Origin of the sequence: Helicobacter sp., assembly GCF_022770205.1 — a bacterium.
GTDB lineage: Bacteria > Campylobacterota > Campylobacteria > Campylobacterales > Helicobacteraceae > Helicobacter_D.
In genome coordinates, this window is record NZ_JALEIK010000016.1 from 1 (window position 1) to 115343 (window position 115343).

At 36.8% G+C, this 115343-nt stretch carries 112 protein-coding genes and 1 pseudogene (1 of these 113 running past the window's edge); 58 read left to right on the forward strand and 55 right to left on the reverse strand.

The features are described 5' to 3' along the window. A partial coding sequence (locus tag MRZ19_RS02610) for an autotransporter domain-containing protein (RefSeq protein WP_291030038.1) occupies positions 1–3318 on the forward strand: 3318 nt, incomplete at its 5' end. Between the two features lie 336 nt (positions 3319–3654). Here the strand turns inward: MRZ19_RS02610 and uvrA are convergent. Then, on the reverse strand, positions 3655–6495 hold the full coding sequence (uvrA, locus tag MRZ19_RS02615) for an excinuclease ABC subunit UvrA (protein WP_291030040.1): 2841 nt from the start codon (positions 6493–6495) through the stop codon (positions 3655–3657). Positions 6496–6599: 104 nt separating this feature from the next. On the opposite strand from uvrA, the gene MRZ19_RS02620 reads away from it, so the two are divergent. After that, on the forward strand, positions 6600–7712 hold the full coding sequence (locus tag MRZ19_RS02620) for an alanine--glyoxylate aminotransferase family protein (RefSeq protein WP_291030042.1): 1113 nt from the start codon (positions 6600–6602) through the stop codon (positions 7710–7712). 5 nt (positions 7713–7717) lie between these two features. Continuing rightward, entirely contained in the window at positions 7718–8770 is a 1053-nt protein-coding gene (locus tag MRZ19_RS02625; RefSeq protein WP_291030044.1) for an NAD-dependent epimerase, read from the forward strand. A 121-nt stretch (positions 8771–8891) separates the two neighbouring features. Here MRZ19_RS02625 and MRZ19_RS02630 read toward each other — a convergent pair whose 3' ends face one another. Together MRZ19_RS02630 and MRZ19_RS02635 are read right to left on the reverse strand one after the other, a co-directional pair. Further along, complete coding sequence (locus MRZ19_RS02630) at positions 8892–9191, reverse strand: YciI family protein (protein ID WP_291030046.1); 300 nt, start codon at positions 9189–9191, stop codon at positions 8892–8894. Positions 9192–9211: 20 nt separating this feature from the next. Further along, entirely contained in the window at positions 9212–9592 is a 381-nt protein-coding gene (locus tag MRZ19_RS02635; RefSeq protein WP_291030048.1) for a histidine triad nucleotide-binding protein, read from the reverse strand. Between the two features lie 110 nt (positions 9593–9702). Between MRZ19_RS02635 and pheS the strand changes: the two genes are divergently transcribed. The 7 genes from pheS to serA all read left to right on the forward strand — a co-directional run bounded on the left by pheS (position 9703) and on the right by serA (position 19018). Further along, positions 9703–10698, forward strand: coding sequence for a phenylalanine--tRNA ligase subunit alpha (pheS, locus tag MRZ19_RS02640; protein ID WP_291030050.1), 996 nt, complete (start codon positions 9703–9705; stop codon positions 10696–10698). Then, complete coding sequence (gene pheT, locus MRZ19_RS02645; RefSeq protein WP_291030052.1) at positions 10695–13055, forward strand: phenylalanine--tRNA ligase subunit beta; 2361 nt, start codon at positions 10695–10697, stop codon at positions 13053–13055. Before pheS ends, pheT begins: the two co-directional genes overlap by 4 nt. Next, positions 13046–14350, forward strand: a complete 1305-nt coding sequence (gene aroA / locus MRZ19_RS02650) for a 3-phosphoshikimate 1-carboxyvinyltransferase (protein WP_291030054.1) — start codon at positions 13046–13048, stop codon at positions 14348–14350. Before pheT ends, aroA begins: the two co-directional genes overlap by 10 nt. Positions 14351–14352: 2 nt before the next feature. Next, positions 14353–15177, forward strand: a complete 825-nt coding sequence (locus MRZ19_RS02655) for a 4-hydroxy-3-methylbut-2-enyl diphosphate reductase (protein ID WP_291030056.1) — start codon at positions 14353–14355, stop codon at positions 15175–15177. Positions 15178–15240: 63 nt separating this feature from the next. After that, positions 15241–16923 carry a 30S ribosomal protein S1 gene (locus tag MRZ19_RS02660; RefSeq protein ID WP_291030058.1) on the forward strand — a complete coding sequence of 561 codons (1683 nt, stop codon included), beginning with the start codon at positions 15241–15243 and terminating at the stop codon, positions 16921–16923. A 16-nt stretch (positions 16924–16939) separates the two neighbouring features. After that, positions 16940–17419 carry a hypothetical protein gene (locus tag MRZ19_RS02665; protein ID WP_291030060.1) on the forward strand — a complete coding sequence of 160 codons (480 nt, stop codon included), beginning with the start codon at positions 16940–16942 and terminating at the stop codon, positions 17417–17419. A gap of 15 nt (positions 17420–17434) precedes the next feature. Continuing rightward, positions 17435–19018, forward strand: a complete 1584-nt coding sequence (gene serA / locus MRZ19_RS02670) for a phosphoglycerate dehydrogenase (RefSeq protein WP_291030062.1) — start codon at positions 17435–17437, stop codon at positions 19016–19018. Here the strand turns inward: serA and MRZ19_RS02675 are convergent. Both MRZ19_RS02675 and dnaJ read right to left on the reverse strand, forming a co-directional pair. Continuing rightward, the gene (locus MRZ19_RS02675) at positions 19013–19507 is read right to left on the reverse strand and encodes a methylated-DNA--[protein]-cysteine S-methyltransferase (protein ID WP_291030064.1); all 495 of its coding nucleotides are present in this window, start codon (positions 19505–19507) and stop codon (positions 19013–19015) included. The two genes, serA and MRZ19_RS02675, sit on opposite strands and share 6 nt — an antisense overlap. Next, a complete protein-coding gene (gene dnaJ, locus MRZ19_RS02680) occupies positions 19504–20616 on the reverse strand; it encodes a molecular chaperone DnaJ (RefSeq protein ID WP_291030066.1) in 1113 nt (370 codons plus the stop codon). Before dnaJ ends, MRZ19_RS02675 begins: the two co-directional genes overlap by 4 nt. Positions 20617–20775: 159 nt before the next feature. Between dnaJ and recR the strand changes: the two genes are divergently transcribed. After that, on the forward strand, positions 20776–21348 hold the full coding sequence (gene recR, locus MRZ19_RS02685) for a recombination mediator RecR (protein WP_291030068.1): 573 nt from the start codon (positions 20776–20778) through the stop codon (positions 21346–21348). A gap of 9 nt (positions 21349–21357) precedes the next feature. Beyond that, positions 21358–22584, forward strand: coding sequence for a potassium/proton antiporter (locus MRZ19_RS02690; RefSeq protein ID WP_291030070.1), 1227 nt, complete (start codon positions 21358–21360; stop codon positions 22582–22584). Here the strand turns inward: MRZ19_RS02690 and MRZ19_RS02695 are convergent. The 7 genes from MRZ19_RS02695 to flgH form a co-directional block, all read right to left on the reverse strand. Continuing rightward, the gene (locus tag MRZ19_RS02695) at positions 22581–23441 is read right to left on the reverse strand and encodes an RluA family pseudouridine synthase (RefSeq protein WP_291030071.1); all 861 of its coding nucleotides are present in this window, start codon (positions 23439–23441) and stop codon (positions 22581–22583) included. The genes MRZ19_RS02690 and MRZ19_RS02695 overlap by 4 nt on opposite strands. After that, positions 23438–24670: a lipid IV(A) 3-deoxy-D-manno-octulosonic acid transferase gene (gene waaA / locus MRZ19_RS02700; protein WP_291030073.1), complete on the reverse strand. Its 1233-nt coding sequence runs from the start codon at positions 24668–24670 to the stop codon at positions 23438–23440. The genes MRZ19_RS02695 and waaA overlap by 4 nt, the downstream gene beginning before the upstream one ends. A 10-nt stretch (positions 24671–24680) precedes the next feature. Then, positions 24681–25385, reverse strand: a complete 705-nt coding sequence (locus tag MRZ19_RS02705; RefSeq protein ID WP_291030075.1) for a zinc ribbon domain-containing protein — start codon at positions 25383–25385, stop codon at positions 24681–24683. A 27-nt stretch (positions 25386–25412) separates the two neighbouring features. Next, the gene (locus tag MRZ19_RS02710; protein ID WP_291030077.1) at positions 25413–26138 is read right to left on the reverse strand and encodes a Nif3-like dinuclear metal center hexameric protein; all 726 of its coding nucleotides are present in this window, start codon (positions 26136–26138) and stop codon (positions 25413–25415) included. Between the two features lie 3 nt (positions 26139–26141). Further along, complete coding sequence (gene glyQ, locus MRZ19_RS02715; protein ID WP_291030079.1) at positions 26142–27023, reverse strand: glycine--tRNA ligase subunit alpha; 882 nt, start codon at positions 27021–27023, stop codon at positions 26142–26144. A gap of 9 nt (positions 27024–27032) precedes the next feature. After that, positions 27033–28493 carry a threonine synthase gene (gene thrC, locus MRZ19_RS02720; RefSeq protein ID WP_291030081.1) on the reverse strand — a complete coding sequence of 487 codons (1461 nt, stop codon included), beginning with the start codon at positions 28491–28493 and terminating at the stop codon, positions 27033–27035. A gap of 67 nt (positions 28494–28560) precedes the next feature. Beyond that, complete coding sequence (gene flgH, locus MRZ19_RS02725) at positions 28561–29295, reverse strand: flagellar basal body L-ring protein FlgH (protein ID WP_291030083.1); 735 nt, start codon at positions 29293–29295, stop codon at positions 28561–28563. Between the two features lie 190 nt (positions 29296–29485). Here flgH and MRZ19_RS02730 point away from each other — a divergent pair, with 190 nt between their 5' ends. Beyond that, entirely contained in the window at positions 29486–30889 is a 1404-nt protein-coding gene (locus MRZ19_RS02730; protein ID WP_291030085.1) for a DUF2972 domain-containing protein, read from the forward strand. Here the strand turns inward: MRZ19_RS02730 and lnt are convergent. Both lnt and MRZ19_RS02740 read right to left on the reverse strand, forming a co-directional pair. Continuing rightward, positions 30876–32273 (reverse strand): apolipoprotein N-acyltransferase, encoded by a 1398-nt coding sequence (gene lnt, locus MRZ19_RS02735; RefSeq protein ID WP_291030087.1) that lies wholly within the window; start codon positions 32271–32273, stop codon positions 30876–30878. The genes MRZ19_RS02730 and lnt overlap by 14 nt on opposite strands. Further along, entirely contained in the window at positions 32270–32773 is a 504-nt protein-coding gene (locus MRZ19_RS02740) for a YajQ family cyclic di-GMP-binding protein (RefSeq protein WP_291030089.1), read from the reverse strand. Before MRZ19_RS02740 ends, lnt begins: the two co-directional genes overlap by 4 nt. A gap of 114 nt (positions 32774–32887) precedes the next feature. Here MRZ19_RS02740 and MRZ19_RS02745 point away from each other — a divergent pair, with 114 nt between their 5' ends. The 6 genes from MRZ19_RS02745 (at position 32888) to fbaA (ending at position 38711) form a co-directional block, all read left to right on the forward strand. Beyond that, entirely contained in the window at positions 32888–33439 is a 552-nt protein-coding gene (locus tag MRZ19_RS02745; RefSeq protein ID WP_291030091.1) for a CvpA family protein, read from the forward strand. Continuing rightward, a complete protein-coding gene (gene lysS / locus MRZ19_RS02750) occupies positions 33432–34934 on the forward strand; it encodes a lysine--tRNA ligase (RefSeq protein WP_291030093.1) in 1503 nt (500 codons plus the stop codon). The genes MRZ19_RS02745 and lysS overlap by 8 nt, the downstream gene beginning before the upstream one ends. After that, a complete protein-coding gene (locus MRZ19_RS02755; protein ID WP_291030095.1) occupies positions 34931–36181 on the forward strand; it encodes a serine hydroxymethyltransferase in 1251 nt (416 codons plus the stop codon). Before lysS ends, MRZ19_RS02755 begins: the two co-directional genes overlap by 4 nt. 12 nt (positions 36182–36193) lie before the next feature. Next, positions 36194–36739, forward strand: a complete 546-nt coding sequence (locus MRZ19_RS02760) for a DUF1882 domain-containing protein (RefSeq protein WP_291030097.1) — start codon at positions 36194–36196, stop codon at positions 36737–36739. Between the two features lie 10 nt (positions 36740–36749). Next, entirely contained in the window at positions 36750–37559 is an 810-nt protein-coding gene (locus MRZ19_RS02765) for an SPOR domain-containing protein (RefSeq protein ID WP_291030099.1), read from the forward strand. A gap of 87 nt (positions 37560–37646) precedes the next feature. Next, entirely contained in the window at positions 37647–38711 is a 1065-nt protein-coding gene (fbaA, locus tag MRZ19_RS02770; RefSeq protein ID WP_291030101.1) for a class II fructose-bisphosphate aldolase, read from the forward strand. A 52-nt stretch (positions 38712–38763) separates the two neighbouring features. Here fbaA and MRZ19_RS02775 read toward each other — a convergent pair whose 3' ends face one another. The 5 genes from MRZ19_RS02775 to zwf all read right to left on the reverse strand — a co-directional run bounded on the left by MRZ19_RS02775 (position 38764) and on the right by zwf (position 44831). Further along, complete coding sequence (locus MRZ19_RS02775; RefSeq protein ID WP_291030103.1) at positions 38764–39963, reverse strand: sugar MFS transporter; 1200 nt, start codon at positions 39961–39963, stop codon at positions 38764–38766. A gap of 10 nt (positions 39964–39973) precedes the next feature. Further along, positions 39974–41617, reverse strand: coding sequence for a glucose-6-phosphate isomerase (gene pgi, locus MRZ19_RS02780; RefSeq protein WP_291030105.1), 1644 nt, complete (start codon positions 41615–41617; stop codon positions 39974–39976). Next, positions 41617–42612: a glucokinase gene (locus tag MRZ19_RS02785; RefSeq protein WP_291030107.1), complete on the reverse strand. Its 996-nt coding sequence runs from the start codon at positions 42610–42612 to the stop codon at positions 41617–41619. Before MRZ19_RS02785 ends, pgi begins: the two co-directional genes overlap by 1 nt. After that, positions 42593–43270, reverse strand: coding sequence for a 6-phosphogluconolactonase (pgl, locus tag MRZ19_RS02790; RefSeq protein ID WP_291030109.1), 678 nt, complete (start codon positions 43268–43270; stop codon positions 42593–42595). The genes MRZ19_RS02785 and pgl overlap by 20 nt, the downstream gene beginning before the upstream one ends. Before the next feature lie 148 nt (positions 43271–43418). Beyond that, positions 43419–44831 (reverse strand): glucose-6-phosphate dehydrogenase, encoded by a 1413-nt coding sequence (gene zwf / locus MRZ19_RS02795; RefSeq protein WP_320606507.1) that lies wholly within the window; start codon positions 44829–44831, stop codon positions 43419–43421. 72 nt (positions 44832–44903) lie between these two features. On the opposite strand from zwf, the gene edd reads away from it, so the two are divergent. The 5 genes from edd (at position 44904) to MRZ19_RS02820 (ending at position 48927) form a co-directional block, all read left to right on the forward strand. Then, the gene (gene edd, locus MRZ19_RS02800) at positions 44904–46706 is read left to right on the forward strand and encodes a phosphogluconate dehydratase (protein WP_291030111.1); all 1803 of its coding nucleotides are present in this window, start codon (positions 44904–44906) and stop codon (positions 46704–46706) included. Positions 46707–46738: 32 nt separating this feature from the next. Further along, positions 46739–47362: a bifunctional 4-hydroxy-2-oxoglutarate aldolase/2-dehydro-3-deoxy-phosphogluconate aldolase gene (locus MRZ19_RS02805; protein WP_291030113.1), complete on the forward strand. Its 624-nt coding sequence runs from the start codon at positions 46739–46741 to the stop codon at positions 47360–47362. Positions 47363–47537: 175 nt separating this feature from the next. Then, positions 47538–47705: a hypothetical protein gene (locus tag MRZ19_RS02810; protein WP_291030115.1), complete on the forward strand. Its 168-nt coding sequence runs from the start codon at positions 47538–47540 to the stop codon at positions 47703–47705. 208 nt (positions 47706–47913) lie between these two features. After that, the gene (locus MRZ19_RS02815) at positions 47914–48633 is read left to right on the forward strand and encodes a radical SAM protein (RefSeq protein ID WP_291030117.1); all 720 of its coding nucleotides are present in this window, start codon (positions 47914–47916) and stop codon (positions 48631–48633) included. 15 nt (positions 48634–48648) lie between these two features. Beyond that, a complete protein-coding gene (locus MRZ19_RS02820) occupies positions 48649–48927 on the forward strand; it encodes an SPASM domain-containing protein (protein ID WP_291030256.1) in 279 nt (92 codons plus the stop codon). Positions 48928–48935: 8 nt separating this feature from the next. Here MRZ19_RS02820 and MRZ19_RS02825 read toward each other — a convergent pair whose 3' ends face one another. Together MRZ19_RS02825 and thiE are read right to left on the reverse strand one after the other, a co-directional pair. Then, a complete protein-coding gene (locus MRZ19_RS02825; protein WP_291030119.1) occupies positions 48936–50099 on the reverse strand; it encodes a replication-associated recombination protein A in 1164 nt (387 codons plus the stop codon). A 128-nt stretch (positions 50100–50227) separates the two neighbouring features. Next, positions 50228–50860 (reverse strand): thiamine phosphate synthase, encoded by a 633-nt coding sequence (thiE, locus tag MRZ19_RS02830; RefSeq protein WP_291030121.1) that lies wholly within the window; start codon positions 50858–50860, stop codon positions 50228–50230. A 64-nt stretch (positions 50861–50924) separates the two neighbouring features. On the opposite strand from thiE, the gene hypF reads away from it, so the two are divergent. After that, positions 50925–53285, forward strand: a complete 2361-nt coding sequence (gene hypF / locus MRZ19_RS02835) for a carbamoyltransferase HypF (RefSeq protein ID WP_291030123.1) — start codon at positions 50925–50927, stop codon at positions 53283–53285. Here hypF and MRZ19_RS02840 read toward each other — a convergent pair. The 7 genes and pseudogenes from MRZ19_RS02840 to MRZ19_RS02870 all read right to left on the reverse strand — a co-directional run bounded on the left by MRZ19_RS02840 (position 53251) and on the right by MRZ19_RS02870 (position 59381). Continuing rightward, positions 53251–53997, reverse strand: a pseudogene (locus MRZ19_RS02840) (SDR family NAD(P)-dependent oxidoreductase). The gene hypF and the pseudogene MRZ19_RS02840 overlap by 35 nt on opposite strands. 10 nt (positions 53998–54007) lie before the next feature. After that, positions 54008–55228, reverse strand: a complete 1221-nt coding sequence (locus MRZ19_RS02845; RefSeq protein ID WP_291030125.1) for a hypothetical protein — start codon at positions 55226–55228, stop codon at positions 54008–54010. A gap of 70 nt (positions 55229–55298) precedes the next feature. Next, a complete protein-coding gene (locus MRZ19_RS02850; RefSeq protein ID WP_291030127.1) occupies positions 55299–55667 on the reverse strand; it encodes a YkgJ family cysteine cluster protein in 369 nt (122 codons plus the stop codon). Next, on the reverse strand, positions 55661–56359 hold the full coding sequence (locus MRZ19_RS02855; RefSeq protein ID WP_291030129.1) for a methyltransferase: 699 nt from the start codon (positions 56357–56359) through the stop codon (positions 55661–55663). The genes MRZ19_RS02850 and MRZ19_RS02855 overlap by 7 nt, the downstream gene beginning before the upstream one ends. A gap of 7 nt (positions 56360–56366) precedes the next feature. After that, on the reverse strand, positions 56367–56870 hold the full coding sequence (locus MRZ19_RS02860) for a hypothetical protein (protein WP_291030131.1): 504 nt from the start codon (positions 56868–56870) through the stop codon (positions 56367–56369). Next, positions 56837–57397 carry a hypothetical protein gene (locus MRZ19_RS02865; RefSeq protein WP_291030133.1) on the reverse strand — a complete coding sequence of 187 codons (561 nt, stop codon included), beginning with the start codon at positions 57395–57397 and terminating at the stop codon, positions 56837–56839. The genes MRZ19_RS02860 and MRZ19_RS02865 overlap by 34 nt, the downstream gene beginning before the upstream one ends. 31 nt (positions 57398–57428) lie before the next feature. Continuing rightward, entirely contained in the window at positions 57429–59381 is a 1953-nt protein-coding gene (locus tag MRZ19_RS02870; protein WP_291030135.1) for a 6-hydroxymethylpterin diphosphokinase MptE-like protein, read from the reverse strand. Between the two features lie 127 nt (positions 59382–59508). Here MRZ19_RS02870 and MRZ19_RS02875 point away from each other — a divergent pair, with 127 nt between their 5' ends. Next, entirely contained in the window at positions 59509–60438 is a 930-nt protein-coding gene (locus MRZ19_RS02875) for a ribose-phosphate pyrophosphokinase (RefSeq protein ID WP_291030137.1), read from the forward strand. Further along, positions 60410–60994: a peptidylprolyl isomerase gene (locus MRZ19_RS02880; RefSeq protein ID WP_291030258.1), complete on the forward strand. Its 585-nt coding sequence runs from the start codon at positions 60410–60412 to the stop codon at positions 60992–60994. Before MRZ19_RS02875 ends, MRZ19_RS02880 begins: the two co-directional genes overlap by 29 nt. Here the strand turns inward: MRZ19_RS02880 and mog are convergent. From mog to MRZ19_RS02900, 4 genes are all read right to left on the reverse strand, one after another. Beyond that, positions 60991–61521, reverse strand: coding sequence for a molybdopterin adenylyltransferase (gene mog, locus MRZ19_RS02885; protein ID WP_291030139.1), 531 nt, complete (start codon positions 61519–61521; stop codon positions 60991–60993). The two genes, MRZ19_RS02880 and mog, sit on opposite strands and share 4 nt — an antisense overlap. 96 nt (positions 61522–61617) lie before the next feature. Then, on the reverse strand, positions 61618–62079 hold the full coding sequence (locus MRZ19_RS02890; RefSeq protein WP_291030141.1) for a molybdenum cofactor biosynthesis protein MoaE: 462 nt from the start codon (positions 62077–62079) through the stop codon (positions 61618–61620). Continuing rightward, entirely contained in the window at positions 62079–62300 is a 222-nt protein-coding gene (locus MRZ19_RS02895; protein ID WP_291030143.1) for a MoaD/ThiS family protein, read from the reverse strand. Before MRZ19_RS02895 ends, MRZ19_RS02890 begins: the two co-directional genes overlap by 1 nt. An 8-nt stretch (positions 62301–62308) precedes the next feature. After that, positions 62309–62674, reverse strand: coding sequence for a hypothetical protein (locus MRZ19_RS02900; RefSeq protein WP_291030145.1), 366 nt, complete (start codon positions 62672–62674; stop codon positions 62309–62311). 73 nt (positions 62675–62747) lie between these two features. Here MRZ19_RS02900 and MRZ19_RS02905 point away from each other — a divergent pair, with 73 nt between their 5' ends. From MRZ19_RS02905 to xseA, 7 genes are all read left to right on the forward strand, one after another. Further along, positions 62748–63119, forward strand: a complete 372-nt coding sequence (locus MRZ19_RS02905; protein WP_291030147.1) for a RidA family protein — start codon at positions 62748–62750, stop codon at positions 63117–63119. An 83-nt stretch (positions 63120–63202) separates the two neighbouring features. Further along, positions 63203–63514, forward strand: coding sequence for a 50S ribosomal protein L21 (gene rplU, locus MRZ19_RS02910; RefSeq protein WP_291030148.1), 312 nt, complete (start codon positions 63203–63205; stop codon positions 63512–63514). 23 nt (positions 63515–63537) lie between these two features. Beyond that, complete coding sequence (rpmA, locus tag MRZ19_RS02915; RefSeq protein WP_006802607.1) at positions 63538–63795, forward strand: 50S ribosomal protein L27; 258 nt, start codon at positions 63538–63540, stop codon at positions 63793–63795. Between the two features lie 62 nt (positions 63796–63857). Then, a complete protein-coding gene (obgE, locus tag MRZ19_RS02920) occupies positions 63858–64937 on the forward strand; it encodes a GTPase ObgE (protein ID WP_291030155.1) in 1080 nt (359 codons plus the stop codon). Between the two features lie 166 nt (positions 64938–65103). Beyond that, complete coding sequence (proB, locus tag MRZ19_RS02925) at positions 65104–65883, forward strand: glutamate 5-kinase (RefSeq protein ID WP_291030158.1); 780 nt, start codon at positions 65104–65106, stop codon at positions 65881–65883. A 49-nt stretch (positions 65884–65932) separates the two neighbouring features. Further along, complete coding sequence (locus MRZ19_RS02930) at positions 65933–66115, forward strand: hypothetical protein (protein WP_291030160.1); 183 nt, start codon at positions 65933–65935, stop codon at positions 66113–66115. Positions 66116–66220: 105 nt separating this feature from the next. Beyond that, complete coding sequence (gene xseA / locus MRZ19_RS02935) at positions 66221–67468, forward strand: exodeoxyribonuclease VII large subunit (RefSeq protein WP_320606501.1); 1248 nt, start codon at positions 66221–66223, stop codon at positions 67466–67468. Here the strand turns inward: xseA and MRZ19_RS02940 are convergent. Continuing rightward, the gene (locus MRZ19_RS02940; protein WP_291030262.1) at positions 67461–68234 is read right to left on the reverse strand and encodes an undecaprenyl-diphosphate phosphatase; all 774 of its coding nucleotides are present in this window, start codon (positions 68232–68234) and stop codon (positions 67461–67463) included. The two genes, xseA and MRZ19_RS02940, sit on opposite strands and share 8 nt — an antisense overlap. Before the next feature lie 105 nt (positions 68235–68339). Here MRZ19_RS02940 and rpmH point away from each other — a divergent pair, with 105 nt between their 5' ends. The 6 genes from rpmH to mnmE are packed head-to-tail and all read left to right on the forward strand — an operon-like array spanning position 68340 to position 72939. Continuing rightward, positions 68340–68474, forward strand: coding sequence for a 50S ribosomal protein L34 (gene rpmH / locus MRZ19_RS02945; protein ID WP_006801736.1), 135 nt, complete (start codon positions 68340–68342; stop codon positions 68472–68474). A gap of 22 nt (positions 68475–68496) precedes the next feature. Then, positions 68497–68841, forward strand: a complete 345-nt coding sequence (gene rnpA / locus MRZ19_RS02950; protein WP_291030264.1) for a ribonuclease P protein component — start codon at positions 68497–68499, stop codon at positions 68839–68841. Then, positions 68810–69193, forward strand: a complete 384-nt coding sequence (gene yidD, locus MRZ19_RS02955; RefSeq protein ID WP_291030164.1) for a membrane protein insertion efficiency factor YidD — start codon at positions 68810–68812, stop codon at positions 69191–69193. The genes rnpA and yidD overlap by 32 nt, the downstream gene beginning before the upstream one ends. Then, positions 69186–70814, forward strand: a complete 1629-nt coding sequence (gene yidC, locus MRZ19_RS02960; RefSeq protein WP_291030166.1) for a membrane protein insertase YidC — start codon at positions 69186–69188, stop codon at positions 70812–70814. Before yidD ends, yidC begins: the two co-directional genes overlap by 8 nt. After that, on the forward strand, positions 70795–71550 hold the full coding sequence (locus MRZ19_RS02965; protein ID WP_291030168.1) for a Jag N-terminal domain-containing protein: 756 nt from the start codon (positions 70795–70797) through the stop codon (positions 71548–71550). The genes yidC and MRZ19_RS02965 overlap by 20 nt, the downstream gene beginning before the upstream one ends. After that, on the forward strand, positions 71551–72939 hold the full coding sequence (mnmE, locus tag MRZ19_RS02970; RefSeq protein ID WP_291030171.1) for a tRNA uridine-5-carboxymethylaminomethyl(34) synthesis GTPase MnmE: 1389 nt from the start codon (positions 71551–71553) through the stop codon (positions 72937–72939). Positions 72940–72955: 16 nt separating this feature from the next. On the opposite strand, the gene MRZ19_RS02975 is transcribed toward mnmE, so the two are convergent. Beyond that, entirely contained in the window at positions 72956–73267 is a 312-nt protein-coding gene (locus MRZ19_RS02975) for an SMR family transporter (RefSeq protein WP_291030266.1), read from the reverse strand. 1 nt (position 73268) lies between these two features. Next, positions 73269–73628 (reverse strand): multidrug efflux SMR transporter, encoded by a 360-nt coding sequence (locus MRZ19_RS02980; protein WP_291030173.1) that lies wholly within the window; start codon positions 73626–73628, stop codon positions 73269–73271. Between the two features lie 111 nt (positions 73629–73739). Between MRZ19_RS02980 and aroB the strand changes: the two genes are divergently transcribed. From aroB to MRZ19_RS03005, 5 genes are read left to right on the forward strand one after another with little or no spacing between them, the layout of a single operon-like run. Continuing rightward, entirely contained in the window at positions 73740–74768 is a 1029-nt protein-coding gene (aroB, locus tag MRZ19_RS02985; RefSeq protein WP_291030174.1) for a 3-dehydroquinate synthase, read from the forward strand. Beyond that, entirely contained in the window at positions 74768–76453 is a 1686-nt protein-coding gene (locus MRZ19_RS02990; protein ID WP_291030268.1) for a mechanosensitive ion channel domain-containing protein, read from the forward strand. The genes aroB and MRZ19_RS02990 overlap by 1 nt, the downstream gene beginning before the upstream one ends. A gap of 26 nt (positions 76454–76479) precedes the next feature. Beyond that, positions 76480–77751 carry a tRNA (N(6)-L-threonylcarbamoyladenosine(37)-C(2))-methylthiotransferase MtaB gene (gene mtaB / locus MRZ19_RS02995; protein WP_291030177.1) on the forward strand — a complete coding sequence of 424 codons (1272 nt, stop codon included), beginning with the start codon at positions 76480–76482 and terminating at the stop codon, positions 77749–77751. After that, entirely contained in the window at positions 77738–79414 is a 1677-nt protein-coding gene (locus tag MRZ19_RS03000; RefSeq protein ID WP_291030179.1) for an ATP-dependent metallopeptidase FtsH/Yme1/Tma family protein, read from the forward strand. The genes mtaB and MRZ19_RS03000 overlap by 14 nt, the downstream gene beginning before the upstream one ends. Positions 79415–79424: 10 nt before the next feature. Next, entirely contained in the window at positions 79425–79775 is a 351-nt protein-coding gene (locus MRZ19_RS03005) for a hypothetical protein (RefSeq protein ID WP_291030181.1), read from the forward strand. On the opposite strand, the gene MRZ19_RS03010 is transcribed toward MRZ19_RS03005, so the two are convergent. Continuing rightward, positions 79772–80107 (reverse strand): DUF5666 domain-containing protein, encoded by a 336-nt coding sequence (locus MRZ19_RS03010; protein WP_291030183.1) that lies wholly within the window; start codon positions 80105–80107, stop codon positions 79772–79774. The genes MRZ19_RS03005 and MRZ19_RS03010 overlap by 4 nt on opposite strands. A gap of 121 nt (positions 80108–80228) precedes the next feature. Between MRZ19_RS03010 and MRZ19_RS03015 the strand changes: the two genes are divergently transcribed. Further along, positions 80229–81152: a tRNA-dihydrouridine synthase gene (locus tag MRZ19_RS03015; RefSeq protein ID WP_291030270.1), complete on the forward strand. Its 924-nt coding sequence runs from the start codon at positions 80229–80231 to the stop codon at positions 81150–81152. Here the strand turns inward: MRZ19_RS03015 and murJ are convergent. Continuing rightward, entirely contained in the window at positions 81149–82573 is a 1425-nt protein-coding gene (murJ, locus tag MRZ19_RS03020; RefSeq protein ID WP_291030185.1) for a murein biosynthesis integral membrane protein MurJ, read from the reverse strand. The genes MRZ19_RS03015 and murJ overlap by 4 nt on opposite strands. A 104-nt stretch (positions 82574–82677) precedes the next feature. Between murJ and MRZ19_RS03025 the strand changes: the two genes are divergently transcribed. Genes MRZ19_RS03025 through tilS form a run of 4 tightly spaced genes read left to right on the forward strand, consistent with a single transcriptional unit; the run spans position 82678 to position 87394 of the window. Further along, positions 82678–84465: a FapA family protein gene (locus tag MRZ19_RS03025; RefSeq protein WP_291030187.1), complete on the forward strand. Its 1788-nt coding sequence runs from the start codon at positions 82678–82680 to the stop codon at positions 84463–84465. Between the two features lie 6 nt (positions 84466–84471). Continuing rightward, positions 84472–85056: a Holliday junction branch migration protein RuvA gene (gene ruvA, locus MRZ19_RS03030; RefSeq protein WP_366936143.1), complete on the forward strand. Its 585-nt coding sequence runs from the start codon at positions 84472–84474 to the stop codon at positions 85054–85056. Between the two features lie 12 nt (positions 85057–85068). Further along, entirely contained in the window at positions 85069–86400 is a 1332-nt protein-coding gene (gene rimO, locus MRZ19_RS03035; protein ID WP_291030189.1) for a 30S ribosomal protein S12 methylthiotransferase RimO, read from the forward strand. Continuing rightward, positions 86393–87394 (forward strand): tRNA lysidine(34) synthetase TilS, encoded by a 1002-nt coding sequence (gene tilS / locus MRZ19_RS03040; protein ID WP_291030274.1) that lies wholly within the window; start codon positions 86393–86395, stop codon positions 87392–87394. The genes rimO and tilS overlap by 8 nt, the downstream gene beginning before the upstream one ends. Positions 87395–87418: 24 nt before the next feature. Here tilS and MRZ19_RS03045 read toward each other — a convergent pair whose 3' ends face one another. The 10 genes from MRZ19_RS03045 to pxpA all read right to left on the reverse strand — a co-directional run bounded on the left by MRZ19_RS03045 (position 87419) and on the right by pxpA (position 96639). After that, positions 87419–88189, reverse strand: coding sequence for a dipeptide/oligopeptide/nickel ABC transporter ATP-binding protein (locus tag MRZ19_RS03045; RefSeq protein ID WP_291030191.1), 771 nt, complete (start codon positions 88187–88189; stop codon positions 87419–87421). Next, positions 88173–88901: an ATP-binding cassette domain-containing protein gene (locus MRZ19_RS03050; RefSeq protein WP_291030193.1), complete on the reverse strand. Its 729-nt coding sequence runs from the start codon at positions 88899–88901 to the stop codon at positions 88173–88175. The genes MRZ19_RS03045 and MRZ19_RS03050 overlap by 17 nt, the downstream gene beginning before the upstream one ends. Further along, positions 88894–89703 (reverse strand): nickel ABC transporter permease subunit NikC, encoded by an 810-nt coding sequence (gene nikC / locus MRZ19_RS03055; RefSeq protein ID WP_291030195.1) that lies wholly within the window; start codon positions 89701–89703, stop codon positions 88894–88896. Before nikC ends, MRZ19_RS03050 begins: the two co-directional genes overlap by 8 nt. A gap of 9 nt (positions 89704–89712) precedes the next feature. Further along, on the reverse strand, positions 89713–90645 hold the full coding sequence (locus tag MRZ19_RS03060; RefSeq protein ID WP_291030197.1) for an ABC transporter permease subunit: 933 nt from the start codon (positions 90643–90645) through the stop codon (positions 89713–89715). After that, complete coding sequence (nikA, locus tag MRZ19_RS03065; RefSeq protein ID WP_291030199.1) at positions 90645–92141, reverse strand: nickel ABC transporter substrate-binding protein; 1497 nt, start codon at positions 92139–92141, stop codon at positions 90645–90647. The genes MRZ19_RS03060 and nikA overlap by 1 nt, the downstream gene beginning before the upstream one ends. Before the next feature lie 207 nt (positions 92142–92348). Beyond that, positions 92349–93335 (reverse strand): biotin-dependent carboxyltransferase family protein, encoded by a 987-nt coding sequence (locus MRZ19_RS03070; protein ID WP_291030201.1) that lies wholly within the window; start codon positions 93333–93335, stop codon positions 92349–92351. Further along, positions 93328–94224: a carboxyltransferase domain-containing protein gene (locus MRZ19_RS03075; protein ID WP_291030203.1), complete on the reverse strand. Its 897-nt coding sequence runs from the start codon at positions 94222–94224 to the stop codon at positions 93328–93330. The genes MRZ19_RS03070 and MRZ19_RS03075 overlap by 8 nt, the downstream gene beginning before the upstream one ends. Before the next feature lie 16 nt (positions 94225–94240). Continuing rightward, complete coding sequence (locus MRZ19_RS03080; protein WP_291030205.1) at positions 94241–95611, reverse strand: acetyl-CoA carboxylase biotin carboxylase subunit; 1371 nt, start codon at positions 95609–95611, stop codon at positions 94241–94243. Positions 95612–95621: 10 nt separating this feature from the next. Beyond that, positions 95622–95855, reverse strand: a complete 234-nt coding sequence (locus MRZ19_RS03085; RefSeq protein WP_291030207.1) for an acetyl-CoA carboxylase — start codon at positions 95853–95855, stop codon at positions 95622–95624. Positions 95856–95868: 13 nt separating this feature from the next. After that, positions 95869–96639, reverse strand: coding sequence for a 5-oxoprolinase subunit PxpA (pxpA, locus tag MRZ19_RS03090; protein WP_291030209.1), 771 nt, complete (start codon positions 96637–96639; stop codon positions 95869–95871). 453 nt (positions 96640–97092) lie between these two features. On the opposite strand from pxpA, the gene MRZ19_RS03095 reads away from it, so the two are divergent. The 4 genes from MRZ19_RS03095 to MRZ19_RS03110 are packed head-to-tail and all read left to right on the forward strand — an operon-like array spanning position 97093 to position 100293. Further along, a complete protein-coding gene (locus MRZ19_RS03095) occupies positions 97093–98058 on the forward strand; it encodes a tripartite tricarboxylate transporter substrate binding protein (RefSeq protein WP_291030211.1) in 966 nt (321 codons plus the stop codon). Between the two features lie 2 nt (positions 98059–98060). After that, positions 98061–98498, forward strand: coding sequence for a tripartite tricarboxylate transporter TctB family protein (locus MRZ19_RS03100; RefSeq protein ID WP_291030213.1), 438 nt, complete (start codon positions 98061–98063; stop codon positions 98496–98498). Positions 98499–98514: 16 nt separating this feature from the next. Next, on the forward strand, positions 98515–100014 hold the full coding sequence (locus MRZ19_RS03105; protein WP_291030215.1) for a tripartite tricarboxylate transporter permease: 1500 nt from the start codon (positions 98515–98517) through the stop codon (positions 100012–100014). Positions 100015–100056: 42 nt separating this feature from the next. Then, positions 100057–100293 carry a hypothetical protein gene (locus MRZ19_RS03110; protein ID WP_291030217.1) on the forward strand — a complete coding sequence of 79 codons (237 nt, stop codon included), beginning with the start codon at positions 100057–100059 and terminating at the stop codon, positions 100291–100293. 57 nt (positions 100294–100350) lie between these two features. Here the strand turns inward: MRZ19_RS03110 and MRZ19_RS03115 are convergent, their stop codons facing one another. From MRZ19_RS03115 to glyS, 8 genes are all read right to left on the reverse strand, one after another. Then, positions 100351–101409 (reverse strand): glycosyltransferase family 9 protein, encoded by a 1059-nt coding sequence (locus MRZ19_RS03115; protein ID WP_291030219.1) that lies wholly within the window; start codon positions 101407–101409, stop codon positions 100351–100353. Next, positions 101406–102161, reverse strand: coding sequence for a glycosyltransferase family 2 protein (locus MRZ19_RS03120; protein ID WP_291030221.1), 756 nt, complete (start codon positions 102159–102161; stop codon positions 101406–101408). Before MRZ19_RS03120 ends, MRZ19_RS03115 begins: the two co-directional genes overlap by 4 nt. 8 nt (positions 102162–102169) lie before the next feature. Then, a complete protein-coding gene (locus MRZ19_RS03125) occupies positions 102170–103084 on the reverse strand; it encodes a lipid A biosynthesis lauroyl acyltransferase (RefSeq protein ID WP_291030222.1) in 915 nt (304 codons plus the stop codon). Next, a complete protein-coding gene (gene waaC, locus MRZ19_RS03130) occupies positions 103084–104076 on the reverse strand; it encodes a lipopolysaccharide heptosyltransferase I (protein WP_291030224.1) in 993 nt (330 codons plus the stop codon). The genes MRZ19_RS03125 and waaC overlap by 1 nt, the downstream gene beginning before the upstream one ends. Next, complete coding sequence (locus MRZ19_RS03135) at positions 104061–105548, reverse strand: Ppx/GppA phosphatase family protein (protein WP_291030226.1); 1488 nt, start codon at positions 105546–105548, stop codon at positions 104061–104063. Before MRZ19_RS03135 ends, waaC begins: the two co-directional genes overlap by 16 nt. 14 nt (positions 105549–105562) lie before the next feature. After that, the gene (locus MRZ19_RS03140) at positions 105563–105814 is read right to left on the reverse strand and encodes a YfhL family 4Fe-4S dicluster ferredoxin (RefSeq protein ID WP_291030228.1); all 252 of its coding nucleotides are present in this window, start codon (positions 105812–105814) and stop codon (positions 105563–105565) included. 75 nt (positions 105815–105889) lie between these two features. Beyond that, positions 105890–106516, reverse strand: coding sequence for a hypothetical protein (locus MRZ19_RS03145; RefSeq protein WP_291030230.1), 627 nt, complete (start codon positions 106514–106516; stop codon positions 105890–105892). 8 nt (positions 106517–106524) lie between these two features. Continuing rightward, complete coding sequence (gene glyS, locus MRZ19_RS03150; protein WP_291030232.1) at positions 106525–108549, reverse strand: glycine--tRNA ligase subunit beta; 2025 nt, start codon at positions 108547–108549, stop codon at positions 106525–106527. Positions 108550–108670: 121 nt separating this feature from the next. On the opposite strand from glyS, the gene MRZ19_RS03155 reads away from it, so the two are divergent. From MRZ19_RS03155 to MRZ19_RS03170, 4 genes are all read left to right on the forward strand, one after another. Then, positions 108671–110002: an ATP-binding protein gene (locus MRZ19_RS03155; RefSeq protein ID WP_291030234.1), complete on the forward strand. Its 1332-nt coding sequence runs from the start codon at positions 108671–108673 to the stop codon at positions 110000–110002. 112 nt (positions 110003–110114) lie between these two features. After that, positions 110115–111239, forward strand: a complete 1125-nt coding sequence (locus tag MRZ19_RS03160; protein ID WP_291030236.1) for an efflux RND transporter periplasmic adaptor subunit — start codon at positions 110115–110117, stop codon at positions 111237–111239. 9 nt (positions 111240–111248) lie between these two features. Next, positions 111249–114377 carry an efflux RND transporter permease subunit gene (locus MRZ19_RS03165; RefSeq protein ID WP_291030238.1) on the forward strand — a complete coding sequence of 1043 codons (3129 nt, stop codon included), beginning with the start codon at positions 111249–111251 and terminating at the stop codon, positions 114375–114377. After that, positions 114367–115343, forward strand: partial view of an efflux transporter outer membrane subunit gene (locus MRZ19_RS03170; protein ID WP_291030240.1) — the 5' portion only. It continues 427 nt past the right edge of the window; only the first 977 of its 1404 coding nucleotides appear in the window; it begins with the start codon at positions 114367–114369; its stop codon lies beyond the right edge, outside the window. Before MRZ19_RS03165 ends, MRZ19_RS03170 begins: the two co-directional genes overlap by 11 nt.

Below are 115343 nucleotides of genomic sequence, written 5' to 3' on the forward strand. Positions count from 1 at the left end.
GGTGAAGAATCTACTCCTACTCTTACTACTTTCTTTGACAACCAAAAAGGAGGTTTAATCTCTGGCGGAACAATCACATTAAATAATTTAAATAAATTTACCAATGCAGGCACAATGCATAAAACCAATATCACATTAAATGAAAATCAAAGTGTGGAATCTTTCATTAACTCTGGAACATTCTCTGGTGCAACAATCGCAGCAAACGGTTTAAATGCAAAAATCAAAGATTTCACAAACTCTGGCTTAATCAATGCAGGAACCATTACAGATAGAATCACTACCTTTAAAAACTCTGGCACAATTAGTGGCTCTTCCATCTCTTTTAATGGCTCTACATTTAACAATGAAAAAACAGGTTTAATTGCTAGTGGAACACTCACAATAAGCAATGCTGATGTTACCAATGCAGGTGTGATTAAAGATACTAAATTCACAGGCACAAACATTAAAACTTTCACAAACGAAGGCACAATTCAAGCTCAACAAAATAATAATAATAAAGGAAGCTTGATTGTTACTGCGACAGATTTTACAAACAAAGGATTGATTGATATCCATAGCGGAGGAGGAGCTACTCTTTCAATCACAGCAGATACCTTCAAAAATGAAAATGGCACGATTAAAGTGACTAATAGCGATGACAAGGGATTAACAATCATTGCGAAAAAAGGATTTGACAACGTTGCTGGAATCATTGCAACAAGTGGAAATGGCTCTTCAATTGGCTCTATCACTCTACAAAACGCAGACGATCCAATAAAAGCGGATTTTACAGCTAGCAACTCTGGAACAATCCAAGTGAAGCAAATCCTAGTGAATAATACCATTGCATCTTTCACAAACTCTGGCTTAATCTCAGGTGGAGCAATTTCAGGTGGATCTCTTGGCGCAAATAATATGATAACTGCGGGCATTAAAACTTTCACAAATGAAGCAGATGGTGCAATCAAAAGCGTAACAATTGGCAAGGGTTTAACCATCTCTAGCTTTAGTAACGTAGGAAGCATTACAAGCTCTACACTCTCACTTGGCGACACTGCAAGGAATCCTTCTGCGACATTCTCAAACTCTGGCTTAATCAATAAAGGAACCATTGAAGTTAGTGGCGTGCTAACAACTTTTACAAACTCTGGAACAATCCGAGGCACTGAAATTAGTGGCGGAGGAAACATTCAAGAGTTAACAAACTCTGGCTCTATGGACTTTAAAGCAAGCAACATCCAAGTTGGAAAACTTAGCAACACTGCTGGTATCTTTACACTATCTGGCACTGGCACTTTAAATATCCAAGATGCTTTTGACAATGCAGAAGGTGCGCAACTAACAACTAATAGCGCTAATGGTGGTAAAGAAACCATTGATTTAGGTAATGCTCGATTAGCAAAAGCAGTTGTGTCTAAAACAACCTTTAACAACGAAGGAATTATTGCAGGCAATACTAAGCTTGAAATCACAACAAAGAATGGTTGGGCAAAAACCTTTACAAACTCTGGCTTGATTGAAAAAGTAACATTAACAAGTGGAAGCTCTACAAATGGTATTGTAACCTTCACAAACTCTGGAACAATTGATAATGCGACAATTACTACGAATTTTGTGAATTTCAATAACACAGAAAAAGGCTCCATTGAATTAGGTGAGAATTCAGTAATCAATCTTTTAGGTGCAGTGGATAAAACAGCAAGCTTTAACAATGCAGGAACAATTGCACTCAACGGATCTGCTATCAAAGTTTCTGAAGGCACAAAAGCAACCATTATCAACACAGGAACGATTGACTTAGGAATCAAGGCTGGCACTGGTGCGCATTTTGATGTAACAGATGCAAAAACACAAGATGCAATCGTGGTTAAAGAATGGCATTTGTCTAATCTTACAAGTGCAGATGTTTATAACAATAAATCAACTTCAGATGGCACGGATAAAATCATTGTCAAAGGATTTAATAATGGAGTAAATCAAAGTCTAAGATTTGAAAACGCTTCCATTGTGATTGATCCTACTAAGAATCCTAATATGGCAATAGGCGAAGCCTTTAGACTTGATCAAATCGTTGTTGATGAGAGTGGTGCTGCTGTGCAAGAGCTTAAAGGTGATGTTTATGATAAGGTTGCTGCTGCGCAAAAAGCAGGCACAACAGATCCAAGACTTGTAACCATTAATAGCGTAACTTCTACTGATCCTGTTTTTGTCGTTACTGGAGTGGATGCTTATAGCGGTAAGGAAAATAAAAAAGTAGGCGAGGAAGAAGGTGAAGGCAAAGTTGTTGCAGGAGATGGAATCATTGATAGCTTCCAAATCGGTGTGAATGCTGCTAATGGTGCTGGTGCGGTTGCAACACAAGGTGCAGTGAGCGCAAATATCACAAGAAGTGCATTTGTAGGTAGCGTTGTGGGCAATGCTGTGAATACTGCTTTAGCAACACTAGGCGGTGCTAGAGTGAGCTATAATGATGAGGATGTAGATTTTAGCAAGTTAGAAAAATATGCACAAGTTGGCTCTGATGTTACAGATAGAACTTACGCAAAAGATTCTACAATCTTTATAATGCCATATTACAGAAGCTCAAGCGTAGATTTACCAACAAATCAAAGCTTAGATGGCGACACTTATGGTTTAATCGGTGGAGTCCAAAAAGGTTTAGGCAATGCGGGCATTCTTGGCTTCTTCTTAGGCTATGAAAGGACAAGTGCTAGTGCTACAAATTTAGATCAAGACGATAACACATTCTTTGCTGGGGTGAACTACTACAAAACATTGGGTGGAACATCTACTTATGATTACTATGCAAAAGGAATGTTAAGATTCTCTAGCACATCAAGCGACATTACGCAAAAAATGATAAATGGCGACACAAAAAGAAGCCCGGACTCTACAAGCTATGGTGTAGAAGCAGGTGTTGGCGTGAATTTCTATCAAGATATCCACACTATCACTCCTGAAGTTGGCTTAAGCTTTGATAGAGTGAGCGTTGATGGTCTAAATAGCGCAGGCGTCCAATCTTTTGATAACGATATTAATCTCATTGTTGGTAAAGTAGGGCTAAATTGGTTAGCACAATTTACAGATACAGTTAGCACTAACTTTGGGGTAGGTATCAGATACAATTTCAAAGATTCCTTTGATGCAAGGGTAAAAATTAATGAAACAACATACAACACAAAAAGTGAGCTAGATAGTTTCTACTATTACTTAAATGCAGGTGTTAATTTCGCTCTTACACCAAATTGGGAATTATCATTCCTATACAATGGTGATTTCTCAAGCAACACAGCATCACATAGTGGATTTGTAAAATTAGGTTATTGGTGGTAAGAATCTTAGAGCTTAGGCTCTAGGATGCTTACTAAATGTATTGATTCATTATTTTCTCTATTATCTCCAATATCCCCAAGTTAGATTCTAACTTGGGGATTTTATTTTCTCCATTTTTCTTAATGCTAGACTAAAATTTGCTAAACACATTGTATCGCATTTGCTTGCTTTTGACTCCACTTAAGGCGGAGCGTTTTCTTTTAGATTCCATTTGTGAAAATTGATTCGTTTGCTTTTTATTTCACTTCACTTTCACTTATTGCTTAAAATTATTTGTAACACACGCCAAGTCTGTTGTGTTAAATTAGTAAAATGCGCTGGGGCTTCTCACTCCACTTAGTGTGATGGTGTTGTTTGGATTTTTAATTCTTTTGCTAGGAATTTTCCTGTGTGGCTACCTGTTTTTTTATGCCTTTTAGCAACTCTCTCTGGTGTGCCGCTATCTACCACTAAACCGCCTTTGCTCCCACCTTCTGGTCCAATATCTATGATAAAATCAGCATTTTTTATCATATCTAAATTGTGTTCAATCACAATCACGCTATTGCCTAAATCCGTCAAATGGTGCAACACACGCACAAGCCTATCCACATCGGCAAAATGTAAGCCTGTGGTTGGTTCATCTAAGATGTAAAGCGTTTTGCCTGTGTCTTTGCGACTAAGTTCTTTTGCAAGCTTAATTCTCTGGGCTTCTCCGCCACTTAGTGTAATGGCGTTTTGTCCTAGTGTGATATAACCTAAACCTACATCTTGAAGGGTTTTTAGTTTTTGGTAGATTTTTGGAATCTTAGCAAAAAACTCACAAGCTTCATCAACGCTTAAAGCAAGCACTTCAGCGATATTTTTGCCTTTATAAACAATTTCTAGGGTTTGTGCGTTATAGCGCGTGCCATTACACGCATCGCATTTGACTAAAATATCAGGCAGAAAGTGCATTTCTATCTTTATCTCCCCTTCACCCATACACTTTTCACAACGCCCACCCTTAACATTAAAGCTAAAGCGACTGATTCCATAATTTCTAATTTGCGCTTCCTTAGTTTGCGCAAAGATGTTTCTAATCTCATCCATTGCGCCTGTGTAAGTTGCTGGGTTTGAGCGCGGAGTGCGTCCTATTGGGCTTTGATCAAGGTAAATCACTTTATCTAGCTTTTCTAAGCCTAGAATTTCTACTCCATCTATTTTTTTAACCTTTTTGCTATGATTAAGTAGCTCTTGTGCGACTGGAAGTAGGGTTTGTAAAATTAAAGAGCTTTTGCCACTGCCACTTACACCTGTGATACAGACAAAATTTTTTAAAGGAATCTTCACACTTAGATTGTGGATATTGTTAATATTCACATTGCAAATTTCAATCCATTCTTCTTGCTTCCTTCGCACAAAATATTCAATCTTTTTTTCTCCATTTAAATATTGCGCGGTTTGTGTTTTACTCTTTAAAAGCTGTGTGAGATTCCCACTAAAAACAACTTCTCCGCCAAACTTTCCTGCTCCTGGTCCAATATCTACAATGAAATCGGCGTGTTCAATGGTTTCTTTATCGTGTTCTACAACGATGACGGAATTTCCTTTTTGTTGCAAGCTTCTTAGGGTTTTAATGAGCTTCAAGGTGTCTCTCTCGTGAAGTCCAATGCTAGGCTCATCTAACACATACATTACTCCTGTAAGTCCGCTACCAATTTGACTTGCGATTCTAATGCGCTGAGACTCCCCACCGCTAATGCTTCTTGCATCGCGCCCTAAGCTTAAATACCCTAAGCCCACATCATAAAGGAAGTATAAACGCTCGCAAATCTCTTTTAAAATCGGCTCTGCTATCATTTTTTCTTGTGTGTTTAAATGCGTGAAGTTTTTGGAGTTTGCAAAGAATCTATAGCATTCTTCAATGGGTAAATCTAGCAAATTTCCGATGTTTTTATTGCAGACTTTAACAGCTAGGCTTTGTGGAAGTAAGCGGTGTCCATTGCAGGATTCGCAAGTCTTCTCACTCATATAATCGCTTAAATCTTTATTATCCTTAAACATATCATAAGCAATGGCAATTACGCCTGCAAAAGGGCGTTTAAGCATTGTTCCCTTCCATTTAAATGCTAAGGCATCATTGCTGCCATAGAGAATAAGTTTTTTTGTGTGCTCTTCTAAGTCTTCAAATGTTGCTTTAGGGTTAATTGCATTTGCAAGGCAAAAGGAGCGGAATAGCTCGTTGTAGTAGCTTTTATTAAAGCCATAAAAGATTTTGATTCCACCTTCTGCTAAAGGAAGGTTTTTATCGAGCACTTTTTTTGTGTCAATGGTGTAGCGGATTCCTAAGCCATCGCATTTTGGGCAAGCACCTTTGGGGGAGTTAAACGAAAAGCTAAGGGGTTCTAGGGGAGTGAAAGAAACCTTGCAATCAAAGCAGGCTAAATGCTCGCTAAAATGGATAAGCTTAGACTTTTCTTCGCTTAGAATTTCAATTTCTACTTCTCCATAGGATTCCTTTAAGGCTTTTTCAATGGCTTCTGCGATTCTTTCTTTATTATCAGTTTTGACTACAATGCGATCAATCACAACTTTAATCGTGTGTTTTTTTGTTTTGGCAAGTTTGATTTCTTCGTCTAAGCGCACTAAAACACCATTGATTTGTGCCCGCACATAGCCTTTTTGACGCAAGGATTCTAATTTGTCTTGGAAACTTCCCTTTTTGTCGCGGATTATTGGAGATAGGATTAGAATTTTAGAATCCTCTTTGATTTTTAGCACTTCTGCAATAATATCGCTTGCGTGCATTTGGGAAATAGGCTTGCCACATAAATGGCAGTGTTGCACACCAATGCGTGCAAAGAGTAGGCGGAAGTAGTCATAAATCTCTGTGATTGTGCCAACGGTGGAGCGGGGATTTTTGCTTGTTGTTTTTTGATCAATAGCAATGGCAGGCGTTAAACCTTCAATTTTATCCACATCAGGTTTGCCAATCTTGTCTAAAAACTGCCTAGCATAGCTTGAAAGTGATTCTATGTAGCGGCGTTGCCCTTCTGCATAGAGTGTATCAAAGGCTAGCGTGCTTTTGCCGCTTCCACTAAGCCCCGTTAGCACAACAAGTTTATTTTTAGGAATGCTTAGGCTGATATTTTTAAGATTATTTTCTTTGGCATTTGTGATGATGATGTGGTTTAGCGGAGAGTCCGGAGAATTCAAAGTTAGCCTTTAAAGTAAAATAAACTGGCAATTATAACAAACTTAATAAGAAGTTAGTTAAACTTGCGATATAATTAGTAAAAATTTATTTTAAGGAAGTTTTTATGTTGCTTTTTACTCCGGGTCCAACACCTGTTCCAGAATTTGTCCGTGTAGCGATGAGTGAGCCTACCATTCACCACCGCACGCCTGAGTTTGAAGAGATTTTTGCTAAAACGCGTATATTATTAAAAGATGTGATTGGTTTGCCTGAAGTGCTAATGCTTGCAAGCTCTGGTAGTGGAGCAATGGAAGCTTGTGTAACTTCTTTGTGTGCAAAAAAACTCTTAAGCGTTAATAGCGGAAAGTTTGGGGAGAGATTTGGCAAGATTGCTAAGGCTTATGGGATTCCTAATGTTGAAATTAAGAATCCTTGGGATATTCCTGCAAGTTTAGAGCAAGTGATGGATGCGCTCAAAGCAAATCCGGATATTGATGCGTTTTGCATTCAAGTGTGTGAGAGTGCTGGGGGCTTAAGGCATTCTTATGAAGTGCTTGCAAGGGCGGTTAAAGAGCATAATCCTGAGATTATGGTCATCGTTGATGGGATTACTGCATTAGGGGTAGAAGAGCTAGATGTCAGTTGTGTAGATGCACTTATTGGTGGTTCGCAAAAGGCTTTTATGCTCCCTCCGGGACTTAGTCTTATTGGACTTAGTCAAAAAGCAGTGGAAAAAATCCAAGAGCGCGATGTGGGATTTTATTTTAATCTCAAAACAGAATTAAAAAATCAGGATAAAAACACAACAGCTTGGACTGCGCCAACAACTCTTATTATTGGGCTTTATGCGTTTTTAGAAAGAGCAAAAGAGATGGGCTATGCTACCATTTACCATCAAGTTAGGGCGCGCTCTATGGCGTGTGATGCTGCAATGGAGGGGATAGAGCTTAAGATTTATCCAACAATGCCAGCTTTAAGTATGACTTGTGTGCACCATACACAAAGCGATGCGCTTAGAAAAGTGCTAAAAGAGAATTATGGCGTTAATATTGCTGGTGGGCAGGATGATTTAAAGGGTAAGATTTTTAGGATTAATCATATGGGAATGATTCCTGTTAGTGAGATTTCGTGGGTTGTCAATGCGGTGGAATTAAGTCTGGATGTGCTTGGGATTCGTAAGTTTAATGGGCTTGCTAATCAAATTTTTGTAGAACAATATTTTAAAGTCTTAAAGTAATAGGAATGAAAATTTTAGTCACAGGAGTGGCGGGGTTTATTGGGGCGTTTCTTGCTAAGAAGTTGCTAGAGCGCGGAGATGAAGTTGTAGGGCTTGATTGCATTAATGCTTATTATGATGTTCGCCTTAAATATGGGCGTTTAGAAAATGCAGGGATTGCGCAAAATGCGATTGCCTATAATGCGTTGGCGCAGAGTGTAAAATATCCTAATTATCATTTTATTAAGTTAAACTTAGAAGATAAAGAGAATCTTTTTGAACTTTTTGAAAATGAGAAATTTGATAAAGTGTGTAATCTCGCTGCACAAGCGGGTGTGCGGTATTCTTTAGTGAATCCTTATGCGTATGTGGAAAGTAATATTGTGGGATTTGTGAATATCCTAGAAGCGTGCAGACACCATAATATCAAGCATTTAGCCTATGCGTCAAGCTCTTCTGTGTATGGATTAAATGAAAATATGCCCTTTAGTACAAGCGATAATGTGGATCATCCTATTAGTTTATATGCTGCTAGTAAAAAGAGTAATGAGTTGATGGCGCACACTTATTCTTATCTTTTTGGATTGCCCACAACAGGATTGCGCTTTTTTACGGCTTATGGTCCTTGGGGGCGTCCGGATATGGCGTTATTTTTATTCACAAAAGCGATTTTGGAAGGCAAGCCCATTGCTGTGTTTAATCACGGAGAAATGCTAAGGGATTTTACTTATATTGATGATATTATAGAAGGTGTTGTGCGTGTGATTGATAATCCTGCAGAGCCAAATGTGCATTGGAGCGGAAAGACTCCAACTCCCAATAGCTCTAAGGCTCCTTATAAAATCTATAACATTGGCAATAATAATCCCGTGCGACTAATGGATTTTATTGAAGCAATTGAAAAAGAGCTAGGCATAAAAGCGCGAAAAAATATGCTTCCACTTCAGCCTGGAGATGTGCTAGCAACTTATGCGGATGTTGATGATTTTGTGCATACACTAGGATATAAACCAAAGACTAGCATACAAGAAGGGATTAGAAATTTTGTGGCGTGGTATAGGGAGTTTTTTCAAGTTTAGGATTCCACTTCTAGGGTATTTTGCAAAGACTTCAGAATGAAGGCGAGTAACTAAAATTTCAAAAGGGGAAATGCAAGCATTTAAATTTTAAAAGCAATAAGGAGAGTTGGAATCTAAAATGCTAAATCTCTAAAAAGCTTTCTAAAAGTGTGTGGTGCAACACAGGTGTGAACTCTAAAATTTGGTAAGTTGCAGCATTGTTTTGTGCATAAGGGTCGTGCTTGAAGAATTCTTCTGCACATTCTTTAGAGTCAAATTTTCCAATGACGATTCCACCTGTTTTTGGGTTTTGTGGTCCGCTAGCTAGTAGATATCCGCTTTCATAGCCCTTGCTTAAAAATGCGCGATGCTGCGATAGGATTTCTTCAATAGCATTGAGCGGTTTTGTATAAGCGATTAAAATTACAAATAAATTTTTCATTCTCTGCCTTTGTTTAGGAATCACATTCCCTTTTTCGCTTCTTCTAGGCGTTCTTTTTCAGAAACATTTTGCGCTAAATTATCCCAGCGCAATTTTGCACCGCCTAGGATGTGGAAGTGTAAATAAGGAATCTCTTGTCCGCCGTCAATTCCTACATTGCTAACAATGCGATAACCACTTTTATCAAGCCCTAAGACTCTAGCAACTTCTTGGATAAAACTTGTTAATCCTGCCATTTCTTGTGGGTTTAGCTCTTGAAAATCTTTTGCAAATTTTTTGGGGATTGCTAAAACATGGATGGGAGCTTTTGGTGCAATGTCGTGGAATGCTAAAAAATCATCGTTTTCTAACACTTTATTGCAGGGGAGTTCGCCTTTAAGAATTTTCTCAAATACACTCATTGTTTTGCCTTTTTTATGGATTAGAATTTTCTGTAATTTTACCGAAATATTAAGCAAAGTAAAAATATTTTTTAATACAATCTCATTATTATTTTGTGAGCAGGAAAACAATGGAAGCTATATTTTCTAAGATTAATAATGCGCAAACCACAGCAGAGCTAGAAGAAATCCGCATTGCAGTAATGGGGAAGAAGGGTAGTTTAACGGCGAAATTTGCGGAGCTTAAAACTTGCGATGCAGAAACTAAAAAGGCACTTGCAAAAGAGTTAAATGCCTTAAAAATGCGTTTTGAAAAAGCTTTAGCAGAGAGAAAAGAAATCTTAAGCTTAAAAGAATTAGAAGCAAAATTAAGTGCTGAAAAAATAGATGTCTCACTTTTTAGCTCTAGCAGTTTAAAGGGCGCAAATCACCCTGTAATGCTGATGTTAGATAGAATCGTAGAATATTTTGTGGGAATGAATTTTGCTCTTGAAATGGGTCCTTTGGTAGAGGATGATTTTCATAATTTTGAAGCTTTAAATCTGCCAAAATACCATCCCGCAAGGGATATGCAAGATACCTTTTATTTGAAAGATGGGAAGCTTTTGCGCACTCACACTTCGCCTGTGCAGATTCGCACAATGGAATCCCAAATTCCACCTATCCGTATGATTTGCCCGGGGAATGTGTTTAGATGTGATTATGACTTAACGCATACGCCGATGTTTCATCAAGTAGAAGGGCTTGTGGTGGAGAAGGGTAAGGATTCTGTGAGTTTTGCGCATTTGAAATTTATTTTAGAGGACTTTTTGCAATATATGTTTGGTGCAGTTAAAGTGCGATTCCGCTCTAGCTTTTTTCCTTTTACAGAGCCTAGTGCAGAAGTGGATATGAGTTGTATTTTTTGCAAAGGGGAGGGTTGTCGTGTGTGCTCGCACACAGGGTGGCTAGAAGTGCTTGGATGTGGTGTTGTGGATGCGAATGTTTTTAAGGCGGTGGGTTATGAAGATGTTAGTGGCTATGCCTTTGGGCTAGGCGTGGAGCGTTTTGCGATGCTTGCGTATAATGTGCCGGATTTAAGGGCATTTTTTGAGAGTGATTTAAGAATTTTGGAGCAATTTAAATGATTTTTACGCGCAATAGTTTAAGCCAAATTTTGTCATTAGAGAATATCACTGATGCAATGCTATGTAGCACTTTAAACAAGATTGGATTAGAGGTGGAATCTTTTTGTGTGAGGGTTGCGCCAAAGCGAGTTGTTGTGGGGAAGATTTTGGAATGTCAAAAGCATCCGGATGCAACAAAGCTCAATGTTGCGCAAGTGGCAATTGGTGGCAAAGAGGGGGCGTATGCAATGCGTCAAATTGTGTGCGGTGCGCAAAATGCAAGAGAGGGTATTTATGTAGCAGTTGCGCTTGAAGGGGCAGAACTTCCTGATATTACTATTAAAAAGGCGATGCTTAGAGGGGTGGAGAGTTGTGGAATGCTCTGCTCCACAACAGAGCTTGGATTCCCAAAGGTAAATGATGGAATCGTAGAATTAGATTCTAGTATTGGAGAGTTGGTTATTGGTAAGGAACTTAGCGAATACCCTGTGTTTAATGATGCAGTCTATGAGATTTCCATTACGCCAAATCGTGGGGATTGTATGAGTTTAATGGGAGTTGCTAGGGATTTAAGTGTGGCATTTGAACTTGAGCTAAAACCGCTTAATCCGTCAAAGGTTTCTGAAAATGCTCCGGGGATTGGGCGTGTGTTACAAATTGTAGCAAATGATAAGCACGATGCGTCTTTACTCTTTCAAGCAATGGAGACTAAGCCTAGTGTGTTGCCTTTGTGTGTGAATTTGTTTTTAGCGTATAATGGAATCTTAGAAAATGCTTGGTTAAAAGATGCAATCAATTTTAGCACGCTTTTTAGCGGAGTCATTTTAAATGCTTATCCGCAGAGTTTTTGTCAGCTTGATGGACAAAAAGTTATTTTGACACTCAAAAAAGATGCGCAGGGGTTTGAGAGCATTTACCACGAAAATGAAAAGTTATCTACTATTGGTGTGGATCTTTGCACTTATGCAAGCAAAGAATCTTTTGTGAAGGAAAAAGAATTTATTGTGCTTGAGGCAAGTTATATTCCTCCGGAAATTATTGCGCAAAAAGCAATGGAGACAAAGGTAAAAGTGGATGTTAAGGTATTCCAGCGCACATCTAGGGGGAGCTCTCCGGATTTAGCAGCGGGGCTTTCTGTGCTATCAAGTTTGCTTTTAGGAGAAGAGGGAGTTTTATACACAGATGCACAAGAGCTTATTGAGGTGCAACCAAAAAATCCCATTACTATTGATTTGGAGTTAATGGCGCATATTATTGGTGTGCGTTTGGAAAAATTAAAAGTGGTAAATATTTTAAAGGGGCTTGGCTTTGGAGTGGAGATTTCAAGTGATGAAAATTTTATCATTGCAAAACCTCCCTTGTTTCGTCACGATATTGTGGGGCTACAAGATGTGGCTGAGGAGGTTATTCGTTTTTATGGAATTGATAATGTGCCTAGTGTGCCGCTTGTGTTTGCGCAAAATTTTCAAAGCAATACTGCTTCAAGGGAATATTATTTTAGGAGAAAAATCGCACAAAAAGCTATTGGTGCAGGATTTAATGAGGCGTTACATTTTGTGTTTGAGGATAGGGAGAAGCTTCAGGGTTATGGATTTGCAGTGTTAGATGATGCGCTAGATTTGCTAAATCCTATTACACAGGATTTAAACACTTTGCGTAGCACGCTTTTGCTTGGGCTTTTGAGGGCAGTTGAACGCAATTGTAAGAATGGTTTTAATGCAGTGAGTCTTTTTGAAATGGGTGCCGTGTATGATAAGAAGCGCAAAGAGGGGATGCGTTTAGCATTTGTCCAAAGTGGATTGCTTTGTGAGGAGCGTTTTCCTAATGCAAAGGGCGTGAAGGGAAGCTATTTTGGGTTTTGCGATAGAATTGCGTGCGTGATTGGAGGATTTAGTTTAGAGCCATTGGAATCCAAAATTAAGCTATTCCATAGTGGGCAATGTGCAAAGATGATCCAAAATGGCAAGGAAATAGGGCTAATTGCAACATTGCATCCGCAAGTTGCTAGTGAGTTTGGTTTAGAGGAAACTTATCTTTGTGAGTTAAATATGGAATCACTAAGGGAAGAGATTCCGCAAGTGCAGATGTATTCAAAGTTTCAAAAAACACAGAGAGATTTAAGTGTGGTTTTGGATAAAAGCATTCCTTATTATAAAGTTAGAAGTTGTATTGAAGGCTTAAAAGTGCCTAGTGTAGTGGGGTTTTATCCGTTAGATCTTTATCAAGATTCCACATTGCAGGATAGGATTAGCTTAACAATTCGCTTCACCTTGCAGTCTAGTGTTAAAACTTTAGAGGAAAAAGATATTAATGCGGCAATGGAAATTGTGCTAGAGGGGCTTAAAAAAGCTTTTGGGGCGGAATTACGATGCAGTTAGAAGTCAGCAAAACACAAGGATTTAAACTTGATACAGATAAAATCGCATCGGATAAATCCCTATCGCATCGTTGTGCGATGTTTGCATTTCTTAGTGATAAGCCTAGTTTTGTAAGAAATTATTTAGAGGGTGAGGATACGCTAGACACGCTAGAGATTGCTAAAAAATTAGGCTTAAAGGTTGAAAAACACGGTGGGGGATTGTTGCTAACACCGCCAAAACATATTCAAGAGCCTAATACGATTCTATATTGTGGTAATGCAGGGACAGCAATGCGTTTGTATCTTGGACTTTTAAGTGCGCAGAGTGGAATCTTTATTTTAAGTGGGGATGTGTATCTTAATAAACGCCCTATGAAGCGAGTTGTTGAACCTTTAAGAAGCATTGGCGCGGAGATATTAGGCAGGAGTGAAGGGGAGTTTGCGCCTTTGGTGATCAAGGGGAATCCTAAGTTGGAATCCTTTTTTTACACGAGTAAGATTCCAAGTGCACAAGTGAAGTCTGCAATGCTTTTGAGTGCGCTTTTTGCTAAGGGAGAGAGTGTTTATAGAGAGCCTGAGTTAAGCCGTGATCATAGTGAGAAAATGTTAAGGGGAATGGGGGCGGAGATAGAATCTAAAGTAGAAGCAAATGGTGCAGTGGAGATTAGAATACAGCCCTTAAGAAATAGATTAAATCCATTAAATTTAGAGATTCCAGCCGATCCTTCTAGCGCATTTTTCTTTGCAGTAGCAGTTGCAATTACACCAAATGCTAGTGGAATTTTGCGCAATGTGTTGTTAAATAAAACGCGCATTGAAGCCTTTAGGGTGCTTGAAAAAATGGGCGTTGGGATAGTTTATAAAGAGGTTTCAAAAACTTATGAAAGCATAGGAGAGATTATCATTAATGCACCAAAAACTCTGCAAGCTGTGGAATTAAACGAGAAGATTGCGTGGCTTATTGATGAGATTCCAGCACTTGCTATTGCAATGGCTTGTGCAAAGGGAGAGAGTGTGGTAAGAAATGCAAAAGAATTGCGTGTAAAAGAGACGGATAGAATTAAAGCTGTGGTAGAGAATCTTAGGCTTTGTGGAATTCAAGCGCAAGAATTGGATGATGGATTCTGTGTTGTAGGTGGGGAGCTTAAGAGGGCTTGTGTGGAGAGCTTTGGTGATCATAGGATTGCGATGAGTTTTGCAATTGCGGGATTAAGGAGTGGAATGGAGATTAAGAATGCGGAGTGCATTAATGTTTCTTTTCCAAATTTTTTAGAGATTTTAGATACAATGACAAGAATTTGTCAAAAAGGGTAAGCGTGGAAGTAAAATTAGCAAAAAATTATGGATTTTGTTTTGGCGTGAAGCGCGCTATTGAATTGGCGCAAAAAAAACCCAATGGCATAACTTTAGGACCTTTAATCCATAATGCAAAAGAGATTAATCGCTTAAAAGAGAAATTTAATGTTGTTGTCAATGAAAACATTCAAGCAATTCCACAAGATGCAGAAGTGATTATTCGCACACACGGAATCCCAAAGCAAGATTTACAAAAGCTTAAGGAAAAAACAAAAAATATCACGGATGCAACTTGTCCTTATGTTACAAAACCACAAAAAATTTGTGAGGATATGAGTGCTAAGGGCTATCAGATTGTGATTTTTGGGGATATGAAACATCCAGAGGTTAAAGGTGTGATGAGCTATTGTGCTGATGAACCATTGGTGGTAGAAGATTTAGAATCGCTAAAAAAGGCTAAATTGCGCGATAGAGTTGCCCTAGTTTCACAAACGACAAAAAATATCAATTTATTTTTAGAAATTGCCAATTATCTGATTAGCCATTGTTCAGAATGTAGAGTGTTTAATACGATTTGTAATGCGACATTTGATAATCAAGATTCTGCTAGAAATTTAGCAAAAGAAGTTGATGTGATGGTGATTGTTGGCGGTAAAAATTCATCAAACACGAAGCAGCTTTATAATATTTCTAAGGAATATTGTAGGGATTGTTATTTGATAGAGGATTTTTTAGAATTGGATTTTAAATGGTTTATTGGTAAGCAATTGTGTGGAGTTACTGCTGGTGCTTCCACTCCTAATTGGATTATTGATAAAGTTGTCAATACGATTAAAGCTCTCTAAATTTTATACTTTTAAAAGGGTAGATTGATTAGAATTTCAAAATTTATTTTTTAAAGGGCATAGATGGCTGTTGTAGGAATTAATACAGAAGAGTTAGAAAAGATTGTGATTGATGAGAATGAGGATTTCGCATCAATGTTTGAACAATTTGAGAAAAAAGAGAATGAGCGTATTTCTGAGGGAAATATTGTTGCCATTGAGAATAATCAAGTCATTATTGCTGTTCCGGGTGAAAAGAAAGAGGGGATTGTAGTGCTTGATGAAATTTTAGATGCGCAAGGGAATTTGCTGTTTAAAGTGGGCGATACTCTGCCAATTGTGATTACAGGCAGACGCAATGAGCAGCCCATTGTTTCTTATAAAAAAGCGATTCGCAGGGAGAAAATGCGCCAATACATTCAAAGTTTGAGTGGTGCATATAAAGATAAAATTGTAGAAGGCGTTGTTGTGAAACGCAATAAAGGTGGATATGTTGTTGATGGTGGTGGTATAGAATTTTTTATGCCAAAATTTGCTGCTGCGTTTAAAGAGGGCAGTAAGGTTGAGGGTAAGAAAATTAAAGCTTGTATTCTTAATGTTAAGCCTGAGGAGGATAGCATTGTGATTTCCCGTAAGCGTTTATTTGAGCTTGAAAATACGGCGAAAAAAGATACTTTGGATAATCTCTTAAAAGAAGAGGGTGTCCTAGAAGGTAAAGTGAAGAAAATCACAAGTTTTGGAATGTTTGTTGATGTTAATGGCGTGGAAGGTTTGGTGCATTATACGGAAATTAGCTATAAAGGACCTGTTAATCCTTCTAAACTCTACAAAGAAGAGGATATAGTGCCCATTAAGATTCTAAACTACGACAAAGAAAAGCGCCGTTTAGCTCTTTCTATTAAAGCAACAACAGAAGATCCCTGGAAGGAAGTTGAAAACGAGCTTGAGGTGGGCGATGCGATTAAAGTTATAGTTAGCAATATTGAACCTTATGGTGTGTTTGTGGATTTAGGAAATGATATTGAAGGGTTTTTGCATATTTCTGAAATTTCTTGGAATAAAAACATTCAAAACCCAGAGGAGTTTTTAAAAGTTGGGCAAGAAATTGATGTCGAAGTCATTGAGATTGATTCAAAAGAGCGTCGTTTAAGGGTGTCCTTAAAGAAGCTTTTGGATAAGCCATTTGAGCAATTTGTAAAAAAACATAAAGAGGGTGAAGTTTTAGAAGGTGTTGTTGCGACTTTAACAGATTTTGGCGCATTTGTGAAGCTTGATGGCATTGATGGTTTATTACACAATGAAGATGCGTATTGGAATAAAAACGAAAAATGCAAGGATTTAATGAAAATTGGCGAAAGTGTTGAGGTAAAAATTGCTAAAATTGATCGTCAAAAAGAGCGCATTTCTTTAACGCGCAAAGGATTAATTGCATCTCCTGTTGATGAGTTTGCAAAAAAATATTCATTGGATGACGCTGTAACTGGGATTGTTAGAGATGTGAAAGATTTTGGTGTATTTATTAAAATTGATAATGAAATGGATGCGTTAATCCGTAATGAAGATTTAATCCCCCTTAAAAAAGAAGAAATTAAAACTGGCGATAAAATTGATGGTGTGATTTCTTTAATTGATGCGCCAAATAATAGAATCCGTGTTTCTGTGCGTCGTTTAGAGAGACAAAAAGAAAAGACAAATCTTAAAAATTTCAACGATAATGCAAGCGATAAGATGACATTAGGGGATATTATTAAGGATCAAATTTCTTAGAGCTTAGGAGTTATTTGTGCAAGTAAGGTTGTTAATTGGCATTTTTTCAATCTTTACTTGTTTGTTATTGTTTGTTTTAATGCGTAACTATATTGGTGCGATAAATATCTATGAACTTCCAGAAATTAGTCCTTATGAGCTTGCAAAACCTAGTGATTTACAGCACGCCCATTCACCTGATTGGCTAGATCGTTTGTCTAGTCAGAGTGAGAGAGAGTTTATTTATCCTACTTCTGAATTACAAGTGAAGCTTTTGTATGCAAATAATGCAAAAAAGAGTATAAAAGAAGTCTTTAGGGTTTCAGTGGGCGTGATTAACGATTATCAGTTTTTTTGCATTAATCAGGTTTTTGGAGCACATAATATTGAATATTCTTATTATAAAATCGGTGAAAACATTTGGCTAGTTGTTGCTACGGAGGATGAAAATTATTTGCGCAGTGTTTTAGATAAACTTAAGCATTACGCAATTGATTATACTTTATCTAAAACCTAAGAAACGGAGGAGTTAATGTCAAAATATACAATTATCGTTTGTGATCCTATCCATCAGAGTGGCTTGGATTTATTAGCAAGAGATTCTGAAGTTACGCTGTTAAATTTAGCAGATTTGCCAAAAGATGCGCTTAAGAAGGAATTGCATAAGGCAGATGTTGCAATCACTAGAAGCTCTACTGATGTAGATGTTAGCTTTTTGGATTCCGCTTCTAAGTTGCGCGCTGTTGTGCGTGCTGGTGTTGGTGTGGATAATGTAGATATTGAAAACTCTAGCAAAAGAGGTGTTGTGGTGATGAATGTGCCAACAGCAAATACCATTGCCGCTGTGGAGCTAACTTGTGCGCATATTTTAAGTGCGATTCGCAATCTTCCTGATGCTAATGCGCAGTTAAAGGCAGAGCGCAAATGGAAGCGTGAGGACTGGTATGGCACAGAGCTTAAGGATAAAAAGCTAGGAATTATTGGTTTTGGGAATATTGGAAGCCGTGTTGGAAAGCGTATGAAGGCTTTTGAAATGGAAGTGATGGCTTATGATCCTTATATCAATCCTACAAAGGCAACAGATGTTGGGATTAAATACACAAGGAATTTTGATGACATTTTAAAATGCGATATTATCACAATCCACACGCCAAAAAATAAAGAAACCATCAATATCATTGACGCGCCACAGATTGCAAAAATGAAAGAGGGCGTGATTTTGATTAATTGTGCGCGTGGTGGATTGTATAATGAAGATGCACTCTATGCAGCATTGGAATCTGGAAAAGTGCGATGGGCTGGGATTGATGTTTTCACAAAAGAACCCGGCACGAGTAATAAACTTTTGGATTTAAAGAATATTTATGTTACACCACACATTGGAGCAAATACGCTAGAATCCCAAGAGAAAATCGCAATCCAAGCAGCTGAAGCAGCATTAGAAGCAGCGCGAGGTTCAAGTTTTCCTAATGCGCTAAATTTGCCCATTAAAGAAAATGAATTGCCAAGCTTTATGCATGCCTATTTAGAGCTTGTGCAAAAAATGGCATTTTTTGCAATTCAGGTAAATAAAGATGCAGTGCGCTCTATCACGCTAGAAGCAGAAGGTGAGATTAAAGAATATCTTGCATCGCTGTCAACCTTTGCGCTTGTTGGAATCTTAAATGCAACAGTTGGCGATAAAGTGAATTATGTCAATGCTCCCTATGTGGCACAAGAGAGAGGGATTGAAGTGGAGCTTGTAGGTAGGGAGTCTCAGGGTGTTTATAAGAATAGAATTAAACTCACTCTTCTTACACAGAAGGGAACATTTAGTGTAAGCGGAGCAGTGTTTAATGAGGATACACCAAAAATTGTGAATATTAATAACTTTGCTCTTGATATTGCGCCAAAAGGCAAAATGATTCTTTTTAGAAATGATGATACACCGGGTGTTATAGGCTTTGTTGGGACGACTTTAGCAAAGCATAACATTAACATTGCAGACTTCCGATTGGGGCGTTATGGTAGGGAGGCGTTAGCGTTAATCATTGTTGATGATGCAGTTTCTCAAAGTGTGCTTGATGAGCTTTCTAGTTTGGAGGCTTGTATTTCTATCAAATATGCTGTTTTATAGCTTCCATAAGCCCTTTTTGGGTTTGTATCCTTCTAATTTCAATAATTCTATCTTTTTTTGGATTCCGCTTGCATAGCCATTGATTGCACCATTTGCGCTAATGACTCTGTGGCAGGGGATGAGGATTGCGATGGGATTGTGGTGGTTTGCACTTCCAATGGCGCGTGCGGATTTTGGGTTACCTATGATGTCTGCGATTTTTCCATAACTCAAAGTCTCTCCATAAGGAATTGTGCATAAAATTTTCCAAACACTTTTTTGAAATGCTGTTCCTTTTGGGTTTAGTGGCAGTGTAAAAACTTGGCGTTTTTGAGTTAAATATTCTTTAAGTTGTGAAAAAGTAGCAAGCGTTAAAGGGCTTTGCTTATGTGATTGGAGATAAAGTTGTGAAATATTTTGTCTAAAGCGCACTTCTAAAATTTCCTCTCCGTTATCCATTACCAAAATTTCCCCTAAGGGAGAATTTTGGATTCCAACATATTGCGTCATTTAAACCAATTTTTAATCTTATCCATTAAGCCTTCGTGGCAGGCAATGGGCTTAGAGTCTTCATACCCAAAGGATTTGTGGAGTTCTGTAAGAAGTGTGCGTTGATTTTCCTCTAGTTTTTCTGGATAAACAATATTTACAACTGCGATGAAATTTCCTCTTTTATCCCTATTAACACTTTTAACTCCTTCTCCGTAAAACACAAATTGCTGCTTGTCTTTTACGCCAATTGGGATTTTTAGTTCTAATTCTTTTGTGAGTGCTGGAATTTTAATGTTTCCACCAAGCATTACAAGAGTAAAAAACACGGGCACCTCTAGGTAGATGTCATTGTGGTGGCGGATAAAATGTGCATCCTCTTTGGCAAAAATCTCCACATATAAATCCCCACGCGTGCCATCTGGCATTTTATTTCCACGCCCTTGCACACGCATTTGATTGTTGCTATCTATGCCTTCTGGAATATTGATTTCAAATCTTTCTTTTTCATTTTGATACCCCTTACTAGAGCATTTAGGGCATTTCTCCGCTGCCATTTCTCCGCTGCCATAGCATTTAGAACAAGTTTGTGCAAAGGTCATAAAACCTTGTGAAAATGTTTCTCTACCGCTTCCCTTACAAGTGCTACAAGTTGTGATTTTGCCATCTTTTGCGCCTGTGCCTTTGCATTCTTGACAAGCACTTTTATAAGGGATTTCAATTTCTTTTTTGCATCCAAAAACGGCTTCTTCAAAACTGATTTCAAGCTCTATTGCTAAATCGCGCGGATATTTTTCATTCCTTTTTTGCCTTGAAGTCCTACTAGATCTGCTAAAGCCACCAAAAACAGAGTTAAAAATATCAAAAATACTGCCTTCTATGTCACTAAATCCAAAACCACTAGATTCTAAGCCTTTTTTGCCATAAGCGTCGTAGATTTGGCGTTTTTCTTTATCGCTTAAGACTTGGTAGGCTTCATTGATTTTTTTGAACATCTCTTCGGCATTTTTATCCCCTGGGTTTCTATCAGGGTGGTATTTGAGTGCCATTTTGCGATAGGCTTTTTTGACTTCTTCGCCACTTGCTGTGCGTTGAACTTCTAAGACTTCATAATAATCAAATTCTTCCAAAACAACTCCTAAATATTGCAAAATAAAATAGGGCATATTGTAGCGCAATAAAGTTTTATAAGGAGTTAAATTCGCTTAAGTGCGTGCTGTAATTTATAGATTTTTAATCCTAATTTATTTATAATTATTGCTGATTATGATATTTTTGGTAGAAGTTGTATGAAGTCTTATCCTGAAAATTTTGCAAAACTTGTGGAATCCTTAGAGAAAATTCCAAGCATTGGGCGAAAGTCTGCAATGCGTTTAGCCTACTTTTTAGCATTTGAAGATAAGTTTAGTGCCTTGCAGGTTGCACACAATATAGAACGCTGCGTCCAAGAGTTGCGCACTTGTGAGGAGTGTGGAGGAATTACAAATCAGCTAGTTTGTGGGATTTGTTTAGATGCTACACGCAATAATGGTGAGCTTTGCATTGTGGCAAATCCTAGAGAAATATTTTTGTTAGAAGAAAGCGGAGAGTTTTTAGGAAAGTATTTTGTGCTTGATAGCCTTGAAAAGTTGGATTTAGAAAAATTAGAGAAGAGTATTGTGAAATTTAGAATCAAAGAGATTATTTTTGCTTTTAGTCCATCGCTTGGAAGTGATAGTGTGATGTTATATTTGGAGGATAAGCTAGAGCATTTTGGATTACATTTTACAAAAATTGCACAAGGGATTCCCACAGGAGTGAGTTTAGAAAATGTGGATCAACTCTCCATCATTCGTGCTTTGCAGGCACGCATTAAGATTTAAAGGGATAAGATGTTAGAAATTATTAATAACTTAAATGGGTACATCGTTGTTGTGGGTGTTATTTTATTTTTAAGTGTATATGCAAGCAAAATTTCTGAAAAAATTGGACTTCCCTTATTATTGATTTTCTTAATTTTAGGAATGCTTTTAGGAAGTGATGGGATTGCAGGAATTGACTTTGACAACACACTTTTAGCTCAAGCAGTAGGTTCAATTGCGCTGATTTTTATTTTATATAGCGGAGGATTAGACACACATTGGGAACAAATTAAACCTGTGATGGTGAGCGGAATTATGCTCGCAACACTTGGAGTTTTAGCAACTGCATTGGTGTTGGCAGGATTTTTTTATTTCATATGGAATGTAACATTATTAGAAGCATTATTGCTTGGCTCTATTGTGTCCTCAACAGATGCAGCGGCTGTTTTTATGATTTTACGCTCACAAAAAATAAGACTAAAGCATAATATCAAGCCACTTTTAGAATTGGAATCAGGGAGCAATGATCCTATGGCAATTTTCTTAACCATTACGGTGTTGCAACTTATTATTATGCAAGATAGCACATCGCCTTGGGAATGGGTTGTGCAATTTGTAGCGCAATTTGCCATTGGAGGCGCACTTGGACTTTTTTGTGGATATATGTTTCCAAAAATCTGCACAAAGGCAAACATTTCTCAACCCGGACTTTATCCATTAATCAGCATTGCATGGCTTTTTATGATATTTGGACTCTCTGCCTTGCTTGGAGGGAATGGATATTTAAGTGTGTATATTGCAGGGATTATGATAAATAAATTTGCATTTCCTTATAAGTCTCATATCATTGCATTCCACGATGCTATTGCGTGGATGATGCAAATTACAGTGTTTTTAGTGCTTGGATTGCTTGTGTTTCCCTCACAATTACCTGAAGTTGCCTTACAAGCCTTAGCACTTGTGTTTGTGCTAATGTTTATTGCGCGTCCATTGGGAGTTTTTACATCTTTAATAACAAGCCGATACAACAATAAAGAAAAACTCTTCATTTCTTGGGTAGGTTTGCGTGGAGCTGTGCCAATTATCTTAGCAACCTATCCTTTTGTGTATCGTTTAGAACAAGCACAATTCATCTTCAATGTGGTGTTTTTTATGGTGTTTATTTCTGTATTGGTGCAAGGAATGACTTTAGGCTTTGCAGCAAGGACTTTAGGTATTGTTGAAAATGAAAATATAGAATCCAAAGAAGATTCTTAAAGATTATCCTTAAAAATAAATGCACTAGGTTCCTCTGCTATGAAATCATAGCCTAGCAAGGCAATGCGGCGTGCGTGGAGTAAAATGCGATTTGCAGGCTTTGCTCCATAGAGAGTATCGCCAATGATTGGGTGCTTGATATGGGCTAGATGGGCACGGATTTGATGGGTTTTGCCTGTTTTTATCTCTATGTCTAGTTTTGTTTTCTTGCCAGAGATTTCAAGGGGAGTGATGTGTGTGATTGCCTTTTGTCCCGTGTTTGTCTTGCTAACACTTACCTTTGCAGAGTTGCCTTTTTTGATGATTAAGGGGGCTGTGATTTCGCATTCTTCCTCTAATATTCCTTCTACAATGGCTGTGTATTGCTTTAAGACTTGGAGTTGTTTGAATGCTTCTTTTGCGCGCAAATGAAAAGGGCTATTTTCTTTAACAAGCAATAAGATTCCGCTTGTTTCTTTATCTAGGCGGTGTAAAAGTGTCCATTGTGGATAGTTTTTAGCAACTTCTTCGCTTGTAAGAAAGGCGGGTTTTTCAAGGGCTAAAATGTTTGTGTCTTGAAAAATCTCTTGAATGTTTTGGATTTGTTGAATACTAAAGTGTGCGTTTGGGGAGAGTAGCCCTCTTGCAAGTAGAATCTTTTTGCCCTTGATACTCACTAATCCCCTATCAATTAGGGCTTTAGCTGCGTTGTTGGAGATGTTTTCTTGTAAGGCTAGAAGTTTATAGGCTTTTTGTGCGTTTTTAGGGAGTTTTAGGGGTGGTGTAAGGTTGTCTTTTTTTGTTTGTGATGGCTTTTTAAAAAAGCTGGAATCTTTTTTGTAGTTTTTTGTAGTTTTTGAGAATTTGTTGGGATTCATTTGGGTTCCTTTAAGGTTTGAATGATTTTTGTAAGATCTAGTTTTTGCGTGATATAAGAGTTTTCTAGCGGAGTTTGTAGAATTTCTGTGAGCGATTCTATCTTACAAATGACACAATTTTTGACACTTAAAAAGAGTGTTTGTTGATTAAAGATATAAGGACCGCTGATTAATTTTGTGTGAAAGTAGGCAGGTTCAATGGGATTGTGTCCGCCGATGTTTGGCAAAAAACTTCCACCTAGAATAACAGCATCTGCGATTGCATAGAGATTATTAAGCTCTCCTAAAGAATCTAATAAAATAAAGGGGGCATTGAGTGCGTTTTGTATGCCTTGTGCAGATGTTTTGACTAAAGGCGGGAGATGATTATCTTTTAAGATGGCATTGAGTGTTTGTTCCACTTCTAAAAAGCGCTCTGGGTGGCGTGGAGCAAAGAGAAAATGCGGTGTATTGTGCGTAAGATTTTGTGGAGTTGGAATCGTTTTTTTAAAAAAAGATTCCAAAATACTTTGTAAAATCAATGTTTCCTCGCTTTGGTTATTTTTGCTATGTGTGCTAGCGATAATCCATAAGGGAGCATTAGGGGGAGTGTAATGCGTGCTAACTTGTGGAATCTCAGCAAGTTTAAGATTGCCATAAACTTCTACATTTTGCGCCCCTAGGGATTCTAGGCGTTCTTTATCCCTTTGACTTTGGGAGAATATTTTGTGGAGATAGCTAAAAAGTTTTGCATAAAAAAAGCGGAATCGTAAATAGCGCGGATAGGAGCGTGTAGAGATTCTAGCATTGATTAAGAGTGTTTTGCCTCCTTTAGAGTGTGTGTAAAAGAGTGGCATTAGCCAAAGTTCTGCTTCTGTTAGGGTTAGGGAGATGATTGTCTTGTTTTTTAACCAAAAGGGAATGAAGCTTTCAAAGGGTAAATAAGCAATAGTGCAGTTTGGATAGAGTGTTTTAGCAAGCGTAAAGCCTGTTTGGGTGGTGGTGGTGAGTAAAATTTTTGTTGGATGTTTAAGGTTATTTTGTAATGTGTTAATGATGCTTTGAAGGGATTTTACTTCACCAAAGGAGCAGGCGTGCAACCAATAATATTGACCTTTTGGTAATGGGGTGGGAATAAAAAAACGCTTTTTTAAGGAAACTTTGTATTTTGGTTTAAAGCTTAGAAAAAATAAAAAGGGCAGGGCGCAAAGATGCACCATACACATTAAGAGATAATAGCCATAAACCATACATCAAGGATTAATTTTCGTTATAAAGGATTCTGCCGCAATGTGGGCAAGTGGTGATGTCATCAGAGCGGATAACATCGGAGTAGATTTTATCGTTTAAGCGGATAAAACAGCCTCCACAAGCTTGGCGTGTTACAGGCACAACGCTTGTATTTTTTGCCCATTTGCGGATTTTTTCATAAAAAGAGATGATTTTTTGGTCCATTTTGCTAATTAATGCTTCTTTTTGGGTAAAGATTTTTTTTTGTTCGTTTTTGACTTTTTGCACTTCTCCTTCTACTTTTTGTGCAATCTCTTTTTTATCTTCCTTTAATGCTTTAATGCTATGCTCTAGTTCTTTTAAAGCCTCTTTTTTGTTGTTTAAGATTCCATTTAAGCGTGCAATTTCTTCGTTAGCAAAGGTGATTTGTTCTTTTGCTAATTCTTCTTCTAGGCTTAGGGCTTTGCTTTCTTTTTCTGTTTTGATGAGTTTTGTTTTGTTAGCAATTTCTTCAAGTTTTAATGACAAATCTTCTAAATGGTTTTCATTTTTTTGAATGGACAGCGCAATGTCGTTAGAAGTTGTGTTTAACTCTTCTTCTTGGTGGTTTAATTTTGCTTCTTCTTCCTCTATTGCACTTAATTCTTTTTTTGCTTCTTTAATGCGTGGTTCAAAAGAATCAATTTCTTTATCAAGATTTGCAATCTCTATTAATTGGCTTAAATGCTTATTCATTAAACAGCTCCAAAGGTTAAATTATTTTTAGATAAAACTAAAGGGATTTTGTGAAGGCAAAATTATAGCTTTATAGCCATAATTTGTCAAAATTGGGGATAGAATTTCCCCAAAATAGCACTCTAATTCATAATGTCCGCAATCAATGATGTTAATCCCTAATGCCTGTGCTTCCATCGCTTCGTGGTATTTTACATCTCCTGTAATAAGACAATCCATTGCCTTAAGTTCTCTTACAAAACTCCCACCACTTCCTGTAACTAAGGCAACTCTTTGTGGGGTTTTAAAATTGCCCTGCGTGAATTTAAGGGTTGGAATTGCTAGTTTTTCTTTTACACATTGTGCCAGCGATTCTATGGAATCTTCCCATAAAAAGCGCACAGCAAAGTCTTCTTGTGCGTAAGTTTTAATGCCTAGTTTTTGCACAACAGAATTTCCAAAATGCGTTTTGTCAAAATTTGTGTGCATTGCGATGAGTTGGATATTCTTTTTGGTTGCAAGCTCTAAGAGTTTAGCAGGATAAGCGGTAAAGTCTAGCTGTTTAAGTGGAGAAAAAATTAAGGGGTGATGCGTGATAAGCATAGAGTTGGAATCCATTTTTTCAAGGTTTTCTAAAGTGGCTTCAAGGCTAAGGTAAATCTGAGAAAACTCCCTATTGAACGCACCTAGAATTAGTCCAGAATTATCCCATTTTTCTTGGAGCGCAAAAGGGCTAATGGAATCTAAAGTTTCTAAAAGTTTTAATGTTTGCATCAGTTATTTTCTTTGCGCTTTTTCTAGGCGTTCTTGGCGTAAAGGTTCTTGCTCTTTGTAAAGCATTGCGCAAGCCTTTGAGAGTTCGCGGATTTTTAAAATGTAGTTTTGGCGTTCAGTTGCAGAAATTGCCTTTCTTGCATCAAGCACATTAAATAAATGGCTTGCAAGCATCGCACAATCATAAGCAGGCAATGGCAATCCTGCTTCAAGTGAGCGGTTGCCTTCTTGTTGCATTTTTGCAAAAAAATCAAAAAGCATTGCGGTGTCTGCTACTTCAAAATTATATTTTGAAAACTCAAACTCACCTTCTAAATGCACATCTGCATAAGTGTAATTTGGATTCCATTTAATATCAAATATATTTTCTACACCTTGGAGATACATTGCAAGGCGTTCTGTGCCATAAGTGATTTCCACTGCCACAGGTTCGCAAGGGATTCCACCAACTTGCTGAAAATAGGTAAATTGCGTAACTTCCATTCCATCAAGCCACACTTCCCAGCCTAGCCCCCAAGCACCAAGTGTTGGAGATTCCCAATTGTCTTCAATGAAACGCACATCGTGGTCTTTTAGATTAAGCCCTAAATATTCTAAACTCTTTAAATAAAGCTCTTGAATGTTATTTGGGCTAGGTTTGATTAAAACTTGGAATTGATAATAACTTCCTAAGCGGTTTGGATTCTCTCCATAGCGTCCATCTGTTGGACGGCGTGAAGGCGCAACATAAGCCACACTCCAAGGTTTAGAATCTAAACTTCTAAGCAATGTTGCGGGGTGGAATGTGCCAGCCCCTGCGGGAATATCATAAGGCTGTATAATAAGGCAGTTTTGTTGATGCCAAAATTCTTGTAATTTTAAGAGTAAGTCAGAAAAGTAAAGCATTATAAATCCTTATAACCATTGTAAAATATTATCCATTAATTCTTCTTTATTTATCACTTTATTGTGGATTTCTTTTTGATTAAATAAAGCATTAATTTGTTTAGGGATTTGAATTTTATAATTTTGTGCAAGGGTTTGTAGAGCTTCTTTGTCGCTTAAATCACCTAAATCAAGGGCTTTTGCAAGCGTTGGGGCAAACTTCGTCCATTCCGCTGTGGAGCAAAGCACGCATTTTGCGTTGGGGTGTTTGGTTTGGATGGTTGCATAAGCCTTGATTCCACAAGCTGTGTGTGGGTCTATAATAAAGCCTTGTTTAGCGTATTTTTTGATGGTTTCTAAGCAAAAGTTATCATCACAATTTGTCGCACCAAAATAGCTCTGCACCCACATTAGCTCTTCTTTATTTAAAGCGTATCTACCGCTTTGCTCTAAGGATTCCATTAATTCCCGTGTGCGATGGGAGTTAAAAAGCGCAAAGAGCATCCGTTCAATATTAGAGCTTTTTAAAATATCCATTGCAGGAGAGTAAGTTTTCTTTAGAGATTTATTAGAAATATCATACACGCCGGTGTTGATAAACTCTGTTAAAATATTGTTTGCATTAGAGGCAATCCAAATGCGTTCAATGGGAAAGCCCATAAGTTTTGCATAAAATGCACCAAGTGCATTACCAAAATTTCCGCTAGGCACGATGGTATGGACTTTTTCGCTTTTATACACTTGCAAGCTTGCATAAATGTGGTAGATGATTTGAAAAGCGATTCTGCCAAAATTTACGCTATTTGCAGCACTTAGTGCAATATTTTTTGATTTTAGAGTTGCATTAAAATGTGAATCTTTTAATAGATTTTTTAGCAAAGTTTGTGCGTCATCAAAATCCCCATTGATTCCAAAAACCGCGATATTATTTGCATTGATGGTTGTCATTTGCAAGCGTTGCACATCGCTTGTTCCACCTTTTGGATAGATGCATACCACCTTAATATTTGGCTGATTTGCAAAGCTTTGCAAAGTTGCTGGACCTGTATCACCACTAGTTGCTACTAAAACTAAATAATTTTGCGCATTCTTATTATTTTGTAGAAATGCACTAAAGAGCAAACCAAAGGGTTGCAATGCCATATCTTTAAAAGCGCGCGTTGGACCACAATAGAGTTTTTGAACACTTAAATAAGGTGTCATAGGATACATTGGTGCGGGAGTGGATTTGTCATCAAAATTTTGATAGAGGCTTAATGCTTTACATAAAAGCTCTTTTGGGATATTTAAGCCTAATGCATCAAAAATAGTGTGTGTGAGTTCTTCATAGTTCAGTTTAGCAAATGCTTTTATTTCCTCATTACTAAATTTTGGGAGTTTTTCTAATGTATATAATCCACCATAAGAAGCACTTGGGTTAAGGATGGCGTCTTTAAAGGTAATGCTTAAATTTTCTCCGCCACGAGTGCTTGTAAAATATTGAGTTTGCACGCAAGTCCTTTATCTTAAGAAGTTGAAAGAAACTTGCGTATTGTATCTTAATAGTCTAAATAAGCCTTTAAAAAGGCCAGATGGATTCAACAAGTTTTGTCCCCCAGCCTTTTTCTGTGTTGCGCTTTAGTTCCCCTTGTGTGTCATACATAATCTTTGCATCAGCAATAAAGCGCGATTCAATGGTGTTATCGCGGGCAATATCATTAGGGCGCACAACACCGCTTAAATGGATGATTTGTTTCTCTCCGTTAATGAGCACTTCGCGGCTTCCTTCAATGAAATAGTTTCCGTTTTGGAGCACTTTAATAATGCGTGCTGCAATGGTTGTGGAGAATGTTTCTTGGCGGTTTTGTGAGCCTGAGCCTTGGAATGTGGAAGTATTTTGTCCTGTGGTAATTCCAAAGCCAGTGAGATTGTTTAGCTTATTAGCAAGGTTGCTAATGCTTTGACTTGGTCCGCCAAATGTAATTCCTGGTCCTGTGAGTGTTGCGCTTGAAGTTTCATTGAGATTTTTATTTGCACTTGAAGTTGCTTGCGCGGTTTGGTTAATGATTACGGTGACTAAATCGTTTAATTGCATAGCGCGACGGTCTGAAAAGAGCAAGTTATCGCCCTGCCCAAAGATACTTCCGGGGTTTCCAAAGTTGTCTTCTTCTTCCCTAGGGGGCAGCTCTTCAACATAGGCTGGTGGTTTAAAAGAGATTTGTGGATCTGTGGTGGCGCAGGCGGTAAAGAAGGTTACCATTGCTAGAGTAGAAAACACGATAAACAGAGTATTTTGGGGTTTTAGATTTTCCATTATGATTCCTTTAGCACATCCTTGTGCAAATTTTATAGAGGCTTTAAGCAAAGAGTATTCCAAAATGAAAAATTTAAAAAAGTTGGAATCTAAATTCCTAGAAATGATTGAAAAAACTTTCTGTAAAAGAGATATAAATTAAAATAAGGTAAAATTGTAGAGTTTTTGCGTGTTTTTAAGGAAATAACAAATGGAAAATCGTTTTGAACTTCTTTATAAAAAATTAAAAGATATTGTTGATGTTGGGCGTTTTAGCCCTGCAATGATTAAAGTGATGCTTGATAATTTAGAGTTTATGTCTGCTTGGTTGGAATCTAAAACATTTAAAAAGCGTTATGCAAAGCTTCCTTATCCACCGCTTATTAATCCTAAAGATTTAGATTATACGCAACTCCATCCTTCGTGTGCTTGGGATTTAAATTTACCACTTCCTTATGTGGATATTGTGTTTTTAAGAAGTCACGCAAGCGGAGCAACAGGAATGAATGTGTTTTTACAAAAATGCGGTGGGATACAGATTTATTGTGAGAATTTCTATGGTTTAGATGCGCGTGGAGTTTATATGGATGTGTATTTAAAAATCCTAGAAGCTAGGAAAAAGATGCAAGCAAGTAGTCGGGGGGGGGGGGATAAATTTATCTTTTTAGTCGTCTCTGATTATGCATTTGAAGGGGATTATAAAAAATATTTTGCATTAATGCCAAATGTGCCAGCGATGAATTTAGTAAGAGATCCCATTTTGATTCTTACAAGCCTTTTAAACTATAAAAGACAGAGAGATTTTAGGGAAATTTTCACGCTAGCGTGCAATCCTTTTGCGATTTTAGAAAATCGTGTGGGATATGGCTTTTATACGGATATTAAGCCTATGCCTAGCTTGGAATCCCTGCCGTTTTGGTGCTTTGATAAAATGATGTGTTTTCACGATGCTTTAATGCTTAAAGATTGCGTGCAGTTGCGTGATGTGTATTATTTGGATATGCAAGAGATTATTGGAAAAAATGCGCATAAGGCTTTTATAAAACTTGCGCGGTATTTTGGATTAGAGATTCCACAAGATTGTGATGAGAGGTTTTTTGAGCGGAGGATTGCGGATTTTGAGTTTTTATTACCCCTTCATATTTATGCGCATTCAAGCGATATAGAGAAATTGCGCTATGGATTTAGCAATGATTTAGACGCTTTGCAATTAGAGGGTGGAGTTACGGTAAGTATTAGAACTTGCTATGCTTTAGAGAACGATGAAGAGAATGTGGATATTACGCATTTGTTTTTTGAAGAAGCCATAGAGCCTATTATCATTACGATTCCTTTAAAAGATTATGAACGCTTTTTAAAAGAGGCGCAATTAAGGCAGGTTGTTGGTGAGTATATGCAAATCTTTGTGAAAGAAGTTTTTGCAAAAAGAGATAGAGAAATTGCAAAAAGGATTGCTCCAAAAACCTTGCTAGAGTATTTTCAAACAAATGCGTTTATGCATCAAGCCTTTAAGGAAGCAACAGAGAGATATTTAGAAGTGTTGCGCGTAAAAAGTCCTAAAATTATAGAATCCTGGGTGTATTATAAGGAGTTTTTAGCACTTAAGGCAGTGTGAAGTCTTTTGAAGCGTTGCTAGAGTGGTAGATTGTGGTGTTGTGGTTTTTGGAAAAATAGAGCATTAGAAGTTTTTGTAAGGTGGGTTCAATGCTTGGCGCAAACCACGCATTGTTACTAATGGCAATAAGGTTGCTAGGGGAGTTTGTGTAAAATTCATCTCTTGTTGCTTCATAGCAAATAGCAATTTGGAAGCGTTGGTTTTTAATCCACGCAAAATTTGGCGTTTTAAAATCCTGCGTAATAAAGTCTTCTGCGCCATCAAAAAACATTTTGTTTATCCGCTTTGCTAGAAAATCTGGCAAAGGAATTTTCTCGCCAAAAGGCACTAAAATTTGCTTGTGAAAGACTTGCATTTCTCCATTTTCAAACAAATACGCGCTGTTAAAAAAGCGTGGTTTTTCTTGTGTGGAATCTTGAAAAATTGCTCCGGTTAAAATTGCGATTCCTTTGCTATATTCTTTTAATTTTTCTATTAGTGTTGGTTCTAAGTTTAAGCTAAGGGGAAAGGCGGTTTCTGGCAAAACAACAAGATCATAGCCTGCGTTTTTAGCGTCTAAAATTGCGTCAAAATTTTGTGTAAGAATGCTTGGCATTTGACTTATTTGCCAGCGTTCATCTTGAGGGATTTCAAAGCGTGTGGTTTTGATTTTTAGTGATATTATGTTAGAATCTTTTTTGATTTCTGCATTGTGTGGGAGTAAAAGAGTAAAAGCACAAAGCCAAATTAAGCTTGTTTTGTAGAGTTTTTTAGCCAAAAGTGCGCTTAAAATAATTATCGCACAAAGAAGCAAAAAAAGCGTGAATTTAGAAGGGAAAAAGTAGCTTTTAGTTAAAACAGATTCCATAATTAACCAATTGAAGCCAAAGGGGTGGATAAAGCTTGATAAAGTCAGTAAAATCAGGCGATAAAAGGGATTTGAAAAAAAGCAAAAGAGATAAAAAAGCGCGCCATACACTGCAAAAAACACAATCCAAACAAGTGGAATGAAATACGACAAATCATAAAATCTAAAGCTAAAGCCCACCCAATAAAACCATAAAATTCCTAGCATTCCTCCACAGATAAACGCTCCTAAGCGCGAAAGTTTAAGATATAAAAAGAATCCAAAAATCGCAAAAAGTGTGGAGTAAAGCGGGAGGTTTTTATTGCCTAAGAAATGCTCTAAATAAATAAACGCACTTAAACAAACTGCGCATAAAATGCCTGCTAGGATTCCATAGAGCCTATTTGTTAGCACTTCTTGGCTTAAAATTGCTCTAAAAAAATCCTTTTTCATTTTTAAGCTTGCTTGTATTTTGGATTCCAACTTTTGATTTATGGAATCTTTTTTGCGCTTGGATTGCGTAATTTTAAGGTTTATGGAGATGCGTTTTGCACTCACGCAAAGTTTCCAAAACTTAATGCAACTTCTAATTCCATTTTGCGCAAATGCGCAATAACTTTTTGTAGCTCATCAATATCCTTTGCTTTAACGCGGATTTCATTGCCTTGGATTTGTGTGCTGACTTTAAATTTTTCATTTTTGATTGCCGTATTGATTGCCTTTGCGTTTTTGTCATCTAGGGTGTCGTTGAGTTTATAGGTGATTTTGGTGTTGCCACCACTTGCGGATTCTTCTTTTAGCTCTTTTAGGACTTTTAAGGAGAGATTGCGTTTAATAAGTTTGGAATCCAAAATGTCTTTGATTGCCTTTGCCTTGTTAGTGCTTGTGGCTAAAATGCTTAGAATTTTGTCTTTTTCATTGAAGTTTAGCTCTTTTGCTTTGTCGTCTTTAAAGTCAAAGCGGTTGTCAATCTCTTTTTTTGCTTGTTCTAGTGCGTTTTTAAACTTTTGAAGATCTACTTTTGCCGAAATGTCAAAACTATGCTCTTTTGCTGCCATTTTTATCCTTTTTCTAAAAAATCTAAAACTATGCGTAAAACATTGTAGCATAAATTTTTATTTTATTTTGGTTTGTGTAAAATAAGCTTTCATTTATTTTTTATAAGGTGCGTGATGGATTTTAGTTGGTTTGATGGTATTGTTGGAATCTTAATTTTACTGCTTGCGATACGCGGTGTGATGAATGGGTTTATTCGGGAGTTTTTCGGACTAGCTGGAATTGTTGGTGGTGTGTATGTGGCTTCTGTGTATAGCGGAAGTGTTGGGGTTTGGATTAGCGCAAATGTGTATGCGTTTAAGAATCCTTCTGCAATGACATTAATTGGGTTTTTGGTGCTGCTTGTTGTGATTTGGGTGAGTGCGCTGCTGATTGCTGAAGTGCTACAAAAATTGGTGCGCTTAAGCGCATTAAGTGCTGTTGATCGTTTATTTGGCTTTGTTTTTGGAGCTTTGAAAGTTTTTGTGATTTTTTCTATCATTATTGCAGCACTTACAAATGTCCAATTTGTTAGAAGTTTTATTGAAAGCAAAACGCAAAATAGCTATTTGTATCCGATGTTAAAAAGCACGGGGGAGGCGATTATTAAGCTTGATTTTGTGCAAGATGCAAAGCCTGTGTTAGAAAATTTAGATAAAGTGGAGATTTTAGGAAGTGGCAATGTTTGAAAATGATATGTATGTGGCAGGACGGATTGCAAAGGCTGATGCACTGCGTGAAATAGGAATTAATCCTTATGGTAATGGAATCATAAAAGAGAGTAGCACACAAGAGTTTTTGCAAGCTTTTAAGGGTGTGCAAGATCTGCAAGAGAGAAAAGACACTACTAAAAGCGCGCAAGTTGCGGGGAGAATTAAGTTTATTCGTTTAATGGGCAAGGCTGCGTTTATTAAGATTGAGGATTATAGCGGTGTGTTGCAAGTGTATCTTTCTAAAAATGAGTTAGATGAAAATTTTGAAGTGTTTAAAAAATACATTGAAGTGGGCGATATTGTGGTAGCAAGGGGCTTTCCTTTTGTTACTAAAACAGGAGAGTTAAGCCTGCACGCTTTGGAATTTAAGATTCTAACTAAAGCCATTTCACCCTTGCCTGAGAAGTTTCACGGATTAGTGGATATTGAGTTGCGCTATCGCCAAAGGTATTTGGATTTAATTATGAATAGCAAGGTGCGTGATAGCTTTATTTTGCGCTCGCGCATTGTGTCTTGTGTGCGTAAATTCTTTGAATCTAAGGAATTTTTAGAAGTAGAAACGCCGATGATGCACCCCATTCCCGGTGGTGCTAATGCCAAGCCCTTTGTAACCTATCACAATGCCTTAAATGTAGAACGCTATCTTAGAATTGCTCCAGAGCTTTATTTAAAAAGACTGATTGTTGGGGGCTTTGAAGCGGTTTTTGAAATTAATCGCAATTTTAGAAATGAAGGAATGGATCACTCGCATAATCCGGAATTTACGATGATTGAATTTTACTGGGCGTATAAGGACTATAAGGATTTAATTGCGCTAACTAAAGAGTTGTTTTATTATTTGTTAGAAATGCTAGATTTACCCAAGCAATTAGAATTTAATGGTAAAAGCATTGATTTTGGCGCATTTAGGGAGATTAGCTATGAAGATGCGCTTGTAGAGATTGGCGGAATCCCTAGAGATGTGGCGATAGATGAGAATGCGCTGTATGAATATTTGCTAAAAAACAATGTAAAGTTGGAATCCAAAATGGAGCTAGGCAGACTACAAAGTGAAGCATTTGACGCATTTGTAGAAGAAAAGTTAATTAATCCTACATTCATTACAGATTTCCCTATTGCCATTAGTCCGCTTGCAAGGCGCAATGATACAAATCCTTGCATTGCAGATAGGTTTGAGTTATTTATTGGCGGAAGTGAGATTGCAAATGGTTTTAGTGAGTTAAATGATCCCCTAGATCAACTAGAGCGTTTCAAGGCGCAAGTTGCAGCAAAGGAGGCAGGAGATGAAGAAGCACAATATATGGACGAGGATTATATCACCGCTCTTTCTTATGGTATGCCGCCAACTGCTGGGGAAGGAATAGGGATTGATAGGCTTGTAATGCTTTTAACTGGCAGCACAAGCATTAAAGATGTGATTTTATTCCCCGCTTTAAAGCCACAGAAAAAAGAAATAAAGGACGAAAAATGAGCTATGTTTTACAACAGACGGATTCTAAGATTTTAGAGTTGATTAACCAAGAATTAGAGCGTCAAAATACGCATTTAGAGATGATTGCAAGTGAGAATTTTACCTTTCCTAGCGTGATGGAGGCAATGGGAAGTGTTTTAACAAACAAATACGCTGAAGGTTATCCCTATAAGCGTTATTATGGGGGTTGTGAGTTTGTAGATAAGATTGAAGAAATTGCAATTGAGAGAGCAAAAGAGCTTTTTGGTTGTGCCTTTGCAAATGTTCAGCCACACTCAGGCAGTCAAGCAAATGCAGCGGTGTATTCCGCACTTTTAAAGCCTTATGATAAGATTTTAGGAATGGATTTAAGCCACGGCGGGCATTTGACACACGGCGCGAAGGTTAGCATTACAGGGCAAATGTATCAAAGCTTTTTTTATGGTGTGGAGCTTGATGGATTCATTAATTATGATAAAGTTGCTGAAATTGCAAAAGTGGTGAAGCCAAATTTAATCGTGTGTGGGTTTAGCGCGTATTCAAGAGTGCTAGATTTTGCTAGGTTTAGGGAGATTGCTAATAGTGTGGGGGCAATTTTAATGGCAGATGTAGCACACATTGCAGGGCTTGTGGTAGCAGGAGAGTATGCAAATCCTTTCCCCTATGCAGATGTGGTTACAACAACAACGCATAAAACACTAAGGGGTCCTAGGGGTGGACTTGTTTTAACAAACAATGAAGACTATGCTAAGAAAATTGATAAAGCGGTGTTTCCGGGTATGCAAGGCGGACCACTAATGCATATTATTGCTGGCAAGGCGGTAGGCTTTGGAGAGAATCTTAAGCCTTCTTGGAAGGAATACGCAAAGCAAGTTAAGACAAATGCGAAGGTTTTAGCAAGTGTTTTAATGCAAAGGGGATATAAAATTGTAAGTGATGGCACAGATAATCATTTAGTGCTATTGTCTTTGCTAGATAAAGAATTTAGCGGAAAAGACGCAGATTTAGCACTTGGGAATGCAGGCATCACTATCAATAAGAACACAGTTCCCGGAGAAACAAGGAGTCCTTTTGTTACAAGCGGTGTTAGAATTGGTTCTCCCGCACTAACGGCTAGGGGCTTTAAGGAGAAGGAATTTGACATTGTGGCAAATAAAATTGCTGATGTTTTAGATGATATTCAAAACACGCAAAAACAAGAGAAAATAAAAATGGAATTAAAGGAACTTGCGCTACAATTCCCAGTTTATAACAAAGCAATTTTCTAAAGGAGTGATGCGGTGGTAACTGATATGGATTTGAAATTAATCAAAATGATTACTTCGCATTATTGGATTAAAGAGTCTGGATTAGGAACAAAGATTCAACATAATGGGAGAATCTTTTATGATAAATTCAAAAGAGTAGATGAGTCTATTAGTAGAAATCTGTTGCAAAGCCACTTTAAAAAAGAAATTACCATTGCTCACTCGCTAATTAACGCACAAGATAAGGTGGAAAATATTGTATTTGATTACAATGGATTTAACGCAGAGCGCTTTTGGCATAGGGCGCAGTTATTATTGCGTGAAGAAGGGTTTATTAATTTCACAGCCTATGCAACAAAAACACCCGGGCATTTACATTTGTATGTGCATAAGGGACACACGACTTTTCAAGAGGCTTGCCAATTAGCAAAAATGCTTGGTGCGAAGCTTGCGCAAAAAATGCCAACAGAATGGAAAATGTTTCCTTCTTTGGATATTCCGCGTAGTTTTAACATTTTAGCGATTCCGTATGAAGTGTATCAAAAGGAACGCGGTGCATCTTGGTCAAGACATATGTAAAGGAGAGAAAATGACAGAATTAGAGCCAAAAAAAGAGCAAAGAGAATTAGAATTAGATGATTTATTGATTAGCAGTGCTGATGATACTGATGAAGCGAAGAGTGGTGGCGGTAAGAAAATTGTATTGTTAAGTGCTATTGGTGTGCTGTTATTTGCTGTTGTGATTTTGGTGGTGTATATGCTTCAAAATGATTCCAAGAAAGAAGAGGTGCAAATGGAGGTGCAAAAGCCATTAGAGCGTGTTGAGCAGCAAATTCCAAATACACAGATGTCAAATGCACAAACTAATGATTTTGGTCAAGAGCCAATTCAAGGAGGTGGAAATGCTGATGATCAATTCCAAAGAATTATTGAACAAATTAAAGCAGAACAAGCAAAACAAAATGCCCAAAACCTTCCAAGTGTGCCAGAGTCAAATACGGAATCCAAAATGGAATCTAAACAAGATCCAAAGCCCACAGAGCCGCTAAAACCTGTAACTCCGCCACAAATAACAAAACCGCAAACACCAAAGGTAGAATCCCCTAAGCAAAATCCAGCTGATTCTTTTAAAGATGTGAAGGTAAGTGATCCGGCGTTACAGGGAAGTGAAGCAACAAAAGGTTTTTATGTGCAGGTGGGTTCTTTTAATAAGTTTTCACCAAATAAGGAATTATTGAGCTTGATTGAATCAAGTAAATTAAGTTATCGTATGCAAAAATCTGGAGACAATAATCGTCTATTAATCGGACCTTTTGCAACAAGACAGGAAGCGCAGAGTAGATTAAGCGAAATCCGTGAAAAAATCAATAAAGATTCCTTTATTAAAGAAGTTAAATAGTTTATATCTTTTTGACTTCTTTTGGTTTAGAATTGTAAAAGTTTTAATGATAGGTTTATATTAATTTGTATTTAAAGGAGTTATTTAATGGGTGTTTTAAATTTAGTTCAACCTGGAGTTGTTAGTGGCGATAAACTCAATCTTATCTATGAATATGCTAAAAATGAGGGTTTTGCTATCCCTGCGGTTAATGTTGTTAATACAAGCTCCATCAATGCAGTTTTAGAAAGTGCGAAGAGGGTGAATTCTCCTGTTATCCTTCAATTTTCTAATGGGGGAGCTAAATTTTATGCGGGTAAGACTTGTCCTAATGGAGAGGTTTTAGGTGCCATTAGTGGTGCGCAACATACGCATCTATTGGCTAAATCTTATGGTGTGCCTGTGATTTTACATACAGATCATGCTGCTAGAAAGCTTTTACCTTGGATTGATGCCTTAATTTTAGCCAATGCTGAATTTAAGCAAAAAAATGGGCAGGCTTTATTTAGTTCTCATATGTTGGATTTGAGTGAAGAGGATTTAGAAGGTAATCTAAGCACTTGTGAGGAATATCTTAAGAAGTTGGATGCCTTAAACATTTGCCTTGAATTAGAGTTGGGTTGCACGGGAGGAGAGGAAGATGGTGTGGATAATACAAATATTGACAATGCCAGACTTTATACTCAACCTGAAGATGTTGCCCTTGCTTATGAGAGATTAACTAAGATTAGTGATAAATTTTCCATAGCAGCAAGCTTTGGTAATGTTCATGGGGTTTATAAGCTCGGAAATGTGAGTCTTCAACCTGAGATTCTTAAAAATTCTCAATGTTTTGTTAAGGAAAAATTTAGACTTTCTAAAGACAAGCCCATTAATTTTGTTTTTCACGGTGGCAGTGGCAGTGAGTTAGCTGATATTAGGGAGGCAGTGAGTTATGGAGTTATCAAAATGAATATTGACACCGATACGCAGTGGGCATTTTGGGATGGAGTGCGTAGATATGAGGTAGAAAATAGCGCTTATTTGCAAGGGCAAATTGGTAATCCTGAAGGCGAAGATAAGCCAAATAAAAAATATTATGATCCAAGAGTGTGGTTAAGAGCAGGTGAGGAAAATATGATAAAAAGATTAGAGCTTGCATTCGAACATTTAAATTGTGTGAATAGAAACTAGATTAAGAAGATGCCAAAAATGAAAAATCATTTTTGGCATATTATCCCAAAAGTTATCTTGGTTGATAGCCTTTGAGTGCGAAAAATAAGATATAGAAATAGCATAGCAAAGGTATAACATAAGATAATAATAAAGTGGAATAATCAGCTACTAATCCTTGTATCGGAGGAATGATTGCTCCACCTACGATTGCCATACAAATAAGACCAGAGGCTTGACTGGTGAATTTACCAAGATTTTTAGTTGCCAAAGAAAAGATAGTTGGGAACATAATTGAGTTAAAAAATCCCACAGCAATTAATGCAACCATCGCCACCTTGCCACCAACTAAAACAGCTAAAATAATGAGTAGAGAGCTTATAATCGCATTAAAGGCTAAACATTTATTGGGTGCAATTTTAGTCATTAAGGCACTACCAATGAAGCGTCCAACCATAGCTCCTCCCCAATAAAATGCTATGTATTTAGCACCAGAAACATGGTCAATTTGTGCCACTTGTTCCATCGTTAAAATCAAAAACGAACCTATGGATACTTCTGCGCCCACATAAAAGAAAATTCCAGCAGCACCTAAAACTAAATGTGGATATTGGAACATACTCACTCTACCATCTTGATTTTCATTACTGATTCGTTCAGCTTTTTCGCGCACATCAGGCAATTTTAAGAGATATACTACCACAGCTAAAATGATTAAGACTCCAGCTATTCCAAGATAGGGCAGTTGCACTGATTCTGCTTCTTGCGCCTTGCTAACATAAGACGCTGTGTCTGAGAGTATAAACATAGCTCCAAAAAGTGGACCTAGTGTTGTCCCTAAAGAGTTAAAAGCTTGCACTAAGGTTAAAGCAGATGCTTCTTTGCCGGGTGCTAATAGGGTTACAAAAGGATTTCCAGCTGTTTGGAGTAAAACAACACCACTAGCTAGAACAAATAGTGCTCCAAGAAAAATAGGATATGAAGCTGTGGAGGCTGCAGGATAAAATAAAATACATCCTAAAGCTGTTAAAATAAAGCCACCTATAACCCCCAAAGGATAACCAATTTTTTCCAAGAGTTTTCCAAAAAAGCCACCAGTAATAAAATATGCCCCAAAAAAGCAAAATTGTATCAACGCCGCCTCAAAATAATTTAAGTCAAAGATGATCTTTAAATGTGGTATCAAGATATCATTTAATACCGTAATAAACCCCATTGCAAAAAACAAAGCCGTTAGGGTTACCAATGCGAAATTGCTGGATTTTGTTTGCATTTTTCTTCCTTTAAATTGAATTAAATCGTTTATAGATTTGGATTAAATTTGTTGTAGAGCTGTCGTGTTCTTGTCTTTCTCCTCCTTTCAATTCTGTTAAAATTGTGCCTGCTAATTCTTTTCCTAGCTCCACTCCCCACTGATCAAAGCTATTAACATCCCATAGCACACCTTGCACAAAGATTTTATGCTCATAAAGTGCTACTAGTGAGCCTATGCTTTTTGGGTTAATTGTGTCTAGCAAAAGAATATTGCTAGGTCTATTGCCTGAAAAGACTCTATGCACAGCTAGCTTGTCAATTTCTTCTTCTGTGAAGCCTTGTTTTCGCATTTGCTCCTTTACTTCTTCAAGACTTCTGCCCTGCATAAAGGCTTCAGCTTGCGCAAACACATTGCTTAGTAAAATATCGTGGTGCTCGGCAAAATGTCCTTTTCTACTTAAAGAAGCTATCAAATCAATAGGGCTTAGATGCGTCCCTTGATGGAGAAGCTGAAAAAAGGCGTGTTGAGCGTTAATGCCAGTATCTCCCCAAATGATAGGACCTGTATCGTAATCCACTCCAATGCCACTTTTAGTGATTTGTTTTCCATTGCTTTCCATATCAAGTTGCTGTATAAACTTTGGAAAATAACGCAACAAAGAATCATAAGGAGCTATGATATGTGAGCCAGCATCAAAAAAATTGATATACCAAATTCCAATAAGAGCCATTAAAATGGGTATATTGCTTTCAAAAGGTTGGGTGCGAAAGTGTGTATCCATTACAAAAGCACCTTCAAGTAAAGTGGTAAAATTTTCCTTGCCAAGATAAATGATGATTGCTAAACCTATTGCAGACCATAAGCTATAACGACCTCCAACCCAGTTCCAAAATTCAAACATATTATCCACATCAATACCAAATTCCCTTACTGCTTCTTTGTTTGTAGAAACAGCCACAAAGTGTTTAGCAATATGCGCTTCATCAAGGGCGTGGCGCAAAAACCATTTTCTAGCACTAAGAGCATTTGTGAGTGTTTCTTGTGTAGAAAAAGTTTTTGAGGCTACAATAAAAAGTGTACTTTCTGGATGTACTTTTGAGAGCACACTTTCTAATTGGATTCCATCTACATTGGAAACAAAATGCATATTTAAGCGAGGATGTCCAAAGTTTTTCAACGCTTTGCATACCATTAAAGCACCCAAATCAGATCCCCCTATGCCGATATTAACCACATCTGTAATGACTTGATGGGTGTAGCCAAGCCAAGAACCAACTCTTAGGGCATCGGAAAAATTTTCCATTTTTGTTAGCACTTCTCTAATGCTAGGCATAATATCAACGTCATCAATTTTAACAGGGGAATTTCTCTCTCTATTCCTTAGTGCTGTGTGTAAGACGGCTCTATTTTCTGTGGTGTTAATCTTATTGCCTTCAAACATAGCATCAATTTTTTCTTTTAGTTTGCATTCATTAGCTAATGCAAAAAGCAATCTTAAAGTCTCATCATCTAAACGATTTTTAGAATAATCCAGTTTCAAGTCCCCATTTTGCAGAAAATACCGCTGTCCTCTATTTTTATCCTCTCTAAACCAAGCACGCATATGCTTATTTTTAACTAATTCAAAATGTTGCTTTAGGGCTTTGTAGGAATTTAATTGTGTTAAGCCCATTATCTAACTCCTAGTTCTATGAGGTGATTTTCTAAAGCCACTCCTACCCCATAAATACCGGAATATTTAGCTAAAACCACATAAACAGGAATAGCGGCTAAATAGGCATCAAACCTGCCCTTGTCTTCAAAGCGGGTTCTAAAGGGTGAAGTTTTAAAATAATTAATAAAGCGAGGAATAATTCCTCCGCATAAATATACCCCACCTCTAGCCCCTAAGGTTAAAGCTAAATCTGATGAAACTGTGCCAAGCATAGCGCAGAATATATCAAGGGTAAGCCTACAAAGTGGAGATTTGCCACTTAAGGCATGTTCGCTGATGAGTTCTGGGCTTAACTTTTGGTTATTAATGCCTTCCCTGTGTGCTAGAGCTTCGTAGATTAAAACTAATCCAGATCCACTTAAAAAACGCTCGGCTGATACATGTCCATATTTTTTCTTTGCATATTGCCAAATCACTACTTCAGTATCATCAAAAGGTGCAAAACTCACATGTCCGCCTTCGCCAGCTAAGGCGACATGGCTATTCTCATTGTAAGGGATGAGTCCGCTTACTCCAAGTCCCGTTCCTGGACCCAAAACTGCTTTTGGAGCATCTAAATCACAAGAGTGTCCTCCAACTTGCATTAATTCTTTGGGGGACATTTTTGATACAGCATAGGCTTGTGCGGTAAAGTCATTGATGAGAAGAAGAACATCTAAATTGAGGGCTTGTCTTGTGGTTTCTATAGAAAAAGCCCAATGATGATTTGTCATTTGTACCCAATCTCCAACCACAGGATTAGCAATAGCAAAAGCACCAAATTTAATGGACGGATTATTGACTTTATTGAGATAACTCTTAACAGCATCAACAACGGTGTTGTAGTCATTGCAAGATAACACCTCTATGTGTTCAACTTTGTTGGCTTCTGTTTGAAGAGCAAAGCGTGCATTAGTGCCACCAATATCAGCTAAAATGCGTGGGTAGGAATTTTTATTTTGAGAAATAGACATCGCAATTTACCTCTTTAGAATGGAGTATATAAGAAATAGGAAGATTAATATTGATATTTTTTGCTGCTTCATTAAAAATTTGCTTTTTTTCATCACCGATGATAAGCAAAAAAAGTTTATCGCATTTTTGTAAAGCAGAGAGAGACATAGATAGCCTTTTGTGTGGGGCATTTTGTGGCTCAATAAAAACTATATTTTGTTCTGTGGTTAAGGATTCTTTAAAATCTAAAGCATTGGGAAACAAGGAGGCTGTATGTCCATCGTTTCCCATACCAAGAATAGCTAAATTAGGTTGTTTATAAGTGTGATTGGCTTCCTTGAGTATAACATCAATAGGGGAAAGTGAGTTAAAAAAAGGAGTGAAATTAGCAACTTTTGCTGAGTTTTGTAAAAAATAATTTTTAATAACACCAGCATTACTATCGGGATGGTGTGATTCAACCAATCTTTCATCTACTAAAGAGATGTTACATTTTTGCCATTCACATTCAAAAGTGCTGAGAATTTTTAAAAAATCTAAAGGGGATTTTCCTCCAGAAAACGCAATGTTAATAGAATCTTTTTGCTTAAGTTCTTTTTGAATGGAGTTAATTACAGCTTGAGCTAGAGCTGTGCTAACCTGCGTTGTATTTTTAAATTCGTAAAGTTGAAACGCCATATTACTATTGAACCCTACCTTACTTTTATGTGTTGTGTCTATCTAAGAATTATATCTGTAAATTCTTAAGACAAGGAGTAACGATAGGTAAAATTTTAGAAATTTAAGACATAAGTGTTTTAGTATTGCTCATTTAGGCTGATCAAAGTTAAGGATTGTGCCATTCATAACCGGATTGTTGAATTAATTTATCAGCTTCTTTTGGACCAAAACTTCCCGCAGGATAGTTATACAAAGGGGTTTTGTCTGTATTCCAATTTTGTAAGATGGGTTCTACCCAAGCCCAAGCCGCTTCAAGCTCTTCTTTATGGTTAAAAGAAGCTTGATTTCCTTCAATCACATCTAAAATCAGTTTCTCATAGGGTTGCATACTTTCTTCATTGAGCTTTAAGTGGAGAGTTTTTTCTTCGCTTTGGGTCGTGTTTCCGCTTTTTTTGATATTTAAACTTAAGTTTAATTTATGTTCAGGTTGTAGGTGTATGATTAGTCTATTGGCATAATTGTCTTTCTTGTTTTTAAAGTGAAATACGAGTTGGACGAAAGAGTGCGCCATTCTTTTGCCTGTTCTAAGGTAAAAGGGTACTCCAAGCCAATTTTTATCTAAAAGCTCTGCCCTTAGAGCTACAAAGCTCTCTGTTGTGCTATTTTTTCTTACCTTTTCTTCTTCTAAATAGCCTTTAAGTCCAGCATTTGCGCTGTATTGTGCTCTTACTACTTGTGTGGCTATGTCTTCATCGTTTAGCGGTTTAAGCTTTTTAAAAAGTTCTAGCTTTGCTTTTCTTAGTTGTTCAGCGTTTAAGATTGGAGGTAATTGCATTGTGATAAGTGAGAAAATTTGTAACATATGATTTTGTAGCATATCGCGTAAAGCTCCGGCATTATCATAAAATTCACCTCTGCCTTCAACTCCTAGAGTTTCAAAAACGCTAAGTTCAACACAGGCGATATGCTCTTTGCTCCAAAGCCCAGCTAAAAGAGGATTTGAAGTTCTTAGTGTGAGTAAATTTTGCACACTTTCTTTGCCTAGATAATGATCTATTCTATAAATTTGATTTTCATTATAAAAGTCCATTAAGGATGTATTAATGTCTTTACAAGATTGCAAATCAACGCCCAAAGGCTTTTCTAAAATGATTTTTACAGCTTCTTTATTAAGCCCTACAAGAGCTAAATTTTTACAAGCTGTGATAAAAAATTCAGGCGAAATGGAGAAATAAATCACTATGTTTTGTGCGTTTAAAGCTATGTTTTGGCGGAGCATAGAAAAGTCGTCAGCCTTATTTAAATTAATACTTAAATAGCTAATGTGTTGCACAAAGCTTTGCCATTTTTCTTCATCTAAATGCTTAATGTGAAATTTAGAATTGGCATTAAGTTTTTCTAGGAATTCCTGTGTGCTAAGAGCTGTTCTGCTTGTTGCTATGATTCCTTTAAGCGCATTAAAATAACCATCCACATAGGCTTGATAGAGTGCGGGGAAAATCTTCCGCATTGCTAAGTCTCCTGTGGCACCAAATAGAATAAAAGTGAAACCTTGTATGATATTTCCTTTAGAAGTGATTTTATGTCTTAGTTTGAAATTTTAGGGGAAATTATAGCATAATTCTAAACTCTTGCGAATTAAAGGATAAAAATGGTTACAAAAAAATTAAAACAAATTACAGATACAATAATAGAGCGCAGCAAAGATACTCGCCAAGCCTACCTTGAACGCTTGACTCATTATAAAAAAAAGATAAAGCGACAAGATTTAGGTTGTGCGAATTTGGCGCACGCTTATGCAAGCATTCCAAAGCATATCAAGGAGAGTTTAAGCGCAAATGAGGTTTTGAATTTTGCTATCCTTTCTTCTTATAATGATATGCTCTCAGCCCACCAACCTTTTAAGCATTATCCCGATCTCATCAAACAAGAGTTATTTAAGCATCAAGCCTTAGCGCAGTTTGCGGGTGGGACGCCTGCTATGTGTGATGGTATCACTCAAGGGTATGAAGGTATGGAGCTAAGTTTGTTTTCTAGGGATGTGATTGCTATGAGTGTTGCAATAGCATTGTCGCATAATGTTTTTGATGGGGCGTTTTATCTTGGGGTTTGTGATAAAATCGTGCCCGGACTTTTGATAGGGGCTTTGAGTTTTGGATATTTGCCAAGTATTTTTGTGCCTTCAGGTCCTATGACTAGCGGGCTTTCCAATGATGAAAAATCAAAAACGCGCCAACTCTTTGCAGAGGGTAAAATTTCACGCGACAAGTTGCTTGAAAGTGAGATGCGCTCTTACCACGATGTAGGCACTTGCACCTTCTATGGTACGGCAAATTCTAATCAAATGATGATGGAATTTATGGGCTTGCATCTTCCAAATTCTGCTTTTATCAATCCTAACACACCTTTAAGAGAGGCTTTAGTTAAAGAAGCTGCTAGGCATATGGTAAGTCAAAAAGTGAAGCCCTTAGGTGAGTTGCTTAGTGAGAAAAATATTATTAATGCTATGGTTGGGCTTATGGCAACGGGGGGTTCTACCAATCACACCATCCATTTAATCGCCATCGCTAGGGCTGCTGGAATCCTTATTAATTGGGATGATTTTGATGCGATTTCTAGTGTGATTCCGCTTTTAGCTAGGGTTTATCCTAATGGCAAGGCGGATGTGAATCAGTTTGAGGCAGCAGGTGGTTTAGCCTTTGTGATAAGTGAGCTTTTAAAAGAAGGCTTGCTACATAATGATGTGGATACGATTATGGGGGAGGGGATGGACTTTTATACACGGAATCCTTTTTTGCTTGATGGCAAAATTGTGTATCAAAAAGGCGTGGAGCAAAGCAAGGAAGAGAGCATATTGCGCGGCGTGAAGCAGCCTTTTTCTTGTGATGGGGGGCTTAAAATTTTGCGTGGAAATATGGGTAGGGCGGTGATTAAAATTTCTGCTGTCAAAGAGGAGCATAGAGTGATTAAAGCTCCTGCTATGGTTTTTCACTCCCAGCAAGAGCTTTTGGAGCGTTTTGAAAATAAGCAGTTACAAAAAGATTTTGTTGCAATTTTGCCTTATCAAGGAGCTAGAGCTAATGGTATGCCAGAACTCCATAAGCTTACCCCCGTACTTGGTAGCTTACAAGATCAAGGTTTTAAGGTAGCTTTGGTAACAGATGGTAGAATGTCAGGAGCATCAGGAAAAATTCCAGCAGCCATTCATACTAGCCCAGAAGCTTTGCTAGGTGGCAATATTGCTAAGGTTAGAGATGGGGATATGATAATTTTAGATGCTCAAAATGGTATTTTGCAAGCTTTAGTGGAGGAAAAGGAGTGGGAGAATAGAGAGAGTGTGTATGCTGTTGATGCAGAGATTTTTGGCTGTGGCAGGGAGCTTTTTGCAGCTTTAAGAGCGCAAAGCTCAAGTGCTGAAACAGGAGCAATGAGCTTTGGAGGATATTTTAAATAAAGCTTAAGAAAATTTAAATATTAAGGATAAGAATGCAAGCGATAGATATTTTACAGATTAATAAAATCATACCTGTGATTACGATTTATGATTTAAAAACAAGTGTGGATTTAGCTAGGGCTCTGGTAGCTGGTGGTATAGAAATTTTAGAAATTACTCTAAGAACCAAAGATGCACTTGAAGCGATACGCCTTATAGCAAATGAAGTGCCAAATGTCGTTGTGGGGGCTGGCACGGTGCTAAATGCTAAAATGCTTGAAGAAGCCAAGAAGGCAGGAGCTAAGTTTGCTATTAGCCCCGGGCTAAATGCTATCTTTGCAAAAGAGGCTAAGGAGGTGGATTTACCACTAATTCCCGGCGTGGCGACGGCTAGTGAGTTAATGCTAGCATTAGAATTTGACTTTAGGGCTTTAAAGTTTTTTCCTGCGCAAAGTGCTGGGGGCGTCGATTTGCTAAAGTCCCTTGCCGCGCCATTTCCTAGCGTTAAATTTTGTCCAACGGGGGGAATAAACTTAGAGAATATGCAGACATATTTGGGGCTTGAAAATGTGCTGTGTGTAGGTGGTTCTTGGCTTAGTCCTAAGGATTTAGTGCTAGCAAAACAATGGGATAGCATTAGTCAGTTAGCTAGAGAGAGTCTTGTCAAAGCACTTTAATTATTGGAAGTGCGGTTAGGTAGTTAGAATGTTATTGGCGATGGAATCCATTGTTTGACTGCATAAGAAATTTGCTTATGGAGAGTAGAATATGTTACAATCTATGGACGCAACCATCCTAAAGCCTCAGCGGTGGATGCGTGAAATTATGTTAAATCATTTTAAAAGGAAGGTAATGCAGCAGTTAAGTTTTATTAAGTTTAAAACCTCTATTAAAGCAGAGGATTATCTCATATTAAGGGAGATTTTACAAGAAGATGTAGAGATTGCATTTGTTAGTGATTTTTATAGTGTAGATTTTTTTAATTACTTATACAGGTGCGGGGGGGGGGGATTATTGTAGCTTTTAACATAGATTTAGCTGATTTAGAGATTGAGTCTATAAAAAAGTCATTTTAGCACAAGAAAATAGTTATTTTGCCTTCCGTAATCCTTATGAAAAAATTAAGGATTCCATCTTTTTTAAGCTTGTAAGCTTAGATAATTTCTCGCGTTATGCCACAGAATATGCTTATAAAAATCAAATTTTAGAAAAACATTTGCGCAACGCAATGCACTCTAGGTGGGATAGTGTTTATAAAACGCAATTTTTTGAGGATAGGAGATTGTATAATCTTTCAATGCAGTGGAATGTGGTGAAAGACTCTTATTTTAAATATCCGCGTGAAATTTGGATTGCATTATTAAATACTTGTAATACAAATTGTTTGTTTTGTCCTTGGTTTGGCTTTAGTCTAAGCAAAACGCTGCGCAATGATTACTTTAAAACAGATAAAAAAATTGCGACTGCACAAGTTGAAAACATCTTGCAATATGCAGGTAAGGCTAGGGCTAAATGCATTTTTTCAGGTCCGGGAGATCCGCTTTTAGATGAACGCTTAGGAAACTTTGTAAAGCACGCAAAAGAATATGGGGTTTCATCTGTGGAGATTGCCACAAATGGAGTTTTATTAACGCCAAAGAAATTTTTAGAGTTAGTTATATCTGGGGTGGATTCTTGGGTGATTAGTGTGTTGTTTACAAAAGAAACTTATGAGAGATGTGAAGAGGGATTTTTTGAAGTTTTTAAACAAAATTTAATAGAAATTGCTAAACTGATTGAAAGCTTAAAACCATCGCTATCAATACATTTTGCTATTATGTATGAAGAGCATAGGATGGTAGAAATGCTTGTGTTTTGGAATCGTATTGTAAGTTTATCTCATCGTATCAAAGTAACTTCTAGTTGTTGTACAGGCTGTGCAGGAGCAAATGGAGAATATGTTGATTAGACGAATACTGCTGCGATTAGAGCGGCACAGCAAAGGCATTCTTGTAGCGCACCTTTTGGAAGCCTTTATGTTTTTCCAAGTGGAGATGTTGCGCATTGTGAGCACCAAAGGGGCTATTTGGGCAGAGAAGATGTTGAGAAATTTTGTTTAGGGAATGTGTATGAACAGGATTTAGAAGAAATATGGAATGGAATAGCGCACAAGCGTTTTTGTCAAGCGCATCAAAATATGGATTTTATGCAGCAAGAAACTGCTCTTTGTCATTCTTGTATTGCGTGGTGGAATGAAGTTTGAAGGGGAAATTAGTGTATCCCTTTAATTTTATCCAACCATTCCTTAAGGGTTTTTTCAAAGCCCTTTGGAAGCCATTTGACAAATTTTAAATCCCTATTTAAATAGCCTTGCTCTACATAGCCGCCAAAGTCGTGTGGGTAGAGATAACCTTTGTGAAAGTGCTTAATGTGGGGTGGAATCTCTTCATTGGGGTGCTTTTCTACATAATCTAGGGCTGTGTTGATGGCTAGATACGCACAATTTGACTTAGGGCTAGCACAAAGGTAAATCACGCATTGGCTAAGGATGATCCTAGCTTCTGGATAGCCGATTTTTGCAACGCTTTGCATTGTGGAGTTTGCTAAGTTTAGGGCGTTTGGGTTTGCATTGCCAATGTCTTCGCTTGCTAAAATCACAAGTCTTCTTGCAATGAATTCTGGATTCTCTCCCCCTTGAATGAGTCTTGCAAGGTAATAAATTGCTGCATTTTCATCACTCCCGCGGATGCTTTTAAGCATTGCTGAGATTAAATCATAATGCGCATCTAGCTCGCTAGTGCCGCTTGGTGCAGTTTTGCGCAAAGATTTTAACAGCTCCACATTTAGCGGTAATTGCGTGCTTTGTGCGCAATCTAGTAAGTTTAGCATTGCTCTTGCATCGCCACCACTAGTTTGGATAAGAAAATTTTGCACTTCTTCATTGAGTGCAAATGGCTTTAAAATCTGCTCTAGCTCCTTTGTGTTTAAGGGCTTAAATGCAAACACCATAGAGCGCGAACGGATTGCTTGTGTGAGTGCAAAATAGGGATTTTCCGTAGAAGCTCCTAGGATTAAAGCGGTGTGATTTTCCATAATAGGAAGTAACATTTCTTGCTGGGTTTTACTAAGCCTATGCACTTCATCAATGAAAATTAAGGGTTTTTGTAAAGTGTTATGGTGTGCTGTTAAAATCTTACGCAAATCTTCGGATTTAAAATTTGTCGCATTGAGTGCATAAAAAGGGGAATCCATAGTCTTAGCAATGAGCATTGCTGCGCTTGTTTTGCCACTTCCTGGTGGTCCAAAGAAAAAGGAATGCGGAATCTTTTTTGTCAAAATTAATCGCATAAAGGGTGCATTTTCTCCAAAAAGATGTGTTTGTCCGATGAATTGCTGAAAGTTTTTAGGTCTTTTGTTGTATGCTAAATCTTGCATTTTCATTCTTTTAAGGATAGGTATGACAAAGTTTGTTCCTTTATTGCTTGGGATTTTCGCTGCATTTATGGTGCTTTTTATGATGTATGGTGTGGGAAATCCGATTTTTTAAAATGATTTTAGAGTGTCTAAGTGCATTTTTCTCTTCTCCAAGCCTGCATTAAATTTTTAACATTTTGCGTGATGTCTCCTTGCCAAATGCTACGAATGCACGCTACCATTTGCGCATCTTTAATGCGTGCAATATTATCTTTTTGGATTCCGCCTATGGCACATATTGGGAGTCCTAGACTTTGGGCTTGCGTGAAAATATCTAGGGAAATTGTTTTAGCATTGGGTTTTGTGTGTGAGGGGAAGCAAGCTCCAAAAGCAATGTAATCTGCTCCAGCAAGGGCAGCATTTTTTGCTAGGTTTAAATCTCCGTAGCAAGAAACGCCTAGGATTCCATTAAATTTAGAGCGAATTTTTTTGAGCTCATCTTTGCTATAAGGTGTATTGTCTTCCTTTTTGCCAATGTGCAATCCTTGCGCTTGTAGAGAGATGGCAAGATCTATGCGATCGTTTAAGAGGAAGGAGATATTGTGTTTTTGACAAAGCTGCATTAAAGGCGTGCATAAGGAAGCTAAGGCGGAATCTTGCGTGTTTTTATCGCGCAGTTGAAAAAGTGTGATTCCGCCTTTTATGGCTTGTATGAGTGCATTTTCTAGGGTTGGGTAGGGGGTTAGTGTTGTATCGCTGATAGCATAGATTCCGCATAGCATTTTGCTAAATCCTAATCAAAAATATTTTAAAATTCTATACTTTAATTGATAAAGAGAGTTTGAAATGTCAAAGATTCCGCATATAACTTATGAGTTTGAGTTGCAAGGTGTGGTGCAGGGCGTTGGATTTCGTCCTTTTGTGTATAGAATTGCTAAGGAATGCGGAGTCTTTGGAAATGTGCGCAATACGACTGCTGGTGTAACAATTCTAGCGCAAGGCACTAAGAAGGCTTTGGAGTGTTTTGAAAAGGCTTTGCAGACTCCCCCTAAGGTTGCAAAAGTGACTAAAATTTTTAAACAAGAAATTAAAAATGCGGAATCCTTTTTTGACTTTAGCATCATGCAAAGCACACAGGGGAATGGATTAGGTGCAACAATCCCAGCAGATATTGCGCTTTGTGAAGAATGCTTAAGAGAAATGCAGAATCCAAAAAATCGTCGCTTTGGCTATGCGTTTATAAGTTGCACAAATTGTGGCGGGAGATATAGTTTAATAAAAACACTTCCTTATGATAGGCAAAGCACAGCAATGGCAGATTTTGTGATGTGTAAAGCGTGTCAAGATGAGTATAATGATCCTAATTCTAGGAGATTCCATTCAGAAATTAATTGTTGCTATGATTGTGGTCCAAGATTGTTTTTTACTGAGAATTTAGAGGCATATAAGGAATGCACAGAGGATTTTGTTTTATGCAAGAGGCTTGGAGAAGATTGTATGCAAAACCCTTTAGAGAGAGCGGTAGAATACCTAAAAGCAGGAAAGATTTTAGCAATCAAGGGGATTGGGGGGTATGCGCTTGTGTGTAATGGGCTAGATTCTCAGGCGATTTTAGCATTAAGGAAGCGTAAGAATCGCCCTAGAAAGCCTTTTGCTTTGATGTGTAAAAATACGGAAATGGCGGAATCTTATGTGCATTTAAGCGCATTGCAAAAAGAGATTTTAAATTCTAGTGCTGCACCAATTTTGCTTTGTGATTTTAAAGATAACATCTCTTTGCCGCTTTCTATCATTGCTCCTAAACTTGCTACTTTGGGTATTATTTTGCCCTATGCGCCTTTGCATTATTTATTGTTTGAAAAGCTTAATTTTCCATTAATTTTTACAAGTGCTAATGTAAGTGGAGAGCCAATTATTAAGGATTTTTCTCAAATTGTTGAAGCTTTTGAGGGAGTGTGTGAGGGAGTGCTATTTTATAATCGTAATATTTTAAATCCCATTGATGATAGTTTAGTGCGTGTTATTACGCATAAGGGTAAAGAGCAAATGCAGGTTTTGCGCCGTGCGCGCGGATTTTTATCGGAGATTACCCTGCCATTTAAAAGTGCGCAGGATTTTATTGCGCTTGGGGCGCAACAAAAGGCAACTTTTTGTTTAAAAATACAAAACAAGGTTTTGCTTAGTCCGCATTTGGGAGATTTAGAGAATATTGAGAGTGTGGAGAATTTTTTAAAGACACAAAAATTATTTTTAACACAATATAAAATTGCTCCTAAAAATTTTGTGCTAGATTTGCATCCAAATTATGCTCAAAGGGGGTTTATTAGCGATGCAAAAAGGATAGAATGCGTGCAACATCATTTTGCACACTTGCTCTCTAATGTGGTAGAGAATAGGATTGATAAGAAGGTTTTGGGTGTCATTTTTGATGGAACAGGATATGGCGATAGTAGCAAGGATAGGCAGGGGATGATATGGGGAGGTGAGTTTTTAGAGTGGAATCCTAAAAAGCCTTTGGAATATCAGCGTGTTGCGTATTTTGATGCTTTGATGCTTTTAGGAGGAGAGAGGGCGATTGAGGATATTAGAAGGCTTGGATTATCTTTGATTTTTGAGAGTTTTAAGGGAGAGTATAAAACGCTTGATTTATCCTTGTTTAAGGAGTTTTCACAAGAGGAATTAGAGATTTTTTATGCCTTAAATGCAAAACAATCAAGGGTAAGAGTGCCTTGTAATAGTGTAGGGAGGCTTTTTGATGGAGTTAGTGCGCTTTGTGGTGTTTGTGTGCAAAGTAGTTATGAGGGAGAGGGGGGGATGGTGTTAGAATCCTTTGCTTTAAACGCTTTGAAAAAGTTGGAATCTAAAAAATTAAGAGCGTATTCTTATACAATCCAAGAAGGTGTGGTAAATTATCAGTCTATGGTTAGGGAGATTTGCAAAGAGCTAGAGTCGGGTGTGGAAGTGTGCGAGATTGCATTAAGATTCCATATTACGCTTGCTAGTGTGATTGCAGAAATTGCTAAGGATTACACGCATATTGCATTAAGTGGGGGATGTTTTCAAAATGCTCTTTTAACGCAACTTGTTTTAGAAAAGCTTGTGGGCAAAGAGGTGTATCTTAATGGAGAGATTCCGTGTAATGATGGCGGCATTAGTGTAGGGCAAGCGTATTTTATGGAGTTGTTTTATGCACAGCTAACGCGCTAAAACTTTGGCTTGTTGGCATCATTTCTAAGGTGTTGATGTTGATGTGTTTTGGTGGAGTTGCAACCCAATACACTGCTTCTGCAATGTCTTGTGGTTGAAGTGCCTGACTATTTTGATAGAGTGCATCAGCACGCGCTTTATCTCTTTTAAAACGCACGAGTGAAAACTCACTCTCTGCAAGCCCGGGCTGTATATCGCTTACTCTTACATTTGTGCCTGCCAAATCTGCACGCAATCCTAGTGCAAACTGTCTAACAAAAGCTTTTGTTGCCCCATAGACATTGCCACCGGGATAAGGGTATTTCCCAGCAATAGAACCTAAAGTGATGATGTGTCCGTTTTTGCGCTCCACCATTTGTGGCAATAGGAGATGCGTAAGGTAGCTAAGGGCTGTAATATTAACGCTAATCATTTGCTCTCAGTCGTTAAAATCACACTTTTGCGCAGGTTCAATACCTAGCGCAAGCCCTGCATTATTAACCAAAACATCAATTTCTTGAAAATCTTTTGGCAGGGAAGAGAGTGCATTTTTTAAGGCATCTTTATTGCAAATATCGCAGGGTAAGATGACGCATTGTGGAATCTCTTTTGCTAACAATTCTAAGCGTTCTTTACGCCTTGCAAGTGCGATGACTTGATGCCCGTTTGCGCCAAATTTTCTAGCAATTTCTCTACCAAAGCCGCTAGATGCTCCTGTTACTAAAATAACCATTGTCTTTTCCTTATGGGTTGCAATTTAGAATTTTTTTGTAATGTGTTTTTAACTCTTCTTCTTTTTGTATTTCCGAATTTGGAATCTTTTCTATTATTGTTTTAGCATTTTGGCAATCTTTGAGTTTAAAATATCCCCAAGCAAGAGAATCTAAATAATAGGCGTTGCTAGGGTCTTCTTCTAGGGCTTTTTGCACATATTTTATGCCTTTTTGAATGCGCATAGAGTCGTTAAAATCGTGGTCAATCATTAAGTAGCCTAGATAATTCCAATAGAGTGCTTCATTGGTTTTTAATGCAGCTTCCTTTAAATCGTTTTCTATGGCTTGGAGATAAGTTTTTGTGCGTGTTTTTGAATTTTCATAAGAAAGCATTGCTTTGTAGGCTAAGAAATTGGAATCTTGCGTGTTTTGATAGATGATTTCTGCTTGCTTGATGGTTTTTTGTGTGTCTTTTTGTAAGCGGTAGATTTCAAAGAGTAAGGCATTGCGCATAGCAATATTAGAGTGCTTTAGCAAAAAAGATTCCGCTAAATCTAAATGTTTAGTTTTTGTATAAATTTCTAATACAAGGCGCGCATAATCTTGCGCATTGGTTTCTTCAAAAAGCAATGCGTAAATGCGTGCAGCATCTAAATAGAGTTTAGATTCCAGATAAATTGCAGCGAGTTTATCCCCGATAGATTTTGTGATTTCTTGTGTTTTGATATGGGTTTCATAGAGAGATATGGCAGTTTTAGAATCTTTTAAGAATAAAAGATGTGTGGTGGCAAGTTTGTCTAGCAAAATTGGATTGGGATTGAGATGATAAGCAAGTTGTAAGTATTTACTAGCATTTTTGTAGTCTTGGCGTAGAAAATATACAGAGGAGATTAGTTCATAGCTCTCAGCATTTTTGTGGTATTGTAAAAGTAATTTAGCTTCTTTTAAGGCTAAGTCAAATTGCTTGGTGTTTGTTAAGATTCCAATAAGCACGCTACGCACCATTTCATCTTTTGGGTATTTTTCTAAAAATGCATAGGCTTCTTTTTGTGCTTCTTGGAGTTTGTTTTGTGCGACTAAAATCCCTAAAATTTCTTTGAGATAGTTTGGGTTTGGGTTAATTATATAAGCATTGGCAAAGGCTGTTTGTGCGCTATCATAATCGTTTGTATCTAATGCTGCATAAGCCTGTATGATGAAAATATCTTCAAGATTCTCTACTTCTTTAAAATTAGGATTTTTTAAAGTCATTAAATCTTGCTTGAAGCAACCTGAAAATCCAATCAATAGTGCAATAGTGTTTATAAAGAGAATAAGATGTTTATTTTTTAACCACACCGATACATTCCTTTTCTAGTTCGTCAAAATGTTCTTTGTAGTAGTCCCAAAAAGGGAAGGCTACGCATTGTTTTGGGCGTTTAGGATAGATTTGACAGATTCCATCTTTAAAGAACACACAAGAGTAAGTTTTATTATCTTGTGTGATGTCCAATAAAGAATAGCGATAGCCCACTTTCTTGACATAATTTTGGCAAAATGTGTCAAAATCTAGCCCGAGAAACTCAGCAATTTCTTCAATTTCTTTGGGTGTAACAAAGACATATCCGCTCTCACCCGTGCAACATTTTCCGCCACATTCCTTACATTTGCTAGGGTCAAAGTGGTATTGAAAATCAGAATGCTCTAACATTTAATGCTCCAAGTGTTTGCGTGGTGATAGATTGCCTGCACTTCTTGTGTGAAATGCTGCCCTTTTTTCTCGCTTAAATGCGTGAAAAGGGGAGGTTGAATTTCACATTGGCTTTTAGAATTTTTTCTAGCACGGCATAATACCAAAGTCGCGCTTTTTTCTGCCTTTGGATGCACAAAACGCACAGAAATTGGCGGAATCTTAAAGTGTTGCAATGTGCTAAAAAGGCTAAAAATCGCCTTTGCATCGTAGCAAAAAATAAACTCTCCTTTAGGCTTTAAAAGTGTATTGACTTTTTTTGCTAGATCAAAAAAGGGAAGATTTTCTGCATAACGCGCACTAAAAATATCAGAATTTTTGGATTTCATCACACCATCGTGATAGAAAGGGGGGTTGCTTAAGATTGCATCAAAGGTTTGCATTTTGGATTCCAAAAAATCCGCGCAGATTAAATTTGCTTGGATTTTATTAATGCGTAAATTTTGCGCACAAAGTTCTACCATTTTAGGGTTTTTCTCAACCATTGTAAGTTGTAGTGGCAAATCCCTAGCACAAAGCATTCCTAGGATTCCACAACCTGCACCAATGTCTAAAAGCGTGGAATGTTTTTTTAAAAAAGGCATTGCAAAATGGTGCAAAAACAAAGTGTCGCTGTTGTAGCAATAGCCATCTTTTGGTTGGTAAATTTGCATAGGATTCCTAATGGATTTGCAGAGAAAAAATTGTTTTTTTCTCTAAATTTTTAACTTCTAAGGTTATAGAATCTTGTGTGGTGCTGTAATTTAGCTCTAACCCTTCACGCATAATTATTTGCAAAAAGCCATTTTGGATTCTAACTTTATTTTCTCCGCTAAAAATTTCTTGCCCTTTTAAAACCACCTGAAAGTCTAGTTCTCTAAAAGTATCGCTTCCAAAAAATTTGCGCACAATGGAATCTTTTGCATAGCATTCCCCATTTAGACAAATTTTATCTTTGTAACAATCCATTTTAAGGAGGGCTGTCCCCGCATTAAAAATCTCTAAGCTTGTGTAATTAGGATAAGACTTAACAAAGCCTAAATCATAGAATCTAAAATCTTTAGTAGAGAAAAAAATCGTTTTGGTTGTAGAGTTTTGTAGGATGGGCGTTTTAGCGCATCCAAATGCAAAAAGCACCACAAAAGTAGTGCTTAAAATTGCTCGCCAGTTAATACGCGATACCATCGTTTTCCATCAAGTTTAAGTTCCATACTGACTTGGCAGAGACCATCTTTATACACGGTTTCTACAATTTCAGCATTACGAATCACTGCTAACACTTTTGTTTTAACCGTGGAGTTCTTTAGCATCATATCACGCACTGTATCTTGTGCATTAACGCGGATTCCATACATTTTTTCACCAATTTGGCGGTAAGCATCCACGATTGCTGCACGCTTTGCAAGTGCTAGAGCTTGCGCAGGAGATGCTGTAGATTCTGGCGCTACACCCATTCCTACTGCACTAATTTCAATAATGCTAGAAGGTGTGATAATAGGGGCATTTGGGATTACAATATCATCTCCACCAACTTCTACTCCTTGAAGATTAGAAGGGGTGTTTGAATTCCTTCCATAAGATGCGCTTTGGAATCCTGCATTTCCTATTGGACTTACAGATGCACTACTTGTTGTTGAATTTACTTGAGCAGCAAGCAAATTACTTCCTAAAAGCATTCCTGCTAAGACTAATGAAATTGATGTTTTTGTCATTTTGATCCTTTTTGGTATTAAGATACTTGCATTAAGCAATTGGCGTTCCATATTTTTCAAAAAGTGTTTCGCGCAGAGATTTTATCATTTTATCCATCGCTATAAGATAAAGTTCGCCACTTTTTTCCCAAAGATGTTGCATATTATTATAAGGAAGATGTAAGGAGCAAAATGCGATTGTATAGAGAAAATGGCTTAGAGTGCCACCAAAAAGAATGCTAATAAAAGGATTGCTTAAGGATTCTTTGGCAATCACTCCATAGGCTTTGTCTAGGGCGACAAATAAATCTTGTTTTGACAAAACTTGTATTTTAAAAATATCGTGCATTTTGTTTTTAAAAGCTAGAATTTCAAAAGCATATTTTTCCGTTTCTTTTGTGTAGAATCCTGTTTTTTGTGGATTTTTAAAAAGGGATTTGATTTGCTTTAGTGCTGTTTTTTTATTGATTGTTTTAAGTTCAAATTCTTCGTGATGTGTGGGTTGTGCACCATTGATTCTAGCACCATCGTTTAAATTTAAAATGTGAAAAGGTTTGAGTGCATTAAAGGTTTCTTCTAAGGCAGCTTTTGAGAGAGAAAACAGAGCGTCTGAATAAATATCATCGCTAAAATTTCCAGTTACAGGATAGGCGTATTCTGGAATCTTTTTTTCTTCTTCTCCGTAATAAGAGTTTTTAGCGTGCTTGCTAAAGCCTTTTTTGTAGCCACAATCTAGCCCGCATAAAATCACATCACTGCCTAGATAACTCGCTAATGCTGCTCCGGCATTGCCTACAAGAGGCGCAGTGAATTGCACTCTAAAGCTAGGAGCATTTAAGTTAGCAGCACTGCTTCCATCGCGTTCAAAGAGATAGAGCTCTTTTGCAAGCTCTTTTGCTGTTTTGTCTAGCACGCTTGCAGCGATTAAAGGAATATCATCTAGTGGGGCAGATTTTAAGACTTCACCTAAATAATTGTGGCGTTCAATTTCTATTTGAAAATCTGGTTTGATTCCATTATTTAGTAAAGGTTTTAATGCAGTGCCACAGCTAAAAATAATCATTTTATTTTGATTTTTTTTAATGAAAGGAAGTAGAAAGTCAAGGCTTGGTCCGTTTGCTACCACACAAATGGGTGCATTGACGCGTTTTGGTTGGATGAGCATTTTATGAATGGGAAAGGAGAGTTTATTTTTAATGCCTAGCATTTCATCTTCAAAGGTTCCCCAACCGCGCAGAGTTTGAGAATGCACTTCAAAAACAATATCACGCGCATTTTGTGTTGTTGGGGTTTGGTAAAGCATTAATTCAAAGCGGATAAGAGAAGTGCTAATTTTGCGCGTTAAAAAAAAGTTTTGGATGTATTCTTTTTTCATAATGCTTTCTAAAAAGATGTAGCCCGCTTTATTTTGCACTTTGCTAAAAAGCAAAGGAAAATCTACAAAAAAGCAAGCAATTCTAAATAAATCTAGGGATTCTTCAAAAATAAAAAAATTATGGATTGTTGCATAATTTTCAATCAAAATTTGCAAAAAGATTCCACCTCCAAGTCCAAATAAATTTAAACTTGGTAAAAAATCACTGGGTAGATGATAATCAGCAATGCCATTATTTTGGAATGCATAATTTAAGATTCCATTGACTAGTATTTGACTATATGGAAACTCTTCTCCTATAAGGGAAGGTTTTTCTCCAACAATGCGATTCCATTTTTCATTAATTGGGGGATTATAAGCACAATTTTTATGCACATCTAGCATTGTAGATTTTCCCTCTATAACTGCATACATTAAAACATTTTGTTTGAAATTTAAAATATTGACACCTTCTTTTCCGATATAGAGTTGATATTCTTTAGCGGGAGCTTGTAAAGCTTGGAAGAGATTAGGATAATTTGCAAAAAAAGCTAAATTGTTTTGGAAGCGTGCATTGCAGAAAGATTCTATTGCTTTTGGAGAGTGGTTTTCTAGCATCTCTATAATGGTTTGTTTTGGGTTTGCGTGCATTATTATCCTTAGAAATTAGAGATGGCAAATTTTAGCAGAAATTTTTAAAACCTTTTACAAAAGACAAAACATTTAAGTTTTTAAAGTTTATAATTTAGGCTTTGATTTTATAGAAGTGAGGCTGTTTATGCAAAATTACAAGATTTTTACTGGGAGTGCGCATATAGAGTTCTCCAAATATGTTGCTAGGGTTTTGGATATTGAATTATCTGATGCAGAAGTTACACGCTTTAGTGATGGAGAGATTAGTGTTCGCTTATGTGAGAGTGTGCGCGGTAAAGATGTTTTTGTAATTCAACCAACCTGTGCGCCAACAAATGATAATTTAATGGAGCTATTAGTGATGATAGATGCGTTAAAAAGGAGCTCTGCAAAAAGCATTAATATCATTATGCCTTATTTTGGTTATGCTAGACAAGATAGAAAGGCAGCCCCACGCGTGCCAATTACAGCAAAGCTTGTGGCAGATTTATTGCAATGTGCGGGAATTTCACGCTTAATCACTATGGATTTGCACGCGGGGCAAATTCAAGGCTTTTTTGATGTTCCTGTGGATAATTTGTATGGTTCTATTGTGTTTAAAGAACACATAATGGAGAAAAATCTTAAAAATCCTATTGTTGCAAGTCCAGATATTGGTGGAGTGGCACGCGCTAGATATTTTGCAAAACTTTTGGGGCTTGATATTGTGATTATTGATAAAAGGCGTGAAAAGGCAAATGAGAGTGAAGTGATGAATGTGATTGGAAGCGTGGAAGGTAAAGATGTGATTTTAATTGATGATATGATTGATACTGCTGGAACAATGGTGAAAGCTGCAAGTGCTTTTAAGCAAAAGGGGGCTACAAGTGTGATTGCGCTTGGCACACACGCTGTTTTTAGTGGTCCAGCTTATGAAAGAATTGCAAGTAGCGAGATTGATGAGGTGATTGTTACAGATACGATTCCCTTGCAACAAAGCTGTGAAAAGATTAAAATCTTAAGTGTCGCGCCTTTGTTTGCTGAAGTGATTAGAAGGATAAATAATGATGAGAGCGTTAATTCTCTTTTTGCTTAATGTTTTTGGTGCGTTGTTTTTAAATGCGCAACAAATTCAAAACGCAGAAAAAATTAAAGAAGCTAAGGTGCTTCAAGCCGTGTTAGAAACAACTTCAGGTAAAATCACTCTAGATTTATTCCCACAAGTTGCGCCAAAAGCGGTGGAAAACTTTGTAACACATATTAACAATGGATATTACAATGGAATCCTTTTTCATCGCGTGATTCGTAAATTTATGATTCAAGGCGGAGATCCAACAGGAACAGGGCGTGGCGGTGAGTCTATTTGGGGAGAGGATTTTGAAGATGAAATTGTCAAAGGATATGCCTTTGATAGAGCAGGCATTTTAGCAATGGCAAATGCAGGGGCTAACACAAATGGGAGTCAATTTTTCATCACAACAACACGCACTCCGCATTTAAATGGGAAGCACACAATTTTTGGCGAAATTAGTAAAGAGCATCAAGAAGAGAGCTTTAAGACATTGCGTAAAATAGAATACACACCAACAGATTATGCGGATAAACCACTAAAAGAGCAAAAAATCTTAAAAGCCTATATCATCGCTCCTTAAGACTTTGGGCGAAAGGCTTTGATAACCTTAGGGTTTGTTTCTAAATACGCCGCGCCGATTAAATCAAGGCAATAAGGCACAGCGGGAAAAACAGCGTCTAAGCATTCTCTAATGGATTTTGGTTTGCCCGGGAGATTAATAATTAGGCTTTTGTGATAAATCCCCGCACTTTGGCGCGATAAAATCGCCGTTGGGATATATTGTAAGCTAGTTTGGCGCATAAGCTCACCAAAGCCCGGGAGCATTTTCTCACACACAGCTTCTGTGGCTTCTGGTGTAACATCGCGTGGAGCAGGACCTGTGCCACCTGTGGTTATGATTAAATCGCATTGCTCTTTATCTGCAAGTGTGATGAGTTGCTCTTTAATGGATTCTAAATTATCAGCAATCACGCAATAGTTATAAGTAAATGGCGTAATAAGGTATTCTTGTAGGGTTTCTAAAATTGTTTTGCCTGAAATGTCTTCATAAATCCCTGCACTTGCGCGATCTGATAGAGTTAGGATTCCAATTTTTGCTTGTTCCATTCTATGTCCTTAATGTAGGTGTTAATCTACCCTTTTAATGCTAAAATCTGTTGCGACTGCTTGAATAAAGGGTAAAAAGAGAGTGTCAAAAAATCTCTAGTCACTTAAAAGTCCGCTATGTGGGAGATGATGACTGCGTTCTTTGGCGTAAATGCGCTGTCCGTCTTTTAAATTATATTTCCAAATGGGTGCATTGTGCTTAAAGTCTTCAATAAAATCTTCAAAAATCTCTAAGCTTGCACGCCTTTGAGAGCTAAAAACTCCTGCCATATAGGGGCTTTGATGGTTTAGCACATTGCCTTTTGAGTGTGCCATTTTAAGATAAGCATTGCATTTTTGCGCCTTTTTACACCATCTATTAAGCCATTGCTCTAAAAGCGGTGTGTAAATGTCAAAACTAAGCCCTTCACAACCATTTTCAGCACGCACGATTCCGGTAAATATAAGATTTGCGCCAAAGTTATGCTCCGCCCCAAAGGCACACCATTTTGCATAAATCTCTGTGGTGTTTAATGCGCCTTCAAAGAGCAATAAGGAATCTTGTAATAAATCTTGCATTAACCGCCACATACAGGAGGAAGTAGGGCGATTTTATCGCCGTCTTTAATGGGGGTATCTAAAGAGGAGATGATTGTATGATTAAGAGCAATAGCGCAATCTTTTAACCAAGCGTTAATCTCAGGGATTGCTTGGAGTTCTTCTTTTAATGCATATAGTGTTGTGGCATTACTTTTGTGGGTTTTGTTTCCAAGCGGACCTAAAAATTCAACTTCTACCATAATGTGTCTTATTGGAGTAATTCAATGCGTTCTTCTTGCATTTCATAAGGGATTTTTGGGTTTGGTTTTGTGGTAGGATTCATTGCTTTTGTTTTAACTTTTTGTGTTTGTTTTGGTGCTAATTTTGAAGGTGTTTTAGGTAGGCGATTAACAGAGATAATTTTTCCAGTTCTGCCATCAACGAAAAATGCAGAATCCTTAGGGTATTTTTGCATTTCGCGCTTTAATGCTTCATCAAAAGGAGTCAAGAGGGAAACCAATTTGTTTTTTGAGGCTTTTGGGAGCGTTTGCACAAAATTGTCCGCATAAAGAATAGTGCTTGCAAGAGAGGCGATTAAGCAAGCTATTAGGCTTTTTTTAAGTTGAATTTGCATTAAGGAATCCTTAAAAATGAATTTAGCTATAATTTTATAACAAATCACATAAAAAAGCAAAAAGGAATGTTTAATGGAGATTATTGCAACACAAAATGCACCACAGGCGATTGGTCCTTACTCTCAGGCAGTTAGGGCAAATGGAATGCTCTATACTTCAGGGCAAATTGGACTCACTCCGCAAGGAGAGCTACTAGGCGATATTAGCGTGCAAACAAGACAGGTTTTAAATAATCTTAAAGAAGTCTTAAGGGCAGGCAATAGTAGTATGGATAGGGTTATTAAAACAACGATTTTTTTAAGCGATATGGAAGATTTTGGAATCGTAAATACAATTTATGCGGAATTTTTTGGGGAGCATAAGCCTGCTAGAAGCACAGTTGCAGTCAAAACATTGCCCAAAAATGCGCTCATAGAGATTGAATGTATTGCACTTACAAATTAAAGTTTTATTAATAAAAATTAAGGTAGAATCCAACCTTTTATTGTTTAAAATAAAAAATAACTTCAAATTTTAAGGAATTGTATATGTATGCAATCATTGCGAATGGAGGCAAACAATACAAGGTGAGTGAGGGCGATATTATTTTGCTAGATTGCTTAAACCTTGAGCCAAAGTCAAAAGTTGAAGTAGCTGAAGTTTTAGCCATCTGTAAAGATGATGATATTAAGCTTGGTACACCTTATGTAAGCGGTGCAAAAGTTGAGCTTGAAGTCATCAATGAAGGCAGAGGCAGAAAAGTCATTACTTTTAAGAAACGCCGTAGAAAAGATAGTAAAACTAAGCGCGGTTTTAGAAGAGATTTTACGCGTGTGCGTGTGGTAAAAATCTTAGGCTAGATTGCAACATTTAAGGAGTTAGAATGGCACATAAGAAAGGTCAGGGTAGCACTCAGAATAACCGCGATTCTGCGGGACGCCGTTTAGGTGTTAAGAAATTTGGTGGGCAGTTTGTGCGTGCGGGAAATATTATTATCCGTCAAAGAGGGACAAAAGTGCATCCCGGAAATAATGTAGGAATGGGTAAGGATCACACAATTTTTGCATTAATTGATGGGATTGTTTCTTTTGAGAGAAAAGATAGGAATCGCAAAAAAGTTTCTATTCTTCCAGCTTCTTAAGCTTTCTGTATTTTTAAGATTCCAACTTTGGAATCTTAAATTTTTCATTTTTAAGGTTTTTAATGTTTGTTGATTGTGTTGAAATCTTTGTGTCTTCAGGCAAAGGTGGAGAAGGCGCAGTTTCCTTTCGCCGTGAGAAATTTGTCCTTAATGGTGGTCCTGATGGGGGCGATGGTGGCAAGGGTGGAAATGTGTATTTTCAAGTGGATAGAAACACAGATACGCTCTCACATTTTAGAGGACACAAACATTTTAAGGCGCAAAATGGGCGTCCGGGTGAAGGGCGCAATAAATATGGAAAAAAGGGCGAAGATTTAATTATTATCGTGCCTCCAGGCACTCAAGTTTTTGATAATGAGAATGGTGAGTTGCTTTTAGACTTGCTTGAGAGTTCGCAAAAAGTGCTGTTTTTAGAAGGGGGCAAGGGGGGGTTAGGCAATGCGCATTTTAAAAGTGCTACAAACCAACGCCCCACTTATGCACAAAAAGGCTTGCCCGGAGTTGAAAAAACTCTCCGCTTAGAGTTAAAACTTATCGCTGATGTTGGGCTTGTAGGGTTTCCAAATGTTGGGAAATCCACACTTGTATCAGTGTTGTCTAATGCAAAGCCAGAGGTTGCAAATTATGAATTTACGACTTTAATTCCTAGTCTTGGAATTGTCAATGTGGGGGATTATCAATCTTTTGTGATGGCAGATATTCCCGGAATTATCGGCGGTGCAAGTGAAGGAAAGGGATTGGGGATTGAGTTTTTGCGCCATATTGAACGCACGCAATTTTTGCTTTTTGTGTTAGATTTAGCAAATTATAGAGAGATACAAGAGCAATTTAGTGTGTTGCGACAGGAAGTGAGTCAATTTAGCAAGACGCTTGAGAATCGCCCCTTTGGTATTATGTTTTCAAAAAGTGATGCAATAGAAAATGCTGGCAAAAGTGTGGAATCTTTTGTAAAAGATTTGGATTGTGGTTTAAAAAAACACGCGCAAATTCTAAATTGTTTTATCCAAGAAGTGGATGATTTTAGCGTAAAACTTGATGTTACAAAGCCGCTTTTTGTGCTAGGTGTTTCAAGTGTGAGTGGTGAGAATGTGGAATCCTTAAAACATTTGTTGTATGCAAGTTTAAAAGAGTTTAGGGGTTAGCAGTTTCCAAATGAAGATGTTTACATTGAATCCAGTTTGCCAATGGTTCTTTCTATGCAACACCCTATCCTTTTATGGGGTGATTTAAGCAAAATTGCATTGTGCTGTCTTTTGTAATGGTTTGGTTGTGCCTATTTACAGCCATATTACTTTAAGGTTTTTAGATATGAAAAGAATAGTTATTAAGGTTGGAAGTGCGATTTTAGTAGAAAATCAAAGCATTAATTTAGTGCGCATTGAAGCCTTAGCGCAGTTAATTGCAAAGCTTAGAAGTGTGTATGAAGTGATTTTAGTTAGCTCTGGTGCTGTGGCGGCGGGATACACAGAGATTAAACTTGATAAAGCGAATCTTAGTAACAAGCAAGCTTTGGCGGCTATTGGACAGCCTTTGTTGATGCAGATTTATGCAAATGTCTTCAAAAAATATCAAATCACCACTGCGCAAATGCTACTGACTGCTTATGATTTTGATTCTAGGAAGCACACACAAAATGCGCGCAATGCAATGGAAGTTTTGCTTGGAAATAAGGTGTTGCCTATTATTAATGAAAATGATGTGATTGCAACAGGGGAGTTAAAGTATCTAGGTTTTGGGGATAATGATCAGCTCTCAGCGCACGCAACACATTTTTTTGGGGCGCGATTATTGGCGATTTTAAGTGATATTGATGCGTATTTTGAAGCAAATCCAAAAAACTACCCTAATGCTAAAATGAGAAAAATTGTAACAGAAATTTCTGATGATGAACTCTGTGCAGAAGCCACACCAAATAATGCGTTTGCCACAGGAGGAATCGTAACTAAACTTAAAGCGGCAAAATTTTTGTTAGACAATCAAAAAGAAATGTTTTTATCTAGCGGTAAAGATTTATCGGTTTTGTATGGCTTTTTAATGCATAATATCCACGAAAAGGGGACATTATTTACAGCAAATCTTCAAAAATAGGAACATAAATTGCTTGTATCTTATCATAAGATTATGATAAGGAGATGTAATGGAATTCTTAAGGGATGATGGATTGGTTTTCTGTAATTTTTTTGACATTAGCGAGATTCCCTCACAAGAAGGCAATCCTGAAGAAAGCAATAAACACAATGTGTATTTAGATGATACTAAAGAAAATGAAAGGGTAATGATTCTATATGTTACGGATAAAATGCAAAAAACATCTGTGTGATATCACAAATAATATTGTTATGCGTGCATCTATGGGTTAAATTTTAGGCGGTAGAATGGAAGAAATCTGTGCTAAAGTGAGCAGTAAATTTAGTTAGTGTTTAAAATGATGCAAACTCTTAGTGTTAGTGAGCTAAATGCGCAAATTAAAAGCCTTCTTGAAACGACTTTTGTGCAAGTTAGTGTGATTGGAGAAGTGAGTAATTTTACGCACCATTCAAGCGGGCATTTGTATTTCACGCTAAAGGATAAGAATTCTTCTTTAAAATGTGTGATGTTCCGTGGAAATGCTAGTAAGCTTAAATTTAGGATTGAAGAGGGTATGGAGCTAACCCTAGAAGGCGTTATTAATGTGTATATTCCGCGCGGAGAATACCAATTAAATTGTCTTAATGCTTATCCAAATGGGCTAGGATCTTTGTTTTTAGCCTATGAGCAACTTAAAGAAGAGTATAAAACAAAGGGTTATTTTGCCAATAAAAAACCTTTGCCAAAATTCCCTAAAAAAGTCGCACTGCTTACTTCAAGCACGGGGGCTGTGTTGCAGGATATGTTAAGCATAGCAAAGAAGCGATGGAATCTTATAGAGTTTGTGTTGTTAAATACGCTTGTGCAAGGTGATGGCGCAAAAGAGAATATTGCGGAGAATATTAAAATTGCAGATACTTTAGGGCTAGATTGTATCATTATTGCTCGTGGTGGAGGAAGTTTTGAGGATTTATGGGCATTTAATGAGCCCCTTGTGATTGAGGCAATTTATCAAACTAAGACTCCCATTATCTCAGCAATTGGTCACGAGCCAGATGTTGTGCTTAGCGATTTTGTAGCGGATTTGCGCGCACCTACACCTTCTGCGGCAATGGAATTGTTATTGCCAGATCAAAACGAATGGTTAATGCGTTTAGACGCATTGCAAGCAGATTTGGATAAATTTTTAGTGCGCACTTTGCAAGTCAAGATGCTAGAGCTTCAAAGATTAAGGGAGAAACTCAACCAAAATCCCTTTTTTGATAAGATTATACAATTGCAGATACAATGCAAACAGCAAGGAATATTTTTAACGCAAATTATAGAGCATAGGCTTTCTCTTTGTGTCTTAAAACTGCAAACCCCAAGTGTGCAAATGCACTTAAGCATTCAGCAAAAATTAGTACAATTCCAAACACAATTAAAAGTTTTAAAAGCGCAAATGGAATCTAAAAATCCAGAAAATTATCAACAAGAAGGTTATGTTTGCGCATTGAGTCAAGGTAAAAAGATAAAAAAACTTGCGGATTTAAATTTGGATTCCATTATAGAATTACAAGATAAAAGTGCAATAATCAAAGCAAAAGTAAAAGAAATATTTAAATAACTTCTAAATAATATAAAAATACAATTCCTAGAATAATGCGATAAATTCCAAAAGGGATAAAATTAAAACGGGAAATAAAATTTAAAAACAATTTAATAGCAAGCAATGCGCTAAAAAAGGCAATGATAAATCCAGTGCCTAAAATCAATGCGTTATCTACATTTAAAACTTCGTGATTTTTATAAAGGCTATATGCGCTTGCTAAAATCATTGTAGGAAGTGCTAGTAGAAAGGAAAATTCTGTGGCGACTTTGCGATTGCAGCCTAGAAGCAATCCTCCAATGATTGTAGCTCCACTGCGTGAAGTCCCAGGAATCATCGCTAGAGCTTGAAAAAGTCCAATTAATAGAGCTTGTTTGTAAGAAATCGCATTGACATCAGATGTAGTGTGTTCCTTTTCTTTATAATAGAATTCTAAAGCAATCAAAACAACTCCTCCTAAAATCAGCATAATAGATACTGTAATGGGGGCAAAAAGTGCTTTAATATGGGAATAAAATAGGAATCCTAAAATCCCAGCAGGCAAGAAACCAATGCCAAGCTTTATCCATAGATATAAACTCTTATTGAAGAGTCTTTCAAAAAAGATGAAAATGACTGCTAAAATAGAACCAAGTTGTATCACAACTTCAAAGGTTTTGTGGAAGTTATCTTGTGGAATCCCTAGTAATTCTGAAGTTAAAATTAAATGCCCTGTTGAAGAGATTGGCAAAAATTCTGTTAAGCCTTCTACGATTCCTAAAATGATTGCATAAATAAAACCCATCATACCGCCTTTGTAAAGTTATAAATTGTAGCACACTTGCGCACTTTTTATCAAGTAAATTTAGTTTTAAGTAAAACCAAGTTACAATAAAAGCTTATTTTTAAGATGAAAAGAACATATCAACCACATAATACACCACGCAAGCGCACACACGGATTTAGAGTAAGAATGCAGACTAAAAATGGTCGTAAAATTATCAATGCTAGACGCGCAAAGGGTAGAAAAAGACTAGCAATCTAACTCCCTTTAGGATTGCGTTTTGGTGACATTGCACACAAGACAAGATTTTGATCGTGTTTATAAGAGTCAAAAGCGATGGCATAGCTCTCATTTCGTTTTATTTTTTAGGGAAAATGCACAGCACAAAAGGGTTGGGTTTTCTGTCTCAAAAAAGGTGGGTAATGCAGTGTGTCGTAACCGCATTAAGCGTAGATTGCGCGCTGTTTATCGGGAGTCTATGCTAGATTTGGTAAGCGGGGATATGATTTTGTTAGCAAAAAGTGGATTAGATAAGGTTGCATATAAAACCTTGCAAAACAACTATGAATATGCGCTGGCACGGCTTGGTTTGAGAGATGGTAAGAGTAGCTTGTCTTTTTGTGATTAAGAGTTATCAGCGTTATATTTCTCCCTTACTTGGGGCAAATTGCCGTTATTATCCAAGTTGTTCAGAATACGCTAAGCAGTTGTATTTATTTCAAAATCCTTTGGTTGCGACTTTTAAAACATTGAATAGAATTTTATCTTGTAATCAGTTTTTTCAAGGGGGTATTGTCTATCCTAGCGTTTATCTATCTTTGCGGGTTAGTGTTTTTAAGCCTTGTTTAGTAAAATATTGGCTAGTTCCTGATGGTATGCCAAATTGTGTTTTTTCCAATATCCCAAATGGTGCTTTTTTAAAGATTAAATCCCAAACATTTCAAATTATTAAAAACTCTCCAAAGGTTTCTCGTGTTTAATAAAATTAATGAATTAAGCTCTCAAACTAGAATTATCATTGCGGTTGTTTTAGCACTTGCATTTTTTGTGCCTTATAGTTATTTTTATCAACCTCAGACACAAGAGAGTGCAGTTGTATCTAATGCTAAAGTTGCTCCTGATGCGCCAAGCATTCAAGATTCCGTTGCTACGGCTAATGTAACAGCACCTGTAAATGTCCCTATGGAAGCAAAAGATTCCACAATCATTGCAACGATTGAAGCAGAAGGCTTTAGTTATCAAATTGATAGGTTAGGTAGAATTGCAAGAGTGGAGCTAAAAGAAGACAAGTATCAAAAGGATTCTGCCCCGCTTTCTTTATTTCAAGAGGATGTAGTTAACCAAAGCAATCCAAAGATTTTAGAGATTCGTTTCTCTGATGCTATTTTAAATAATCAAGCATTAAATTCTCCCTATACTACAAGTGTGAGTCATTTAAAACTTAACGATGCGCCACAGAGCTTAACGCTTACCCAAGAGTTAAATGGCGTTATAGTCCAAAAGATTCTAACTTTCTATCCCAATGGTTATTATAAGGCAGCCATTCAGATTCCCCAAGATCACATTTATTTTGTATCGCCCGGAATGCGTCCGAGTGTGGAAAATGATGCCTTTGTCTTTAAGGGCGTGATTGTTAAAGAAGCAGATGACACCATTACAACAATAGAAGATGGTGATGCTAAAGGGCAGGTGAATTTTGCTAATGCAAAGATTTTAGCAGCAGTAGATCGTTATTATACGACGCTTTTGTTTAACCAAGCAGGATTAAGCGCAACGGTATTAGGGAATGCCAATGAAGATCCAATGCCTTTTATTATCGGAAATGGTGAGTTGGTGCTAGAAGGTTATATTGGACCAAAGAATAATCGTTTATTGGAATCTATTAACCCGCTTTTAACTGATGTTGTGGAATATGGTGTGATTACATTTTTTGCAAAGCCTTTATTTTTGCTTTTAGAGAAGCTTTATGATTTTTGTGGGAATTGGGGTTGGGCGATTATTTTATTGACTTTAATTGTTAGAATCGTGCTTTATCCTTTGACTTATAAGGGAATGGTGTCTATGCAAAAATTAAAAGAGATTGCACCAAAGATGAAAGAATTGCAGCAAAAATACAAAGGTGATCCACAAAAACTTCAAATGCATATGATGGAGCTTTATAAAAAACACGGCGCAAATCCTATGGGTGGATGTTTGCCGCTGCTTTTGCAAATCCCAGTATTTTTTGCAATTTATCGTGTGTTGTTTAATGCTATTGAGCTTAAAGGGGCGGATTGGTTACTTTGGATTACGGATTTATCGGTGATGGATCCTTATTTTGTGTTGCCAATTTTAATGGGTGCAACAATGTATTTGCAGCAGCATTTAACGCCAACAGCATTTAACGATCCTATACAAGAAAAAATCTTTAAATTTTTACCATTGATTTTTACAATTTTCTTTGTAACTTTTCCATCAGGGCTTGTATTGTATTGGTTTGTTAATAATGTTTTTTCAATCTTACAACAACTCTTAATCAACAAGTCTTTAGAGCGCAAAAAAGTAAGAGAAATCGCCGAGCATAAACATAAAAAGCGTGATGATGAAAAAGATAGAAGCTAAAACTCTAGAGGATGCGCTAATAATTGCTGCAAATACATTTAATTGCTCTGTGGTGGATTTGGAATATGAGATTATTCAAAACGCATCTAAGGGGTTTTTAGGTTTTGGCAAAAAGCAGGCTGTGATTTGCGCACAGCTTAAAACTATGGAATCTAAAAAGATTAAAAGCATTGCAAAAGATTCTATTAGGGATGATTTTTTAGAATCTAAAAAGGAAGCACAAAAAGAACAGCAAGAGAAAAAGAATAAAAAGTCTGCCTTTACGCAAGAGGATTTGCAAGCAATTGCAAAGGTTGTGCAAAAAGAACTTGATGCGCTTTTGGCGATGTTGCCTTATGAGCTTGATGGTGTATTCGTGGAGCCTTATGATGAAAATACGCTGTATGTGAAAATTGATGGTGAAGATTCCGCTCTGTTAATTGGCAAAGAAGGCTATCGCTATAAGGCAATTTCGTATTTGATTTTTAATTGGATAAATCATACTTATGGCTTAATGCTTCGCCTTGAAATTGCCGAGTTTTTACGCAATCAAGAAGAAATGATTGCAAATTATCTTTTGCCAACTATTGAGAGCGTAAAATTAACCGGTAAGGCGCAAACAAAGCCTTTAGATGGTGTGCTAGCGCATATTGCTCTAAAGCAGTTGCGTGAGCAGTTTCCGGATAAATATGTTACCTTTCGTTTAAATGGTGAAGGGGAGCGTTACATTATTATTAATACTTTTTATCATTCTTAAATGTTAAATAACGACACAATTGTAGCTCCAGCAACAACTTATGGACATTCCTCTTTAAATGTTTTACGCTTAAGCGGCAATAATGCTCTTTTTATCGCTGCAAAGCTTGCTAGGCTTGATTTTAATAGCATTGAAAATTTTATTAAACCGCGCATTGCAAGGCTAACTAAAATCTATTTTGAGAAGGGTTTGCTTTTAGATGAATGTATTCTTTTGTATTTTAAAGCTCCAAATAGCTATACAACAGAAGATGTGGTAGAGTTTCAATGTCACGGCGGAAGTTTTATAGCGCAAAATATTTTACAAGAGTGTCTAAAACTTGGTGCAAGGCTTGCAAATCCTGGGGAATTTACAAAGCGCGCATTTTTAGGGGGGCGTATTGATTTATCGCAAGCCCAAGCAATAGCAAAACTCATAGAATCCCAAAATGCAAATGCACACCAAATGCTAATGCGCCATTTAAAAGGTGAGATGCAGGATTTTTGTGAGGATTTGCGCACAACTTTAATTAGTTTTCTAGCACATAGTGAGGTTTTTATTGATTATGCTGATGAAGAGTTGCCGCAAGATTTGTTAGGAAATTTAGAGAAAGAATTACAAGCAGTGTTAAAAAACCTCAATGCACTTTTAGAGCAGTCTAAAAATAAAAGAATGCTTTTTGATGGTTATAAGCTTTGTATTATAGGCAAGCCAAATGTGGGGAAAAGCTCTTTGCTTAATGCGCTTTTGCGTAGGAATCGTGCCATTGTCAGTGATGTTGCAGGAACAACGCGTGATAGCATTGAGGAAAATTTTATGTTAGGCGGGCATTTATTGCGTTTAATTGACACTGCTGGGATTAGAGAAAGTGCTGATGTGGTGGAGAGTGAAGGGATTAAAAGAAGTTTAGAGAAGGCAAAAGAGAGTGATTTATTGCTTGTTTTATTTGATGGCTCGCTTCCTTTAAGTGCGGAAGATTTTCAAATTATTGAACTTTTAAAAGCCTATAAAGAGCAAAAAAAGATTCTAGTTTTAATCAATAAAACAGATTTAAAAATGCAATTAGATTCCAAAGTTTTAGATGCGTTTAATCCCTTGTTATTAAGTTTAAAAGGGGATTTGCTAAGTGAAGATTCCTTGCTTGAGCGATTTAAACTTAGATTAGAAGAGCTTTTGGATACAAATCAAAAGTTGGAATCGCTTTTGTTGGTTTCTGAATATCAATTCCAAGCGGTGCAAAATTGCATTAGCGCATTAAAAAGCTCTCTTAATCCGCTTGAAAATGGAGAACTAGAGCTTTTTAGCTTCCACATTAATGAAGCATTGCGCGCAATTTCTTCTATCACTAAGCCTTATGAATATTCTGAAATGCTAGATGCAATGTTTAGTGATTTTTGTCTAGGGAAATGATAGGGTATTGCTAGGATTATGCTGTTTTTAGCGTAATGACTGCGATGATGATGATAAGGATTCCAACCCATCCAATAGGCTTTAATTTTTGTTTGAAAAAATACCAACCACCCAAAGTCGTGCCTAAGATTCCAATGCTTCCCCAAAGTGTGTAAGCTACTGCTAGTTTCATACTTTCTAGGCTTAAAGCAAGGAGATAAAAGGCAAGCCACACTAATAAAACTGATATTGCCCCCCATTTAAAATTTTTAAATCCATCAGATTTGTTAAGTGCTAGATTTGCAACAATGTCTAAGAGTGCCGCTAAAACAACATAGAGTAAGTAGATGTTAAACATTTTTGTTTCCGTTATTGCTGTGCGTATCACCTAAATTGACAAGAAAAATTCCAAGAATTGCAAGAGCTAAACCAATATACTCTTGTGTTTTTAGTGAAGTTCCAAAGACGAAAATGGCAATGATTGTAATAAGACTAAGTCCTACAATCTCCCAAATTGCATAAGCAATGCCCACACTAATTTTGCGGATAGAAAGCGACATAAAATAATAGGCAATTCCTATCATAATAAACATAAATGCATAGACAAAAAGTGGATTGTTTTGGCTATCCCCTTGTGTGGAGTTCATAACAGAAACTCCAAGCACTTCACAGATGATTGCTACAATCAAAAACATCCAAGCCTTTAGCATTGTTTCTCCAAAAATAGTAAGGATTGCAAAAGGCAAAAATTATAGCACAAAAGGATAGATAAAACAAAAAATAGCTACAATTGGAATCAAAATCTTGTTGAAAGGTTTAGCGTGGAATCAAAGATTCATTTGCCGCATTACACAATCTCTTTTGGAAAGTTACCAAAACTCGCATTTGATACAAAAGTTTTGATTGTTACAAATCCAAAAATTGCAGGTTTGCATTTGCCAACACTTTTGGCAAAATTGCAAGCAAAGGAAGTGTATTGCCACACAATCGCTGATGGTGAGATTTATAAGGATTTTAAAAGTGTGGAATCTATTTTAGAAGCTGCATTTAACCATCGCTTAGACAGAAAATCTTTAATGATTGCCTTAGGGGGAGGTGTGATTGGAGATGTGGTAGGATTTGCTGCGGGGATTTTTATGCGTGGGATTGACTTTATTCAGATTCCAACAACGCTTTTAGCGCAAGTGGATTCTAGTGTTGGTGGAAAAACCGGAATCAATAATGCTTTTGGAAAGAATCTTATTGGGCTTTTTCATCAGCCAAAAGCGGTGTTTATTGATGCGCAATTTTTGCACACACTGCCACAAAGAGAATTGAGTGCAGGGCTTGCAGAAGTAGTAAAAAAGGCGGTGTGTTTTGATAAAAATTTTTTTAAAGTTTTAGAAGAGTTGGATTGCAAGGATGAAAGCGCATTATTAGCAGTGATTCAAAAAGCTGTTGGCATTAAAGCCCAAGTTGTTAGGGAGGATGAAAAAGAGCAAGGAATTCGTGCTGCACTCAATTATGGACACACTTTTGGGCATAGCATTGAGCTAGAAAGTGGGTATGGAAAGTTTTTGCACGGAGAGGCAGTTGGAATTGGAATGGTGATGGCAAACACACTTGCGCTTGCACTAAATCTCATCACACAAAAAGAGTTTGATGCAATAAAAGCCCTTTTGGAAAAATTTAGGATTCCAACAGATTATGCTATTAAAAATGTGGAATCCTTTTATGGAAATTTCTTTTTGGATAAAAAAAGTCTTAATTCTCGCATTAAATTTATCTTACCAAAGAGCATTGGGGGAGTTTGTTTTAAAAATGATATTCCAAAAGCATTAGTGCTTGATGTTTTAAGAGAATTTGCTTGATGCGTTTTATAATTTTTGCTTTTATTTTTGCGTGTGGTTTTGCCTTTGGTGTAGGCACAATTGCTGATGATATTAAAGCCATAAAGTCCCTAGAATTAGAGATTACAAATGCAAACCATTTTTTAGAGGATGCTAATAATTTGTGGATGAAGCGATATTCAAATTATCAATCCTACCAACAAGTTTTAGCAAATCTTACCCACACGCAAGAAGCAATTGCTAAGTTAGAGAGTAAGCCAAAAACTCTTGCAATGCGCGATGAGTTAAGTGTTTTAAAGCGCAATCTAACAGCATTTGAACAGCAAAAAAAGGCTTTAGATATTTATAAGGATTTGCCCTTTAGGGAATTAACAGAAGCAAAAGAGCTTGAAGAGATGCCAAGCGTTACAAATCCGTTATTAATTGTGCGTGCGTATTCTTATATTAAAAAGGCTGATGAGGAATTAAAGATTTTAAATGCAAATTACAAAAGCTTAAAGAAGAATCTTGAGTGGTTAAATCAAAAGGATTCCGCACTTAAGGGCTTATTAGAAATTTACCAAACTGCATCTAATAAAGATGGGTTAAGCAATCTGTGCCATTCAAATAATTGTCTTTTTGCGACTAAAGAAGAGGTAATAAAGGCTTATGAGGAGAATCTAAATGCACTCACTGTGCTGGAAACTACAAAAGAGGTTTTTAACACAACTTTAGAGATTTTTAACAAGGAAACACAAGAGAATAAAGTGCGTTTATTAGAACAGGTAAAGGTGCAGTTTTTCAAAGGGATTTACATAGGAATTACAATTTTAATTCTTATTGGAATCGCATTCTCACTTAAGCTTGGTGTGCGTAAATACATTCACGATCACGAACGCATTTACACAACAAATAAAATCATTAATTTTTTAAATATCACATTGATTGTGATTATTTTGCTTTTTTCTTATCTTGATAATGTGGGCTATCTTGTTACGGTGCTAGGATTTGCATCTGCTGGTTTAGCTATTGCGATGAAAGATTTATTTATGTCTGTGCTTGGTTGGATTGTGATTGTTGTAGGTGGTGCTGTGCACGCAGGAGATAGAATTAAGGTGATAAAAGATGGGGCGGTGTATGTAGGGGATGTGTTAGACATTTCTGTGCTTAGAATTACGCTTTATGAAGACATTACGCTAACAACTTATACAGAAAATCGCCGTGCAGGAAGGATTATTTTTGTGCCTAATAATTTTGTCTTTACCACAATGTTTTCAAACTACACGCACGGGGGAATGAAAACGGTGTGGGATGGGATTGATTTTACTATTACCTTTGATTCTGACCACGCAAGGGCTTGCCACATTGCAAGAGAATGTGCGAAAAAATATGCCAAAGGCTATACAGACTCCACTCGTAAGCAATTTGCAAAATTACGCGATAGATTCACTTTGCGCAATACAAATGTAGAACCACGTGTGTTTAGTTTGCTAGAACAAAATGGAATTAAAATTTCTGTGTGGTATCTTACTAATGCTTATGCGACTTTAGCATTGCGTAGTAGTATTAGCGCAGAGATTATCAATGTAATTTTAGCAGAACCAAACATCCAAATTGCCTATCCTAGCACAACGATATATGAAGGAAGGCGAAAGATTCCACAAGAAGAAACCTTTAAGGGCGTGCGTGTGGGAGATGGTGGGATTCCACCTGTAAATTTTAGTTAAAAAGAATTTGATTGTAAAGAGAATTAATGATAAAACAAAAAGTATATTTTAAAACCTTTGGCTGTCGGACAAATTTGTTTGATACGCAAGTGATGATTAATGCGTTAAAAGACTTTACGCAAACGCCTTATGAAGAAGAGAGTGATATTGTGGTGGTGAATTCTTGCACGGTTACAAATGGTGCTGATAGTGGTGTTAGGAATTATATTAACCGCTTGCAAAATGAAGGCAAAAGGATTTATTTTACAGGCTGTGGCGTGCAAACACAGGGGCGGACACTTTTGGATAAAGGGCTTGTTAGTGGAGTGTTTGGACACTCACATAAAGAAAAAATCAACACGCTTTTAAAAAAGGATTCCAACTTTTTTTTAAGTGATGATTTAGAATCTTTAGAGAATGAAATTTTAAGTGATTTTATAGGTAAAAGTCGTGCATTTATCAAAATACAAGAGGGTTGTGATTTTGCGTGTTCGTATTGCATTATTCCTAGTGTGCGTGGTAGGGCTAGAAGTTTTCCGCAAGAGAAGGTTTTAAAACAAGTGGAGCATTTAGCGCAAAAGGGTTTTAGTGAGTTTATTATCACAGGCACTAATATGGGAAGTTGGGGGAAGGATTTTGGTTTAAAGATTGCCACGCTTGTGGAGTCTTTATGTGCAATCTCAACCTTAAAGCGTCTAAGAATTGGAAGTTTAGAGCCATCACAAATTGACGCACATTTTTTAAATGCATTAGAAAATCATAAGATTGAACGCCATTTGCATATCGCTTTGCAACACACTTCTCCTAAAATGCTAAAGATTATGAATCGTTGCAACACTTTTGAAAAAGACTTAGAATTATTTAATACATTAAGTGAAAAAGGATTTGCATTAGGGAGTGATTTTATTGTAGGGCATCCTGGAGAAAGTGAAGAAATATGGAAAGAAGCATTTAAGAATTTTTGTAAATTTTCTTTAACACATTTGCATAGTTTTATTTACTCTCCGCGCGATAATACACCTTCTGCGTTGCTTAAGGATAGAATTAATGGAAATACTGCAAAGGAGAGAAAAAGACAGATTGAAGAAAAGGTGCAGGAGAATAATTTAAAGTTTAGAAAAGCATTGTGTGAAAAAAGGATTCCTTTAAATGTTTTGATTGAAGATGTAGCATTACAAGATTCTAATTATGTCGCACAAGGTTTTGATGAATATTATAATAAAGTTCAAATTATTTCTAAAAAGCCTATTTTAAAAGATAGTTGGATAAAGATAGAAAGCTTTAGCCCAAAAATGGATAAAAATTATGCAGAAATTTAAAGCCTTATATGTCGGAATTCTAGCAATTTTCTTAGCTGGAATCTTATTTGGTGTGATGTTTTTAAAACAAGATGTGCGTTTAATTAGTGCAATAAAACTCCAAAGTTTATTAGAACAAAATCTCCCAGAAATTGTAACTATTAAGGGAGAGTATTTGTATTTTACACTCAATGGGCAGCGATATAAGATTGCAAAAGAGAGTGTGGATTTACAAGCCCTTGGACAAAAAGTTCCTTTAGAGATTAAGGAGGAATGGAGTTTGTGGCGCAATGCAGTGGAAATTATTGCGATTTTTGGTGCAGTGTTTATGGTGCTCTTATTTTTCTTTGCCTTTAAACAGAGTAAAATCGCACAAAGTAAACCAAAGCCAAAAGAGGATTCCATAAGCACTCCAAATGTTGCTAAAACTCTAGTAAGCGATGCTTTTGCCCTCCATCACATTAAGCCAATTAGTTCAAATGTTACTTTTGCTGATGTTGCTGGGATTAGTGAAGCAAAAAATGAATTAGAAGAAATCATTGATTATTTAAAATCTCCTAAAAAATACCAAGATTTTGGTGTTAAACTCCCTAAGGGTGTGCTTTTAGTAGGTGTCCCCGGAGTTGGAAAAACACTGATTGCAAAGGCGTTAGCTGGCGAGGCACAAGTGCCGTTTTTTTATCAAAGTGGGGCAAGTTTTGTGCAAATTTATGTGGGAATGGGTGCAAAAAGGGTGCACGATTTATTCACAAAGGCGAAATTAAATGCACCCTCTATTGTGTTTATTGATGAAATTGATGCGGTGGGTAAGGCGCGTGGAAATATGCGCAATGATGAAAGAGAAGCGACACTTAATCAGCTTTTAACAGAGATGGATGGGTTTGAGGATAGTTCTGGAGTGATTGTTATTGGTGCTACAAATAATATGGAATCTCTTGATGAAGCGTTATTGCGTAGTGGGAGATTTGATAGAAGGATTTTTGTAGAGTTACCAAATTTGCAAGAACGCATTAAGATTTTGCAAGTGCATACACGCAATAAGCGCTGTGATTTTGATTATGAGGAGATTTCTAAGCTTTGTGTGGGTTTTAGTGGTGCTGCACTTGCATCGCTGATTAATGAAGCAGCCCTTTGTGCGATTAAAAGGGGTTCGGAAGTTATTACCAAAGAGGATATTTTAAGTGTGCGTGACAAAGTAATGCTAGGGGTGCGTAAAAAATTAAGCTTTAGCGATAAAGAGCGTGAAATTTTGGCGTATTATCAAGCGGCAAAGGCATTTAGTGCATATGCCCTAGAAGTTCCTTTTGAAAAAATTACTTTAATGAGCGATGGGTTAAAGTATGCTGATAAAGAGTTTTTGAGTAAAAATGAAATGGAAAGTCAAATCAAGATTCATTTATCTGGAATTGCGGCTTTAGAGTTACTTTTTGAGGAACGCTATTCGCACGCAAAGGTGGATTTAGATAGAGCAAAAACAATTGCGCATAAAATGGCGGAATCTTATGGAATGGGGGAGTATCTTTTAGGGCGTGAAGAAGATGTGTTAAAAATTTTGGAAAATTGTAAAAATGAGCGTTTTAAATTTTTTAAGAATTATCGTTTGATTTTAGATTCCATTAAAAATGCACTTTTGACAAATGAAAAGTTAGAGTATGTTGAAGTTGGTAATATTATTAATGCGTAAGTGATTTTCAATGAGTGTGTTTTTTGGACAGAGTGAAAAGCTGGAATCCTTTTTTAAGATTCCACAATATTTATATGGAGATTTTAGCGTTTTTGGGGTGGATGTCCATTGTAAAGAAGCGGTGGAATTTTCATTAAAAAGATTAAAAGAAAATCGGCGTATAGAAATCTTGGTGCTTACGCATTTGGGATTTAAAACAGGGTTTCAAGATTTCTTAAAAAATCTACATTTAAAAGACTTGCAAGCAATCCGAGCTTTTGGGACTAAAATTTACTTTTTTTTAAAGGAGTCAAAAAGGAATCCACAATTGGAAACCTATAAGAGTCTAGCAGAAAATGGGATTGTTTTTTGTATGTATTAATAGGATTTTTGTCTGCATTCCCATTCTATGCTTTTTGCAACTAAGCTTCCATTTGCCTGAGGTAATGCTTCTACTTCTACAAACATTCCTGTTTTTAAGGCACTAAATTCTTCGCGAGTATCCTTGCCAAAAATTCCGCAATCATCACCTTTAAGCTTAGTATGAGGGAGAACTTGAACGATAATTTCTCTGTTTGCGCTAGAGAGAGAAATTATTTTTTGGGCATTATCAATTTTTGTAATTTGTCCGTAAATTTCAATATCAGAATCTGCTAAAAGTTGGGAGAGAGAGAAGCTTAGAATGAAAGCTCTAATTAGAATTTTTTTGAACATTTTGCATCCTTATTTTGATTTAAGAGAGTTAGATTTTACCAAGATTTTGTTAATATTGCATTAATTTTTATAGGACAAATAAAGGTTTATTTTGGAATCCCTTATTAAGAGAAACACATTAATGTTAGCCCCCTTAGCGGGGTATAGCGATTTACCCTTGCGTGAGGTGGCAAAGAAGTTTGGGGCAGATATTACGGTGAGTGAAATGATTAGTGTGCACGCCTTGGCATTTAAAAATAAGAAAACACTTAAAATGGTAGAAAAATCTCCCCTTGAAACACCTTTTGCTCTGCAGATTGCAGGCAATGATTTTAGTATTATTAAGCGTGCGGTAGAATATTTAAATACTTTAAAGAATGAAATCCAAATTTTAGATTTAAATTGCGGTTGTCCAGCTCCTAAGGTTTCTAGCCACGGCAGCGGTAGCTCCTTGCTTAAGGATTTAAAGAAATTGGTTGAGATTTTAAGCTTTGTTAAAGAAATTAGCGAGATTCCTTATTTAAGTGTGAAAGTGCGTTTAGGCTTTGACAAAAAGATTCCTTTAGAAATTGCGCAAGCTTTAAAGGATGCTCCTATTGATTATGTTGTGGTGCATGGGAGAACAAGAGCAGATGGTTATAAAAAGGAAAAAATTGATTATGATTCTATTGCGCTTATAAAGCGGAATCTAAAAGTTCCACTCATTGCAAACGGAGAGATTAATAGCGTTAAAAAGAGCCAAGAAGTTTTAGAAATAACAGGGGCTGATGGTGTGATGATAGGGCGTGCGGCGGTGGAGAAACCTTGGATATTTGCACAGATTAAACAAGGGAGTGTTGCTGAGAGTGTAGAGTTAAGAAAATGTGTTGTGCTAGAGCATTTTGACCGGATGGTTAGTTTTAGAGGGGATTATGGTGCGATTATGTTTAGAAAAAATCTACACGCCTATTCTAAAGGACTAAAGGGTGCAAGTGAGTTTAGAAGCAGGGTAAATGCAATCACAGAGCCTCCGCTAATGCGTGAAGCAATTTTAGAGTTTTTTAATGCAGCAGAATTTGAAAGTTAAATCTTAAAAATGTATTGTTTAAAACCTAAAATCACTAGGTATTCTAATCCCAAAAGCCCACAAGTGATGCAAATCAGTTTTAAATTCCATAGGATTTTAAAAAATTTTTGCCAGCTAAAATAATGTAGCGTCAAAAAAAACACCACAAATCCGCTAATGCTCCCAGCAAATGCTAATCCAACTGCTCCAAAAAATTGCATTAAAATTAGTGAAAAGATGGTGCCAACAAGTAAGGAAAAGGCTGAAATTTTTGCCGCTAGAGCTTGCTTGCTGTAAGAATAAAGCCACAAAGAAAAAATCCTAGAAAGCCCAAAGGGCAGTAGTCCTATTAGATAAGCCCCAAACACGCTAGCACACATTAAAGTATCCTCGCGCGTAAATTTGCCACGCTCAAAGAGTAGCCAAATCATCTCATCTTTTAAAAGGGTTCCACCTAGCGTGCAAAGACTAAGTAGGACAAAAAGCAGCCAAAAGGATTTTGCAAGCGCATTAATTGCTTCTTTTTCTTTAGATTCCTTGATGTATTTAGCGACTAAGGGAAAAAGTGCAGTGGATGTTGCAATGGCAAAAACGGCTAGTGGGAGTTGGAAAATGCGATTTGCATAGTAAAGATAGGAGATTGCACCGCTTGCTAAAAAAGATGCAAGCAATGTGTCAATAAAAGATGCAATTTGTGCAGTGGAGCTTCCAAGCATTGCGGGGAAAAACTGCTTGAAGAACTGCTTTATACTTGCATTAATGCTGTTTTTGCGATTCTGTTTTGTGGAATCCTTTAGCTCTTTAGCTCCACAAAAAAGCAATTTTAAAAAACCTAAATTATACATAGGAATAAAGTGTAAAGCAATTTGTGCAATACCCCCAGCAAGAACTCCATAGCTTAGAATTAAAACCGCTTCATAAGCTTCGCTATTTTGTGCTAGCAAAAGGGAAATAATCATTGCAAGATTTAAAAGAGCAGGAGAGTATGCCCAAGCAGTGAAATTGCGTTTGTATTGTAGCATAGCCCCAAAGAGTGTAACAATAAAAACTAAAGGCAAATACCAAAAATTTATTGCAACTAAAGGTGCAGTGAGCGCAATAAGCTCTTTAGAGAATCCAAAGGCTAGAAGTTTAGTGATTGGCTCACTAAATAGAGAAACAAAAAGACAAAGGGCTAGCAAAATTGTGCAGAAAATTAATCCAATTTTTAATGCAAAGCCTCCGCGCAAGCGCGCTTTAAAAAATCCGGGCAAAAAGGATTGATTAAATGCGCCTTCTCCAAAAATACGGCGAAAGAGATTTGGTAGCTTAAAAGCAACAAAAAACATATCGCTATACATTCCAGCCCCTAAAGTGTTAGCAGTGAGCAAATCACGGAAGAAGCCTAGAATCCTAGAAGTTAGGATTCCGCTAGAGTTGGTGAAAAAGCCTTTTAGAAACATTGCGCATTCTCTTTTTTGTGATGAAAATCAAAAATTTAAATTAAACTTATAGCAAGATTTGGCTAAAATTAGATGTTTATTTTTACATAAAAGGTTTTAGAGATATGTTAAAAAAGGGTTTGCATCTATTTAAACCTTATTCTATTAATGCATGTGAAGACATTAAATTTGCTATCAAGCAAGTGGCTTCGCAGTATAAGTGTGATGCAGATTCTTTTGACTTTGAACTTCAAGCAATCACAACTTATAAAAAAAATCTTTATGGCTATACATTAGAGCAAATTGATAGGGATGCTGTTGATGTGTTTTTGCAAAGATATGACAATATGTTGGAGCCAAACCTAATTGTTTCTCAGCGTTATTGCATTTTGATAAAAAAAAGAGAGTGCAAGGAAAAGCGATTCCATTTAAGTGCGGATAAAGGCTTTAGTGAAGCGTTTTTGTATTTTCATTGTGGTTTTACTTATAATAAAGAAGAGTTTGAAAATCTCTATGCGCAAATTAAAAAAGCAAAAGTATGGAATAAAATTCTGTGTTTTGATGAACAAAGAGAAAAAAAAGCACTAAGGGAATTTTTAGCAACATTAGTATATCCCCTTAAGGAAGAAGTGCGTTATTTATTGGTGCGTGGAATCAATTTGCTTGCGAGTGTTGAAGCGGCATTGGAGTTTAAGAAAGACATTAGTTTGCAATTCCAGACAATATCAAAAAATGAAGTCATTTGCGAGTATCAAAAGCCATTAGAGGGAAAGCCCGGCAGAAATATCCGCGGAGAGTATGTTGTGCCGCAAACTCCTAAAACAGAAGGGCAGATTTGTAGTTTAAAATATGATAGAGCCAGCATTATTCCTGTGGAATATCCCTGTAAGATTTCTTTTAAGAGCGCAATTGGTGGAATCTTAAAATATGAAGATGAATTTTTAAGCATTGAAGACACTCTAAGGACACAAGAGGTTTCTTTTAAGACGACTGGTTCTTTAATAGGAACAATTGATAGCGGGACGATTATTGATATTGTAGAAACAAATAGAATGAAAGAAGCCCTAGGGCAGGGAATGAAAATCCAAGCGGGGGAAGTTAATATTGAAGGCAATGTGGGACCTGATGCGATTGTGCATTCTAAAAAAGTGCGTGTTGGGGGATTAACACATCAAAGCGCAAAGATTTATGCAGATGATGTTGAGGTTGCAACGCATAAGGGATACATTAAGGGCAGGAATATTCAAGTTGCAATGCTAGAAGCAGGGATTATTGAAGGTAAAAAAGTAGAAGTGGAGGAAATGTATGGAGGCAAGATTTATGCAGAAGAAATTGTGATTCAAACTTTGCATTCCAATGCGTTTTTGTATGCTACAAAGAGCATTCGTATTGTGTGTATGCAAAAGGGTGAGAATAAGTTTTTTCTAGCAGCAAATTATAGCCCTAGCCATAAAGAGCAATACAATACCCTTCTAGCACAAAAAAACGATTCCATTAAGGAAGCGATTCGTTTAACAAAAGAATTGAAGTTGGAGAGTTTAGAATTAATCAAACTTAAGGAAACTGCTGAGGAAGTGCGTAAGATTTTAATCCAATACAAAGATACACAAACAAAACCCCCAAGCCATCTGCTAGAGAAGTTTGAAACCTATCACAAACGCATTGTGGCGTTGCGCGAAAAAAGAGAAAAGATTAACCGCTTAAGCGAAGGTTTTAAAAATGCGCGCGATGCATTAGTTAAGCTAGATAAGCAAACAGAGAATGCGACTATTAGCATTGAGAGTGGGTGGGTAGGATATAATGAGGTGCATTATACCTTTTATGCGCCAAGCAGAGAATTGCTTTGCATTCCAAAGCCCGGTGAGCCTTCAAAGGTTGTTTATACAAATAATAAAATAGAATTAATCTTATAAGGAAGGATGATGATTATTGCATTAGAAGGAGAGATTTTTTTTAAAGAACCCACGCGCATTGGATTAAAGTGTGCTGGGGTTGTATATGAAGTCTTTGTTTCTCTTCAGGCGTCTCATCAAATGCAGCAGAACATAGGAGAAAAGTTAACTTTGCACACCACGCAAATTATCCGCGAAGATGCACAAATGCTTTTTGGTTTTGTAGAATTGCTAGAAAAAAATTTGTTTGAACGCTTGATTAAAATCAATGGAGTGGGACCAAAAGTTGCAATGGCAATTCTCTCTACTTACACGCCCCAAACCTTTGCAAAAGTAGTAGAGAGCAATGATATAAAATCAATGCAACGCGTGCCGGGTATTGGACAAAAGGGAGCTGGGAGAATCTTAGTGGAGCTCTCTGGGTGGTCGCTAGATTTAGTGCAAGGGGATAGCTTAAGTGTGTCAAAGGATTCCAACTTGCAACAAGTGGTTTTAGCCCTAGAGTCTTTAGGCTATAAAAATGATGCGATAGCAAAGGCGACGAAGGGATTAGAGAATGATGAAGTAGGCGCAATGGTAAAGGCGGCTTTAAAACGCTTGCAAACATTATAATTTAGGATAAAAATGAGTAAAAAATTGCATTTAATTTCTTTAGGTTGCACGAAAAATTTAGTGGATAGCGAAGTGATGCTTGGGCGTTTAAGCACTTATGAAAACACGCAAGATGTAAGTGAAGCTGATGTTGTAATCGTTAATACCTGCGGTTTTATTGAAGCAGCAAAACAAGAGAGTATCCAAACGCTATTAAACGCCCTAGAAGCTAAAAAAGATGGAGCGATTTTAGTGGCAAGTGGCTGTTTAAGTGAGCGTTATGCAAAGGAGTTAAAGCAAGAGATTCCAGAGATTGATATTATCACAGGCGTTGGGGATTATGATAAGATTGATGTGATGATTGAATCGCGCAAAAGGGGTGAAGAGATTTGTCAAAGTCAAAATGGCGTGTTTTTAGCCGATGAAACAACTAAGCGCGTGATTAGCGGCTCAAAAATCCACGCATACATTAAGCTCTCAGAAGGCTGTAATCAAAAATGCAGTTTTTGTGCGATTCCAAGTTTTAAAGGCAAATTGCACTCACGCACACTAGAATCCACGCTTAAAGAAGTGCAAAATTTAGTCAAACAAGGCTTTAGAGATTTTAGCTTCATCTCCCAAGATTCTAGCTCTTATATGCGCGATTTAGGCGTTAAAGATGGACTTGTTGCGTTGATTAAGGGGATTGATAAGCTCGTTGAAAATGGCTTAGAGCTTAGAAGTGCTAGGATTTTATATCTCTATCCTTCTACTACTTCAAAGGAATTAATTCAAGCCATTTGTGATTCTAAAGTCTTTGTTAATTATTTTGATATGCCCTTACAGCACGCAAGTCCTAGTGTGTTAAAAACTATGGGAAGAAGCCATCATTTTAAAGATTTATTAAAAGCTATGCGCAAAACTCCAAATAGCTTTATACGCACAAGTTTTATCCTTGGACACCCCGGCGAGAGTGAGAGTGATTTTGATGAGCTTTGTGCGTTTATTAAAGCATTTCCTTTTGATAGAATGAATCTTTTTGCCTTTTCTAAAGAAGAAGGCACAAAAAGTGCGGAAATGGAGCAGATTCCACAAAAGACTATTAATGCGCGTTTAAAGGTGGTGAATGCGATTTTTACCAAGCAGTATCAAGCGGATTTAAAGGCGCTTGAAGGCAGAGAGATTGTAGCAATTATTGAAGGAAAGTCAGAAGAGTCAGAATATTTTTATAGCGCAAGGGATGTGCGCTTTGCTCCTAGCATAGATGGGGAGATTTTAATCAATGATTCCTTGCTTGAAGGTGCGCTTGAAGCGGGGTATTACAGGGTTAAGATTACAGAAGTGGTGGGGGAAAATGTGCTTGGGCGTGTGATTGCGCGTGCTTAGGCTTGAATTTTTAGAATTTTTAAGGGATGGGCGGAATCTTTTAGCCTTTTCAGCAGGGGTGGATTCTAGCGCATTGTATTTTTTGTTGCGTGAGCGTGGAATTTCTTTTGATGTGGCGATTGTGGATTATGGGATAAGGAAGCAATCTAGGCTTGAAGTAGAGAGGGCTAAAACGCTTTGTTTTTGGGACAAGAGGCAGTGCTTTGTGAAGGTTGCAGAGCCGATTTTAAAGGATTTTGAACACACAGCACGCAAGGTGCGCTATGCTTTTTTTGAAGAAATTATCAAAGAGCAGGATTATTGCAATTTGATTTTAGCGCATCAGTTAAATGACGCTTTTGAATGGTTTTTAATGCAGTTTTGCAAGGGTTCAAGTTTGCTTACAATGCAGGGCTGCTATGAAAGGCAGGGGATTGTGGATTATAGGGTGGTTAGACCGCTGCTTAAAATTTCAAGGCAGGAAATTTTAGAGTATTTAAGAAAGCAGAGAATTTTTTATTTTGAAGATTTTAGCAATTTAGATTCCAAGTTTTTGCGCAATGCTTTTAGGAGTAGGTTTAGCAATCCATTATTAGAGAGCTTTAAAGATGGAATCGCTTTTAGCTTGGAGCAATTAGAGAATGAAATTGTAGATGTAAAGCCATTTAGGATTCCCTCTTTAGAGCCTTTTTATGTCTTTAGAAATGGAAGTGTGGAACAAATTGATAGGGCGTGTAAAATGTGTGGAATCTTGTTATCACGCACACAGAGATTGGATTTAAAAGCCCGCTTAGGGGGAGAATTTTCTGTGGTGTTACAGGGTAGAATTAGCATAGAAAAGTTTTGGGATAGAATTTTTATTGCACCTTTTAATGTGCGTGCAGTTGCGATTCCAAAAGAATTTAAAGAAAAATATCGCAAGCTTAGGATTCCAAAGCGGTTTAGATTATTTTTAGAAAATGCAAGAGCATTAAACAAGCTTGAAGCAGTGCTAGTTAAATTAAAGGGAGTGTGATGGCAAATTTTATGCACTAAGAATTTAGAATTGATGGAATAAATTTGCGTTACAGATTTCTTTAAAAAACCCATTTTTATCACGCAAAATAGCATTTTGTAAGCCTTCTTCTATATCTGTTTTAAAGACTATTTTTCCTTGGTGTAACACAATAATTTCTTGGCAAAATTGCAAAATAATCCGTATATCGTGTGAAATTACAATGAAAGTCATTCCAAGCTTTTTTTGCAATTCTCTTAATTCTGTGATAATTTGCATTTGTAGATGTGTGTCTAAATTAGATAATGCTTCATCTAAGATTAAAACTTTTGGTTTTAAAGCAATGCTTCTTGCAATTGCGATTCTTTGTTGTTCTCCCCCGCTAAAAAATGCACTTCTTTTGTCTAAATACTCTAAGCGCAGTCGCACCATTTGCGCTAAGTTTTTGCTTGCTTGATTGGAATCCTTAAGTGTTTCAAAATTTCTAATGCCTTCAAGCAGACATTCTTTTGCGCTAAATCTAGGATTTAAAGAGCTTTGAGGATCTTGAAAAATTGCTTGAATATTTTTTTTTATTAAGGGATTGTAATGCTCTGTGCCAAAAATTTCTATGCGTCCTGTTTTTGGCTTTTCTAAACCTAATAAAAGACGCGCTAAAGTTGATTTGCCCGCTCCATTTTTTCCTAAAATTCCTAGGTTTCTATCCTTTTTAAGAGAGAAGCTAATGTTTTCTAAAGCAGTGTGCTTTTTCTTAGAGAAAAAATTTCCTTTCTGGTAACATTGTGATACATTTTGCACTTTAATTAATTCCTGCACTAAAATCTCCCCATAATGTTTTGTAGAGTTTTTGATTTTCTTCTAAGATTTCTTTTGTTTTTGCCATTTTTGGCTGTTTTAAAACTTCTTTGAGGGAACCTGTTTCAATAATCTTTCCACTATCTAAAACAATGACTCTATCCGCAATTTTTGCAGCCATTAATAAGTCGTGTGTGATAAAAAATAATCCAAACCCTAATTGCTTTTGTAGATTTAAAAGCAAATTGATAACTTTCCACACGCCAATGCTATCCAAATCGCTTGTCATCTCATCAGCAAAAATCATCTGCGGTTGAATGCTAAGAGCAAGGGCAATCATTATTCTTTGGAGCATTCCTCCGCTTAATTCAAAGGGATACATACTAAGAATATCTTGTGTCAATTCCACTTCTTCTAAATAAAATTTTTCTTCTTTAATGTTTCTTGCTCTAAAAGTTTCTAAAAAATGCTCTTTTATTGTATAGATTTCATCAAAACAACTTGCAGGGTTTTGTAGGATAACTCCTATCTTTTCTTCATTGACTTTGATTGTTCCTTGTGTGATTTTTAGATTCTGTGGTAATAGATTTAAAATGCTTCGCATTAAAAGGCTTTTTCCGCTTCCACTCTCGCCAATTAAAGCAACCCTTTCTCCCTTTTTAATCTCTAATGTAATGTTATTTAAAATCACCCTATCTTCACTAGCAAGAGATAAATTTTGCACTTTAATCATTTTTAACCTTTAAGGAATCTAAGGAATATTTATCTCTTAATGCTTCCCCTAGAGTGTTAAATATCGCAACAGAAATAAGAATGCAAAGACCTGGATACACCATTAAATAGGGGTGCTCCATTACATAAGGGGAAAAATCTTGAATCATCACTCCCCATTCTGGAGTAGGGGCTTGCACGCCAAGTCCAAGAAATGATAAACTAGCAATATGCAATAGCATATGTCCAAAATCAAGGGTAATTAAAATTACCATTTGCACAAAAACATTTGGCAGGATATAGCGTAGTAAAATCTTAATTTCGCTAACACCTAAAACTTTTGCTGCTTGTATGTATTTTTGTGTTCTTAATTCTAAGACAATGCTTCTTACCATTCTTGCATACCAAGCCCAATGCGTTAAAGCAATGGCTAAAATAACATTTTCTAATCCAACGCCTAAGAATGCAATTAAAAATAAAGAAAGCACAAATGTGGGAAATGTCAAAAACACATCACAAATTCTCATCAGAATACTATCTATGCTACCCCCTTTGTATCCTGCAAACATTCCTACACTAAAGGATGTTACAAGAATTAATGCAAAGATTGCAAAAAGACTAAAAAACGAAGTCCTAGCACCATAACCCAAGCGGCTTAAAATATCTCTTCCTAAATGATCAGTGCCTAACCAATGCTCAAAGCTAGGGGGCAATAGCTTCATATCTAAATCTCCAGAGCTTGGATCATAGGGAAAAATAAATGGAGCAAAAATAGCAACTAGAAGTATAGAAATGGCAAGAAAAGCAGAAATTCTTAAGCGCATACCCTTCCTTTATACCTGTTTATAGCGAATCTTTGGATTTAAATAAGCAAGTATAATATCAACTATTAAGTTTAAGACAACAAAGACTGCAACCATAATCAACATAAAGGCTTGAACTACAGGATAATCGTGATTATAAATTGCACTCACTGCATAGCGTCCAAAACCCGGAAGTCCAAATAAAATTTCTACCACGACAGCACCTCCTAGTAATTCTCCAAAATGCATACCAAAAGAAGTGATGATGGGCAGAAGAGAATTTTTAAAAATATGCCCTCGGACAACAGCTTTTGGTAATCCTCTAGCATATGCGTATAAAACACTCCTTTTATTTTGATGCTCTAAAAAGCTTACACGCACTAGGCGCATATTAATTGCAAGAGACATTAAACTTAAAGTAATGATTGGTAGAATGTAGCTTTTCCAAGAAATTTGCGCATAAGGAGATAGGATTCCAAAATAAACTGAGAAAACATAAATTAAAAAGAATCCTAACCAAAAGCTAGGAGTAGAAACTGCAAAAAATGCAAAACCCCCTAATGCCCTATCGGTAAAAGTGTCCTTTTTGATAGCTGCTAAAACTCCAAATAACACACCAAATACTATTACAAAGAGCATTGAGAGAAAGGCTAGATTTAAAGTTGTGGGTAAGTAGTAAAGAATATCTTCTAATACAGAGCGTTTTGTTACATAAGAAATTCCAAAATCAAAATGCAAAAGATTTTTAAACCATATCCAATATTGTTCTAAAAATGGGAGATTTAAGCCAAGCTTAATGCGTGCTAGTTCTAATGCTTCTTGTGTGGGGGGGATTTGTGATTGCAAAAGATAGGCGAAGGCTGGATCAACAGGTCCTAGCCGTAAAATTGCAAAAACACAAAAAGAAACGATGCATAAAAGGAGGATGCAAAATAAAAGTCTCTGAAAAATAAATGGAAGCATTAAGGGAGTTCCATCTCTTCAAAGAGGAATTCCCATTCCATTTCTCCTAGAGAATAGGATTTAATTTTTTCTTTATTATAGATTCCAAGGACAGAACCATAGCTAATTGGCAGATAAACCGCTCCTTTTTCTAAAGTCTCTAAAAGTATTTTGTAATTTTCTTGAATGATTTGTGTATCTGCGGAATCTAAAATTGTGCGGATTGCTTGATTGATTGCTGGCTTTTGTTCTAAATCTTTTTGTATTGCATAATCAGCGTGCGTAGGAATCAGCATTGAGGAAATAAAGGAATGCGGATCAAAGGGGCTTCCCCAAGTTTCATTAAAGATTAAATCAAAATCTCCATTTGTTTGTTTATTGTAAAAAGAAATTGATTCTGTCGCATTTAATTTAATAGGGATTCCAACTTTTGATAAATCACTCTGAACAACTTCTGCAACTGCCTTTTGTAAAGGATCGTTTGCGATATAAACAAATTCTAGCTCTTTAACATCGCTAGGGAGAATTTCTTTTGCTTTTTGTCTGTCGTATTTTCTAGGAGATAAATCAACATTGCAGTAAGGAACATCTGCATCAAATAAAGTAAAGGCTTGTTTGTCAATTTTTAATAGAATTCTCTCCCAAATTTTATCTCTATCTACTCCGTAAATAATTGTTTCGCGCAAATTTATGTCTTGTGTGGTTCTATCCTTTGAAGCATTGATGGCAATGTGAAATGTCCCTTGGGGTTTTGAAGCCACAACTGCGAATTTTGGATTCTGTGAGAAATGCTTATAATTCTCTCTTGAAACAGCATCTTTGCCCACTAGAATATCTACACTACCACCCTTTAATGCTAAAACGCGAGCATTTGCATCGGGCAATACTTTCATAATAAATTTAGAGATTTCCGGTTTTTTGCCTGTGTAGTGAGAGTTTAATATAAACTCATCTTGAACTCCTAAAATGCTTTTTTCTAGCTTCCACACACCACTGCCAATTGGAGCTAGGATTCCATCTTTTGTGCTTCCATTAATCATCGCATTAGGAGAAATGAAGCGATAAGGTCGTGGCAGGCTTAACTCATTTAATGTTGCGATGTAAGGACTATTTAAGACTAAGATAAATGTTTTGGAATCCTTTGCTTTTGCGCTTACAATTTTATTGGTAATCCCAAGCCAAGAATGCTCTTCTTTGTTTTCTAAAATTGCATCAAAATTTTTTTCAATAGCATAGGCATCAAGAGGAGAACCATCAGAAAATTTTAAATTCTCTTTAATGGTGAAAGTGTAGATTTTGCCATCTGGAGAAATCTCCCATTTTTCAGCAACTTGTGGTTTTGCTTCACCTTTTTCATAGCGCACTAAAGATTGATAAACCATAATCTGTGCATATAATTCATTAGGGGAATAAAGATGGGGATTAATCTTTCCTGCATTGGAAGGCCAAGCGCCTACAATTTGCGTGGCAAATCCAAAAGAAATACAACTCAGCAAACATAAAAAAACTTTAAGCATCAACAATCCTTCTTTTGTAAAAAATTTAACCATTCTATCTAAAAATTCATTTAAAAGAAAGTTATAAAAAGTAAAATTATGATTAATCAAAGATAAATACAGAGTTAATGCTATATATGGGTGCGAGATAGTCAGAGATTGATATTGATAGATGGCGCCCAAGAGAACTTGGGCGTAACAATAAGTAATATTTTTGGTTTAGTTTATTTATACAGCTAGCAAACTCTCTCTTAGCTGTGCAAATTTTTGTTTGTATTCAGCTCTTGCTTTCAAAGCTTCTTCCATATCTACTTTTTTGAATTTTACTTTGTGATTTGGAGGGAGTTGTCCCATTCTGTCTAAATCGCAACTAATTACGGTGCAATACATAGCAAAACCACCTCCGCTTGGCGCATCTCTTAAAAGCACAATAGGTTCATTGCCTCCTGGTGCTTGCATAGAACCTACTGGATAGCAAGCATCGGGAATATTGCTTGGGTCACTACCTGCTCCAAAGGGTTGAGGAAGATTTTTATATTGGAATTTTCTTCCGTCTTTGAATCTATATCCTGTTCTATCTGCTGAACTTGAAATAGTAAACACATCTTCAAAGAGATTATGAAGGGTTTCTTCAGTGAGCTTATAATCTTGTAAGCCCATAATCACGCGCAAAGTTTCAATGTCCTTAATGTGAAGTTTAAATGTATCATCAAGGGTTTTGCCAACTTGAACTTGGGAATTATTAGATGCGCCTATAGGAAGTTCATCTCCTGCTTCAAGCTTTCTACCCTTATATCCACCAATGCCTCCAAGTGGATAGGTAGAGCGTGAGCCCATAACCACGGGAACATCAATACCCCCTTTCACACAAATATAAGCTCTTGCCCCATTGCGCAAAAAGTCAAATTTAAGCTCCGCATTTTTGGGTAATTCTATGGCGGTATGCGTGGGTTTCTTCTCTCCGTTTACAATTGGTGTCATCTCAGCTCCTGTAATGGCGACAAAACCTCCCTCAGGAAAATGTAAGACGGGACCCATTAATGAAACTTCTAGTGCAGCGGCATTTTCATCATTGCCAAGCAACAAATTTCCTGCACAAAAAGAAAGCTGATCCAAGGCGCCACCTGGTGGAATCCCTAAATGATAATATCCATATCTCCCTTTGTCCTCTACATAAGTTGCAAGACCCGGTTGAATAACTTTTATGCTAGCCATTAAGCACCTCCAAAATTTGTTTATTGTATGCTTTGTAGTCTTTTTTCCATTCTGCTAAAGAGAAATTTGCATTTCTAATTTTAAGTTTAAATGTACCATCTTCAACTTGCTTTACAAAATTTTCATATTGTTCTTTTGTGCAAGGTGTAAATTTAATAATATCGCCTGGATTTAGGAATACCATAGAATCTTTAAAATATTCTAACTTTTGTTCTGGGTCCCATACAGGAGCTGGAGTGATGCCCATCATCTGATAACCACCGCCACCGCGCACAGCATAGATACAACCAAAACAACCCCCGTGTCCTATGGTAAGCTTTGGTGTGTCAATTCTTGCTTTAAGATATTTTGGAACTTCAATTTGTTTTTGTCTATCAACAAGTTGATACAACCAAGGAAGCCCAGCAACAAAGCCTATCATACTCACAAACCAAGGATTTTGAGAATGTGCCTCAATAAAATCTTCAACATTCTTATAGCCATTAATAGCGGCTGCATATTCTATGTCTGTTGTGTTTTTGTTAAATGTGGAATCTTCAGCCATAACCTGATGATGATCCCGAAATCTCATTAGTGTTTCATATGTGTAAGGATCTTGATAAAAAACTGGAAATTCAATCACACGCGTTTGTAACTCAGCATTATTGATGGTGATTTCTTTTTCAAGATCTTTTAAAAGGGATAAAACTTTTTGATAATGTATCACATCAGGATCAAAGCGGATCATATAAGAAGCATTAGCAGCACAAATTTCTGTGATTCCATTTATGTGCATTTCTTTCAGCTTAGAGCAAATTGCCATAGCTTGAAAAAATGCTTCTAAACTCATTCCTTTTTCATCAACTTCTACATAGAGAAATTCATCTCCACCAAAGGTATAATTAAACATAAATACTCCTTAGATATTAATTCTCATTTGTCTTTTGCATCCAACTTTCCAAGAAATTGATATGGTAATTGCCCCGAATAATATTCTCATCTTTAAATAAATCCACAAAGAGCGGAATAGTCGTTTTGATTCCTTTAATGCTCATTTGTCTTAATGCTCTGTTCATACGAGAAACAGCTAAAGGGCGGCTTTCGTCGTAAATAATGAGTTTTGCAATTAAAGAATCGTAAAATGGCGGTATATTTCTGCCATTAAAAAGCATAGAATCCACTCTAATGCCTGCACCTGTTGGATAATGCACTTCACTGACAACACCAGGATGAGGGAAGAAATTGTTTGCTGGGTCTTCAGCGTTGATTCTAATTTCTATGGAACTACCTCTAAGTTTTATATCTTCTTGTTTAAACCTTAAAGGTTCTCCGTCGGCAATGCGCAACATTTCCCGCACAATATCAACACCTGTTACCATTTCTGTAATGGCGTGTTCTACTTGTATTCTTGTGTTCATTTCAAGGAAATAAAAACCATCTCTTTCTTCATCGTATAAAAATTCAAGTGTGCCAGCTCCTTTGTAATGCACAAGACGCGCAAGGTTTAGAGCGCTATCACAAAGCCTTTGGCGTGTTTTAGAATCTAAACTAGGGCTTGGAGCTTCCTCAACAATTTTTTGCCTTCTTCTTTGCAAGGAACATTCTCTTTCATAAAGATGGATGACATCTTTTCCATCCCCTAAAACCTGCACTTCAATATGCTTTGCTTGTGGCAGATAGACTTCTAAATAAACCCCTCCATTACCAAAAGCTGCTTTAGCTTCAGCAATTGCAATTTCATATTGCTGTGTTAATTCCTCTTCATTTTGCACAATTCTTATGCCTTTACCGCCTCCGCCAGCTATTGCTTTAAGTGCGAGAGGATAGCCCAATTGCTGTGCATATTTTTTTGCTTCATCAAGATCTTTAAGTACTGGGCTTCCCGGTATGGTAGGCACATTTGCCTCTTTTGCTTTGAGTATGGCTTGTGCTTTATCCCCCATAGTTTTTATAATTTCGCTACTTGGTCCAACAAAAATCATACCCGCATCTATAACCTTTTGTGCAAATGTGGCATTTTCACTTAAGAATCCATAGCCCGGATGAATGGCATCAGCATTTACAGATTTTGCTGCTGCAATTACCTTATCCATATCTAAATAGCTTTTGTGTGCTAAATTCTCACCAATATACACGGCTTCATCAGCAAGTTGAGAGGCAAGATTTCCTTTGTCTGCATCTGTGTATAAAGATACAGCTTGCATATTCAGTTCGTGGGCTGCTTGTATAATTCTTACTGCAATTTCTCCGCGGTTTGCTACAAGCACTTTTTTGATATTCTGTGGTTTATAAGGCATATCTAAACTCCTATTCTATAACAAATAAAACATCGCCTGCGCTAACAAATGCCTCATTTTCAACTTTAATCTCAGTAATTTTGCCTTTTACTCCAGCCTTTACTTCATTAAAAGTTTTCATAACTTCCACAAGGCAAACAACAGTATCTTCTGTTACTTCGCTACCGACTTCCACATAGGGTGGTTTATCTGGGCTTGGCTTTCTGTAAAATGTTCCCGGTATCGGACTTAAAACTTTTTCCATAATATCTCCTTAGTTATTGATGAATAATGGGTTTTTGGATTGTAATCCCATTTTCTTCTAAAAGTTTTCTTGTTGCTCTTATAAGCTCTAATGCTCCGGCTGTATCGCTATGTATACACACGGAATCGAAATCCACTTCTATGGTTTTGCCTGTTACAGTTTGAACAGTTCCTTCCTTGCAGGCTTGTAAAACTTTTTGCGCAACTTCATCAGGGGTATATGCTCTAGCTCTACGCACCATAACTAATTGTCCATCATCACCATAGTCTCTATCGCCATAAAACTCACGCACATAGGGCTGTTTAAGCTCTTTTGCAACTTCATAAGTTATAGTGCCTTGCATACAATAGATAGGAAGATTTTTATCTATTTTTTGCAAAGCACTAATGAGTTGATAGGAAAAATTTCTATCTTTGGAGGCGTGTATGTAAAGATATCCGTGAGGCTTGAAGTGATGCATCTTTCCTCCTTCAATATTTACAAATTCACGCAAAGCTCCTAATTGGTAAATGCAATCATTGACAAGTTCTTCTGGTTTTGCAATAATAAGTCTTCTTCCAAAACCAACTAAATCACGAAAGCCAGGATGCACACCAATTTCTACATTATTTTTAATGGCGTGCTTTACAGAATGGTGCATAATGTTTGGATCGCTTGCGTGGAATCCTGCTGCAATGTTGCAACTGCTAATAAGAGGCATAATTTCATCATCAACACCATCCCCTATTATCCAAGGACCAAAACATTCACCCATGTCGCTATTTAAATCAACATTGTTTTTCATAAAAACTCCTTAAAAAAATTTATTGATTTACATATTTACACACAAGGCTATCTTTTATACTAAAATAAGCCAAATCTGATATATCTTCGTGTGAAAAAGCATAGTCATTGTAGCATAATTTGCTAAATTATCTTAATGCTAAGGAAATATTCTCTGTATTAAGTTTTATCTGTTACCATATTTCACAAATGCAATATCTTGTTGGTTATTTAGATTATTTTGTTGTGTTTCATATGGATCATAGTATGATGCAGAGTTTTTATAAGATTAATCTGTATCAAGTAGCAATATTGCTTGATTTAAGGTTTATATTAAATGGTTTAAAATTGAGATTTATGAGTAAATTTGTTACATAATTTTGTATGAAATGACTTTTTATTTTTATTTTTAAAATTTTTTAAATGTTGTTATGTATTATTGCTCAAAAAATAAATTGTTAAGGAGAATTTTGTAATGAAACTGAAACTTTTATCTCTTGTTTTATTAGCTTCGTTGGCTTTGGCTAAAGAGCCTAATCGTCCAGAGTGTATAGCACCGGCTAAACCAGGTGGAGGTTTTGACTTAACCTGTAAGCTTGCTCAAGTGAGTCTTAAAGATACTAAATTATTATCTAAGCCTATGCGGACAACTTATATGCCGGGTGGTTTAGGAGTTACTGCTTACACAACAATGAACACTTCAAAATCGAAAGATCCTAATGCCATCGTTGCTTTTTCTAGTGGAACTTTACTTAATATTGCAACTGGAAAGCACGGTAAATATGATGAAAATGATGTGAAATGGCTTACTTCTGTTGGAGTGGATTATGGTATTGTTGCTGTTAAGTCTGATTCTCCTTATAAGAATTTGCAAGATTTACTAGAAGCACTTAAAAAAGATCCTAAGGCGATTAGTTTTGGTGCAGCTGGTTCTGTGGGGGGTCAAGACTGGATGCAAACAGCATTATTAGCTAAAGCTGCGGGTGTGGATATTTCTCAAGCGCGTTATGTAGCATTTGAGGGGGGAGGAGAAGCATTGACATCGCTTCTTGGGGGGCATATTGATGTGATTTCGCAAGGTATGTCAGAAACAATTCCTCATTTAGAAGCAGGAACAGTAAGAGTTTTAGCTGTTTTTGCTGATGAGCGATTAAAAGTGGAAGGAAAGGCTGCTGATGTATTGACTGCAAAGGAGCAAGGTTATAATGTGGTGTGGCCTACCATACGGGGATTTTATATGGCTCCAAACACTCCTGATGCTGCTTATCAGTGGTGGTTAGATACTTTTACCAAGCTTCAAGAGACTAAAGATTTTCAAGAACAAAGAGATGTTAGAGGCTTGTTTGAATTTAATAAAAATGGTGCTGAGCTTGATGCTTTTGTAAAAGAACAGGTTAAGACATTTAGGCAGTTGGCTAAAGAATATAATTTAGTAAAATAACAATGTTAAGCACGCGCGTTTTTTCAGCATTCTTATTTTTTCTTAGCATTTTTTTATTTTATAATGCTTTGGGGATTAGTACGGAGTATAGCTATGAGCCATTAGGACCGCGTCCTTTTCCGCTTATTAGCTTATTTTTGATTATTGTTTGTGCGATATTGCTTTACTTCTTTGCCGAAGATACAAAGGCGAGTTGGGGGCAGACATCGCTATGGAAAAAAATCTGCATTTTGTTAGCTGCTATGTTTATTTTTGCTGGAATTTTTGAATATTTTGGTTTTATTATAGCTACAATTTTTTTGGTGTTTATAATGGCGATTTTATTTGGAGCAAAAATTATACAATCTTTTATTTTGGCTATATTTTGTGGTTTTGCATTTTATTATGTCTTTGAAAATTTATTGCAAATCACTCTGCCTTTTGGTTTAATTTTTCAATAAATATTAAGGAAAACTAATGGATACATTAATGTATTTAATGCAGGGTTTTAGTGTCGCCTTAGAGCCTACTAATTTAACAATAGCTTTGATAGGCTGTTTGATTGGGACGATGGTGGGTATGCTTCCTGGACTGGGTCCAATTAATGGTGTTGCTATACTTTTACCACTAGCATTTGCAATGAATTTGTCTGCAGAATCGGCTATTATTTTATTGGCGACGGTTTATATGGGTTGTGAATACGGAGGTAGAATCTCTTCAATACTTTTAGGAATACCCGGCGATGCAGCTGCTATTATGACAACATTAGATGGACATCCCCTCGCTAAACAAGGACAGGCAGGGAAGGCTCTTTGTATTTCTGCTATTAGCTCTTTTGTGGGCTCTTTAATAGCAATTGGTGGGATTATCCTTTTTTCGCCTTTGCTTGCAAAATGGGCTTTGAGTTTTGGTCCGACTGAATATTTTGCGCTGATTGTTTTTGCTTTGGCCACTTTAGGTTCTATGATGGCAAAAAAGCCTATACGCTCATTTCTTGCGGCTTTGATTGGTTTATTTTTAACTACAATAGGGGTTGATGGTAACACAGGAGTGTATCGTTTCACTTTTGATAATCCGCATTTATTTGATGGAATATCTTTTGTTATTTTAGTTATAGGTTTGTTTTCTATTAGTGAGATTTTTCTTATACTTGAAAATACACACACAAGTCAAAAATTCATCACAAAAACAGGTAAATTACTAATTAGTTTTAAAGAATTTCTTTATGCGTTTTGGACAATGTTACGTTCCTCTGTTATAGGATTTTTTGTAGGAGTTTTGCCGGGTGCTGGAGCAACAATAGCTAGTGCTATCACTTATATGAGTGAAAAAAAGATAGCAGGAGAGAAAGGAAAATTTGGTAAAGGGGATTTAAAGGGCGTGGCAGCACCAGAAGCGGCAAATAATGCTTCAGCTTGTGGCTCTTTTATCCCTATGCTTACATTAGGATTGCCTGGCTCTGGAACAACTGCTGTTATGATTGGAGCTTTAACGCTTTATAATATTAATCCCGGTCCTACAATGTTTGTTGAACAAGCAGATCTTGTTTGGGGGTTAATTGCGGCTTTACTGATAGCAAATATTTTGCTTGTGATTTTAAACATTCCTTTAATTGGAGTTTTTGTAAAAATTTTAAGCATTCCTTTGTGGGTTCTTGCACCTATTATAGCAGTTGTTTCAGCGATTGGAATTTATTCTATCAATAGCACAACTTGGGATTTGTTTATGATATTTTTTATCGGCATTATAGGTTTTGTTTTGCGTAAGCTTGAGTTTCCTATGGCTCCTTTAATATTAGGATTTGTTTTAGGTGAGCATTTGGAAGTAAATTTAAGAAGAGCTTTATCCATTAGTAGTGGGGATTTTAGTATATTGTGGAGCGGACAGATTGCTCCTGTATTTCTTGCATTGGCTTTTTGTGTGGTTTTCATACCTCCTGTGCTAAAAAGGGTGGTAAAAAAGTTTAGAAAAAATTAGTCTTTATTGGGGTAAAAAGAAATTAGAATTTTTAAAAGCAGTGTGATTATTATCACACAAATCCTTAATGCTGTTATTGGTATTTTCGTGTCTTGGCTTTTTGGAGAGGATTATAATCAACAAGAGGTGATTATTCTAGGAACCTACATCATAGCATTGCTTGGAAGTTGGGTTTTTATTTTTATAAAAAGATTAGGTTTTATAAAGAAAATTCTGATTTCTTTGTTTCCTTTATTGGTTATGGTAGTTGAAATCTTTATCGTCCTAGCTTTTTTATAGTTCGCATTTTTTTGCTTAATGCATTGAAATTTATTAAATACATTTTGATGTAAAGCGTTATTGTTTTGCAAGTAAGGGGTCTAAAAAATTTTTTAATGCTTTTAGGGCGGATTTTTGGTTGAGCTTGTTTGATAAGCAATCGCTTTTTTGACTATTTTCACAGCCTGCTTTGCCACAAGGCATACAGGCTAATGGTTCTTGGTAGATGTAGTGTTTGCCCATATTTTGGATTCCACCTTTTTGGTTTTTGTAAGTGGAGTTTTGCAAAGCATTATCCCATGGTCCCCAAACTTGTGTAAAGCTTGGTCCAAAAAATGCAAAGGTTGGAATCCCATTTGCAGCACTTAGGTGCATAATGGAGGTATCTACACCAACAAATGCTTTAGCCTTAGTGTTTAGCAAAGCAATTTCTTCTAAAAGAAAATTGCTAATGGGAAAAATTTGACTTTGCGTTAAAGTTTGTAGAGTTTTTAGTCTATGGGAATCATTGGGTGCAGCAGTTAAAACGCACGGGATTTGATAGGTTTGGGTGATAAAATCTACAATTTTGACACAAAAATTATCATCTAAACATTTAAACAGCCAATCGCTAAAAAAATGGCAATGCACAAATTTTGGTGGTAGATTTTCTAGGATTGTGGAATTTTTAGCAACTTTCGCGCGAACAGATTTATCTAGGATTGGAATCTTAAGCAAGCGCAGTGCATCAAGATTGGATTCTATGTTATGCTGTGCTTTATAGGGGATTTTATGCGTGTAGATATGTTTTGCCCAAAAGCTATGCGGTGGGATTCCAACGCGCACTTTAGCTCCCGTAATAAATGCAGTAAAAGCGGTGCGCTCATTACTTCCAAGCCCTAGAACAATATTATATTTTTGCGCCCTTAGAGTAAAAAGCAAAGCAATATTAGATTGTAATTTCTTAAAGATTCCATTGGGGCGCTTTAATAAATGCACTGCCTGTAATAATGTGGTTTCCAATAAGCCTTCAGTGCCTGCATTTACTAGCATATCTATTTGGCAGTTTTCGCCAAAATGTGCTTTTAAATTTGTAAAGAGAGGGCTAGTGAGCAAAACATCGCCGATTTTATTAAGTTTAATGATTAGGATTTTCATAGTTTTTTGTTGTTTTCATAGAGTTTTAAATATTTCCAAAAAGCAGTTTGTGCGTTATAGCTTGCAATCACAAAACCTTCATAGCCTTGTAGGATTCCTTTTTGTAAAAAATAGTTTTTAACAAAGCACCAAGTGCTATGCGTAATTGCTTTAAAGATGCTAGATTGCTTTTTGCCGCATTTTTCTTTGGCAAAAAGGGTGGAATATTTTTGCATTTTATCTAAGAAGCTTTCTAGGTTTTCATAAGGATAATGCGTGATGTATCCTTTTAAATCAAAGGTTTGTATAGGGCGATTGCTTAATGGAATGATGCTTTCGTGCACAAGTTCTGTGTTAAAATTAAAATAGCATTTGTGATATAGTCCTATGCAGCGGTCATTACCCCAACCACAACTATAAATATGCTTTCCGTTAAAATAATTTTTCACATCATAGGTGTAGCAATAATTGGGATTTAATTTTAGGCTTGCAATCTCGTCTATGAGTTCTTTAGAAGCAATTTCATCGCTATCAAGAGTTAAAATCCAATCATTTTTGGCTAAATTTGCCCCTAGCTTTTTCATCGCTCCAAAACCAATAAATGTGTGGTGGTGAATGCTGGTATTTTTAAAACTTTTTGCAATTTCTAGTGTGGAATCGCTTGAGCCATTATCCAAAATCACAACTTCATCAAGTGATTCTAAGGCTTCTAAAACTTCTCTTAAAAGGCGACTTGAATTTTTTGTTAAAATCACAGCAGAAATTTTTTCCATAACGCTTCCTAATATTTGTAAATTTGTGGATATTTATTTTTAAATTTTTTGTGAAACCATAACCATTCTTTTGGATTTTCTCTGATAATTTGTTCTAAAATATTGCTTTGCATTTGTGTTAAAATTTGTATATCTTTTTGTAAATCTTGTGTTTTTTGAAACTCTAGTGGTGGGAGCACTTTAATGTTGATTTTACGATAATCTTTAGAGTATTCTGCAATAAAATGCACAATCTTTGCATCATATTTTAATGCAAGCAGTGAGGCAATTGGCGTGTGGCGGACATCTTTGCCAAAGAATTTTACAAGCAATCCTTCATTATCAGTTGTGTTTTGATCAGTTACGATTCCAATAACTCCTGTTTGCTTTAATGTGCGGATTAAACCGCTTGTTGCACCCTTTTTATCTAAAATTGTAATTTCAAAACGCTGGCGCACTTTTTTAAGATAGGCATTAACTAGTGCGCTTGATGTCATTCTAGCAACAGCGGTGATTTTATGATTAAAAGTGCAGGTAAAAGCAGGGGTTGTGTATTCCCAATTTCCAAAATGTGCGGTTACAAAAATAATCTTTTCTTTGTCTTGTAAAAGTTTAGTAATAATCTCTGGTTTATCAATACTGATAGTTTCTAAAAATCTTTGTTTGCTACTTACTGCAAGCATAAAAAAATTGATACTATTATAAACTAAATTCAAATAATTTGTTTTTAAAATCTCTTGTTTTTTTTCTTTAGAGAGTGAGTTGTTGTAGGCAAAATCTAGGTTATTTAGTAAGTCAAATTTGCGTTTGGAATCCAAAATATAAAGAACAAAAGCGATTCCTTTTGCAAAATTGAAGCGCAAAAAATGTGGAAGATATAAAAAGAAATAACCTACGCCATTTAAAAATAAAAAAAGAAGTTTTTGCTTAAATGTTTTTAGCATTACACTTCCCTTTCTAAAAGCTTCTCTGTAAGCTCTAAAATCGCAGTTGGTGCAAGGGTTTTGATACTAAAATCGTTTTTTTCATCTTTTGCATTAGGATTTGCGCTTAAAGAGAGATTATAATCTGTGTGGAGATTAATGCGCTGTTGTGGTGTTGCGCCAAAAAGTGTGATGGAAGGACGCTTAAAAGCCCAAGCTAAATGCGTGATTCCCGTATCTCCTCCAATGACTAAATCGATTTTTGCAATAAGACTTTTTACCTGTTTAAGCTCTAGGCTATGTGCGTGGTAAAAATTAGCTGTGTTAGGAATTGCGATAGGGTCTTTTGATAAAAATATTGGCGTGTATCCTTTAGCATTAAGTAGTTTTGCAAGCTCTAAAAATTTTTCTAGCGGATAGGTTTTGTTGGGTTTTGAAGTTTCAAGCACACAAAGGATATTTTTACCCTTTTGTAAAAAAGGAAACTCCATAGGTGTGTAGCCCAAAAAAGATTTACAAGATTTAAGTGATTCTAAGCTTGGAATCTCTAAATCAAAGGCACTAAAGGCTAGCGTGGCGTTGCGCAAAAGAATGTGTGCCATATAGGGAATGGGGATTTGAATAGGATAAAAAAGCTTCGCTAGTGGTTCGCGCGGACTTTGGAATCCAAAAGTTTGTTTCGCACGCAAGCACCTATTAAGAATCGCTGATTTAAGAATGCTTTGCATATCCAGTGCCACATCAAAAGATTCCTCCCTTAAAGTTTTATAAATGCTAAAGAGCGTTTTAAAATCTTTTGCTTTTAGGGCTTTTTTAAGGGGTAAAGCAATAAGGGTATCCACATAGGGGGAGTCTTGCAAGATTTCACTAAAATTAGAATCCACATACCAATAAATCTTTACTGCATAGTTTTTCTTAAGGGATTCTATTAGTGGCGGCAAAATGCTTGCACTATGGATAATATCTCCCATTGCGCTTAAACGCACAATTGCAATTTTTAGTAAGGGTTGCACTCATGCAAACTTTGTAGTGCAAGCTGTGAAAAAAGGCTTGGTAAAGTAAGTTTTTTTAGTTTCTCTTGCACAAGATAGGAAATGCTTGGATGCGTGATTTGCAGTGTGTAACCATTTAATCCGCTAAATAGGATAAAATGGAAGTCGTGTGGATTTTCATTTTGGCTTAGGATTTCACTTAAGCCTACAAAGAAGCTTAAGATTTGTAGAGTTTTTAGGTTTGGAAGCAATTCTAAATAGGGTAAAGATTCTGGAATCTTTTTTGATGCATAACGCACAAGGGTGGCAATAAGCAGACGCTCTTGGTGCGTTAGTCCATAGCTTAGAGCATTTAATAAAATATAGTCACTATGGTAGCTTTTTTCATAGAAATTAAGAGCGATTCCAATATTGCAAAGTTCAGCACTGATGCTTAGATGCTTTTTGTAGGTTGGCGGAATAAGGGCTAGATTTTCTTGAGTGCTAAAAAGGCGCATAGCTAGGAGTTTTTGCGCATTTGATTGTGCGGTGTTTTTTTGGAATCTATCTTTTAGATTACGCACGCTAGGGTTAAAGTTTGGAGGAAAATGTCCGTTTTCATTGCGCAGTAAATCATTTAAAAACACGCCCTCCCTGATGCCAACACCGCTTGTAACAACATTTTCTGCCCCAAAATGCAATAGGCTTAAGTGAAAAATCAATGCACCGCCTTGTATGGAATCTATGCGATCTTCTTTAATGCCTAGCTTTGGAAGTTCGCTTGGTTTTGTGCAATAGATTGTGCGGAAAAATTCTGCGTGAGCAAAAAAGTCATATTCAAAGGCGTGGAGTGTGTTAATAGGGTATTGAATGCGTTTTTGGATGGTTTTACTCAGTGCTCTTGCAGTGCCTCCGATTCCAAAAATACGCTTATGGTGGAAATGGCTTGGGAGCTTATAGAGTGCATTTTGCACAAAATCCTTTGCCCCTATTAAATCGTTTTTATCAAAAAAGAGTTCTTTTAGACGGATTGTGCCAATATCCAATGAGGCTTTATCAATGATTTTATGGTTTTCAATGAGTGCGCATTCAGTGCTTCCGCCACCTATGTCAATGCTGATTCCGCTTGCATAGGGTAAGAGATTTAACGCACTTAATGCTCCAAAATAAGCTTCTTGTTCTCCGCTAATGACTTTGATATTTAAGCCAATTTTGCGTGCAAGTTTTAGAAAATCTGATTTATTGGGGGCATCGCGCACTGCTGAAGTTGCGACACATAGGATTTTTCGCGCTTTGTGGGATTTTGCAATCCTTAGGAAATCCTTTAGTGCAGAAATTGCACGCTCCATTGGAGCAGGCTGTAAATAACCATTGTGTGCATAAGTGGATTCTGAAATTCTGACTTTGCTTTTGGTTTCATGGAGTAGATGGAATCCTAAATGGCTTGTTTTTTCAAAAATTGCCATCCGTGCAGAGTTTGAACCAATGTCAATGATTGCAGTGATTTTTGCCATCTTTTAATATACTTTTAATCTTCTTGTTGCATTTGTGAATGTTTGAATTTTAATTCCTCAAATGTTTCTACATTATCAGGGTCTGGAATAATCGCATCTACTGGACATACAGAGAGGCAAGCAGGCTCATCATAGAATCCAAAACATTCTGTGCATCGCTCAGGATCAATGATATAATAGGGATCACCTTCTTCAATGGCTTCATTTGGACATTCTTCGCGACAAGCGTCGCACGCAATACATTCTTCATTAATCATTAAAGACATAAAAAACTCCTGAGTTAAAATGGAATGTAGCTTTTAACTAAAAGATTCTAAATTAATGCTTAAAAGTATCTTTTTCTAAATAATGTGTGCATCAAGTGCGTCAATGTATGGATTGATGGAATCTTTTGTGGTATTTTCAGATGTGGGGGAAATGAGGATTTTTTGTTTAGGGATTAGAGGGATGAGTGAGAATTGTCCGCAAAGATTTAAAATGTCTGCTTTAGCAAAAATTGCTTTGGTTAAATCTTCTTTGGATTCCACGCAAAATACTCGCTCTAGTCCTGTTTTTAAAGCATAATCGCTAAGCTCTTTTAATTGCTTTTGTTCTAAGTATTTTGGATAGAGCATTATGCTATCAACTCCATAGACAAGGGCTTCTAAAAGTTGATAGGAATCCAAAATTAAAAAATCATAAATCAGTGGCGTATAAACATAGCGTCTAAGATAGCTTGCAAGTTCTAAGGACTCCACAATAAAGGCTTGTGTATTTTTTTCAAGCTCTTTTGCTTGTAGTAAAAAGTCTTTATCGTTGGGCAGTGTGTGGATAGAATTTAATGATTCATTGCGCTTTAAATCTAAAGGGCGGGGCTGATAGGGAGTATAGGCAAGGCTTTTTCCAAGCCATTGTGCATCAAAGCTTTGTTTTTTTGTTTCAATTGCGCTTTTAATCTGAGCAATGTTTAAACCCTTAAAATCTTGCAAGTAAAATCCTAAAAACTAATCTCTTTAATGTCTGCAATGCTTAAAAATTCTTTATAGATTCTTGCAATTAGGTGTTTTCGGTTGTTTTTAAAGGCAATATCTGGAGCATTAACAAGCACTTTGTCAAAGAAGCGTTCTAAAATGGGGCTTAAATCAAGTAGAGATTCTAAATGCTTTGTGTAATCATTAGCGTTTAATGCGCATTGCTTAAAACTATGGTAAAGCTCTATTTCTTCGCTTGCTAGAAGTTTGCTTTCATCAATAGGAAGTGTGCTGTTTAAATCCACTTCTTTTGTGATGTTTGCTAGGCGTTTGAAAGTCTGCGTTAGAAGTTGTTTATCTTGGTTTTTAAGAGCAGAGTTTAGAGCATTTAATTTTTGAAAAATTCGCATTAAATCACGCTCATTTGTTGCTAAAACAGCACGCAAAAGCGAGGGGTTAAATTCTAATAAGGAATCTAAACGCTCTAAAATAAAGGATTCTAGGATTTTTACATTAAAATCCTTGTAATGGATTTTGAGGACTTCTAAAACTTCTTTGAGATTAAAGGGTAGGTTAAAATGCAAAATGATTTTAATGACGCCATTTGCAGCACGGCGTAAAGCAAAAGGATCTTTAGAGCCACTTGGAATCTTGCCTATGCTAAAGAGTCCTAAAAGATTATCAAGTTTATAAGCTAGAGAAATGATTGCACTAATGAGATTGGAGGGTAAGGCACTTTCTTCTGCATTGGGTAGATATTGCTCTTTAATTGCTAGGGCGACTTTATCATCATAATGTAATGCTTTTGCATAGTAGTATCCCATAATGCCTTGCAGTTCTGTAAATTCATACACCATCTCACTCATTAAATCTGCTTTGCTAAGCAGGCAAGCTTGATTTAAAATTTCTAAATTGACTTTAAATAGATTACCTAAAGTGCGAACAATTAAGCATTCTCGCTCTGTTTTATCCCACATAGAGCCTAAGCCTTCTACAAAAGTAATTTCTTTTAGTTTCTCTGGTATAAAGCCATTTTTTAAGTCATTATGGTAGAAGAATAATGCATCCTCTAAACGCGCGCGTAAGACTTTGACATTTCCGTTAATGATTTTTTTGGGATTTTTGCTTAAGCTGTTTGAAACTAGCACAAATCCATTGTGCAAATGCTTATCTTTGTAGGTGGCAAAATAGCGTTGATTGACTTTCATTGAAGTGATAATGCAAGGTGGTGGGAGCTCTAAAAAACGCACGCTAAATTCTCCAAAAAGTGCGGTGGGATATTCAGTGATTGCTACTATTTCATCTAACAATTTTTCATCAATTTCTACTTTGATATTTTGTGCATTTTCAATCTGTGCCATTGCACTTAGGATTCTACTTTTGCGCTTATCTTGATCTAAAATTACACCATTATTTTCTAGAGTTTGTAAATACGATTCTAAAGAAATCACATCAAAAGGCTCAAAACTGATATTGCGATGCACATAGGTTTGTGCTTTTGCCTCCACTCCATAAAGTTTTAATGGGATAGGTTTAGAATCTAAAAGGCATAAAATCCAAGAAATTGGACGGATAAAGGATTCCTTTAAGTTTCCCCAACGCATTGTTTTGCCAAAGTTTAGGGATTCTAAAAAACCCTTGATAATTGTTTCTAGTAAAATGTCAGAAGGTAGCTGCTCTGCATTTTTTTGGCAATAGAGGACTTCTTTTCCATCTTTTTGTGTGGTTTGCACATTTGTAGCCTCAATGCCACATTTTTTAAAAAATCCTAATGCCGCTGGTGTTAGTGTGCCATCTTTATAGGCGATGTTTAAGGGGGGTCCAAAAAATTCTAAAGTTTTTGGGCTTTGGAATTTTGGAAATTCTTTTGCAATGATAACCAAGCGACGCGGTGTGTAATAAAAGTCAAACGCACAATCTAAACGCTTTGCTTCTAAGATTTTTTGGAATTTATTTTTGAGATTTGGTAATTCTGCTAAAAGCGGAATCGCTGGTAGCTCTTCTGTGCCAATCTCTAGTAAGAGTGGACTAGTTTGTAAAGCAGTTGTCATTTATTGTTGCCTTTTAAAAAATCTCGCAATTGTAACAAAACAAAAGCTAAAAAACTCTAAAAGCGGTTTAAAACTGCATTTGCTGTTGTATAATTTTAGCTAAAAGTAGGGGGTTTATCAGATGGAATGGCTGATACATTGGAATGATGATTTGCCTGGCGTGTTGCTTTTTGGGATTTTTATTGGCTTAATCTGGGTGGTGTTTTATTTAATGGGGCAACATAGGCGATTAAGCAGAGAATTAAAGAATGCTAAAGAATTAGTAGAGGAGCTTCAAGGTCAAAGAGAAGCAGTTGAGATTTTAAGCAGAGAGCTTGCTAATCAGATTGAACAGGAAGTTGCACAGCGTTTAAAGAGTGATTATACCCATAATTATTTGTTTGAAAGCAGTCTTAATGCGATTGTGATTGCGCAATATGAGGATTTAAAAATCATTCAATATAATGGTCCTGCCTTTGCTCTTTTTGGGGTTGAGATGTTAAATTATAACGCTTTAGAATTATTTCAAGATGTGGAGTGTAAGCGTTTTGTTTTAGAAAAAATTGATCAATTAAAGCGTAGCAAGCAATGTCAAAATTTTCGGATACGCTTGCAAACTAGGGATATAACAATTCCTGTTATGGTGTCCATTAATTTTTTAGAATTTGCGCAAAAAACGACATTATATTTTACTTTTATTGATATTTCTGATGTGGCAAAATTAGAAGAAGAATTGCAAAATAAGCATTTAATGCTTGCGCAAAAAACAAAAGATGAAGAAATGGGAAGAATGCTTGGTAATGTAGCGCATCAGTGGAAGCAGCCATTAAATGCACTTTATCTTGTGTGTCAGAATTTAAAAGAAATGCGTTCTTTGGGGGTGCTTGATGATGTGGAATTTGAAAAATATTTGCAGATAATGACGGATCAAATTAAATTTATGTCAAACACAATTGAGGCATTTCGTTCATTTTATATTCCTTCTAAAGAAAAAGAAGAATTTGAGATTTGCACAGCGATTCAAAATACTCTTGATTTATTTTATAGCATTTTAGATAATAATATTTTTATAAAATTTCCATTTTGTAAAGATGAAAAATCTCTTAGAATCAATGCGATTAAAAGTGAATTTCAAAATATAATAATCATTTTAATGGATAATGCGATTGAAGCAATTGGGGATCGCTTAAAGAAAAAGGAAATTAAAAAAGGAAAAATTACAATCCGTTGCGCACTAGGGGAGAATATTGCAGGAATACCAATGTGTGTAGTTTATATTAAAGATAATGGAGGTGGGATTCGTGCAGATATTGCAAGAAAAGTATTTGATAAATTTTTCACCACAAAGCAAAGTGGTACTGGTATTGGCTTATCTATGGTGCAAATGTTTTTGGATTCTATGCAAGGTAGAATTTCATTTATTAATGAAAAAGATGGTGTAGAATTTAAAGTGGAACTACCATTAAGTCATTAGTTTTAAGTATGGTTTTAAGCAAATATTAGTTAGAATCCGAAATTTAATGTGTAATTTTAATTACAATTTTATAATAATCGTTTCAAAGATTGATTTTCAGATAAGGAAAAGAATGAAAAAAACAAAAATAACATTTTCTAAAATGCTTTTGGGCTTAGTTTGCGGGGGATTGCTTTTTGTAGGCTGTTTTAAAGAAAATGAAAATACGCAAGCAACACAGCAACAAAATTTTGCAATTCCAGTTAACACTTATAGAGTTAAAACAGCAGACATTCCTGTGAGTTTTGAGTTTCCTGCAAAGCTTGAGAGCTTGCAGAGTGTGAATGTTTATGCGCGTGTGGAAGGGATATTGCTAGAGCAGAATTTTGTGGAGGGAGGCTTTGTGAAAGAGGGAGATAAGCTTTTTAAGATTGATCCTTCTAAATATCAAGCTTCTTTGAATATTGCGCAAGCACAACTTCTTTCTGCGCAAGCAACTTTTGAAGCTGCAAGTCGTGATTGGAAGCGCGCACAAAGATTGTTTGAAGAAAATGCGTTAAGCCCTAGAGAATACGATTCTGCCCAATCTGCATATGAAAGTGCAAATGCAGCAGTTGCCAATGCAAAGGCTAGTTTAGACATTGCTAAGATTGATTTGGGTTATACTGATGTGAGGGCAACTGCAAGCGGAAAAATCGGTATGAAGCGTTATGATATTGGCGATTTAGTTGGCAAGGTAGGAGGGGATAATGTGCTAGTAACTATTACGCAACTTGATCCCATTCACGCAGAGTTTTCCATTCCAAGTAGCGATTATTATTTTGTGCGCACACTTCATCAAGAAAATGTAAGGGTGCATTATATTTTGCCAGATGGCAGTCAATACAATAAAGAGGGTAAAATTGATTTTATTGATAGCGTGCTTGATGTTAATACGGCAACAATTAAGGCGCGCGCATTGGTTGAAAATCCTGAGCATTTATTGATACCAGGAGAGTTTTCGCGCATTAGATTAGAAGGCTTTATCTTAGAGGATTCCATTATCATTCCACAAAATGCTCTGATGCAAGATTCTAAAGGAAGCTATGTGTTCAAAATTGTAGAGGGTAAAGCGCAACCTACTTACATTACCATTGGACACATAATAGGCAATAGCATTGTGGTTAAAAGCGGTTTGAGCGATGATGATGAGGTGATTACAAGCCAGCTTATTAAACTGCGTCTAGGCACACCAGTAGTACCAATGCAACAAAAATAAGGAATCGCAATGTTTTCAAAATTCTTTATTAATCGTCCTGTTTTGGCGATGGTAATGTCTATTATCATTGTTATTGCAGGTTCGTTGTCAATTTTTTCGCTTGCCATTGAAGAATATCCGCAAGTTACTCCGCCACAAGTTGTTGTGCAAGCAACTTATCCGGGTGCTAGTGCAGAAGTGATTTCAAGCGGTGTGGCAAGTGTTTTGGAGAATAGTATTAATGGTGTTGAAGGAATGTTGTATATGCAGTCTTCTGCAACTTCAAATGGTGTGCTATCCATTAATATTTATTTTACCAATGAAACCAATCCTGATCAAGCAACCATTGATGTTAATAATAGAGTGCAAGGAGTTTTAAGTCGCTTACCCCAAGAGGTGCAAAGAGCAGGTGTAACTGTTAATAAGCGTTCTTCTACAATTTTAGCCGTGTATTCTCTCTCTTCAAGCACACCAAGCCACGATGCGGTTTTTATTGCAAATTATGCAACCATTAATATTTTAGATGCGTTAAAAAGGATTCCGGGAGTTGGTGATGCTGCTTTATTTAGCCGCTCAGAATATTCAATGCGTCTTTGGCTGATGCCAGATAAGCTTGCTAAATACCATCTAACACCTGCTGAAGTGATTAAGGCAGTCCAAGAGCAAAACTCACAATTTGCAGTGGGTGCATTTGGACAAGAGCCTATTAGAAAGGATTTAGATTTCACTTATTCTGTAACAACGCAGGGACGCTTTAGCAGTGTTGAAGAGTTTGGAGGGATTTTAATCCGCACAAATGCTGATGGTTCTTCTTTGTATTTAAAGGATGTGGCGAGAATTGAATTGGGCGCAGAAGATTATAGTGTTAATGCCTTTTATAATGGCAAGCCAGCTGTTGCTTTTGGAGTGTTTTTACAACCCGGAGCAAATGCGCTTAATGTGGCAGAGAGCGTGAGTGCAACGCTAGAGGAATTGTCTAAAAATTTTCCTGATGGTTTAGAATATGCGATTCCTTATGACACAACAGAGTTTGTGGATGTTTCCATTAAAGAAGTGGTTAAAACCTTCATTGAAGCAATTGTTTTAGTTGTGATTGTGATTTACTTCTTTTTACAAAATTTTAGGGCTACAATTATTCCGGTTTTAGCTGTGCCTGTGTCAATCATTGGTGCATTTGCAGGGATGTATCTTTTAGGCTTTTCTATTAATCTTTTAACGCTTTTTGGGCTGATTTTAGCCATTGGAATTGTTGTTGATGATGCGATTATTGTGATTGAAAATGTGGAGCGGTTAATCCACAAAGAAAAACTTTCTGTAAAAGAAGCGACAACAAAGGCGATGGAAGAGATTGCAGGTCCTGTAATTGCGATTGTTTTAGTGCTTTCAGCTGTGTTTATTCCTGTGGCATTTATTGGAGGATTTGCCGGAGAGATTTACAAGCAGTTTGCCATTACTATTGTGATTTCTGTTATTATTTCTGGATTTGTAGCATTAACGCTCACCCCCGCCCTTTGTGTGTCCTTGCTTAAAACAAAAACGCCTGAGCCTTTTTGGATTGTGAAAAAGTTTAATCTTTTTTTTGATTGGCTGACGCATCAATTTACACAGAAGGTTGCACACGCAATTCGGCGTGGAACATTATATGTGGTTTTGTTTGTGGGGCTTATTGGAATCACTTATGGATTATTTACGCGTGTGCCAAGTGGGCTTGTGCCTTCTGAAGACAAGGGGGTATTGCTAATTTCTATGAAGCTTCCTCCTGCAACAGCATTGAGTAAAACAACAGATGTTGCTGCTTTTATGGAGCAAGTTGTTAGGCATCATCCAGATACTGAGGCGATTATGGCGCTTGCAGGATACGATTTGCTCTCAGGGGCTGTTAGAACATTTGGTGGGGCAGCCTTTGTGAAGTTAAAGGATTGGGATTTACGCAAAGAGGATTCCCAACACTCACAAGCAATTGCCAATGCGCTAACTGGACAATTAATGCAAAATCCTAATGCAATTATTTTTGCGCTTAATCCACCACCTATTGTAGGGCTTAGTTTAACAGACGGCTTTGAGATGTATGTGCAAGATAGAACAGGTGGTTTTATTGAAAACTTACAAAAATACACGCAAGAAATTTTGCAAAAAGCAGCACAAAGGCAAGAGCTAAGAGGTGTAAGAACAACGCTAAGTGCTGATGTGCCACAATACAATGTGCAACTTGATAGACAAAAAGCTAAATCTTTAGGGGTTAATATTAATGATGTTTTTGCAACCTTACAAGCAACTTTTGGTTCTTATTATGTAAATGATTTTAATCTTTTTGGTAGAACTTATAAGGTTAATATTCAATCCGATGGTGCTTTTAGAGAGAGTCCAGAGGATTTACGCAATGTTTATGTGCGTTCAAATAGTGGAGAGTTAGTGCCAATTAGTGCATTGGTAACTTTTAAAAGAATCGTTGCTCCAGATATTTTAGAGCGTTTTAATCTCTTCCCAGCAGCAAAGTTAATAGGAGATGCAGCGGCAGGTTATTCTTCAGGAGATGCGCTAAGGGCTATTGAAGAGGTAGCAGAGGAGGTTTTACCAGAAGGCTATACGATTGCTTGGTCGGGAACTTCTTACCAAGAAAAAGCAAGCAGTAATACAGGTGCACTTGCTTTTATTTTTGGTTTAGTGTTTGTATTTTTGATTTTAGCAGCGCAATATGAGCGGTGGCTTATGCCTATGGCGGTTTTAACAGCAGTGCCTTTTGCGGTTTTTGGTGCGATTTTGGCAACTTGGCTTAGGGGGCTAAACGCAGACATTTATTTTAACATTGGACTTGTGATGCTCATTGCTCTTTCTGCAAAAAATGCGATTTTAATCATTGAATTTGCAATGCAAGCAAGGGAAGTGGAGGGTAAAAGCATTTATGATTCCGCTATTGAAGCAGCAAGGCTTAGATTCCGTCCTATTGTAATGACTTCTTTAGCCTTTACTATTGGCGTTTTACCGCTTGCTCTTAGCACAGGGGCAGGGGCGGCAAGTAGGCACGCAATAGGCACAGGGGTGATTGGTGGAATGCTTGCTGCAACTTTTATTGCAATATTTTTTATCCCATTGTTTTACACTTACTTTGCGCGTTTTAGTGAGTTTATTGCAAATTTAAGGAGCAAAAATGAGTCCTAAAATTTTCTGCTTAAGTTTTCTTATAATTTTAGCCTTAGGTGGTTGTTCTTTATCGCCTAAGTATTCTGTGCCTATGACAAATCTTTTAGATTCTAAGGAAGCATTAGAGAGTGCGCAAGAAATGGACATTAAAGAGAGATGGTGGGAGGATTTTGGCGATGTGCAGTTAAATGCTTTTGTTCAAGAAGCTTTGGGAAATAACTATGATTTGTTAGTGGCAATGGAGCGCATAGAGCAAGCACAAGCGCAATGGGGCTATGCAAGAAGCGATCGTTATCCTAGTTTAAGAGTGCAAGGTGAAGCAACACGGAATCGTAAAAATTTAAACCAAAGGGAAAATTACAATAATTTTTCTCTAGGTGCTGTGTTAAGCTTTGAACTTGATTTGTGGGGAAGGGTTAGAGATGCAGATAGAAGTGCATTAGCAAAACTTTTAGCAGTGAAGGCAAGCGGAGATATTGTGCGCTTGAGTTTGATTGCAAATGTGATGCAGGGTTATTTTGGAGTTTTAGCACTTAACAATCAAGTGCAAATCTCTCAAAATACTCTAAAAAGCCGTGAAGAAAACTATCAATATCGCAAAAAAGAATTTGAAGCAGGTAAGATTTCAGAACTAGATATGCAACAAGCAAAATCTCAAGTGGAAAGTGTGAGGGCGCAATTACAGAATCTTTTAAGGGAGCAAAATTCTGCACAAAGTGCGTTTTTAATCCTTTTAGGACGCGATGGCAAGGGAGTATTTGAAAATGCGATTCCAACTCTACCACAAACTTTGGTTAATGCACCAAGCATACAGGCAGGCTTGCCATCAAGCATTTTGCAAAAACGCCCAGATATTGAAGCAGCAGAGCAGAATCTAAAGGCAGCAAACTTTTCTATTGGTGTTGCGCGGAGTGCATATTTTCCGACCATTTCTTTAACGGGGCTTTTGGGCTATGCAAGTCCGCAGTTGGATGCATTAATTAA

Bases quoted from the DNA above. Each gene is read 5' to 3' on its own strand.
- MRZ19_RS02745 (WP_291030091.1), top strand. From the start codon at position 32,888: ATGGATTTTAGTTGGTTTGATGGTATTGTTGGAATCTTAATTTTACTG.
- rimO (WP_291030189.1), top strand. From the start codon at position 85,069: ATGAGTAAAAAATTGCATTTAATTTCTTTAGGTTGCACGAAAAATTTA.
- xseA (WP_320606501.1), top strand. From the start codon at position 66,221: ATGATGCAAACTCTTAGTGTTAGTGAGCTAAATGCGCAAATTAAAAGC.
- edd (WP_291030111.1), top strand. From the start codon at position 44,904: ATGGTTACAAAAAAATTAAAACAAATTACAGATACAATAATAGAGCGC.
- MRZ19_RS03140 (WP_291030228.1), bottom strand. From the start codon at position 105,814: ATGTCTTTAATGATTAATGAAGAATGTATTGCGTGCGACGCTTGTCGC.
- MRZ19_RS03085 (WP_291030207.1), bottom strand. From the start codon at position 95,855: ATGGAAAAAGTTTTAAGTCCGATACCGGGAACATTTTACAGAAAGCCA.
- MRZ19_RS02900 (WP_291030145.1), bottom strand. From the start codon at position 62,674: ATGCAAATTCAACTTAAAAAAAGCCTAATAGCTTGCTTAATCGCCTCT.
- MRZ19_RS02990 (WP_291030268.1), top strand. From the start codon at position 74,768: ATGCGTTTTATAATTTTTGCTTTTATTTTTGCGTGTGGTTTTGCCTTT.
- fbaA (WP_291030101.1), top strand. From the start codon at position 37,647: ATGGGTGTTTTAAATTTAGTTCAACCTGGAGTTGTTAGTGGCGATAAA.
- MRZ19_RS02875 (WP_291030137.1), top strand. From the start codon at position 59,509: ATGCAAAATTACAAGATTTTTACTGGGAGTGCGCATATAGAGTTCTCC.
- MRZ19_RS02785 (WP_291030107.1), bottom strand. From the start codon at position 42,612: ATGTCTATTTCTCAAAATAAAAATTCCTACCCACGCATTTTAGCTGAT.
- mtaB (WP_291030177.1), top strand. From the start codon at position 76,480: ATGATAAAACAAAAAGTATATTTTAAAACCTTTGGCTGTCGGACAAAT.
- proB (WP_291030158.1), top strand. From the start codon at position 65,104: ATGAAAAGAATAGTTATTAAGGTTGGAAGTGCGATTTTAGTAGAAAAT.
- MRZ19_RS03000 (WP_291030179.1), top strand. From the start codon at position 77,738: ATGCAGAAATTTAAAGCCTTATATGTCGGAATTCTAGCAATTTTCTTA.
- MRZ19_RS02890 (WP_291030141.1), bottom strand. From the start codon at position 62,079: ATGCAAGATTTATTACAAGATTCCTTATTGCTCTTTGAAGGCGCATTA.
- flgH (WP_291030083.1), bottom strand. From the start codon at position 29,295: ATGGAAAATCTAAAACCCCAAAATACTCTGTTTATCGTGTTTTCTACT.
- MRZ19_RS02845 (WP_291030125.1), bottom strand. From the start codon at position 55,228: ATGACTTTAAAAAATCCTAATTTTAAAGAAGTAGAGAATCTTGAAGAT.
- nikC (WP_291030195.1), bottom strand. From the start codon at position 89,703: ATGCGCTTAAGAATTTCTGCTTTTCTTGCCATTTCTATACTTCTAGTT.
- MRZ19_RS02905 (WP_291030147.1), top strand. From the start codon at position 62,748: ATGGAGATTATTGCAACACAAAATGCACCACAGGCGATTGGTCCTTAC.
- MRZ19_RS02620 (WP_291030042.1), top strand. From the start codon at position 6,600: ATGTTGCTTTTTACTCCGGGTCCAACACCTGTTCCAGAATTTGTCCGT.
- MRZ19_RS02630 (WP_291030046.1), bottom strand. From the start codon at position 9,191: ATGAAAAATTTATTTGTAATTTTAATCGCTTATACAAAACCGCTCAAT.
- MRZ19_RS03015 (WP_291030270.1), top strand. From the start codon at position 80,229: ATGTTAGCCCCCTTAGCGGGGTATAGCGATTTACCCTTGCGTGAGGTG.
- recR (WP_291030068.1), top strand. From the start codon at position 20,776: ATGAAGTCTTATCCTGAAAATTTTGCAAAACTTGTGGAATCCTTAGAG.
- MRZ19_RS02660 (WP_291030058.1), top strand. From the start codon at position 15,241: ATGGCTGTTGTAGGAATTAATACAGAAGAGTTAGAAAAGATTGTGATT.
- hypF (WP_291030123.1), top strand. From the start codon at position 50,925: ATGTCAAAGATTCCGCATATAACTTATGAGTTTGAGTTGCAAGGTGTG.
- MRZ19_RS02635 (WP_291030048.1), bottom strand. From the start codon at position 9,592: ATGAGTGTATTTGAGAAAATTCTTAAAGGCGAACTCCCCTGCAATAAA.
- MRZ19_RS02730 (WP_291030085.1), top strand. From the start codon at position 29,486: ATGGAAAATCGTTTTGAACTTCTTTATAAAAAATTAAAAGATATTGTT.
- MRZ19_RS02705 (WP_291030075.1), bottom strand. From the start codon at position 25,385: ATGAATAAGCATTTAAGCCAATTAATAGAGATTGCAAATCTTGATAAA.
- rpmH (WP_006801736.1), top strand. From the start codon at position 68,340: ATGAAAAGAACATATCAACCACATAATACACCACGCAAGCGCACACAC.
- MRZ19_RS03080 (WP_291030205.1), bottom strand. From the start codon at position 95,611: ATGCCTTATAAACCACAGAATATCAAAAAAGTGCTTGTAGCAAACCGC.
- MRZ19_RS02755 (WP_291030095.1), top strand. From the start codon at position 34,931: ATGAGCTATGTTTTACAACAGACGGATTCTAAGATTTTAGAGTTGATT.
- MRZ19_RS02860 (WP_291030131.1), bottom strand. From the start codon at position 56,870: ATGGTATCGCGTATTAACTGGCGAGCAATTTTAAGCACTACTTTTGTG.
- MRZ19_RS02980 (WP_291030173.1), bottom strand. From the start codon at position 73,628: ATGCTAAAGGCTTGGATGTTTTTGATTGTAGCAATCATCTGTGAAGTG.
- MRZ19_RS02930 (WP_291030160.1), top strand. From the start codon at position 65,933: ATGGAATTCTTAAGGGATGATGGATTGGTTTTCTGTAATTTTTTTGAC.
- rpmA (WP_006802607.1), top strand. From the start codon at position 63,538: ATGGCACATAAGAAAGGTCAGGGTAGCACTCAGAATAACCGCGATTCT.
- MRZ19_RS02695 (WP_291030071.1), bottom strand. From the start codon at position 23,441: ATGAATCCCAACAAATTCTCAAAAACTACAAAAAACTACAAAAAAGAT.
- pheS (WP_291030050.1), top strand. From the start codon at position 9,703: ATGGAAGCTATATTTTCTAAGATTAATAATGCGCAAACCACAGCAGAG.
- MRZ19_RS02815 (WP_291030117.1), top strand. From the start codon at position 47,914: ATGCACTCTAGGTGGGATAGTGTTTATAAAACGCAATTTTTTGAGGAT.
- MRZ19_RS03160 (WP_291030236.1), top strand. From the start codon at position 110,115: ATGAAAAAAACAAAAATAACATTTTCTAAAATGCTTTTGGGCTTAGTT.
- MRZ19_RS03005 (WP_291030181.1), top strand. From the start codon at position 79,425: ATGAGTGTGTTTTTTGGACAGAGTGAAAAGCTGGAATCCTTTTTTAAG.
- MRZ19_RS03105 (WP_291030215.1), top strand. From the start codon at position 98,515: ATGGATACATTAATGTATTTAATGCAGGGTTTTAGTGTCGCCTTAGAG.
- pxpA (WP_291030209.1), bottom strand. From the start codon at position 96,639: ATGAAAAACAATGTTGATTTAAATAGCGACATGGGTGAATGTTTTGGT.
- glyQ (WP_291030079.1), bottom strand. From the start codon at position 27,023: ATGCTTTACTTTTCTGACTTACTCTTAAAATTACAAGAATTTTGGCAT.
- rplU (WP_291030148.1), top strand. From the start codon at position 63,203: ATGTATGCAATCATTGCGAATGGAGGCAAACAATACAAGGTGAGTGAG.
- lysS (WP_291030093.1), top strand. From the start codon at position 33,432: ATGTTTGAAAATGATATGTATGTGGCAGGACGGATTGCAAAGGCTGAT.
- MRZ19_RS03125 (WP_291030222.1), bottom strand. From the start codon at position 103,084: ATGCTAAAAACATTTAAGCAAAAACTTCTTTTTTTATTTTTAAATGGC.
- MRZ19_RS02865 (WP_291030133.1), bottom strand. From the start codon at position 57,397: ATGACAAAAACATCAATTTCATTAGTCTTAGCAGGAATGCTTTTAGGA.
- MRZ19_RS02850 (WP_291030127.1), bottom strand. From the start codon at position 55,667: ATGTTAGAGCATTCTGATTTTCAATACCACTTTGACCCTAGCAAATGT.
- murJ (WP_291030185.1), bottom strand. From the start codon at position 82,573: ATGTTTCTAAAAGGCTTTTTCACCAACTCTAGCGGAATCCTAACTTCT.
- pgl (WP_291030109.1), bottom strand. From the start codon at position 43,270: ATGGCGTTTCAACTTTACGAATTTAAAAATACAACGCAGGTTAGCACA.
- MRZ19_RS02690 (WP_291030070.1), top strand. From the start codon at position 21,358: ATGTTAGAAATTATTAATAACTTAAATGGGTACATCGTTGTTGTGGGT.
- MRZ19_RS03120 (WP_291030221.1), bottom strand. From the start codon at position 102,161: ATGGAAAAAATTTCTGCTGTGATTTTAACAAAAAATTCAAGTCGCCTT.
- MRZ19_RS02940 (WP_291030262.1), bottom strand. From the start codon at position 68,234: ATGGGTTTTATTTATGCAATCATTTTAGGAATCGTAGAAGGCTTAACA.
- MRZ19_RS02855 (WP_291030129.1), bottom strand. From the start codon at position 56,359: ATGCAAATTTACCAACCAAAAGATGGCTATTGCTACAACAGCGACACT.
- MRZ19_RS02810 (WP_291030115.1), top strand. From the start codon at position 47,538: ATGCAGCAGTTAAGTTTTATTAAGTTTAAAACCTCTATTAAAGCAGAG.
- MRZ19_RS03070 (WP_291030201.1), bottom strand. From the start codon at position 93,335: ATGGCTAGCATAAAAGTTATTCAACCGGGTCTTGCAACTTATGTAGAG.
- MRZ19_RS02775 (WP_291030103.1), bottom strand. From the start codon at position 39,963: ATGCAAACAAAATCCAGCAATTTCGCATTGGTAACCCTAACGGCTTTG.
- pgi (WP_291030105.1), bottom strand. From the start codon at position 41,617: ATGGGCTTAACACAATTAAATTCCTACAAAGCCCTAAAGCAACATTTT.
- MRZ19_RS03135 (WP_291030226.1), bottom strand. From the start codon at position 105,548: ATGGCAAAAATCACTGCAATCATTGACATTGGTTCAAACTCTGCACGG.
- MRZ19_RS02805 (WP_291030113.1), top strand. From the start codon at position 46,739: ATGCAAGCGATAGATATTTTACAGATTAATAAAATCATACCTGTGATT.
- MRZ19_RS03050 (WP_291030193.1), bottom strand. From the start codon at position 88,901: ATGATTAAAGTGCAAAATTTATCTCTTGCTAGTGAAGATAGGGTGATT.
- MRZ19_RS03095 (WP_291030211.1), top strand. From the start codon at position 97,093: ATGAAACTGAAACTTTTATCTCTTGTTTTATTAGCTTCGTTGGCTTTG.
- MRZ19_RS03115 (WP_291030219.1), bottom strand. From the start codon at position 101,409: ATGAAAATCCTAATCATTAAACTTAATAAAATCGGCGATGTTTTGCTC.
- pheT (WP_291030052.1), top strand. From the start codon at position 10,695: ATGATTTTTACGCGCAATAGTTTAAGCCAAATTTTGTCATTAGAGAAT.
- yidD (WP_291030164.1), top strand. From the start codon at position 68,810: ATGGTAAGAGTAGCTTGTCTTTTTGTGATTAAGAGTTATCAGCGTTAT.
- obgE (WP_291030155.1), top strand. From the start codon at position 63,858: ATGTTTGTTGATTGTGTTGAAATCTTTGTGTCTTCAGGCAAAGGTGGA.
- MRZ19_RS02710 (WP_291030077.1), bottom strand. From the start codon at position 26,138: ATGCAAACATTAAAACTTTTAGAAACTTTAGATTCCATTAGCCCTTTT.
- MRZ19_RS02825 (WP_291030119.1), bottom strand. From the start codon at position 50,099: ATGCAAGATTTAGCATACAACAAAAGACCTAAAAACTTTCAGCAATTC.
- MRZ19_RS02880 (WP_291030258.1), top strand. From the start codon at position 60,410: ATGAGAGCGTTAATTCTCTTTTTGCTTAATGTTTTTGGTGCGTTGTTT.
- MRZ19_RS03060 (WP_291030197.1), bottom strand. From the start codon at position 90,645: ATGCTTCCATTTATTTTTCAGAGACTTTTATTTTGCATCCTCCTTTTA.
- thiE (WP_291030121.1), bottom strand. From the start codon at position 50,860: ATGCTATGCGGAATCTATGCTATCAGCGATACAACACTAACCCCCTAC.
- MRZ19_RS02625 (WP_291030044.1), top strand. From the start codon at position 7,718: ATGAAAATTTTAGTCACAGGAGTGGCGGGGTTTATTGGGGCGTTTCTT.
- MRZ19_RS03100 (WP_291030213.1), top strand. From the start codon at position 98,061: ATGTTAAGCACGCGCGTTTTTTCAGCATTCTTATTTTTTCTTAGCATT.
- MRZ19_RS02870 (WP_291030135.1), bottom strand. From the start codon at position 59,381: ATGCACGCAAACCCAAAACAAACCATTATAGAGATGCTAGAAAACCAC.
- MRZ19_RS02740 (WP_291030089.1), bottom strand. From the start codon at position 32,773: ATGGCAGCAAAAGAGCATAGTTTTGACATTTCGGCAAAAGTAGATCTT.
- glyS (WP_291030232.1), bottom strand. From the start codon at position 108,549: ATGACAACTGCTTTACAAACTAGTCCACTCTTACTAGAGATTGGCACA.
- waaA (WP_291030073.1), bottom strand. From the start codon at position 24,670: ATGGTTTATGGCTATTATCTCTTAATGTGTATGGTGCATCTTTGCGCC.
- mog (WP_291030139.1), bottom strand. From the start codon at position 61,521: ATGGAACAAGCAAAAATTGGAATCCTAACTCTATCAGATCGCGCAAGT.
- mnmE (WP_291030171.1), top strand. From the start codon at position 71,551: ATGTTAAATAACGACACAATTGTAGCTCCAGCAACAACTTATGGACAT.
- nikA (WP_291030199.1), bottom strand. From the start codon at position 92,141: ATGCTTAAAGTTTTTTTATGTTTGCTGAGTTGTATTTCTTTTGGATTT.
- MRZ19_RS02765 (WP_291030099.1), top strand. From the start codon at position 36,750: ATGACAGAATTAGAGCCAAAAAAAGAGCAAAGAGAATTAGAATTAGAT.
- MRZ19_RS03155 (WP_291030234.1), top strand. From the start codon at position 108,671: ATGGAATGGCTGATACATTGGAATGATGATTTGCCTGGCGTGTTGCTT.
- MRZ19_RS02675 (WP_291030064.1), bottom strand. From the start codon at position 19,507: ATGACGCAATATGTTGGAATCCAAAATTCTCCCTTAGGGGAAATTTTG.
- MRZ19_RS03165 (WP_291030238.1), top strand. From the start codon at position 111,249: ATGTTTTCAAAATTCTTTATTAATCGTCCTGTTTTGGCGATGGTAATG.
- ruvA (WP_366936143.1), top strand. From the start codon at position 84,472: ATGATGATTATTGCATTAGAAGGAGAGATTTTTTTTAAAGAACCCACG.
- MRZ19_RS02965 (WP_291030168.1), top strand. From the start codon at position 70,795: ATGAAAAAGATAGAAGCTAAAACTCTAGAGGATGCGCTAATAATTGCT.
- MRZ19_RS02895 (WP_291030143.1), bottom strand. From the start codon at position 62,300: ATGGTAGAAGTTGAATTTTTAGGTCCGCTTGGAAACAAAACCCACAAA.
- MRZ19_RS03010 (WP_291030183.1), bottom strand. From the start codon at position 80,107: ATGTTCAAAAAAATTCTAATTAGAGCTTTCATTCTAAGCTTCTCTCTC.
- aroA (WP_291030054.1), top strand. From the start codon at position 13,046: ATGCAGTTAGAAGTCAGCAAAACACAAGGATTTAAACTTGATACAGAT.
- serA (WP_291030062.1), top strand. From the start codon at position 17,435: ATGTCAAAATATACAATTATCGTTTGTGATCCTATCCATCAGAGTGGC.
- MRZ19_RS03025 (WP_291030187.1), top strand. From the start codon at position 82,678: ATGTTAAAAAAGGGTTTGCATCTATTTAAACCTTATTCTATTAATGCA.
- MRZ19_RS03075 (WP_291030203.1), bottom strand. From the start codon at position 94,224: ATGTTTAATTATACCTTTGGTGGAGATGAATTTCTCTATGTAGAAGTT.